Origin of the sequence: Pseudonocardia oroxyli (genome assembly GCF_900102195.1) — a bacterium.
Lineage (GTDB): Bacteria > Actinomycetota > Actinomycetes > Mycobacteriales > Pseudonocardiaceae > Pseudonocardia > Pseudonocardia oroxyli.
The window spans coordinates 113,537-227,787 of sequence record NZ_FNBE01000011.1; the positions used below are offsets into that span (position 1 = coordinate 113,537).

The following is a 114,251-nucleotide window of genomic DNA, read 5'->3' on the forward strand; positions in this document are numbered from 1 at the left end:
GACGTGGCCCCCACCCTCGCCGCGATGCACCTGCTCGACGTGCCCTACGTCGAGCCCGACGACATCAGCGCCGCTGTGCTCTGGCTGGCCTCGGACGAGGCACGCTACGTGACGGGGGTCGCCCTGCCCGTCGACGCAGGCGGGGTCATCCGCTGACGTCCGGCCCGACCACGCCGTCCTCCACGCTGAAGGGATCCATCGTCTGATGAGTACCGAACCAGTGCCAACCTCCTGGCACGATCACGCGCCGTCGGTCCCCGGTGGTGCGCTGGACCCGCTGACCCGCCTCGAGGTCATCGAGGACGTCCGCTACCTCAAGGCGACCTACCTTCGTCTGCTCGACACCCAGCGGTGGGAGGAGCTCGTCGCACTCTTCGTCGACGACGCCACGTTCGTCCTGGAGACCTCGACGGAGCCGGTCGTCCTGCACGGCGTCGCCCCGTGGCTGGCGAACCTGCGGCGCACGCTCTCCGGTGGCACCACCGTCCACCAGGTGCACCAGGCGGAGATCGACGTCGTCGATGCGAACTCCGCGGGTGCACGGTGGGCCATGACCGACTACGTCGTCCCCTCCCCCGCAACGGGGCGGCCTCCGTTCTACGGTCACGGCCACTACACGGAGACCTACCGTCGCATCGACGGCACCTGGCGGATCACCAGCCTGGAGCTGACGCGACTGATGCTCGACCATCCCGCGTTCACTCTCGTCCCCCAGGGCTGACCCGTCCCGCTCCGCACGCCGGGGGGGATCGCCGACCCACCGAGAAGACGACTGCGCGGGCCCCGGTCGGGGCCCGCGCAGTCGTCGAGTGGGAGATCAGGCGGTGAAGTTGAAGACCTTTCGCGCCGTCAGCTCCACGATCTGGTGCACCTCGTCGTCCGGCACGTCCTTGAGCTGGTCGGCCGCCATCTTGCGCGAGTGCGGCCAGTCGGAGTCAGAGTGCGGGTAGTCGCACTCCCACATGATCCGGTCGACGCCGATCTCGTGGCGTGCGCCGACGCCGTGCGCGTCGGTGATGTAGCAACCGTAGAGGTTGCGGGCCCACAGATCACGCGGGTTCACGTCCGACGCCTTGTTGTGCCAGCGGTGCTTCGACCACGACAGCTCGGCACGCTCGAGCATGTAGGGCAGCCAGCCGATGCCGCCCTCCGCCAGGACCGCCTTGAGCTGGGGGAACTTGTGGAACACCGGCGAGAACAGCAGGTCTGCGAAGGTGATCATCGAGTTGAGACCCATCGTCGCCGTGACGGCGAGGTCCGAGCAGTCCGCACTCGGCTTCAGAGTCTTGCCGGAGGTGCCGAAGTGCATGCACAGCGGCATGTCGTGAGCCTGCGCCGCGGCGCACACCTTGTCCCAGCCGCCCGAGGTCCAGCTCGGCAGGCCCAGCGGCGCCGGGTTCTCCGGGAAGGAGATGCCCTTCGAGCCGCGCTCCGCCACCCGCTCGAGCTCCGCCACGGCGAGGTCGACGTCCCACAGGGGCAGGATCGAGATCGGGATGAAGCGGTCCGGGTACGGGTCGCTCCACTCCTCGAACACGAAGTCGTTCCAGGCCCGCACCGAGAGCAGCGCAAGCTCCTTGTCCTCCGACTCGAGGAACGCCGTGCCCGCGAACCGCGGGAAGGTGGGGTACATGACCATGGCGTGGATACCGCCCATGTCCATGTCCGCCACCCGCGCGGCGGGCTTCCAGCACCCGGGGATGATGTCCTCGTAGCTGGTGGGCTCGCGATTCTGCCATTCCTTGGGGTCCTTGCCCGCCACCGCGTTGAGCGCCAGCTGCGGGTAGAGGCGGTCCTCGAACATCCAGGTCTGCTGGCCTGCTCCGACGAAGACCTCACCGAAGATGGCGTGCTTCGCCGACATGTCCTCTTTCGCGGTGATCACCCGCGGCGCGAGATGCTGGTACTTCGCCGGCAACCGGTCCGTCCACACCGTCGGGTGCTCGATGAGGTGGTCATCCACCGAGATCATTTTCATGTGCGGCTGAAGCGGCACAACTGCCTCCCTCTCGACGACTTCGTCGCGCTCGGCCCCGCTGAGCGGCCGGCTGAATATGATACGAATACTACGCTGAGGTTCCCCACCGTCAAGGACGACGAGGACCGGCTACCGCCGCTGCACGGGCGTGCCCGCCGTCCTGCCGCCGTCGACGACCAGCTCGCTGCCCGTCACGTACGAGCTGAGGTCCGAGGCGAGGAACAGGGCAGCCCTGGCCAGCTCGTCCGGATGAGCGGCGCGTGCCATCGGCACCACCGGCAGCAGACTGGCGAGGTACTCCTCGTCGGTCTGCCTGTTCTTGTCGCGCACCATCGGGGTGTCGACCCAGCCCGGATGCAGCGAGTTGACCCGGATGTCCGGCGCGAGGTCGATGGCCGCGGCCTTCGAGAGCCCGCGAACAGCCGCTTTCGAGGCCGAGTAGGTGACGGCGCCGGGCTGGCCGATCAGGCCGCCGGTGGACGACACGTTGATGATGGAGCCGCCTCCCGCACGTCGCATCGAGGGCGCCACCTGCTGCATGCCCACGAGGCAGCCCCAGACATTGACGTCCATCAGGTCCATGAAGTCTCGGCGTGTCGACTTCTCCACCGTGCCGCCCCGCAGGACGGCGGCGTTGTTGTGCAGCACCGTCACCGGTCCGAACGCCTGTTCCGCCTCCGCGACCACGGCGGCCCACTGGTCTTCGTCCCGGACGTCGAGGTGGCGGTAGATCGCGCCGTCGCCGAGCTCCTTGGCGACCGTCTCACCGAGGTCGTCCAGCACGTCGGCGAGTACGACAGTCGCCCCTTCCGCGTGGAAGATGCGAGCGGCGGACTCGCCTTGGCCGCGCGCCGCGCCGGTGATCAGCGCGACCTTGCCCTGCAGCAGGCCGGTCATGTCCATCTCCTCGCCTCGTGCCCTTCGCGAAACCTGACCATCGATCCGAATCTTATCATCTTTAGGCCCCGGAGAACCGTCTCGCCGATCCCCACTACGCCGAGCGATTCTCCGCCGGCGGAAAGTGGCAGGCCACGAAATGGCCCGGTCCGACCCCACGCATCTGCGGTTCCTCCTGGGCGCACCTGTCCCGGGCGAGCGGGCAGCGCGTGCGGAAGCGACACCCACTCGGGGGGGCGAGCGGCGACGGCAGCTCCCCCTCCACCGCCATGGGCTCGATGGCCACCGACGGGTCCGGCACCGGGACGGCCTCGAGGAGCGCCTGGGTGTAGGGGTGCCACGGCTTCTCGTACACCGCCCCCGACGGCCCGATCTCGCACAGCTTCCCGAGGTACATCACGGCGATCCGGTCGCTGACGTTCTTCACCACTGCGAGGTCGTGGGCGATGAAGATGAGCGTGAGCTGGTAGCGCGCCTTCATGTCCTCCAGCAGGTTCAGGATCTGGGCCTGAACGGACACGTCGAGCGCCGAGACCGGCTCGTCGCAGATGACGATCTCAGGCTCCATGGCCAGGACGCGCGCGATGGAGATGCGTTGGCACTGACCGCCGGAGAACTGGTGTGGCCTGCGAGTGGAGACGACGTCCGGGTCGAGCCCCACCGCCGAGATCACCTCGGCGACGCGGGCCCGCGCATCGGAGCGCTTCCAGATGGACAGCCCCTCGCCGACGATCTTGTCGATCGTCCGGCGGGGGTTCAGCGACGAGATCGGGTCCTGGAAGATCATCTGCAGCTTCGGCCGCGTCGCCCGCAGCTCCGCCTGGGACAGCCCGGTCATTTCGCGGTCGTCGAACCGCACCGAGCCGCCGCTCGGTCGGGGCAACATCATCACCGCGCGACCGGTGGTGGACTTACCGCACCCCGACTCGCCGACCAGCCCGAGTGTCTCACCCCGGCGCACGTCGAAGCTGAGCCCCGAGACGGCCTGAACGGTCCCGCCCGCCACCTGGTACTCCACGACCAGGTCCTCGACGCGCAGCACGATGTCCTCCTCGGCGGGGCGCAGGTGCGCGGTTCCGCTGCCGGCCATCAGACCGCCGCCCGGACCGTCGTGCCCGCGGCGCTCACGCCCGCAGCCGAGTTGGCCGACAGCGCGGCGCGGCCCGCCTCTGTGTCCACCGGGTAGAAGCACGCCACCTCGTGCCCCACCGTGGTCGCGGTCTCGAGCACCGGGTCCTCCTCCAGGCAACGTGGCTGCGCGTAGCGGCAGCGCGGGGCGAAAGCGCAGCCCCGACGTGGATTGATCAGGTCCGGTGGCCGTCCACCGATCGTCGTCAGACGCGTGTGCACCGCGTTCTCCAGACGGGGGATGGAGGCCAGCAGGGCCTCCGTGTAGGGGTGGCGCATGGCCGAGAACAGGACCGGCGTCGCCGCCTTCTCCACGATGCGACCCGCGTACATGACCGCGACCTCGTCGGTACGCCCGGCCGCGACCCCGAGGTCGTGCGTGATGAGGATGATGGCCATCCCGTGCTCGACCTGCAGCCGCTGCAGCAGGTCCAGGATCTGCCGCTGGATCGTCACGTCGAGCGCCGTGGTGGGCTCGTCCGCGATCAGCAGGCTGGGCTCGCAGGCCAGCGCCGTGGCGATCGCGACGCGCTGGCGCATCCCACCGGAAAGCTGGTGTGGGTACACGCTCAGCCGGCTCGCCGGGTCCGGGATCCCGACGTCGCGCATGAGCTCGAGTGCCCGCTCCTGAGCCGCCGCGCCCCGCTGTCCGCGGTGGAAGCGCAACGACTCGGTGATCTGCCGGCCCACTCTCACCACCGGGTTCAGCGACGTCATGGGGTCCTGGAAGATCATGGAGATCTCGTCGCCCCAGATGCGGCGCAGCGCCGCGGCGGACTGGCCGCGCAGCTGGGTCCCCTGGTAGACGGCGGTCCCCCGGCTGGTGTCTGCGCTGGACGGCAGCAGGTTCATCAGCGAGCGGGCCAGGACGGACTTGCCGGAACCGGACTCGCCGACGATGGCCAACGTGCGGCCCGTGTCGAGCTCGAACGAGACACCGTCGACGGCCCGCACCAGGCCACGAGCGGTGCGGAACGTGGTGACGAGGTCGGTGACCTCCAACATCGCGCTCACAGGGCGGACTCCCGCACGTCGAACCGGGTCCGCGCCCGGTCGCCGACCACGTTCAGCGCGAAGATCGTCAGGAACATGGCCGCGGCCGGGATGAACACCAGGTGCGGCTGGGTGGCGAGCCGGTCCTTCGCCGCGCTGATCATCCCGCCCCAGCTGGGCGAGGGCGGCGGGATGCCGAGGCCGAGGAAGCTCAGCGACCCTTCAGCGACGATGACGACGGCGGCCATCACGAAGGCGTACGAGGCCACCGGAAGCACGACGTTGGGCAGGATCTCGCGGAAGATGATCCGCAGCGGGCGACCGCCCAGAGCCCGGCTCGCCGTCACGAACTCTCGCTGGGCGAAGGCCAGGGTGTTCGCCCTGGCCAACCGGGTGAACGTCGGCACGCACAGCAGACCCAGCGAGATCACCAGGCTGCGCAGGCTCGACCCCAGCGTGGAAGTGATGGCCAGCAGCAGCACCAGCGGCGGGTAGGCGAGCAAGCTGTCGGTGAGGATGGTGACGACCTTCTCGAACCCGCCGCGGAGGTAGCCCGCCAGGAGCCCGAGCACGCCGCCGATGACCATGCCGATCAGCACGGACACCACACCGACCGCGAGCGACACTCGGGCGCCGTAGATCAGCCGGGACAGCGTGCTCCGACCGAGACCGTCGGTGCCGAGCAGACTTGCCAAGTCCCAGGAGGGCCCCATCGCAGGCCTGCCGATCCGGACGTCGTAGCCCGGGATCGGCAGCAGGTCGGCGAACACGGCGAGCAGGACGACGACGGCCAGCCAGCCGATCGCCAGCTTCACGAGGATCGTTCTGGACCGCTTGGCCCGTGCGACCGGTGGTGCCGCGGTCTCCGCCGGAGGAGGTGGGGCCGGGCCCTCGACGACGGCCGGGACCGGCGCCGTGGTGGTGGGGGTGGTGGAGTTCTTCATGGGCGATCAGGCTCCCGTGACTCGGGTCCGCGGATCGAGGATCGTGTAGAAGACGTCGGTCAGGACGTTGAGCGCCACGTAGACGATGGCGACGAAGACCACGACGCCCTGCACGACCACAGCGTCCTTGGCGAGGATCGAGTTGACCAGCAGCTGACCGATACCGGGCAGGGCGAACAGTGTCTCGACGATGACGGCCCCACCGATGAGCCGGCCGAGACTCAACCCGGCCAGCGTCACCAGCGAGAACGACGAGGGCCGCAGTGCGTGTCGCAGAAGCACGTACCAGGTGGGCAGTCCTTTGGCCTTGGCCGAGAGGATGAAGTCTTCCTGCAGGGTCGCGATCAGGTCGCTGCGCAGCACCCTGGTCAACACCGCGAGCTCGGTCAGCGCGAGGGCCAGAGCCGGCAGGAACGCAGACCGCAGGTTGCCGAGCGGGTCGTCGGCGATCCGCACCCACCCGGTGGCCGGAAAGGCCCGGAGGCTCAGGGCGAAGACGAAGACGAGCAGCAACGCGGTCAGGAACGGGGGCATCGACACCAGCCCGGACGTCACCACGTTCGCCAGGCGGTCGGCCCGCCCGCCCGCCCGGTAGGCGGTGTAGAGCGCCAGCGGGATCACGACGAGGAAGGCCATGATCTGGGCCAGGATCGCCAGCTCGATCGTCACGGGCAGCCGCTCGAGGATAGCGTCCAGTACTGGCTGCTGTGAGCGGATCGAGCGGCCGAAGTCGCCCTGCGCGATGTGCGCGATCCACTCGCCGTACCGGACGAACAGCGGCCGGTCGAGCCCGAGCTGCTGGCGCAGCGCCGCGACCTGGTCCGGTGTCGCGCTCTCACCGAGGATTGTCGCGGCCGGGTCGCCCGGGGTGAGGTCCACGAGCAGCATCGACCCGAACGTCACCAGGAGCAGGACCGGCACGATGTGCAGCAGCCTGGTCCGGAGCTTGCGACCGACGGCCGCGGCCCGCGATCCGGCCGACGGAGCAGCGGCGGGCCGGGCCGTGGGCGTGGGCGTCGTCAGCTGGGTCACGTGCCGGCCCGCCAGACCCGGTCCCAGTGGACGATGCCGTCCTCGAACACGCTGATGTCCCTGAGCTTGCTCCCGTCCCACAGGACGTTCGGGTTCGCGCGCAGGAACAGCACCCAGGGGACGTCTCGGTTGACGATCTCGTCGAACTTCCTGTAAGCGGCCTTGCGCTGCTCGAGGTCCTGGGTGGCCCGACCGGCCTGCATGACCGCGGTCATCTCAGGGTTGTCGTAGCGGAGGAAGTTGCGGGCGTTACCCGGCTGCAGGAGCAGCCCGATGCGGGGCTCCGGGTCGAGGTTGAAGTTGTTCTGCACCGAGACCTCGTAGTCCCCGGAGGCCTGCCGTTGGGTCGGCAGGAACTGCGACGCCACCTCGAGCTTCATGTCCAGGTTCTTGAGCGCGGCCAGCTGCGTCTGCACCGCCGTCCCCAGCTGCTCGTTGCGCTGGTCGACGAGGAAGGTGAAGCTGATCGGTCCGCCGCGCTCGGCCGCCATCTCGTCGATCAGCTTCTGTGCCGCGGCGAGGTCGGGCTTCGGGAAGGCCGCGGCCTGGTCGTAGAACGCCGTGTCCGGCGCGAAGAACGTGGACGTCTCCGGACCGTTCCCCTGTTCGACGGCCTCGCTCACCGCCGCGTTGTCGATCGCCAGCCGCATGGCCTGGCGGAACCGCACGTCACCGGAGGTCGGCTTGGCGAAGTTGAAGTACATCGACGTGCCTCCGCTCATGGCGACGGACAGCACCTGGAGTCCCTGCTGCTCCCCCTGCACCGCGTCGTTGCGGGTCAGCGCGACCAGCCCGTCGAGCTGCCCGGTCGCCGCGGAGTTGAGCCGCTGGGCGCCGTCCGGGATCGGGCGCAGGACCACCTGGTCGAGATAGGGCCGGGGAGCGTCGTAGTAGGCGGGGTTGCGGACGAAGGTCATGTGGTCGTCGCGCAGCCGCTCCTTCAGCAGGAACGGCCCCGCCCCGACCGGATTCTCCCCGAGCGTGCCGGCCCGGATGGCCGCCGGCGAGGCGATCCAGTTCACCGCGAACAACGCCAGCGACCGCGGGAACTGGAAGTTGATGTCCTTGAGCGTGATGCGGAGGGTGGTGGGGTCGACCACCTCGAGCGAGGCGAACGAGCTCGCCACCCCGCGGGCCCCGGAGGCGAGCGCCGGATCGGCGTGCCGCTCCCAGTTGAGCTTGACCGCGGCCGCATCGAACGCCGTGCCGTCGCTGAACTTCAGCCCGTCCCGCAGGACCAGGCTCCACACCGTGCCGTCGTCCGAGGTGAGCGACTTCGCCATCACCGGGACGACCTGCTGGGTCTTCGGGTCGGTCTCCACAAGGCCGCCGTAGAGCAACGAGCCGACGGTGCCGTCGGCGATCGTCCCCGAGACCGACAGCAGCTTCGCCGGGTCGAACGTGCCGCTGACGTCGCCGGTTACGCCGAATGTCGCGCTGCCGCCACTCTGGGGAGGGCCGGACGGTTCGTCCGCTCCTCCCTGAGTGGAGCCGCCACATCCGGCGAGCAGGACGAGGGCGGCGGAGATGGCGGCCAGGGCCGCGCCGCCTCGAGATCTCAGGAATCGCATGGGTGCTCCTCGCGGGCGTCGTCGTCCGGGTGGACTGGTCGAGGTGGGCGGTCGAGGACGGTCAGGACGCGAGCGACACGAGGTCGACGCGCAGGACGCCGTCCTCGATCGTCTCGACCCCGCGGACCGCGTCGGTGTGGACGAGCGAGCTCGGCAGGCGCCAGAGCTGGATCGCCGGGACGTCGTCGATGAGAGCGCGCTGGACGACCTCGTAGGCCTCGCGGCGCTCGTCGTCGTTCTGGGATGACCGGCCCTTCTCCAGCGCAGCGTCGACCGCGGGGTCGGAGAAGCCGGTCGTGTTGCGGGCGCTCCCGGTGTGGAGGAAGTCGTAGAGCTTCGGCTCGGGATCCACGTAGAAGTACCCCGTGGCGACCATGTCGTAGTCGCCCTGTACCACCCGTGGTTGGGTGACAGCCAGGGACTCGACGGAGACCTTCACGTTGCGGTACTCCGCCAGCAGGGTCTGAATGCCCTCCGCGGTCGCCCGGTTGCCGGGGTTCGTCAGGATCGTGAACGCGATCGGCGCCCCGGTCTCGGCCGACACCTCGTCGAAGAGCTGCTGCGCTCGAACCCGGTCCGGAGCCGGGTAGGCGATCGACTCGTCGTAGAACGGCGTGCCGGGGGCCGCGACCGTCTTCAGCAGCTCGGCTCGACCGCCTTGGACGAGGTCGTTGAGCAGCCCGAGGTCGAGCCCGAGGGCCACCGCCCGACGAACCCGGACGTCCTTGAACGGGGCGCGCGCGGCGTTCAGGGCGAAGGCGAAGCCGCCGCTGAGCGTGGTGGTGTAGACCGTGTAGCCGGCCTCCTGCGCGCGCCCGATGGACTCGAAGTCCTGGGAGTTGTACTCGATCTGGCCCTGCCCGGACGCCAGCGCGTTGTAGCGCTGGGCGACGTCGGGGATCGGCCGGATCACGAGCTCGTCGAGGTAGGGCCGGGGTGCGTCGAAGTACTTCGGGTTGCGCACCAGGGTCATGTGGTCGTCCCGGACCCACTCCTTCAGGACGAACGGCCCGGCGCCCGCCGGAGTGGCGTTCGGGTCGCCCGCGAAGGACCGGGGCGAGGCGATGAAGTCGATCGGGTAGCCGGCGAGCCCGCGCGCCCACTCCCGGTTCACCCCCTTGAGCGTCACCCGCAGCGTCTGTGGGTCGGCGACCACCATCGACGCGATGTTCTGGACCTGGGCCAGGGCGCTGCTGGTGCTGCCCGGCGCCGCGTGCCGCTCCCAGTTGAGCTTGACCGCGGCCGCGTCGAACGGCGTGCCGTCGGAGAACGTCAGCCCCGGGCGGAGGGTGAGCGTCCAGGTCACGCCGTCGGGGCTGTCGAGCGACCGCGCCTGCGACATCTCGACCTTCCCGGTCGCGGGGTCCTGCAGGACCAGCCCACCGTAGAGGGCGAACCCGACGGCGCCATCACCCCGCGTCGCGGTGATGATCGACATCTTGGTGGGGTCGAGGCTCTGCGTCTCGGTCTGGTTCAACAGGGTCAGCGTCCCGCCCGACCGGGGTGAAGCGTCGGACGTGCCGCCACCGGTGGAAGCGCCTCCTCCCCCGCAGGCCGCGACCACCACGAGCGCCGTGAGCGCACCCGCGATCAGTGCGGCGGACCGCGGGGACGCGGGCCACCTGGGTCCCGCCCTCACTTGGCCGTCCAGACGAGATCGGTGCGCAGAACGCCGTCCTCGATCGTCGAGACGTCCCGGACCGTGTCGTCGTGGGTCAGCGAACTCGGGATGCGCCACAGCGACAGGGTGGCCGCGTCGTCGATCAGACCCTTCTGGACGATCTCGTACGCCGCTTTGCGCTCGCTCTCGTCCTGCGAGGACCGACCCTTCTCGAGCGCCGCGTCGACCGTGGGGTTCGAGTAGCGGCTGACGTTGCGGGGGTTGCCCGTGTGGAACGAGTCGTAGATCTTGGGCTCGGGGTCGACGAAGAAGTTGCCCGACACGCCCATGTCGTAGTCGCCCTGCACGACGGTCGACTGGGTCGAGTCCATGACCTTCACCGAGACCGCGATGTTCCTGTACTCCGACAGCAGCGTCTGGATGCCCTCAGCCGTCGTCCGGTTCTGCGGGTTGACCAGGATCGTGAAGGTGACCGGCCCGCCCTTCTCCCCCGACACCTGGTCGAGCAGCTGCTGGGCCTGCGCCCGGTCGGTGGCCGGGTAGGCGATCGCGGGATCGTAGAAGGGGGTGCCCGGCGCGGAGATCGTCTTCGTGACCTCCGCCCGGCCGCCCTGGACCAGGTCGTTGAGCAGCGCGACGTCGAGGCCCAGCATGACCGCCCGCCGCACCCGCACGTCGTTGAACGGCGCCCGGGAGTTGTTGAGCACGAAGGCGATGCCGCCGCTGAGCTTGCTCGTGTACGTCGTGTATCCGGCCTCGGTGGCCTGGGCGAGCGACTCGAAGTCCGCGGAGTTGAACTCGATCTGTCCCTGACCGGAGACCAGGCCGTTGTAGCGCTGGCCGGCGTCGGGGATGGGCCGGACGACGAGCTGGTCGAGGTACGGGCGAGGCGCGTCGAAGTACTTCGGGTTGCGCACCAGGGTCATGTGGTCGTCGCGCACCCACTCCTTCAGGGTGAAGGGTCCGGCGCCGACCGGTGCGGTGTCCGCCGTGTCGATCGACGACGGCGAGACGATGAAGTTGATGGTGTTACCGGCCAACGCCCGCGGCCACTGCCCGTTGGGAGCGGCCAGCGTGACTCGCAGGGTCCGGGCGTCCACGACCGTCGTCGACGCGATGGCCTTCACCTGTGCGAGGGAGCTGCTCGTGGTCTCCGGCGCGCCGTGGCGTTCCCAGTTGAGTTTCACCGCGGCCGCGTCGAACGGTGTGCCGTCGGAGAAGACCAACCCCGGCCGCAGTCTCAGGGTCCAGTTGAGGCTGTCCGTGGAGTCGAGGGACTCGGCCAGCGACATCGAGACGTCGCCCGTCGCGGGATCCTGCAGGACCAGGCCTCCGTAGAGCGAGAACCCGACCACGCCGTCACCGCGGGTCGCGGTGATGATCTGCATCTTGAACGGACTCACCGCCTGGGTTTCGGTCTGGTTGAGCAGGGTGAGCGCCCCGCCGGAGCGGGGCGGGCCGCCAGGGGCGTCGCCCGACCCGCCCGACGAAACACCTCCTGCGCAGCCTGCCGAGAGGAGAACCACGGCCAGCGCCGTCGCCAGGGTCGCGCTCCACCGTCGCGGGCGGGACCGCCGGCGCCGCACCTCTCCGATGCGGGCGCTCCGCGCGTGAGGTGCGGCCTGTCTCGTCACCTTGAGGCTCCTTTGCCTTCTTCTGGTCCGCAGGCATGCGAACCCGACGCCACCGCACCAGAGTCCTGCCGGGGGACCGGTTCCCGACCGGCGTGACCGCTCGGGCGGCGGCCGCAGGACTCGGGGACCAGGGCCCGACCACGGGACGACCTGTAATGCCCGTCACTGATGCAGGGCCTAGACTAAAGCTGATAACATTCACACACAAGGGTCAGTCCGAACCGATCGGACAGATGGGGCGGACACCTCGTGAGCAGATCCCGCGGTGTCTCGCATGACGACGCCGTCCTGCAAGGAGGCCCAGCATGATCGATGTGTCGGCGGACGCCTACCGTTCCGGCACGGCGGGCGAGCCGAGTCCAGCACGGCCCGCCGGCTCGGTCCGGCGTACGTCGACCGTGGACGTCACCATCGCCGACGAGTCCCGGCCGGAACTGCGTCTGGAGGGCCGGGCCCAAGACCTGCACACGACCGCAGAGGGCGCGCGGGTGCTCGACTACGCGACGATGGCGGGCGTGGTCGAAGGCGAGGGTGGCACGCTCACGGAGCTGACCACGACCCCGGCCTCCTGGTCGGGCCCGCTGGCGGCCCTCGTCGGGTCGTCGGCGCGTTCGGGTTTCCGCCGGGCTCTGGACGCCGCCGCCCCGGACCTGGCCGCCTCGGGCGGGCCGCTCGCACTCCTGCTCGACGACATACCGGTCTGTCTCCTGGTGTCGGGCAACCTGTGGGCTCGGCGCCCCGGCGTCGCCTCCAGTGGCGGGCACCCGCCTGCCGGCGTGTGCGCGGGCTGGCAGACCGACGGACGGTTGCTCACGCTCGCCGAGCGAACCGGTGGGTCACCGTTCGTACAGGGTCCGGTCAGTGAGCGACTCGACGACCCCGACGACCCCCGGGGCTGGCACGACATGCCCGTCCTCGGCCCCTGGTCGATGCGGCGGGCGCGAAGGCTGGACCTGGTCGCGGAGCCGGACGGGTGGTTCCGATTCCACGCCTACCTGCGCGATGTACGCCGACAGGACGACCCCGCGCCACGGACCGTGCACGAATACAGCGTCCTCGGCCGGATCGATGAGACCGGCACGGTGCGCCGGATCGACGCCGTACCCCACGTCCTCCCGGCGCCCGAGTGTCCACAAGCGACCGCGAGCGCCGGGCGGCTGCGCGGACGGCCCGTCGGGGAGCTGCGCAAGCATGTCAGCAAGACGTTCACCGGGGTCAGCACGTGCACCCACCTCAACGACGTTCTCCGTGCGCTCGGCGACGCGCAGCACCTCCTCGACGCCATTCACCGGGTCCGGCCCGATCGGCGCTAGGCTTCCCCGCACGTCGAAGGAGGTCAGGGGTGGCCCAGCCGAAGGTGGCAGCCGAGATCGCTCGGCGGCTGATGCGAGAAGCGGCCGAACGCGGGCTGAAGCCGGGTGATCACCTGGGCTCGGAATCCGAGCTCATCGACCGCTACGGGGTGGCGAGGGGATCACTGCGCGAGGCTCTCCGGCTGCTTGAGGCACAGGGGGCCGTGGAGCTGAGGCGGGGCGCAGGGGGCGGGGCCATCATGGCGCATCCACGGCCGACCCAGCTCGCCGCATTCCTCGCCATGACCCTGCAGACCGGTGGCGGCACCCTGCGAACCGTGCTCGAGACGCGGGCGACGATCGAACCGGCGATGGCGGCGCTCGCGGCCCGACGTCGGACCCCGGAACAGGCGGACGCCCTGACGAAATGCACTACGCGTCTGCTGGATGCGCGACATGACACGGCCACGTTCCATGCGCTGAACCGCCAGTTCCACGATCTGGTCGCGGAAGCGTCGGGAAACCTGCTGATCGCCGCCATGCTCCCCGCGTTGTCCTGGATGTCGTCGGCCATCGGCTGGGAGCTGCACCCGCGGGTGCGCAAGCGGATCGCCATCGAGAAGCAGGGCATCGCGGAGGCGATCGCCGAGGGCGACTCGTGGGGCGCGTCCCAGCGGATGGCGCGCATGATCCTCGGTTACGAGGACCTCAGCACCGCGGACGCGGGCGTGCTGGAGCGCCCCATCGCCTGGGCGGACGTCGACGAGCTCCTCGAGAAGCACCTGCTCGACGGCTCGGACGGCACGGACGGCTGAACCGCCGGGAGGGATGTGGCGTCGTCCCCGCCGTCGGCTCAGGCGATCGCGATGGGATTGACCGGACTGCCGGTCGCGCCCGGGACAGGCAGCGCACCGAGTACGAAGAGGAACTCGTGACAACCGTCGGCGGCCAGCTCCCGCAGCATCATGTTCTCGATCAGCGGCGTGCCCCGCCGGATGAGCATCTCGATGTGCACCGCGAGCGGCCGGCCCGCCGGGAACGGGATGGGTTCGATGCCACTGTTGTCGGCGCCCAGGGCGGCGATGTCCCGCTCGGCCAGGTAGCGGGCCGCCTCGAGCCCGATGCCCGGCTGCGTGTGTCCGGGGGTATCCCCGCGGGACACCTCCGCGAGGAACCTGTCCTGCCATCCGGTCCGCAGGAGCACGATGTCCCCGGCCCGGATCTCGACCCCCTGGGCCCGCGCGCAGTCGGCGAGCTCGCCCGGCGCGATCACATGGTCGCTCTCCAGCCAGGACACGCCGAGGAACCCCGCGAGGTCGAGGAGCACCCCACGCCCCGCGAACCCGGACAGCTTCTCGACGCCGAGCCGCGTCGCTCCCCCGTAGGGCTCGAACCCGGACGCCGGGAACCCGTTGTAGAAGGTTCCCTCGTGGTAGGCGTGGCACAGCGCGTCGATGTGCGTGACGGAGTGTGAAGGCAGGATCAGCACGTCCTCACAGGCGCCGTCCTCATCCGGCACCCCCGCGACGCCGAGCAGGTTGTCGCGTTCGGTCAGCAGGCTCAGGCGCTGAGGGCCGCCCCGGTAGGCGGCCAGCGGCACGCCCGTGCGGGCCAGCGGCAGCGACAGCCGGTAGACCTTCCCGCTCCGACAGCTGCGCGCGGCCTCGAGGACGACGTCGTCGGTCAGCAGGTTCAGCGTGCCCCGCTCGTCGTCGTCGCCCCAGCGGCCCCAGTTGTCCTCCGCCATCGTGTCCTTTCCTGCGCGGGTCACGCCCGGCTCGCCATCGGGCGGACGCGGCGCGGCGCGATCGGCGTGCTGAAGCACTCTCCTACTCCGGGCAGCAGGTGCAGCACGTGCTCCCGGTGCAGGTCGAGCGCCTCTCTGTCCGAGTAGAGCTCGTACACACAGAGCACCGACGGGTCCTTGAGATCGCAGTACCACTGCCAGGCGAGGGTGCCGGGCTCGTCGGCGGCGATGCGGCGCAGCACCTCCAGCCGCTCCATCAGGTCGGCCCGCCGGCTCTCGTCGATCACCCCTTGACCGATGATCGCGATCTCCGCACCGGTCAGGGGCGGGTGGCAGAGGGTCACGATCCGCCCGTGACCTCGGCGTCACCGGGCAGCGGGACGTAGGTCGGGGGCACCTCGTTCTTGCGGGCGTCGGCCTCCTGCATCTCACCGTTCTCGTCTTCGTAGAGCAGCCGGAACATGCCCTCCAGCGCGCTGAAGACCTCGATCGTCGTGCAACCCTCGGGCCCCGCGGTGTGTGGCCCGTAGAGCGTGTAGGGGTCCGCGGTGAAGGTGTCGCCTGCCTTGGCGATGCGTCCGTCCCCGAGGTCCAGGGAGCCCTTGATCACGATCTCGAACCGCTGGCACGGGTGGCCGTGCTTGAAGAGCGTGTAGTTCGGGGGCATCTCGAGGAAGAAGGCCGCGGGCACCGAGAAGTCCTCGACGGAGCTGTCCAGGTGCCAGAGCGGGATCTTGGTGGCGTCCATCATCGTGCCCGAGAGGGCCTTGATGAACCATTCGGGCGTCTCGCTGGGGGTGGTGCCATAGGGGTAGTACTTCATGACCTGCCGCCTTCCGGGTGGTGGTTGCCGCGTTTACTCGTCGTCCATCGAGATCCACACGTTCTTAGACTGCATGAAGGTCATCAGACCTTCCCGTCCGCCGAGACGGCCGTACCCACTCTCCTTGTACCCGCCGAACGGCATTCCGGGTCCGATGCCGCCGCGGCCGTTGACATACACCGAACCGCTGCTCAGCTGGGCGGCCATCCGGTGCACCCGGCCGACGTCACGGGTCTGGAGGTAGCTGCTCAGCCCGAAGGGCGTGCCGTTCGCCAGGGCGAGGGCCTCGTCCTCGGTGCGGAAGGTGGACAGGCTCAACACGGGACCGTAGACCTCGGTCTGGGCCAGCTCACTGTCGGGCCGCACCCCGGCGAGCAGGGTCGGCTCGACGAAGTACCCGGCCCCGCCGACGGCGGTCGCCGACCCACCGGCGCACAGCTCGGCGCCCTCGGTGGTGGCCCGGTCGACCATGCCGAGGATTCGGGTGCGGGCGGCCTCGGTGATGACCGGCCCCATCGTCGTCGCCGCGTCGAACGGGTCACCGAGGACGTGCTGGGCGATCTGCTTGCGTGCGATCTCGACGACCTCGTCGACGACGGACTCGTGGGCGATCATCCGGCCCGCGGTGATGCACGTCTGTCCACTGCCGCCGTGGATGCCGCCGACGGAGACCGCCACGGCCCGTTCCAGGTCGGCGTCGGGGAAGATCAGGTTGGCCGACTTGCCGCCGAGCTCGAGGTCGATCGGCTTGAGGTGCTCGGCCGCGAGCGCCGCCACGCGGCGCCCGACCGTGCCCCCGCCGGTGAAGTGGATCTTGCCGACACCGGTGTGCTCGACCAGTGCGGTCCCGGCTTCGGCCCCTCCGGGCAGGACGTTCACCAGCCCGGGCGGCAGGCCGGCCTCCAGGCACAGCTCGCCGAACCGGAGATAGGCGTACGGCGCCAGCTCCGACGGCTTCAGAATGACAGCGTTGCCTGCGGCGAGCGCCGGGGCCACCGTCAGTCCGAGGTTGTAGACCGGCGTGTTCCAGGTCGCGAAGACGCCGATGACGCCGATCGGCTCCGACACCGCGTAGTCGAACGCCGGCCCGAACCAGGTCGGCACCACGTCACCGACGATCTTGTCAGCCCAACCCGCGTAATAGCGTAGCCCTCCCGCGGCCCGCGACGGGCCCAGCGCGGCGATGCGGAGCGGGAACCCGCTGTCGCGGATGGAGAGCGCCACGAGCTCGTCGCCGTGCTCGTCGACGACGTCGGCCAGCCGCAGGAGCGCGTCCCGGCGCCGGTCGGGCGTGAGAGCCTGCCATCGGGCTGCTCCCTCGGCCGCGGCCGCGGCCGCGAGATCGATCTCCCGTGCGCCTGCCATCGGTACCGGCTGGTCGGCCGCGCCGGTGGCGGGGAACCGGTGCACCGCGGAACCACCCGACGACTCCGCCAGTCGGTCGGTCCCGATCAGCAGGCCGGGCGCCGGCAGTGGCACCTCGGCCAGGGGCGTGTGGGTCATGCCCTGTGTCTCCTCCGTGGCTCGATGGTCAGGCGGTCACGGACGGGGAGTGTCCGGCCGCTGCGAGGCGCTCGCCGGCGACGTCGAGCACCGCCCGGCCGATGGCGGAGAACGGGTGGTCCCCCGACCCCGGGTCGAAGGCTTCGAACATGCGGTTGTGGAAGATCGCCACCGACAACCTGCGGTCCAGGTCCACCCACAGCAGGCTGCCGCCGGAGCCGCCGTGGTAGAGGGTGGCGGCACCGCCGCCGAGGACCGTGCCGCCCCCGAGCCAGAAGCCGCCGGTACCGATCGAGGGGGCGACCCGGCCACCACCGAAGAGCACCTCGTCGAGGGCGTCGCCGTTGGGCCGCGGGGTGAGCAGGTTGCGGACCCGGAACTCCGACAACAGCCGGACACCGTCGAGCTCGCCGCCGTTCGCCACCAGCGCAGCCAGCCGGGCGGCCGCACGAGCGGACATGATCCCCCCGGCAGCGGGATAGCACGCCTGCTTCACGACATCCAGATTGTGCACGTGGGCGTCCGGGGCGACCGCGTCGGGCTTGGCGAGCCGGCTCGCCTCCGTCTCCCCCACCACCCGTTCGCGGGACAGGATCGAGGTCAGCACGGCCACGTCGGGCAGCCGCTGATCCGGTACCCCGAAGAACAGGTCTTCGATCCCGAGCGGCGCACACAGCTCCTGACGGACGAACTCACCGAAGTCACGGCCGGACGGGTCCGTACGCCGGACGACCTCGCCGACGATGTGCCCGAAGACGAGCGACTGGTAGGCGCTCGATGTGCCGGGGGCGAAGAGCGGGGTGAACTCGGCGACCCGCGCGGTCATCCACCCCCAGTCACCGAGGAGCTCGGGGGTGACCCCTTCCGGCATCTGCGGGATCCCCGACTGGTGGCTGAGGACATGACGGACCAGGATGTCCCCCTTGCCGTTGCCGCCGAACTCCGGCCAGTAGCGGGCGACCGGGGACTCGTAGTCGACCAGCCCCCGCTCGGCCTGCAGGTGCAACGCCAGCGAGGTGATCGCCTTCGACACGGAGAACACCGAGAACAGGGTGTCGCCCGTGACGGGCCTGCCGTCCTGGTCCGCCGGGCCCGTCCACGCGTCGACGATCACGTCCGGACCGAGGTAGGCCGCGACCTGCAGTCCCCGCTCGCCGTACCGCGTCGTCGCCTCCGCGAGGGCCTTCTCGATCCGGGCATCCTGCATCACGCGCACTCCTCGATCCGCCGGCCCCGCGGTGGACCGGACCAGGCGACATTATTCTTATCAGATTGAGCTGGTCAGTGGAAGATCACGCCGTCCGGACGACCGCGGACCCACCGGCGGCCCGGAGTTCAGTAGCGGCGGAAGGCCAGACAGAACGGCGGGACGTCCTCGGCGAGCTCCTGCTCTGTCGGGGCCACGTCGATCTCGGCCACCGTCGGGCCGATCCGGTCGGCCACCGGCCGTAGCGCGTCGACGTCGAAGCCGAAGCAGCGGGCGGCGTTGCCCCCCAGGATCATCGCGACCTCCTGCGGCGGCAGCCCGTGGAACGCCTGACGCATCGCGAGCCGGGTCAGCGGGAAGATGCTCTCCGCGTGCGGGTAGTCCGTGCCGTACATGATGTTCTGCAGGCCGATCTCGTTGCGCATCAGCGCCTCGGGACGGGACATGAAGCTGTTGCCCACGAAGACCTGGCGCGCCCAGTACTCGCTCGGCCGAAGCGGCAGCTCGTCCTGGAACCCCCGGAACGCGGCCAGGTTGTCGTCGTAGATCCCGTCGAGCTGCCGCATGGTCTGCGGCACCCAGCTCGACATCTGCTCGGTCAGCACCAGCGTCAGGCCGGGGTGGCGTTCGAACACCCCGCCGAAGATGAGCCCCCACAGGGCCCGGCGGGCCATGAACTGCCCCTCGGCCCGCGAGCACCACCGCGCCCCCTTCCCGCTCCAGTACCCGCGCTCACCACCGCCGCCGTGGGTGTTCAGCGGCATCTCGAGCTCGGCGCACACGCTCCAGAACGGCTCGTACGCCTCCTCGGTGTAGGGCAGCAGGTCCCGCCTCGGGGACGGGAAGTTGATGCTGCAGAAGCCCGCGTCCTTGGCCTTGCGCACCGCGTCGACCGCGGCGTCGATGTCATGGAGCGAGATCTGGGCGACGCCCTTGAGCCGCAGCGGGTCCGCCGAGCAGAAGTCGACCATCCACCGATTGAAGATCTCCGCACCGACCGCACGCATCTCCGGGTCCGGGTGCGTGTCGAAGGGCAGCATCTCGTCGTTCTGCCCACCGGCGAAGACGATGTCGACGGCGACACCCTCGGCGTCCATGTCTCGCAGCCGTGCCTGTGGGTCCTGCAGCCCCTCCACCGCCGCGGCGTCGGCCCAGCGCTGTTTCATCGCCGCGGTGTTGGTGTCGGAGGCGAGCGCGACGGCGGCCACCGTGTTCCCGCCCTGGATCGCCCCACCGAGCGGGTCGTTGGCGTTGATCTCGGCGGCGTGCGCGGTCGAGTAGTGCGTCTGTGTGGACCGGACGTCCTCGTCGAACGCCTCAAGGTGCCGCCGGTCACAGTACTCACGCAGCTGCCGGGCGACGGACGGACCCACGTGCGAGTCGGTCGAGATCAGGAGATAGCGCTCTTCCACAATGCCTCCAGGTGAAGGACGACCGTTCTGACTGGGTGCCACGATCCGTGCGGGTCCGGCCGGGCAGCCGGCTCACGCCGACATGCCGCCGCCGACACTGACCGACGTGCCGTGGACGTGCTCGCCCGCCGGTGAGACGAGGAAGACCACCATGTTCGCGACCTCCTCGGGCAGGCATGCGCGACCGACCGTGATCCGGTCGACCGCGTCGCTCATCGAGGCGAGCCGGTCCGGGTAACCCTCCGGGTCGTTGAGGGAGGCCACGAGGGACTCGCCGAGCATCATCCCCGGCCGAACCCCGACCACGCGGATCCCCCGCGGGCCCACCTCGGCCGCGAGGTTGCGGGTGAACCCGTCGACTCCGGCCTTGCAGGAGTTGTACAGCGTGATGTGCGGGTTCGCCATCAGGCCACCCTCGGACGAGATGTTGACGATCGTGCCGCGCCCCCGCTCGAGCATGCCCGGCAGCACCGCATGCGTGCCGTAGAGCGTGCACAGGAACGTCGTCCCGACGACACGGTCGATGTCCTCCGCCGTCATCGCGGCGAAGCCGCCGGCGCCACCGCCGACGTTGTTCACCCAGACGTCGATGTCGCCGAGCTCGGCGCGTACCTCGTCGACGACCCGCCGGCACTCCGTTGCCCGGGTCAGGTCTGCGGTGAACGGGTGGACGCGAGCACCCCACCGCGTCGCCGCGGCCTCGGCGACCCCGGCGGCGAGAGGCCCGTCCCGGTCGATCACCGCCACGTCCGCGCCCGCCCCGGCCAGACGGTGGACGATCGCCTGCCCGAGGTTCGCGCCGCCACCCCCGGTCACCGCGACCCGCGTGCCGGTCAGGTCGAGGAGATCCTGCACGCGCCGCTCCTGCTGCCAGTACGGCAGCTTGTCAAGCCCGAAGCGAGCGCGCCGGGATGCGGGGTCCGAACGGGTCATCGAGAAAAACCTCCGGCGTCAGCACTGACTCGATGTATCTTATCAGATTATGCAGTCACGATGCGATGTTCCGTCTGCGAGACCGGACGGTGTGGGCCGATGGGGACGATGAGCGCCGCCGCCGGCGGCGATCACCGGGTGGCGACCGAGCGGCACGGTCACGTGCTACTCGTCCGCATGGAGCGCCCTGCCAAACGCAACGCGGTCGACGCGGCGATGACCGCCGCCCTGGACGCCGCACTGAACCGGCTCGACGACGATCCGGAGCTGCGGTGCGGCGTCCTCAGCGGCGGCGCTCAGGCCTTCTGTGCCGGTACGGATCTGACCGGCGGGGCGGGCGACCCCACTCCCCGGGGTGGAACCTTCGGCGTCGTCACGCGCCGACGGTCCACTCCGCTCGTCGCCGCCGTCGAGGGCGCGGCACTGGGCGGCGGGTTCGAGATCGTCCTGTCCTGCGACCTGGTGGTCGCGGGGCGCTCCGCCCGCTTCGGTCTGCCCGAGGTCACGCGCGGGGTCGTGGCCAACGCCGGCGCCCTGTTCCGCGCCGCCCGGTCCCTGCCGGCCCCCGTCGCCAGGGACATGCTCCTGACCGGCCGCCCGCTCGGCGCGCCGCGTGCCCACGAGCTCGGCATGCTCAGCGAGATCGTCGACGACGGGGACGCCGAGTCCGCCGCCCTCGCGCTGGCCACACAGATCGCCGCGAACGCCCCGGTGGCCGTGCAGGAGACGCTGCGGGCGGTACAAAGCATCGCGAGCGCGACGGACGAGCGGGACTGGGCGCTGTCCAACGAGGTCAACCAGCGCGTACTGGCGTCGGCCGACCGACACGAGGGCGTGCAGGCCTTCCTCGAGAAGCGCCCGCCCCGGTGGAGTGGACGCTAGCGACCGCGCGGCGGCGGCCATACACCGATCGACGCCCCTCACACCCGACACGACGGGCGGCAGAGCTGCCGCCGGAAAGCTGGTGACCGTGGAATCCGGAGAACCGCGGAGGCGGGCCGGCGGCCTGGCGGCGTTGGTGCTGCGCGCGGCCGTCGGCGGCACGATCCTCGCCCACGGCGTGCGGCACGCCCGCAGCCTCGACGGCACCGCCGGCTGGTTCGGCTCCATCGGCTTCCGGCAGCCACGACTACAGGCCAAAGCCAGCGCCGCCGTCGAGATCGGCGCCGGCGCCGCGCTGGTCGCGGGCGCGGCCACCCCCCTCGCAGCCGCCTCCGTAGTCGCCACGATGACCGTCGCCGTCCGATCCGTGCACGCCCCCAACGGCTTCTTCATCACCGCCGAGGGTTGGGAGTACGTGACCAACCTCGCCGCTGCGTCCATCGCCCTCGCAGCCCTCGGCCCGGGCGACCTCAGCATCGACCGCGCCGTCGGCCTCGGCCGACGCCTGCGCGGCCCCATGGCCGCCGTCGTCGTGGGCGGGCTCGGGGTGGCGGCCGGGCTCGCCCATCTCGCCGTCTTCTGGCGAGAGCCGGCGAAGAGCGCAGTAGCGCACTCGTTGCCGACTATCGGATTAACATGATAATATTAATTGTGCGGTGCGGCACGCCGAGACCTCGGCGAGAATCGGCCGCAGTCCGTACCCGAGCGGAGGTCGATCGACAGTGCCCGCCATGACCAGCGCACCGCCCCACACGACCCTCGAATCGTCGTACGCGCCCCTGGAAGGCCCCGGCATCGGGCGTGAGCTGTCTCCCGTGCAGGAGTTCGCGCTCTTCGCGCGCATGCTGAGCCGGCTCGGCTACGACGACGGCCTCGCCGGGCACATCACCTACCAGCAGGCGGACGGCACGTTCCTGGTCAACCCGTTCCTCATCCCCTGGGACCAGCTGCGGGCCTCCGACGTCTGCGTGTGCGACTCGTCCGGCAGCCAGATCGCCGGTAGGTACCGGATCAACTCGGCCACGGAGCTGCACTTCGCGTTCCACCGGGTCCGGACGGCGCGGGTCATCGTGCACAATCATCCGAAATGGTCGACGGCGTGGTCCGCCATGCGGCGGCTGCCCCCGGTGTACGACCAGTCGAGCGCGCTGGCCTCCGGCCGGCTCGTACTGGTCGACGAGTACACCGGGACCGTCGAGCAGCGGCAGGCCGCCGAGCAGGTCATCGAGGCCATGGGTGACGCGGAGATGGCCATCCTGGCCAATCACGGCGTGCTGATCATCGCGGACAGTCTGCCCGAGCTCCTCACCCGGGCGCGGGTCTTGGAGGTCCGCTCGCACAACGCCTGGCACGTCGAGGCGATGGGGCCGGGCGGTCGGCCGCTGCCCGACGACATGGTCACCCGCCTCGGTCAGGGCCTGGAGAAGGTCGGGGGCGCCTTCCCCGGCTACTTCGAGTCCATGGCCCGGCGCGAGATCTCCGCCGACCCGTCGGTGCTCGACTAGCACCCGATCGCTCCAGCAGAGGAAGGACCGCGTTGTCCCACGACTCCGATCGACCGTTCCTGCATCCCGAGGTGCAGACCATGCCCCTCGAGCAGCTCCGCGCCCTCCAGGGCGAACGGCTCCGCGAGGCGGTGGAGCGTGCTTACAAGGCCGGTGGGTTCTTCTACCGGCGCATGCGCGACCACGGCGTCTCCCCGTCCGACGTCACCTCCGTCGACGACGTGCGGGCCCTCCCCACCTTCCGCAAGGAGGACCTTCGGGCGAATGAGGCCGAGTACCCGCCCATCGGGGACTATCGCGTCGTCGGCCTCTCCGGCTCGGTCCGGCTGGCCACCTCGTCGGGGACGACTGGCCGACCCACGGTCACAGTCTGGACCGACCACGACCTGAACATCGACTACGAGATCGCGGCGCGGCGCTACTGGCGTGAGGGTGTCCGCCCCGGCCACGTGATCGCCAACGCGCACCCCGGCTACCTCAACGGTGGCCAGTCCCAGGTGGCGGGCGCTGCCGAGAAGATGGGCTGCCTGCCGATCTCGATCGGCCCGCCGGAGGACGAGGCGCTGGTCGAACGCGCCCTGCGCACCATCGAGAACATCCCCATCGACCACTGGCACACTCTCCCCGCCGGTGCCGCGCGGATCCGAGAAGTGGCCGAGCGGATCGGCTGGTCGGGCAGGATGCCCGAGGTCGCGGCCGTCACCCCGATGCGTCAGTACTCGGCCATCAGCGCCGGGCTGGAGTGCATCGGCACCTTGGGTGGCACCTGCAGCCCGGAGAACTACCGCGGCGCCCACGTAGCTGAGGACTACGCGATCGTCGAGGCGGTCGACGACGTCACCGGTGAGCCCGTCCCGGACGGGCAGCGAGGCAAGTTCCTCTGCACCTCCCTCGGGCGCGACAACCCCATGCTGCGGTTCGACCTCAACGAGGTGATCCGGCTGGACCGTTCGCCCTGTCCCTGCGGGGAGACCCATGTCCGCGCCTTCTGGGAGGGCCGAATGCAAGACGTGGTGACCGTCCAGGGGAAGTGGATCATGCCGATCGACGTGTGGTCGGAAATGGACGAGTCCCAGGAGTTCGCGGTGGTCCGCACCGCAGACGAGCAGGATTCCCTCGAGGTCCGGGTCGAGAACCCCGCGGGCGGGCTGCTGGAGCGTCTGCAGGAGCGGACCGGTGTACCGGTCACGGTCACTGCCGTCGAGGTGGGTTCCCTTCCCCGGGCCGCCTACAAGGCGAACCGCGTGGTGGACGAGCGCCCCTGAGCCCGCTCCCCCGGCATTCCGCAGAGGTGCCCCCGCGGACGCGACCACGCGGCCGTGGGGGCCGCTCGTACCGAAACCGGACCACGACGGGTAATGTGAGCATATTACGGGGGGGAGGCTGCAGGTGGCGCAGACCAAGGTCGCATCGGAGATCGCCCGACGGTTGATGCGGGAGGCCGCCGAAAGGGGGCTGGCTCCCGGTGATCACCTCGGCGCCGAGTCGTGGCTGCTCGAACGCTACGGCGTTGCTCGCGGCTCGCTGCGCGAGGCGATGCGGTTACTCGAGGCGCAGGGTGCGGTGGAGATGCGCCGAGGGGCCGGCGGGGGCGCGATCATGGCCCTGCCTCAGCCCGCCCAGCTCGCCGGAGTCCTCGCGATGACACTGCAGTCGGGTCACGGCACCTTGCGCACCATCCTCGAGGCCCGGGCGGCCGTCGAACCCACCATGGCGGCCCTCGCGGCGAAGCGTCGGACCGCCGAGCAGGTAGAGGAGATGCTGCGCTGTACCGAGGACCTCCTGGCGTCGCGACACGACTCGGCCGCCTTCCACGTGTACAACCGGCAGTTCCACGACCTGGTGGCGGCGGCGTCGGGCAACCTCCTGCTGGCCGCCATCGTGCCCGCGCTTTCGTGGATGTCGCAGGCGATCGGGTGGGAGCACGATCCGCGCGTCCGCAAACGGGTCGCGATCGAGAAGCAGCACATCGCCGAGGCGATCGAGCAGGGTGACTCCTGGTCGGCGAGCCAGCGCATGAGCCGCATGATCACTGCGTACGAGGAGATCGAGACCGTCGACCCGCGTCGGCTCGATTCCCCGGTCGTCTGGGCCGACGTCGACGAGCTTCTGGAGAAGCACCTGCAGGCCGAGGCCGACCGCCCCGCGTCGTGAGGAGGGTCGGCGGACCGGGCCGGGAACAGCCACCCTGAGCGCACCTGGAGAGACCGACGATGGGCATGCACGAGAACAAGGTCGCAGTGATCAGCGGGGCCGCGCGTGGACAGGGCAGATCGCACGCCGTGGCGCTGGCGCAGGAGGGCGCAGACATCATCGCGCTGGACATCTGCCGCGACATCGACTCCATGGAGTACCCGAACGCCACCCCGGCCGATCTCGCCGAGACGGTCGCGCAGATCGAGAAGCTGGACCGACGTGTCGTGGCCCGTGAGGTGGACGTCCGCGACGCGGCGGCGGTGAAGACCGCCGTCGACGAGGGTGTGGCCGAGCTCGGCCGGCTGGACATCGTCCTGCCCCAGGCCGGCATCGCCCGCTACACCGACGCCGGCTCCTACGAGGCGGAGGCCCAGGCCTGGGACGACATCCTGGGGGTCAACCTCTCCGGCTACTACCACCTGATCGAGTCGTCCATCCCGCACCTCGTCGCGGGCGGGCGCGGCGGTTCCATCGTGATGACCGGCTCCACCGCGGCCACTCGCCCGGTCGGCTCGCGCGGAGGCCGGTTGGCCTACATGGCGGGCAAGCACGGCGCGGTCGGCCTGATGAAGGTCTATGCCCTCGCGCTGGCCGAGCACTGGATCCGGGTCAACATGGTCCACCCCACGGGCGTGGCGTCCGGAATGACGATGAACGCCACCATGGAGAAGATGGCGGCCGAGGCCGCGGCGGGCACGTCCGGCGAGGAGAGCTGGATCGCCAAGTCCCGCAACCTTCTCGATGTGCCGATGCTCGAGCCGAGCGACATCACCGAGGCCGTCATGTTCCTGGTGTCGGACAAGGCCCGCTACATCACCGGCGAGGAGATCAAGGTCGACGCCGGGTTCTCCCTGCTCTGAGACCACGGCGGCGGGGACGGGCGGGTTTCTCACCCGCCGCCGTCTCCGCCGCGGGTCATCGGCTCAGCCACAGCTCCCGGGGGGCCCGCAGCGTCGCCGACGGGTTGTAGGCGACCGGCTCCGTCCGGAGCTCGTACCCCCGCAGTGCGTCGAGCACCTTCGGGAACGCCAGCTGGGCCTCCATCCGGGCGAGCGGCGCACCGATGCAGAAGTGCGCCCCCTTTCCGAACGACAGCGGCTGGGGCGAGGGACGGCGGATGTCGAAGGACGAGGCGTCCTCCCACCGGTCCTCGTCGCGGTTGGCGGCGCCGATCATCAGCCAGACGAGCTCCCCACGCTCGAGGCGCCGTCCGCGGATCTCGACGGGCTCGTGGACGACCCGGGCCACCCGGTGGGCGGGTGCGTCGTAACGGAGCATCTCCTCGACGGCGTGGGGAACGAGCTCTGGCTCCCGAAGCAGCAGCGCACGCTGCTCGGGATGGCGCAGGAGCGCCAGCAGGCCGTTGGCCAACAGCCCCACCGTCGTCTCGTGTCCGGCGAACAGCAGCACCCCGAGGTTGGAGAGCACGTCGCGCTCGTCGACGAAGGCCTCCTCGCCCTGGATCATCAGACTGATCATGTCGTCGCCGGGCCGCCGGCGCCGGAACGTGATCAGCTCCCGCATCGCGTCCTCGAAAGCGGCGACCGCCGCGTCCACCTCGGAGATCGAGACGTCGGTCATGACCACCCCGCCCATCGTGCGGGCGAGCGGGTTCAGCAGGTTGCGCAGCGACGGGCGCAGCTCGGCGGGTACGGCGAAGAGCTCGCAGATCACGGCGATCGGCAGGCTCACGGCGACGCTCTCGACGAACTCCACGCTCGGCTCGTCCCGGATGCGGCCGACCAGATCGTCGACCACGCGCCCCACGTGATGGCGGGCCCGCTCCATCGACCTCGGCCCGAAGCCCTTGCTCAGCGCCCGGCGCATCATCGTGTGGTGCTGCCCCGACTGGAACAGGATCCAGGGGCGCTGGTGGGCCCGCGTCCGCTCGCCGATCGGCGGCGTCAGGCCTGCCATCAGTCTCTCGAGCAGGTTCTCCCCCTGCAGCCCGTGGTTGAGGAGCCGGCGGTCGCGCAGGGCGGCCTCGACGTCGTCGTACCTGCTCAAGACCCACGCGTACGGGTGCCGCCAGAGCGGTGCCTCCCGCCGCAGGCGGGCGTAGGCCGGGTAGGGATCGGCGATGTGTCCGGGATCCGCAGGATCCCAGATCAGCTCGTCGCTCACGGAAGCTCCCTCGGCTCGGGTCATTTGAGGAAGAGCGGGTTGATCGGCGACCCCACCGCGCCGACCACCGGCAGCACGGAGACGGCGCACTGGCCCTCCCACACACCGTCCTGCGCACAGTCCGTGGCGAGTCCGTCCAGGTCCAGCACCTCGGCCAGCGGCAGCCCGAGATCCCGCAGCGCCGCCACGTGGAAGTCGATCCAGGTGTGACCCGGTTGCGCCGGACGGCACTCGACCGCGAGGTTGTCGACCCCGAGGACCGCGACGTCGTGGTCGTGGAGCCACGCCACGGTGTCCCAGGCGAGGCCCGCCTCGGGTCCGTCGAGCAGGTCGCGGCGCGCCGTCTCGTCCCCGAGTCGTTGGAACGGCGCCGTTCGGCTCCCGAAGCGCTCGTACCAGTGTGTGACCGTGCCGGTGCGAACGAAGAGGATGTCTCCCGGGCGGACCTGGACCCCCTGCGCCTCAGCCGTGCCGTCGAGCAGGGCGGCCGTGATCGGGAAGCCCGGTTCGAGCCAGGGGACGCCCTGCGCCCTGGCCACGTCCAGCACGACACCGCGCCCGACCAGACCGGTCGCGAGATGGTGGACCCCGAGGCGGCGGGCACCGGTGCCCGCGGTGACCAGTCCCGACCAGAAACCGTTGTACATCAGGTTGCCCCGGCCGACGTGGCCCAGCCCGTCCAGCTGGGTCGTCCCCTGCAGCGCCATGACGAGGTAGTCGTCCGCGCCGTCGGTCCCTGCCCCGGTCAGGATCGCGTCCCCGGTCGCGATCTGGAACAGGTGCAGGGGCTCGCCGCGGTGGCTCGGCGCGGCGAGCCCGCCGATCGGCAGACCGAGCGCGAAGTGCTTTCCCGTGCGCACCAGGGCCGCGGCTTCGACGGCCCGCTCCGCGGTCAACAGGTTGGCCGTCCCTCGCTGGTCCGAGTCGCCCCAGCGGCCCCAGTTGTGGATCGGGCCCGGCGCGCCGCCGACCACCTTGCCGTTCGCGTCGACCGTGTAGGTCGGCGGCTCCCAGCAGGTCAGCTCGGGCTCGGGTACCTCGCGCATGTCTTGTCCTCCCGGTCGTGGCGCTGCGCGTTCCGGCGGGGCGCCGCGGACGACCCGTGCCCGCTCCGGGCCCCACCGTGGCGGTCGCCGGTCTGGGGGCGGCCTGCAGCGGGACGGCGCACTGGTCCCGGACGAGGGGTTCGACATGCGCCAACCCCGGGGTCGGGTAGCGCGGGTCGAAGCTGCACTGGTCCCACTCGTCGATGAAGGTCACCGCGGTGTCGAACCACGGTTCCCCTGCGTACCGCTCGTGCTCGTCCGTGTCGCCGCCGCATGGTTGTGCAGGGCGACATGTGGGTCAGGTTGTCCACGGCGAAGGCCGGATACCCGGCGGCGCCGCGGGCACGCCTTCAGAGGGGACTGGTCAGCTCGCGGTCGCTCTCCGACTGGGCGTCCGGGGTGTGCGACCACGGAACCACCGGCTCCCCGGAACTCAACATGTCGAGGGTGTGGAGCCAGCGTCCGTGCCCCATGCCCGTCGCGATGGCGTCGCCCAGCTCGACGATCTCCGCCGTCGTGAAGACGGTGGCGAGCTGCCGGTAGGTCTCGCTGTCGATCGACCAGTGGTCCAGATGCATCTTCCGCTGGAACGCGAGCGCGAGGCGCTCCCGTTCGCTGAGTTCCTCCCCGGCGCCGACCACGGCGCACGCGATCGCCTCCTCCGCCAGCTCCGAGTCGTAACGTGCCTGGGAACAGGCGTCGCAGCCGACGAGCTGGGCATTGGCCAGGCGCAGCAGCTCGCGGAGCCGGGCCCCGAGGGTCCCTCCGCCGTCTGTGCCGTTGTTCGCGATGTGGCTCAGCCGGACCTGCACCAGTTCGGGATCGGGGTGATGGGCGATGATGCGCGGCCACGCGGTGTTGCCCGAACCGAGCTGCCCGCTCTCCACCAGCCGGTTCATCTCCGCCAGGAGATCGGGGTCGACCTTGTCCTCGGGCAGCGGCTCGATTCGAGGCATGTGTCCTCACTTCTCCGGGAGGGCTGGCTCACATCAACAATCAAAGATTCTTATCATCTTTGTCGCAGCCGGACAATGGTTCTCGACGCCGGAGGGGGCCTGCACCCGCCTCTGGCGACGCCGCGGCACCGCCGGTTCGAGCCTTGTTGCCGCCTCGCGGCAGGGCGTAACGTGCACGAATCTGATCAGAAACAGTCGCCCGACCTCGGACCGACATCGGACCGACGCCGGGGCGTACGGACGGGACGGGCACATGACGAACCAGGACCTCGACTCGAAGGTCACCGACCTCGAGGGCGAGATCGACGCCGCGTTGGCGGTCGCCCGCGAACGCGGGGAGGTGGGCTTGCAGGTGACGGCATACCTGCACGGCGAGCAGGTGGTCGACGCCTGGACCGGCACCGCCGACAAAGCGGGTCGAGTCCCCGTTGACGGTTCGACGCTGTTCCCGGCCTTCTCCGTGACGAAAGGGATCACCGCCACCGCGTTGCACCTGCAGGCCGAACGTGGTCTCGTGGACTACGAAGCCCCCGTCGTCCGGTACTGGCCCGAGTTCGGCCAGAACGGCAAGGAGAAGGCGACGGTCCGCGACGTGCTGTCCCACCGCTCGGGCGTTCCCCAGATGCCCGCCGAGGTGACGACCGAGCGCATGGCCGACTGGGACTGGATGGTCACCGCGCTCGCCGCCGAGACCCCGCTGTTCCCGCCCGGCGAGGTGAACTGCTACCACTCCATCAACTGGGGCTGGCTGGTCGGGGAGATCGTGCGCCGCACCGACCCCGTCGATCGCTCGTTCGGCCAGTTCGTGCAGGACGAGCTGTGCGCCCCGCTCGGGATCGAGGACCTGTTCATCGGCTTGCCGGAGAAGGAGGACGGGCGGGTCGCGGAGCTCGTCGACGACACAGCCTTCACCAGGACCTCCGGCGCCGGGCGGACTCCGCTGCAGCGGCGGACCATGCCGGCCGCCGCGGCGCCGACCGCCGAGATCTTCGGCAGGACCGACGTCTGGCGGGCCCAGATCCCGGGCGCAGGCGGCATCATGAACGCCCGCTCCGCTGCGCGGGTCTACGCCATGATCGCCTGCGGCGGCCGGCTGGGGGACGTCCGGATGCTCTCGGAGGAGCGGCTCCGTGCCCAGCTTCAACCACGGCCGGACGCGGACAAGCCCGACCTTGTCAGCGGCGTGCCTCGGATGCTCGGGATCGGTGGCTACTACGTCGGCGGCCAGGCGCCGCCGGCCAACGCCCTCTACGCCGGTTCGACCTCGATCCTCGGCCATCCCGGAGCCGGCAGCAGCAACGCGTGGGCCGACCTGGACAGCGGGCTGGCCGTCGCCCTCATTCACAACCGGATGTTCGACGAGCCGCCCAACCGGGACGACCACCCCTTCATCCCGATCGTCGAGGTGCTGCAGCGCTTCGCACGGCAGCACGGCTGACGGCACCTTCCGGTTCCGGAGTCCGCGGACGACAGGCGCCGGTGACGCCTCGAGGCGTCACCGGCACGTCTGGTCGCACGGACGCGGTCGTGATGGACGCGCCGGTCAGAACCCGAGCGGCTCGAGCTCCGGCGGGGTGGCCGCGCCGTAGACCGCCGTGGGAAGCAGCGACTCGTCCCCCATCATCCAGAGCTTCTGGATCCGGCGCCGCCGGAACCGCCAGCCCTCGGCGGTGCGGACGAGCTCGTCCTCGTAGACCCCGCCGGCGAGGCAGGTCACGGGAAGGCCGTCGCGCATGACGGTGTGCTGGGCGATCGTGTAGAAGGAGGCGTCCGCCCGGTCCCCGTCGACCTTGATCACGGGGTTTCCCGTGAAGTGCTGCGTCGCCTCCCACTTGGTCAGTTGTCGTTGGTTGCGCGCGATGATCGCATCCCGACCCTCGACGATCGTCCCGTTGAAGTTGACCACCGCATCCTCGGTGTAACAGTTCGCGAGACCGGCCCAGTCGCGGCGGTCCGCCGCCTGGGCGTACCGGTACGCGGTGTCGAGGATCGCGACGAAGTCGTCACTGGCGCTCATGAGCGAACGCCGGTGACAGCGAGCTGATCGTGCGGAGTCGGCACCGTTCTCACGGTCTGGACAAGAGTCGGGACACGCACATGGCCTCCCAGAGATGCACCGGTGACCGGTGTGATCCGGTCGATGGATTCCTGATCAGTATTACCCCGCATAGACAAGACGAGTCAACGGAGGGAGAGTGTCGACGGCCATCAGACAACGCGACTCGCGATCGCCTGTCATCGACCTGACGTCGGTTCCGGTGCGACGCCGATCGGCTCGACATGGAGATCGACGGCTAGGAGCGGCACCGAGCGCGACCCCATCTGGGATGTCGTGGTCCGTTACCCCCCGCCCCCAGAGTTCGAACTAGGCGCAGGGTTTCGGACCACGAGTGGCTTCACGGGTGGCTCCGCTCCCGGTGGCCGGGGGAGCGAGCTGGGCGACGATGGCGGACAGCGTTTCCCCGACGACGTCGCCTCCGTCTCTCCAGACGACCCCGACCTCCAGCGACGGGGCGTCGACGACCGGGACACGGATGAAGCGGGGGTCGACGAAGATGCGACCGACGTCGCCGTCGTGAGGGACGAAGGCGACCGATCCGCGGCGGCGCACCTTGGCGGCGATCATCATGACGTCGGCGGCCGGGACGGTCTCGACTCGGACGACGCCGCGGGCCCTGAGCTCGGCACGCATGTGCTGCATGGCAGTGGGCTGCACGCTGTCGTCCATGGTCACGAACGTGTGGTCGGCCAAGTCGGCCGTGCGTAGGGTGGGTCGAGTGGCGAGCGGATCGTCGCTGCGCAGCACCGCGACGATCGCGTAGGTCGCCAGGGGCAGGACGCCGAACGTCGGGTCATCGACCGGCAGGTGCACGACCGCGAGGTCGATCTCGCCGGAGGCGACCGCGGGGAGCAGCTCAGCCGACGGGGCCAGGGTGACGTCGAGAGGCCGGTCCGGGTCGGACTTCTCGACGGCCTCGACCACGGCGTCGAGCACCGCGGCGGGGGCGAGGTGCGTTCCTCCGATGTGGAGAGTGCGGGCCGCGCTGCGGGCGAGCCGGCGCACCTCGGAGCGCAAGTCGTCGAGTTCGGCGACGATCGGCTCGGCTCGGGAGAGCAGGCGTCGGCCCGCCGCGGTCAGCTCCACCTGGTGGTAGCGGCGCACGAACAGATCCCCGCCGAGCTCGCGTTCGAGCTCCTTGACCGACCGGCTGACCGGTGAGGTGGTCAGGTGCAGCCGCGCCGCGGCGCGTCCGAAGTGGCCCTCCTGGGCGACCGCGAGGAAACATCGGAGCTGCTGGAGGTCCACGCGGACCAGTGTGGCAGCGCCGCGTTGCGGGATCGAGCACGCTGCGTCCCGGAAGTCGCGCTGTACGACCCCACCCTCGGGGGTCGAGGCTCGGGGGACGGACGGTGCGAGGAGGCATCAATGACAGACGGTGGAGCCCAGCGGAATCCGCTCCCACTCGAGGGCGTCCGGGTCGTCGACCACACCGACGGGCACGGCACCGAGTCCGTGGCGCGCATACTGGCCGATCTCGGCGCGGACGTCGTGCGGGTCGAGCCGCCCTCCGGGGCGAGGTCGCGGCTGCTCGCAAGCGGTGTCTACGACGCGGTGCACAACGCCAACAAGACCTCCGCGGCGCTGGACCTCGCCACACCGGCCGGGCACGCCGACTACCTGCGGCTGGTCGGCTCGGCGGCGATCCTGGTGACCTCGTTCCGCCCGGGCGAGCTGCCGGCCGGCCTCGACGCCGAGGACCTCGCCATGCGCTTCCCCGGCCTGGTCGTGGCGTCGCTGACCGAGTACGGCCGCACCGGGCCGTATCGAGACCTGGCCGCCACCGAGGCGACCCGGCTTGCCCTGGGCGGGGTGCTGTGCCGCTCCGGGCTTCCCGACCGCGAGCCCCTGCTCCCGCCCGGTGATCTCGCCGCCGAGTCCGCCGCGGCGCAAGTCGCCTTCGTGGCGCTCGTGGGCTACTTGAACCGCCTCGAGACCGGGGCCGGTGACCTGCTGGACTGCTCGGTCTACGAGTCCACGGTCCAGACCCTGGACCCGGGTTTCGGCATCGGGGGCAGCGCGACCGGTGGCGTTCCGGCCTTCGACGGCCCGCGCGGGCGGCCGGACGCCCGCCACCTGTACCCGGTCTTCCCGTGCCTCGACGGCTGGGTGCGGATCTGCATCCTGTCCCCGCGTCAGTGGCAGGGGATGTTCCGCTGGCTCGGGGAGCCTGCGGAGTTCGCGGACCCGAAGTACGGCTCGCTCGTGGAGCGGTTCCGCGCCTCCGGGCGGATCTACCCGGTCATCGGCAGACTGTTCGCCGGACTGACCCGGGCGGAGGTCATGTCGGGCGGTGACGCCCACGGCGTGCCGACTGCGGGACTGGCCACACCCGCCGAGGTGCTCGACAACGAGCAGCTGCGCGCCCGAGGTGCGTTCGTCGAGGCTGTGCTGCCCGACGGACGGACCGTGCCGGTTCCCAACGGGGTGGTCGAGCTCGACGGCGCCCGCGCCGGGTTGCGCACGCCTGCTCCCGCGGTCGGCGCGCACACCGAGCAGGTGCTCTCCGCGCTCACCGAGCCCGCACCCCCCGAGGCCACCCCCCACCTCGGACGCGCCCTCCCCCTACGAGGGCTACGAGTGCTCGACCTCGGCGTGATCGTGGTCGGTGCCGAGACCGGGCGCCTCCTCGCCGACCTCGGCGCGGACGTGATCAAGGTGGAGAACCGCGCGTTCCCGGACGGCAGCCGCCAGACCCTGGACGGATCGCCGCTCAGCGCCGGTTTCGCCTACGGCCACCGGACCAAGCGCAGTCTCGGGCTGGATCTGCGCAGCGCCGCGGGCAAGGCGCTGTTCCTGGACCTCGTGCGGCGCTCGGACGTGGTGCTGAGCAACTTCAAGCCCGGCACCCTGGAGTCGCTGGGGCTCGCCGCGGCGGACCTGGCCGCCGTCAACCCCCGGATCGTGACCGTGGAGAGCAGTGCCTTCGGTTCGACCGGGCCGTGGAGCGGCAAGATGGGCTACGGGCCGCTGGTCCGGGCCGCAGTCGGTCTGTCGCACCTGTGGCGGTTTCCCGACGACCCGGCGGGGTTCAGCGACGCCTCGACGATCTACCCCGACCATATCGCGGCCCGTATCGGTGCGGCGGCCGCGCTGGCTCTCGTGATCGCCCGGCGCCGGACCGGGCGTGGCGGGCACGTCGCCGTGGCCCAGGCCGAGGTCATCGCCGCCCAGCTCGGCACCCGGCTCGCCCAGGAGTCCCTCACCCCCGGCACGATCTCCGCAGGCGCAACGCGGCCCGAGGTCGTCGACGGGGTCTACCGGTGCGCCGGAGATGACGAGTGGGTCGTCGTGTCGGTGCGCGACGACACGGACTGGGAGCGGCTCGCCGATGTCCTCGAGACCGACCCGACCGATCCACACCTCGTCCGACACGATGATCGGGTGGCCCACCGCGCGGAGCTCGACCACCTCGTCACAGACTGGACCCAGTCCCGGACACCGCAGGAGGCCATGGCGGCCTTGCAGCATGCGGGCGTGCCCGCCGCCAGGATGCAGCGCATCCCGGAGATGCTCGACGACCCGCAGCTCGGCGAGCGACGGTTCCTCGCCACGATGGCCCATCCACTGCTCGATCGCGAGGTGCCGACCGAACGGTGGCTCGCCGTGTCGCGACACCTCGCCGACGCCGATCCCACGCCCGCGCCGCTGCTCGGCGAACACAGCCGAGCCGTGCTCGCCGACGTGCTCGGCCTCGACCCGACGACGATCGAACGCCTGGTCGCCGACGGCGTCGTCGAGGAGCCCGAGCAGCGTCACCTGCCCGCGATCGCCCCGCGCATCGGCATCTGACACCGCCGGCATCGAGCCACCGCCCCGACGCACAATGAAGATCGACGAGAGCCCCAGCGAGGAGAATCCGATGTCGACCGACGAGCTCGACCCGTCCACCCCCGTCGTCGTGGGGGTGGGTCAGGCGTCCGAGCGGCTGGAGGACCCCGGCTACCGCGGCCTGTCGGCCGTCGGGCTGGCCGCCGAGGCGGCCCGGGAGGCCCTGGCCGACACCGGCGTCGATCCCGCGGCCGTCGCGGCGGCGATCGACACCGTCGCCGGGATCCGGCAGTTCGACATCTCCATGCCCGGAGCGCCCGCACCGCTGGGCCGCTCGGACAACTACCCGCGTTCGGTCGCCGACCGGGTCGGTGCCGCTCCGCGGCGGGCGATCCTCGAGGTCGGCGGCGGACAGGGACCCCAGCACCTGCTGACCGAGCTCGCGGGGACCATCGCGGCCGGCGACTCGCAGGCGGCGCTGCTGTTCGGGGCCGAGGCCATCTCCACCGTCACCCACCTGGCGCAGGCCGAGGACAAGCCGGACTTCACCGAGCACGTCGAGGGGGACCTGGAGGACCGCGGATACGGCCTCGCCGGCCTGGTCTCGATGCACCACGCCGCCCACGGCCTCACCGGCGCCCCCGAGCAGTACGCCCTGTTCGACAACGCCCGCCGCGCCCGGCTCACGCAGTCCCGCGAGGACTACGCCCGCGGCATGGGCGAGCTGTTCGCGCCGTTCACCCGGGTCGCCGCGGCGAACCCGCACGCCTCCGCGCCGGTCGAGCGCAGCGCCGTCGAGCTGGTCGAGGTCACCGAGACGAACCGGATGATCGCCGACCCCTACCCGCGCTATGTCGTCGCCCGGGAGAAGGTCAACCAGGGCGCTGCCGCGCTCGTGGTCTCGGTCGCCACCGCCGAGCGTCTCGGCATCCCCCGGGACAAGTGGGTGTTCCTGCACGGCCACGCCGATCTGCGCGAGCGCGACCTCATGGCGCGCGCGGACCTGTCCGCGAGCCCGGCCGCCGTCCTCGCCGCCCGCCACGCCCTCGACGTCGCCGGGATCGGGCTGGACGACGTGGCCACGTTCGACCTGTACTCCTGTTTCCCCATCGCGGTCAGCAACGTCGCCGACGGGCTCGGCCTCGCCGCGGACGATCCCCGCGGGCTCACCCTCACCGGCGGGCTGCCGTTCTTCGGCGGCGCCGGGAACAACTACTCCCTCCACGGCATCGCCGAGACCATCGGCCGGGCCCGGAAGGCACCCGGCAGCTACGGCTTCGTCGGCGCCAACGGCGGACTGTTGTCCAAGTACTCCGTCGGGATCTACTCGACCACCCCCACCGGCTGGCGCACCGACGACTCCGCCCGGCTCCAGGCCGAGGTCGAGGCCTGGTCCGCGCCGGAGGAGGCCCACCGGGCCGACGGCTGGGCCACCATCGAGACCTGGACGGTCAGCCACACCAGGCGCGGCCCGATCGGGATCGTGATCGGCCGCCTCGACGCCGACGGCCGCCGCTTCCTCGCCCGCTCCGTCGACGGCGACACCGGCCTGCTGGAGCTCCTGGGGCAGGAGGAGCCGATCGGCGCCCGCGTCTACGTGCGCTCCTTCGGGTTCGGCAACCGGGTCACCGTGAACGACACCCGCATGGACGAGCTGTTCCCCACCCGCGTCCCCGCGTTCCGGGACACCTACGAGCACCTCCTCGTCCGCCGCGACGGCCACCTCCTCGAGATCACCATCAACCGGCCCGAGCAGCGCAACAGCCTGCACCCGCCCGCCCACGAGGAGCTCGACGAGGTCTTCGACGCCTACTTCGCCGATCCCGACCTGTGGGTCGCGATCATCACCGGCGCCGGGGACAAGGCCTTCTCCGCGGGCAACGACCTGGTCTGGTCCGCCTCCGGCAAGCCTGTGACGATCCCCAAGAGCGGCTTCGGCGGCCTGACCTCTCGGCGGCACCTGCCCAAGCCGATCATCGCCGCAGTCAACGGGTTCGCCATGGGCGGCGGCTTGGAGATCGCGCTCACCTGCCACCTCGTCGTCGCCGACGAGACCGCGAAGCTGGCGCTGTCCGAGGTCCGGGTCGGTCTCGTCGCTGGGGCGGGTGGGCTGGTTCGGCTGCCGCGAGCGGTACCTCACAAGCTCGCCACCGAGATGATTCTCACCGGCCGCCGCCTCACCGCGGCTGAAGCACTCGACCACGGGCTGGTCAACCGGATCACCGAGCCCGGCACTGCCCTCGAGGGTGCCCGCGAGCTGGCGGCGGAGATCCTCGCGGGTTCGCCCACCTCGGTGCGGGTGTCGCTACAAATCATGGGGGAGACCGAGGGCATCGCCGACACCGTCGACGCCGTCACCCACTTCTCCCCCGCCTTGGAAGAGCTGATGACCAGCCAGGACGCCTTCGAGGGGATCACCGCCTTCGCCCAGAAGCGCGCGCCGGAGTGGCGCAACCGCTGACAACGCCCCCGGTGCCCGCCGCGATGGCGTGCGGGCACCGGGTGGATCAGCGCTCGCCGCCCCGTGCAAGACGCAGTCGACGAGGTCGTGGTCGTAGGGCGCGCCGGCGCCGCGCCCGTCACGTCGTCGGCCGCCCGACGCCGGGCTGGTCGCGGACGGGCACGAACTCGGGTGAACGGGAACGACACCGGGCCGGGCAGGGCCGTCCAGGCCGCGCCACCGGTCACCGCCGGGCCGACGACCACCGCCGCGCCGACGACCACCGCGTCGGCGTCTGCGGCGGCCGACCGGCGAGTCTGCATCGACTTCGACGCCCGAGGCGGCGCGCTGCTGACCGCCTTCGTCGGGCCGGCCGTCGAATGTCAGAAGGGCTGACCACACACCATCCTGGTTCGACGCCGACGAACTCGCCTCCACAGGAGCTCAGTACCGGGAGAGGCCATCACCCCGCCCGGCGCTGCACACGCCGCGTGGGGGTGGACGGACCCGCACGGGCGTGGTCGGCCCGCTCAGAGCAGACCGATGCGGTCCAGCCGTTCTTCGTACACATCGAGCGCGGCCTCGGCGTCGGACGCGGTCTTCTCGACCTCCGCGTAGAGGGCCCGCAGGTCCGCTCCGGACTCGCGGAACCGGCGGTTCCACTCCTTGCCGTCGACGCGCCAGTACCCGACGACACCGTAGGAGCGGGCCGGGAGCCCGCGCTCGTGGCGCAGGTGCTTGCGGACGGCGCGCGTCGCGGCGGCCTCGCCCGCGACGTAGACGTACCCGGGTCCCTCGGGGAGCTCCAGTGCCCGGACCACCGTGGCCAGGGTACTGCCCGCGGTGCCCAGCTCCGGGGTGTCGATCCAGGTCACCTCCGCGCCGGTGAGGGGCTGCCGGTCGGCGGGGTCGGGGATCTCGATCACGGCCGTCGTCGGCAGCGAGCCCGCCGTCTCCTCGATGATCCGGCCGAAGGCCGGGAGGCCGACGACGTCCCCCAGCAGGAGCTGCCACCGGGCGTCCTCGGGCCGCTTGAACCAGCTGTTCTGGTGCACGATCCGGAGCCGGTCGCCGACCTCGGCCACGGCGGCCCACTCGCCGCCCACCCCACCGGGGTGGACCACCAGGTCCACGGTCAGGCGCCCGGCCGCCTCGTCGACCGCGCGGACGGTGTACCAGCGGCCCACGTCGTCCACGGGGTCCTCGGAGATCCCGGCCACGGGGAAGTTGAGCAGGCAGCCCTCGTCGGGGACGCCGAGGGAGGTGAACCCCCGCAGCCCCGGCCCGCCCAGCTCGACGCGGACCAGGCTGGGCGAGAGCCGGCGCACCGCCAGCACGTCGGCCAGGTGGGACGGGGGCTCGGCGGTCACGTGCGCTCCTCGTTCAGGAAGTCGAGCAGGATCTCGTTCACGGTCGCGGGACGTTCGAGGTACCCGACGTGCCCGGTGTCGGGGACCTCGACGTAGCGGGCGGCCGGGATCGCCTCGGCGACCTCCCGGCTCAGGTGGGGCGGGATGGTGGTGTCGTCCGCGAAGCCCACGACGAGGAACGGCACGGTGATCGCCCGGTACTCGGGCCGCCGGTCGCCCATGTCGACCGACGCCGCCAGCTGGGCCCGCTCCCCCGGTCCGATCGCCGAGCCCCCCATCTCGTACACGTCCAGCCAGTCCTGGACGGACTCCGCCCGCCGCGAGACGGGCGAGAGGTTCTGCACCACCTTCACCGCGGCATGGTAGGCGGGCGGCAGGACCACGCCGTCGTCGTGCAGGTCGATCTCGCCGCGGGCCTGTGCCTCGGCCACGGGGTCCAGGCGCGCGTGCGCGCCCATCGCCACCGCCCGGGAGACGAGGTCCGGTCTCGCCAGGGCGAGCTCCTGGACGATCCGCGCGCCGAGCGAGGTCCCGATCACGTGGGCCGGGCCGCCGCCGAGGTGCTCGATGAGGGCCGCGGTGTCCCCCACCATGTCGTCGACGGTGAAGCCGTCGGCGCACTCCGTCGTCGGCGGGATCCCGCGGTTGTCGAACGTCGCGACCCGGTGTCCCGCCGCGAGCAGGGCCGGGACCTGGTGCAGGTGCCAGACCCGACCGGGGCTCCCGGTACCCATCACCAGGACGACGAGCCGGCCCTCGCCGCGCACGTCGTACGCGAGTGAGATGCCGTTCAGGTCGGCGACGACGGTCGTCATGCCGAGCGCCGCTCCGGCCGGGCGCGGGGTGCGACTCCGCCTGCTCCGCCACCCGCCCCGGCCACCGCCTGCACGACCGCGGCCGCCTTCAGGGTCATCTCGTCGTACTCGTCCACCGGGTCCGAGTCCAGGACGATGGCCCCGCCGGCCCCGATGCTCGCCCGCCCGGACTCGATCGTCGCCGTGCGGATCACGATGTTGAGGTCCGCCGCGCCCTGGAAGCCGAAGAACCCCAGCGCCCCGGAGTAGATGCCGCGCGGGCGCCGCTCCAGCGCGTCGATGATCTGCATCGTGCGCAGCTTGGGCGCGCCCGTCATCGAGCCGCCCGGGAACGCGGCCCGGACCGCCGCGACGGGCCCGACCTCGGGCCGCAGCCGCCCGCGGATCGTCGAGACGAGCTGGTGGACGGTGGCGTAGGACTCCACCTTCATGAAGCCCGGCACCCGGATGCTGCCGATCTCGCAGATCCGCCCGAGGTCGTTGCGCAGCAGGTCGACGATCATGAGGTTCTCGGCGCGGGTCTTGTCGCTGCCCGCCAGCTCGTCCCGCAGGGCGCGGTCGACCTCGGGGTCGGGGTCGCGGCGGGCGGTGCCCTTGATCGGCTTGGACTCGACCGTGCCCTGGGCGTCGACGGTGAGGAAGCGCTCCGGGGACGACGACAGCACGTGGAGCTCGTCGAACCGGAGGTAGGCGGCGTACGGGGCGGGGCTGCGCCTGCGCAGCCAGCGATAGGCCTCCAGCGGGGATCCGGTGAAGGGCAGGTCCAGCCCGTTGGTCAGGCAGATCTCGTAGCTCTCCCCGGCGTGCAGGCTCGCCGCGCACTCCTCGATGTCCGCGAGGTAGCGGGCCCGCGAGCGGTGCAGCAGCGGCTCGACGTCGATCTCCCGTTCCTCGTGCGCCACCGGCCGCGGCCGGGCGCCGCGCAGCGCCTCGATGCGGCCCGCGGTCTCGTCCACCCAGGCCTGGGCCCGCCGCACCGAGCCGTCTCCCCCGTCCGCCAGGGCGAAGACCCAGGTGGTGTCCGTCTCGTGGTCGACGGCGACCATGCGGCTCGCCGTCATCCACTGGGCGTCTGGTTGGGGCGAGACGTGGTCGGTGGGCGACCCGCACTCGTCCCGCATCTCGTAGCCGAAGTAGCCGACGTAGCCGCAGGCGAGGTCGAACGGCAGCGCGGAGTCCCAGGGCAGCCGGTGGGTGCGCAGCCGCTCCTCCAGGGTGTCGAAGATCGACCCGGGGGTGGCGCGGACCCGCCCGTCCTCGGTGACGACGTGGACGACGCCGGTGCCCACCCGCGCGCTGAGCACCTCGCCGAGCCCGCCGCCCGCGTCCCCCAGGAAGGAGAACCGGGAGAGCCCGCGCTCGACCCGGCTGCTGTCCAGCCAGAACGCGAACCGCGAGTCGGCGAACAGCTCCTCGAACAGGACCTCGGTCGACACGGTGAAGTCCAGGGTCCGGCGGCGCAGGGTCCGCTGCTGTGGGCGCAGCGGCGTCGGTCCGCCGCGGTGCTCGGCCCGGACCAGCTCGGCGAAGTTGGCGAAGATCGCCGCGCCGTGCTCGGAGGCCACCGACTCAGGGTGGAACTGCACGCCCCACCACGGGAGGCGCCGGTGCCGGACGCCCATCACCACGCCGTCCGGCGACCAGGCCGTGGCCTCGAGGTCCTCGGGGAGCGGCTCGGCGAGGCAGAGCGAGTGGTAGCGCACGGCCGTGAAGTCCTGCGGGACGCCGCGGAACAGCTCGGTCCCGCTGTGGCGGATGGTCTCCAGGTAGCCGTGCCGCGGTTCGGGGGCGGGGACCACCGACCCGCCCGCGAGCCAGCCGAGCGCCTGATGGCCCAGGCAGACCCCGAGGACGGGGATGGTCCCCGCGCGCAGGTGGTCCAGGGCCACGCCGCGGTCCCCCGGTTCCGCGGGGCTGCCGGGACCCGGGGAGATCACCACCGCCGCGTAGTCGACGAGGTCGATGTCCGCCCACTCCGGGGCGTCGTTGGCGAGGACCGTGGGCTCGACCCCGAACGTGGCGGCCATCAGCTGGAACACGTTGTAGCTGTAGGAGTCGTAGTTGTCGACGAGGATGGTGCGCATCGGGTCTCCGGGCGTCGGTCAGCGTCGCGTGGACGCGTCGGCGGCGAGCTGGCTGCGGAAGTGGTCGAGGCGGGCCGCGTCGGGGACGGCGGCCCGCACGGGCGCCCCGGCGCCCCGCCAGCCGACCACCGGGCGGATCCCGTGCAGTGCGTTCACGGTCCAGACCTCCGCCTCGGCGAGGCCCGCGGGCGCGCAGCGCTCCGGGGTGATCGGCACGCCCGCGGCCCGCGCCGCACCGCGGAGCCGCGCGGCGGTGACGCTGGGCAACACCGGCAGGTCGGAGGCGGGGACGCAGAGCCGGTCCCCGCGCCACCACAGCAGGGCGGAGTGCGCGGCCTCGCGCACGACTCCGTCCGGGCCGGTCAGCAGGGCGTCGTCCGCGCCGTGCGAGACGGCGCGCCCGCGCAGCCCCGCGAGCAGCGCGAGATCGGGCCCCTTCACCTCGGGGCGGCGGCGGGCGTCGGGTTCGGGTGCCACCCACAGCCGGGTCTCCCGCTGCTCCGGCGGCGCCGGCCGGATCCAGAGCACGAGGCGGGTGTCCGGGTGGGCCTCGACACGGGGGAACCACCGCCCCGCCCGCGGGAGGGCGGCCTCGGCGTCGGTGAGGAACGCCCCGAGGTCGGCGGTGGGCAGCCCGAGGGCGGCGCACCCGGCGCGGAACCGGGTCCCGTGCCGGTCGAGGTCTCGCACCCGCCCCCCGACGGCGAGGAACGAGTCCACCACCAGGGCCGCCTCGGGCGCGGGCCCGACCTCCTCCGACCAGCGGCCCGGCCCGGCCCAGTGCAGGCGCCGCGCGGTCACCACTGCCCCGTCCTCGCCACGAACCGCTGGACCTTGCCGCTGAACGTGCGGGGCAGGGCGGGCACGAAGGTGATGCTGCGCGGCACCTTGAACGCCGCCAGCCTGCGCCGGGCCAGGGCGAGCAGCTCGCCCTCGAGCTGGGCGTGGCGGTCCGCGGCGGCCGCCGAGACCGCGAACGCGCGCAGCTTGCTCGCGCCGCGCGCGTCGAGGACCGCGGCGACCACGATCTCCCGCACCGCGGGATGCTCGCCGAGGACGGCCTCGACCTCCTGCGGCGAGACGTTGATCCCACCGACGATCTCCATGTCGTCCGCGCGTCCGGTGTGGACGAACCGGCCGTCGGCGCGCCGGAACCCGGTGTCGTTCGTCGAGAGCCACCCGTCGACGAGCACCCGGGCCGTCTCGTCGGGCGCGTCGAGGTAGCGGGACATGACCGTCGGGCCCCGCACCCACAGCCTGCCCGAGACGTCCACCGGGCACGGTCGCCCCGCGCCGTCGCGCACCTGCAGCGCGTAGCCGGTCAGGGGCCGTCCGATGGTCCCCGGCGCGCGGTCGGCCGGGTCGTCGGCTGCGGTGTCGGCAGAGGTCTCCGCGCAGTAGGCGCCCCCCACCTCGGTCGATCCGAGCTCGTTCAGCACCGGGGCCCCGAGCAGCTGCTCGGCGCGCGTCCGCACGACGGCGGGCAGCGACTCCCCCGCCGAGACCGCGACCCGCACCGAGCCGAACGCCTCCCGGTCGGTCTCGGCGACCAGGTTGGCGTAGGCCGAGGGCACCCCGTGCAGGACCGTGACCCGGTGCCGGTCGACCAGCTCGGCGATCGCCGCCGGGGTCGGTCGCTCGGGGCTCAGCACCGCGGCGGAACCCGAGAACAGCGGGTAGACCAGCGAGTTGCCGAACCCGTAGGCGAAGAACATCTTGGAGACGGACAGGGTGACGTCCGCGGCCGAGATCCCCAGCATGTCCTCCCCCACCGCCCGGTGGTACGCGGCGAGGTCCCCGTGGCGGTGCACGGCTCCCTTGGGACGACCGGTGGTGCCGGAGGTGAACTGCACGTAGAGGTCCGCATCGTCCGCCAGGTCGACCGCGGCACCCTCGGCGGCCCGGTCCGCGGCCGCGACGAGCGCCTCGGGCTCGACCCATCGCTCCGTCGGCCCCAGAGCACCGCCCGGACCGCCCGCCACGACGAGCGCCGGCCCGACCCGGTCGACCAGCTCGGCCCGCTCCGACCCGCCGAGGTACGGATTGGTCACGACCGCGACCGCACCGGTCCGCGCCACCGCGAGGAACAGGGCGACGAACACCGGGCTGTCCACGAGGGCCAGGAGGACGCGCGCACCGGTCCGGACGCCCCGTTCGCGCAGCACGGTCGCGAGCCTCGCCGCCAGGGAGTGGACCTCGCGGTGCGTCCACGTGCGGTCGCTGTGGAACGCGGCCGAGTCGAGCAGGCCGCGCGCCCGCACCCGCCGCGCGACGACCTCCGCGACGTTCACCGGAAATCTCGGGAGACCACTGGAACCGGACCCCCGACTAATGTAACCATAGCCTTACCTTAAGCCGCTCCTCGGGCCGGGACAACGTTTTCTCCAGAATTCGGTGCCCCGCGCCGGGGCGCCCCCGGGCCGCTTTTCGTGCGCTCGAATACATCGACGGAGCCGAGCAGTTGACTGCAGACCATGGTGCCCACACTCCCCCCGTCCTGGTGGTCGGCGCCGGGCCCGTCGGGCTCACCGCGGCCCTCGCCCTGCGCGCCCTCGACATCCCGGTCCGTCTACTGGAGGCCGACCCGCAGGACCGCGTGCGCCCGGGCAGCCGCGCGCTGTACGTCCACCGCGACTCGCTGACCCTGCTCGACCGGATGCGGCCGGGCCTGGGCACCGCGATCGCGCGCCGGGGCATCCGGTGGGCCGGGCGCCGCACCCGCTACCGCGGCCACGAGGTGTTCGCGCGCGACCACCGGGACGGCTCGGGGGCCGGGGGGCACGGGCTCCCGCCCTACGCCTGCCTGCGCCAGATCGAGACCGAGGGCTTCCTCCTCGAGTCCTGCCGGGAGGCCGGCGTCGAGTTCGCCTGGTCGGCGCGGGTGGAGACGGTGCGCAGCACCCCCGACGGCGTCGAGGTGCACGCGGCGGACGGCCGGTCCTGGAGCGCCGGGTACGTGATCGCCGCCGACGGGGCCCGGTCCCCGGTCCGGGCCGCGATCGGCCGCACCATGGTGGGTGGCCGGTCGAACAGCCACCACGTCGTCGTCGATCTGGCCGACGATCCCCGCGTGCCCGAGCCCGCCCTGCGCACCTTCCACTATCACCATCCCGGTCTCGGCGGGCGGCACGTCCTGGTCGTGCCGTTCGCCGGCGGCAGGCAGGTCGACCTGCAGTGCAGGCCGGGCGAGGACCCCGAGGAGTTCCTCGACGAGGCCCGGCTGCGCGACTGGCTGCCGCAGGTGGTCGACCGCGGCTACCTGGACCGGGTGCTGTGGGCCTCGCGCTACCCCTTCCTGCAGCTGGTGGCGGACTCCTTCGTCGACGAGCACCGCCGGGTGCTGTTGGCCGGGGAGGCGGCGCACCTGTTCGCCCCCTTCGGGGCCCGCGGGATGAACAGCGGGATCGCCGACGCGGACGCCGCGGCCTCGGCCGTGGCGCTGGCTCTGCGTGCGACCGGCCCCGAACGGGCGCGGGGAGCGGTCGAGGACTACGCGGCCGAGCGCACGGCGGCAGCCCGCCACAACCGCGACGCGGCGGGGAGGGCCCTGCGCCACATGCGCCCGCGGAGCCCGGCGCTGCGCGGGGCGCAGCGCGCGGCCGCCGCGCTCTCACCTGCGGTTCCCCGGCTCGGCGAGTGGCTGGAGCGGGCGCCGTACGGGCCACGGACCGCCGCGACCGCTCACGGAACGTACTGACTTCCCGCACGGCTCGTGGTGGCGACCCTACCCTGTTGTTTGCTACCCAAACCTCAGATTAGTCTGCCCTCATGAAGCGAATCCTCGGAGCGGTGGCGCTCCTGCTGGTGCTGGCCGGGTGTGCCGGCGCTCCCGCTCCGGCCGAGCAGGCGCAGGCCCCGGCCGCCGCCGCGTTCCCCGTCACCGTGCAGCACTCGCTCGGATCCACCACGATCCCGCAGCAGCCCACCCGCGTGTTCACCCTCGGCCCGTCGGACGCCGACGTCGTCCTGGCACTCGGCGTGACCCCCGTCGGCATCCACAGCCGCTACGGCTTCGAACGCGGCGTCGGACCCTGGGCCGAAGACAAACTGGGCACGGCCACCCCCACCGTGACGACCGGCCGCGTCCTGCCCCTGGAGACCATCGCCGCGGCCAAGCCCGACCTGATCATCAACGTCGCCTCCGGCGGCGACAAAGACGAATACGACACCCTCTCCCGCATCGCCCCCACCATCGCCCTCCCCGTCGGAGCACAGCCCTACGCACCCAAATGGCAGGACGCGACGCGGCTGATCGCCCAAGCACTCGGCAAACCCGCAGAAGGCGACAAACTCGTCACCGACACCGAGACCTACCTCAACGGCGTCGCCGCAGCCAACCCCACCTTCCACGGCAAGACCGCCACCTACCTCGACGTCATGGCCGGCGAGGTCTACGTCGGCGGCAACCAGGCCACCGTCGTCACCACACTCAAAGAACTCGGCTTCACCGACACCCCCTACGTCGCAGCCCTACCCCCCACCGACACCCAGACACCCCTCTCCGCCGAACTCCTCCCCCAGATCGACTCCGACATCCTCGTCATCTACGGCTTCGGCGCCAACCAAACCGACACCCTCGCCTCCAACGCAGGCCTCGCCAACCTCGGCGCCGTCAAAGCCGACCACGCCTACTTCATGCCCGACCTCGCACTCTCCTCACCCTCCGTCCTGTCCATCCCCTACGGGGTCGACGCCATGCTCCCCTTCCTCAAGACCGCGACGGGCTGATCGCGCTCTCCGGACCCAGACCACGCGCGGACGGATCGGTCGGCAGGTCGTCCAGCCTGCCGACCATCCCGTCCACCAACGCCTCCACCGTCCACCGGAACAACGCGCTGGGCTCCCCCGGATCAGGCTGCCAGCGGCGGCTCAACGCGTTGTCCGCCGCCGCCAGCGTGAACGACACCACCCGGCTGAGCAGCACGTACGCCTGGTCGGCCGAGAACTGCGGCGCCAACGCCCGGAACCCCGCGATGCTGGCGTCGAACACCCGCAACGTCTCCGGGTGGTACGGACCGTCGAGCAGATACCGCTCGATCCCCGGATGCCGGGCCGCCAGCTGCCAGGTCTGCTCCGCCACCTCCACCAGGTGCGCCCGCCAGTCCGTCCCCTCCAGCCGGAACTGGAAGGTCGCATGCGCCCGCGCCGCCGCCAGCGAGTACAACTCCTCCCGAGACCCGACATAGCGATACAGCGCCATGTCGGTCACCCCGAGCTCCCGGCTCACCCCCGCCATGCTGAACCGGTCCAAACCCTGGGCGATGGCGGTCTCCAGGATGCGGTCGCGGTTGAGCACGAGGCGAACGGTACCCGGCCCCGGAGGGAGCGAGCGAAGGGCGAGCACTGAACTGCGGAGATGCTCCAGCAGCGCCGCCGCGGTCGCCTCGGCCGCCTGGCGCGAGGAGTCGACGACGGGCAGGTCCGGGCAGGCCCGGGCGAGGTCCTCGGCCTCCCGCAGCGCACGGGGGAGGACCGCCCGCCGCGTCGGCGCGGGCGCAGCGCGGAGCTCGTCGCCCGCCGGCAGCGCGGACGAACCCCGCGCCCGGCTCTCGACCCGCCGCGCCAGCGCGTCCGGGTCGGCGGCGAGCCGGATCAGGGCGCCCGCCCCCTCCCCGAACCGCGGCCGGGCGAGCACCGGATCGCGCGAGACCAGCAGGGCGACGGTCGCGCCCGCCCGTTGGTACCCGTGGAGGAGGATCGAGATCTGGGCCCGCACGAACGCGTCGGAGGGCCGGGGGTGCACGAACCCCAGCTGCTGGGCGTCGACGAAGGCCGCGGGACGACCCTCCTGCCAGAGCGTCCGCAGCGCGTGCCATCCCGCGGTGGACTTGCCCACCGCCGTCAGCCCGATCACCCGGCGACGGGGATCGACGGCGGCGGACCCGTCGGCACCTCCCCCGCTCCCGGCGCCGCGATCAGGCACCGACCGAGCAGACCGGCCACGGTCTGCGCGGGGGTGTGGTCCGTCGTGTCGACCGGCTCACCGATCCCCGTCCGGTCGAGGAGCCGGGCGTAGCGCTGCAACTCGTCGAGCAGCTCGGGCGAGGATCCGCGCCCGAGGAACCGTCCGGGGAGGACGTCGTCACGGCAGGACAACCGCACCCGGTCGAGAGGCACGCCGTCGAGCGGGGGCCCGGCCCGCACGTGGTGGTCGAGCCCACGCACAGCGTGGGCATGGTGTCAGCCATGCGCGGCCGGCGGAGCCCGATGATCACGAGGATCCCCCACAGCCCGGACGACGGGTCCGGGGCACGTCGTCGGTGTCGCACACCACCGTAGGCGCGCCGCCGGGGTCTCGCGCTGGGTTTGCCCGAGGCCCCACGACGACGCCGACGGGTCACCCGGTGGCCACGGCCCGGTCGTAGGCGGCCCGGGCGGAGATGATCTGTTCCTGGTAGGTCTCGGTCCAGGCCACCAGGGGCTTGATGGTGTCGTGCAGCGTGCAGCCCAGGTCGGTGAGCGAGTAGTCGACGCGCGGCGGAACGGTGGCGTGCACGTAGCGGTGGACCAGGCCGTCTCGTTCGAGCTGGCGCAGGGTGACGGTGAGCATCCGCTGGCTGACCCCGTCGATCTCCTTCTTCAGCTCCGTGAAGCGCATGGTCCGGCGCTCCAGCAGGGCGATGACCAGCAGGGACCACTTGTCCGCGATCCGGTCGAGGATCTGGCGGACCTCGCAGTTCTGGCGGGCGTCCCACTGGAACGGGTCGTCGTCGGTCACCGCGCAGGAACCGGGTTCTTCCGAAGTGCCGTCTTCCATGGCTCTGGATGGTGACGCACGATGCGGTCGGTATCAAGAAGTAACTCATGGGGGAACCGATGACCGCGACCGACCGCCTGTCCGCCCGGGCCTGGGCCCTGCTGCTCGTGCTGTCCGGGGCGATCTTCCTGGAGGGGGTCGACATCTCGATGATGGGCGTCGCCCTCCCGTCGATGCGCGCCGACCTCGCGCTGAGCACCGGGGAGCTGCAGTGGGTCGTGAGCTCCTACGTGCTGGGCTACGGCGGGTTCGTGCTGCTCGGCGGCCGCGCCGCGGACCTGCTCGGGCGCCGCCGGATGTTCCTGGTGATGCTGGGGGTGTTCGTCGTGTTCTCCGGGCTGGGCGGGGTGGCGACGGAGGGCTGGATGCTCGGCGCCGCCCGCTTCGTGACGGGCGTCGCCGCGGCGTTCACCGCCCCCGCGGGCCTGTCGATCATCACCACCACGTACGCCCGCGGGCCCGCCCGGGACCGGGCGGTGCTGGTGTACGCGGGCGCGGCGGCAGGCGGGTTCTCGCTCGGGATGGTGGTGGGCGGGCTGCTCACGGCGCTGCACTGGCGCTGGGTGTTCTTCGCACCGGTCGTGCTGGCGACGGTGATCCTGGCGGCGGCGGCCGCGGTGGTCCCTCGTGACGGCGGTGCGCGCCGGGCGGGGGCGCGGTTCGACCTGGTGGGCACGCTCCTGCTCACCGTCGGGATGTCGCTGCTGATCCTGACCGTGGTGCACGCGCCCGAGGTGCCGCTCGCCATCAGCCTGCTCACCGGCGCCGGCGCGGTCGCGGGGTTGGTCGCGTTCCTCGCCGTCGAGCGGCGTCGCCCGGAGCCGCTGCTGCGGCTGGGGATCCTGCGCGTGCCGGGCGTGGCCCGGGCGAACCTCGGAGCCATGGCCCTGGTCGGCTCCTTCATGGCGTTCCAGTTCTCCGCGGTCCTGTTCCTGCAGGAGCAGCTGGGCTGGTCCTCGATCGAGACGGGCCTGCTGCTGGCCATCGGCGGGCTGGACGCGGTCCTCGCCCCGACACTCGCCCCGCCGCTGGTCCGCCGCGTCGGCAACGGGAGGGTCCTGGTCGCGGGGCTCGGGCTCGCCGCCGTCGGGTACCTCGGGTTCCTGCCGCTCGACGGCACGGTCTCCCTGATGGCGGCCGGGCTGCTGGCGATCAGCGTGGCGTTCGCCCTGGCCTACGGGCCCCTCACCCTCGTCGGCACCGACCGCGCCGAGGAGTCCGAGCAGGGGCTGGCCGGTGGTCTCATGACCATGTCCTTCCAGTTCGGAGGGGCGATCGGCCTCGCGGTCGCGACCGCCGCGGTGGTGAGCGCGGACCTGCGAGCCGGGATCGTGGTCGCGGTGGCACTGGCGGTCGCCGGCGTGGCGGTGACGGCTCCGCTCGCCCGACACGGGGCGGCCGAGCCGGCGGGGGTGGCCCGGGCGGCGCGATGACCTCGGGGTCACCACCGCCTCGGGGGCGGGCCAGCCCCCCGAAGAACGACATGGCGGGCACCACGCTCACCCCCGCCGCGCGCGCCGTCGCGCCCAGCTCCGCAGCCAGGGCGCGGACGGGGCCTGCTCGGCCGACACGTCGAGGTAGTGGGCACCCGCCCGGACCGCGGCCGCCGCCACGGGGACGGCGGTGTCCAGGAACGGACCGGCCACGTTGATCACCACGTCCGCTCCGGCGAAGGCGGCGGCCAGCGCCGCCGGGTCGTCGGTCGCGGCGGGGCGGGCCTCGTATCCGGTCGCGGCCAGGCGCGTGGCGTCACGACCGGAGACGACCGGCTCGATGCCGCGGCGCCGCAGCTCGGCGACCACGAACCGTCCGGTGTGGCCGTAGGCGCCGTCCTGGCTGCCCCGCGTCTCGACCTGCACCCTCGACGACCTGCGCGCCGCCGACACGATCGTCGTCCCCTCGACCGACGATCCCGCCGCGGACACCGATCCCGCGCTGCGGGCCGCGTTGCGCGCCGCGCACGAGCGGGGCACCCGGATCGCCGCACTCTGCACCGGTGCGTTCGTCCTCGCCGACGCCGGCCTGCTCGACGGGCGCGCGGCGGCCACGCACTGGATGCACGCCGAGGAGCTGGCCCGCGCGCACCCGCGGGTCGAGGTGCGACCCGACGTCCTCTACGTCGACGAGGGCCTCGTGCTGACCTCGGCGGGCAAGATGGCGGCCCTGGACCTGTGCGTCCATCTCGTCCGCGAGGACTTCGGGGCGGCGGCGGCCAACGGACTGGTCCGCAGGCTCGTCGGCCCCGGACACCGCCCCGGCGGCCAGGCGCAGTACGCCACCCGCCCGAGCCTCCCCCGCACGACCGACGGACTCGCGGGCACCCTGGCCTGGGCCGAGGACCGACTCGACCAACCGGTCACGGTCGAGTCCCTGGCCCGCCGGGCGGGCCTGAGCAGCCGACAGCTCGCCCGACGCATGCGCGCCGAGCTCGGGCTGCGCCCGCTGGACTGGCTACACCGCGAACGGATCTCGCTGGCCCAGGAACTCCTGGAGTCCTCGGACGCGACGATCGAGCAGATCGCCGCCCGCTGCGGCCTCGGCACCGCGGCCACGCTGCGCCGACACTTCCGGCGCACGGTGGGGGCCAGCCCCACCACCTACCGGGCCACGTTCGGCCGGGCGGCGGGTCGCTCGGCGTAGGGACGGTTCCGCGTCGGGCGAAACCACCGCACCGACGGGCCGTCGGCGCCTAGCGTCCGGTCTCATGACGACGATCACGAGACGGACGGTCGAGTACCCGGCGGACGGGTTGACCATGGTGGGTCATCTGGCGCTGCCGTCGGGCCACGACCGCCGACCGGCGGTCCTGCTCGGCCCCGAGGGCACCGGGATCAGCGATCTGCAGCGGCGCCGAGCCGACGCGCTGGCCGAGCTGGGCTACGTGGCCTTCGCCTTCGACATCCACGGCGGACGCTGGTTCAGCGACCCCGAGGAGATGCTCGCGCGTTGCCTGCCACTGCTCGCCGACCCGGACCGCCTCCGCGAGATCGGGACCGCGGCGCGGGACGTGGTCCTCGCCGAGGACCGCACGGACCCGGAGCGGATCGCCGCGATCGGGTACGGCACCGGCGGTGCGGTCGCGCTCGAGCTCGGTCGGGCCGGTGTGCCGCTGCAGGCGATCGGGACGATCAACGGGTTGATCACCGGCAGGCCGGGCGAGGCCGCCCACATCCGCTGCCCCGTGTGGGCGGGGGTGGGATCGGAGGACCCGATCCAGCCCGCCGCGCAACGCGACGCGTTCGCCGCCGAGATGCAGGGCGCGGGCGTGGACTGGCGGCTGACGATCTACGGCGGGGCGGGGCACGCGTTCCACCACCCGTTGGACGAGCTGCCCGACCAGGTGCTGCTCCCCGGCGTCGGGTACCACGAGAAGCACGCGGCGCGAGCCTGGCGGGACGTCCTCGGCCTGCTCGGCGAGTGTCTCCCGTCGTCGAACTAGGGCGCGTCTTCGGCTAACACTGTTAGCCTGACCGGATGGACGCACCTTTCCCCGCCACCCCCGGGCATCGGGTCAGACGGCTCGGCTGGACGCTGCTCGCCCTCGTCCTCGCCGCGTTCACGGTCTTCGAGTCGGTCAAGTACGGGCTGCCCGTGATCGCCGCGGCGGTCGCGGGCCTCGTGGTGCCCGACCTCCCTCGCGTCCTCGGTCTGCGCAGGCTCGGCGACTGGGCGGCGCGACCGTGGGGGCCCGTCGTCCTGCTCCTGGTGGGCGCCCTGGTCGACGGGGCACCGCTGGTGGTCTTCGTCGTCGGTCTCGGCTGGAGCACCCGCATCGCGACCCAGCGCGTCCTGCACCCATGACCCGGCGCGAGGAGGTCGTCGACGCCGCCGAACGGATCCTCGAGGCGGAGGGGCCGACGAGCCTGACGATGCGCAGGCTCGGCGCGGAGCTGCAGATGCGGGCTCCGTCTCTCTACAAGCATGTCACCGGGAAGGACGACATCGAGGCGGCCCTGCAGGAACGGGCGCTCCGCAGCCAGGCCGAGGCCCTGGGGCCGTACGCAGACCTCCCCGGCATGGCGCAGGCGTACCGCCGCTGGGCGTCGGCGCACCCTCGGCTCTACGAGCTCACCGCCCGGCGGCGGCTCCGGCGCGACCGGCTGCCCGACGGCGTCGAGGACGCGGCCGCCGCCCCCCTCCTCGCCGCCGTCGGTGGGGACGTCCCCGTCGCGCGGGCGGTCTGGGCCTTCGCCCACGGCCTCGTGGACCTCGAGCTCGCCGACCGGTTCCCGGAGGACGCCGACCTGGACGAGGTGTGGCGCGTCGGCATCGCCGCGTTCGTCCCGAGCGGACAGACCGGCGACGGAGGAGACACCGCAGCGGGTGCCGGGATCACCGACCGTCCGCCCCCGGAGGACGACCCGCCGGGGCGCCACTCGTAGCGCTTCCCCGGAGGGCGCGGGTGTCCTCCTGGTACGCCGCTCGGACCTGTGCCGGGTACCGCCCGCGTGACCCGGACCGGCTGCTCGGCCCTGGTGGACCGGTCGTGCGGGGCGCGGGCCGCCGCCTAAACGGCATGACGGTCGAGCGCGGTGCTGCCAGGCTGACCGGATGACGGCGTTGACGACCATGGCACGCGTGACCGGTTGGGCCTGCATCGCGATCGGAGGGGTTCAGCTGGTCGGTGGCGCGCGCGGCGAACCCGGCATGACCGGTGACGCGACCGTGGACTCGCACGTCCGCTTCATGGGCCCCGTCTTCGCGGGCTACGGCGTGGGGTGGCTGGACGCGGCGGCGGCCGAGAAACCCGACCTGAACCGGATGCGGCTGCTCGCCGGGCTCATGGCCCTCGGCGGCCTCGGGCGCCTCGCGACCCGTGCGACCCTCGGGCGCCCCCACCGCTTCCACGACGTGCTGCTCGCCGTGGAGTTGGCGGCGCCGGTCGTGACGGAGGTGCTGGGTCGGCGCGCTACCCCACCGTCGCCGGCGTCCCGCCGGTGACGGCGACCAGTTCGTCGAAGGTCGTGGGGAAGACGGCGTGGGCGATCCCACCGGCGGCCCAGACCTCCGGGTAGTGCCGCAGGGCGACGTCGACCAGGGTGCGGACCGGCGCCGGGTGCCCGACGGGCGCGACCCCGCCGATCGCCTGTCCCGTCGCCGCCGTGACGAACTCCGGGGTGCCCCGCCGGACGACCTGGGCGCCGACCAGCGCCGCGACCTTCGCCGTGTCCACCCGGTGGGCGCCGGAGGTCAGGACGAGCAGGGGCTCCCCGTCCGCGGCGAAGACCAGCGAGTTCGCGATGGCGCCCACCTCGACCCCCAGCGCGGCCGCCGCCGCGGCCGCGGTGCGGACCGCGTCCGGCAGGACCTGCATGCGGCCGATCCGCTCCTCGTCCGCTCCTCCCCCGCGCAGGTCGGCGAGCACGCGCTGCACCTTCGGATGATCCATGTCGGGCATGTCGACCAGCCAACCATCGTCGGGTCCGGGGCGCGGCACCGCCTCCATTCAGCTCCGGGCGCTGACGAAGCGCCCGTCCACCAGCAGCGGGACCGACGCGCTCGCATCGAGCTCGGCGGCGGTGTCCACGTCGTTCGCGAAGCCGATCCCGTCGAGCTCACGGCCGCTCGCACAGTCGTGCAGAGCCGTCTCGACGTCCGCGCCGACCACGTCGAACGCCGCGGCGGCCGCGCGCGCCTCCGGGGATGCCGTCCAGCCCTCCCGGATCAGCACGCTGAGCAGACCGCCCGCACCCCACAGGTCCTCGACGGCGGGCCGGAGGCTGCCGTCCTGCCACCGTTCGCCCGCGGCGACGACGGCCACGCGCAGGTCGGGGTTATCAGCGCGCCTGCGGCGGAGCCACGCCGCGGCCGCAGCGCGGTTGCGCACGCTCACCCCGACGACCAGCGAGACCGTGTCGGCGAGGAGGGCGCAGATCGTCGAGCCGTTGGGCGAGGGCAGGACCAGGCGCGGCAGGTCGGCGGCGGCCCGGATCGAGGCCGGGGACAGGCTCACGCCGCCCTGGGACCGGCCGCCGGCGAGCACCGCGTCGTGGTCCGCGGCGAACCGGACGGCGGACTCGTCCCGCCAGCGGTAGGGATGGACGACGGTGCCGCGGTCCGCCGCGACCGTGAGGGTCGTCGTGAAGCTCAGGACGTCGACGACCACGGCGACGTCGACCTCCGAGGCGATCCACTCGAGCCGGGTCGCCGCCCGCGCGTGCGGATCCGCTGACACTGCAAAGGCGCGCACTGATCACCACCGCGACCGCCGTCACGTGGTCACCAGGCAGCCACTCGCGTCGACGGCAGCCCGTATGCCGATCCGCTGTCACTGCAAAGGCGCGCAGGGAACCGACCCGCCCCCACGAGGACCGGGCGCCGGTGTTCACCGGGCGGCACATCGCCGTCGACGGCGGCCCGTCGCCGCGGGCACGCTGTGCAGACACGGAACTGTCACGGCAGACCGGCGTCCCCACCCAGGTTGCCGACGATCCGGCGCAGCACGTCGATGGTCGTGGCGTACTCCTCGTCGCTCACGTCCGCGCGGAGGGAGGCGTGGGTTTCGCGGTCGCTGTAGCCGGTCGGCGTCTCCACCAGGACGTCGCGGGACCTGGGGCCGCCGTCGAGGTGGTTGAGGATCCACCACTGGGGCCGGGTGAGGGCGTTCGCCGCGAGGCTCTCTCGGATGGCCGCGGCGATCCGCCGGTAGGCCTCCCCGCTCCAGTACCCGATCGGCTGTCGGACGAGCCCGTGGCCCGCGCCGGCGGAGCGGATGTGGCCGATCGAGGCGACGATCGAGGTCGCCGCGGAGGTGAGCTCCGCCGGCGCGATGCCCTCCGCGCGGGCCAGGGCGGCGGCGTGGGCGAAGGCGCCCATGGCGGTCCAGAACAGGTCGAGCAGGGCCATGTCGAAGGCCGCGGCCCGCCCCGGCTCCTCGCCGATCCACCTCGTCGACGGCGTCGTGGTCGACGAGGTTGACCAGCAGCAGGTCGGCGGCCACCGGACCGGCCGCGACCACCACCTCCCCGGTGAGGGTGGCGGCGGTCTCCTGGGCGCGGGCGGCGGTCCGGTTCCACAGGACCACCGGGGTGCCCGTGGCGCTACGGCAGCGAGGGCTCGACCATGGCGGTCACGTCGTCGACCAGCGGGCGTCCGGTGCGGTAGGCCTCGAACTGGGCCGCGACGAGTGCCGCCAGCTCGCCCAGGGTGCCCCGATGGTCACCGGCCATGTGCGGGGTGAGCAGCACGTTCGGCAGCCGCCAGAGCGGGTGGTCGGCGGGGAGCGGCTCCGGGTCGACGACGTCGAGGCTCGCCCCGATCCGCCCGGTGGCGACCGCCGCGGTCAGGTCGGCCGTGTCGACGGTGGCACCGCGCCCGACGTTGCTGAACAGCGCACCGTCCTTCATCCGGGCCAGGAAGGCCGCGTCGACCAGTCCCCGGGTGGCCGGGCTCAGCGGCAGCGCGGAGGCGACGACGTCCGCGCGGGGCAGCCACTCGTCGAGCTCCGCCAGCGGCAGGACGGGGCGGCCCGCCTCGATCCGGGCGCTGCGCGCGAAGGCCACGACCTCCGCCCCGCACGCCGCCAGCCTGCGCGCGAGCGCCTTCCCGACGACCCCGTGCCCGAGCTGGACCACCGTGGCGCCGACCAGGCTGCGCAGCCCCGCGGCGGGGATCTCGCTGGTGGGGTCGTCCACGTCGACCCAGTCCGCGCGGTCCTGGGCGCGCACGTAGTCCGGCAGCCTGCGCAGCGCCGCGAGGATGTTGAGCAGACCCTGCTCGGCGGTGGTCTCGGCGATCACGGCGGCCGCGTTGTGCAGCCGGGCGCCCGACGGCAGGTGGTCCATGACGTAGTCGAAGCCCACGCTCATCACCTGCACCCGCTCGACGGCGGGCAGGTCCCGCATCCGGCGGCGGCGCTCGACGCCCCCCTCGCGGCTGATCACCACGAAGCGCACGTCCGCCGCCGGGACCGCGCCCGCCTCGAACTCCTCCCAGGACGCCACCCGCCACCCGGCGGGCGCGCCCAGGGCCCGCCGCTGCAGCTCGTCGACCACCAGCACGGTGTCCATCCGTTCCCCTCTCTCATCCGTTCCGGTCCCGGCGTGCCGACAGCAGCGCCGCCAGGAGCCCGACGACGCCGAGCGCCGCCGCCGACACGACGTACCCGTCGGGACCGCCGCCCAGCACCACCGCGAGCACACAGGCCGTGCTCAGGGCCAGTGCGCCGTTGTGCAGCACCGACCGGAACCCGTTCGCGATCGCCCGCCGGTCCGCGGGCACCCCCTCGATCACCCGGCGGGTGATCGAGGCCATGAACACGCCCTCGCCGAACCCCGACACCGTCAGGAGTACCACGAGCGCGACGACGGCAGGCCGCCCGGTGAACAGCCCCGCCAGCCCGAGCATGGCCACCCCCACCAGCGCGGCCCCGGTCGTCGTCAGCACCCGCGCCGGGACCCATCTGCCCAGCAGCCCCGTCGCGGGCGAGGCGACGACGAGGGCCAGCCCCATCGGCACGACCAGCGCCCCCGACGCGCCCGCCGAGAAGCCCCGGACGGTCTGCATGTACAGCACCACGAGCAGACCCGACGCGCCGAACGCGAGTCCCGCGCAGAAGGACGCGGCGTAGGCGAAGCCGCGGTCACCGGCGAGGATCCGCAGGTCGAGCAGCGGCTCGCGGACCCGCCGTTGCACCGTCACGAAGACGGCGCCCGCGACCACCCCGATCGCCAGGACCACGGCGGCGAGGACCGTCCGGCCCGCCGCGACGGACTGGCCCGCGAGCAGCACGGCCACGATCGCCACGACCGACAGCACGGCGCCGGGGACGTCCAGCCGGAACCCGGCCGACCGGGCGGGCGAATGCGCGTGCCGCAGGCTCCACCAGCCGATGCCGCAGGCCAGGAGGCCGATCGGGACGGCGCACCACAGGATCGAACGCCACCCGTAGGCGTCCACCAGCACCCCACCGACGACGGGGCCGAGCAACGTCGCCGCGCCGCCCGCGGTGATGTTGAGCGACAGCGCCAGCGACAGCCGCGGCGGCGGGAAGACGTCGCTGATCACCGCCGTGGTGTTGCTGACCGCCGCCGCGGCGCACAGGCCCTGCAGCACCCGGGCGGCGATCAGGACGGTGTCGTCCCGGGCCACCGCGCAGACCGCGGCGCAGAGCGTGAACACCACGAGCCCACCCAGGTAGAGCGGGCGGCGGCCCAACGAGTCGGACAGCTTGCCGAACACCAGGATGGTGGCCGCGTTCGCCAGCGGGAACGCCAGCACCACCCAGGTCGCGGTGCTCGCGCCGCCCGCCAGGTCGGCGGCCATGTCCGGCACGGCCACCCCCAGGGCGGACGCCGACCCGAAGACGAGGACGGCCGCCAGGGACGTCGTCGTCAGGACCGCGAGCGCGGCCGCCCGCGAGACGGGTGCCGGTGCGACGGCGGTCATCCGGCCGCCCCGTCCCGCACCCGCCACGGCCCGCCCCTGGCGATCCCGAAGGCCAGGGCGAGTGCGTCCGCACCGGCGCAGACGAGCAGGGCCACGGTGAACGCCGCGCTGACCCGCGGACCGGAGTCCTGCACGTCGTAGCCGGCGATGCCGGAGGCGGACACCAGCAGCAGGACCACGCTGGTGCCGAGCGCCGCGGCGCTGTTGTACAACATGGACCGCACCGAGTTCGCCACCGCGCGCCGTTCGGGTGCCACCCCGCGCATGATGGCGGTGGTGTTGGGCGTGACGAACGTGCCGATGCCCGCGCCGACGAGGACGAGCCAGGCCATCGTGGCCGGGAGCGCGGCCGTGGGCGGGGTGAGGGCCAGCCCCACCGTCCCGGCGACGGACAGCCCGCCGCCGAGCGCGGTCAGGGTCCGGGCCGTCAGGACCCGGGTGAGCCGCCCGGAGACCGGGGTCACCACGACCATCGCCAGCGCCATGACCATGCCGGTCAGCCCGGCCTCCGCCGCCGAGCGACCCGCCACGATCTGCTGCTGCAACACCACCAGGACCGTCACCCCGGCGCGGCCGAAGGACTGGAAGAAGGCGGCGCCGTAGGCGCAGGCCCGAGCCTTGTCCCGGACCAGCGCGAGGTCGACGAGCGGATCCTGCAGGCGGCGCTCCAGCAGCCCGAACACCGCCCACAACACCACGCCGAGGCCGAGCATCGCCCAGACGACCGGGTCGGCGGGCCCCGCCGTCGACAACCGGTTGACGCCGTAGAGCAGGGTCGCGAGGGCGGCCGCGGACAGCAGCGCGCCGCGGGCGTCGAACCGCTCCCGGCGCCCCGTCGCCGCCCGCGGCCCGGGCAGCACCCGCAGGCCCAGCAGCAGCGCGGCCAGTCCGAAGGGGACGTTGACGAGGAAGACCGCCTCCCAGCCGGCGACGGAGACCAGCAGCCCGCCGATCGTGGGGCCCACGGTGTTCGCGACCGAGGCGGCGGTGAGGTTCAGCGAGAGCCCGTAGGCCAGGCGGTGTTCCGGGAAGGCGTCCGCGACGAGCGCGGAGGAGTTCGCCACGATCGTCGCGGCGGACACCCCCTGCAGCGCCCGGACGGCGATGAAGGTGCCCGCGTCGGGGGCGACGGTGGCGGCCAGGCTGAGCACCATGAAGGCGGTCATCCCGACCAGGTAGATCCGCCGCCTGCCGACGAGGTCGGAGATGCGCCCGAACACCAGGATCGACGCCGTGTTGGCCAGCAGGAAGGCCAGCAGGAACCAGTCGGCGAGGCCGGCCGGCGCGGCGAAGTCGCGGGAGAGGTCGGGCAGGGCGACGTTGATCGAGGTGCCGTTGATGAGGACCAGGGCGAGCGCGAGGCTGGTGACGGCGAGGACGGCGTAGGGGCGCGGGGCGGTACCGGCGGGCGCACGCGGTGCGGCCGCCGGGCGTACGGGGGGCGTGGTCGTTCCTTCCACTGGGCGGCGTTCACGGGGCGGGCGGGCCGCGGCGGCGCTGCCGCGGCCGGGCGGTCAGGCGTCGAGGATCGTGATGTTGCCGAAGTCGATCGCGTTCTCCGAGCGGTAGGAGAAGCCGCCGACGTCGGTGCGGAAGATCTGCGACGGCTGGATCGAGCACACGAAGATCTCCGGCGAGGACTCGACGAGGATCTGCTGGGCCTGCACCCACAGCGCGCCCGCCTCCGGGCTCAGCGGGTCCGGGAGCGCCTGGGCCTGGTCGACGATCGCGCGGAACCGGTTCGCCGAGGCGTCGTCCCAGCGGGAGGGGTTCGACGCGTCGTTGTTGGGCTTCCAGAAGATGGTGCAGGCGTACGTCGGCGTCTGCACCTGGGACCGGTTGCGGTAGATGATCGCCTGGCCCACCGCGTTGTTGCGCAGGGTCGAGAAGTCCGCGGCCGTCTTCTGGTCGATGGTGATGTCGAAGCCTGCCTCGCGGGCGTAGGACTGGATCAGCACGGACGCGTCCATCAAGTCCTGGTTGGCCGTGGACACCGAGAGCGTGAACGCGATCCGGTCGTGCCCCGCCTCGCCGAGCAGCGCCTTGGCCCGCGCGGGGTCCGAGGTCGGCGCGGGCACCTTCGACACGTCGTAGTTGCGCGTGTTCGGGTTGACGTTGCCGACCGTCGTCACGGCCCGGCCCGCATAGATCTGCTGCATGATCTGGTCGTAGGGCACGGCCAGCGACATCGCCTTGCGCACGCGCTCGTCGTCGAACGGGGCCTTGTTGGTGACCAGGGTGAGGTCGACGTACTCGATGGGGTCCGCCTCGGGCACGACGACGGCGTCGTTGTTCGCCAGCCGCGCCTGGTCGGTCGGGCGGGTGCCCTCCGCGATGTCCACGTCCCCGCTCGCCACCAGCGACGCCCGGGTGCCCGCGTCCCCGACCACGCGCAGGGTGACCTGGCCGATGGCCGGGGCGCCGTAGGCGTAGTTCGGGTTGGCGGTGAGGATCATCTCCTGGTCGGGGGTCTGCGAGGTCACGTGGTACGGCCCCAGCCCCCAGCCGCCGTTGGCCTTCGCCCAGTCCAGCGCGTACGGGTCCGCCGAGGTCGCGTGCTGCTTCAGGGCGGTCGAGTCGTAGATGTGGCCCTGCAGGTTCGCCAGCAGACCGAGGAAGGTCAGGCCGAAGCCCGGGTTGGTCAGGGTGAAGGAGACGGTGTGGTCGTCGATCTTGCTGATGGCCTGCGGGCCCGCGAACCCGCCCTGCCACACGGTCTTCGAGTAGGTGGGGGTGTTCCACTTGCGCTCGAAGGAGTAGAGCACGTCGTCCGCGGTGATGGGGTTGCCCAGCGGGCTCTGCAGGCCGGGGCGCAGCCGGAAGGTGTAGGTCAGGCCGTCGGCCGACACGTCGTAGGACTCCGCGACGTAGCCGACGTAGGTGTTGAAGTCCTGGACGACGGTGTTCTCGGTCTTGCCGGCGATGTACGGGTTGCGGACCAGGCCCGCCTGCAGGTTCGCGTTCATCTCGAACGACTCGAGGCTCAGACCGCCGCCGCCGACGACGCCGTCCAGCGTCGGGGCCAGCGCGGGCACGGCGACGACGAGGGAGCGGTTGCCGCCCCCGCCGCCGCTGCCACCGGCCGACGAGCCACCGCCGCCGCCCCCGCAGGCGGCGAGGGCCAGGAGGCCGAGGCCGGACAGGCCGCCTGCGAGGAAGCCGCGGCGGCCCACGGACCTCTGCATGATGCTGCTGCCGCGGGCGGAGTACATGGGCTGGGTCACGGGGGTTTCTCTCTTCTCCTGGTGAGGGGGCGGATCAGTGGCCCGGGGAGCGGGTCAAGCGGGTGATGACGCCGGTGAGCAGCGCCGCGGAGGCGACCGCGACACACAGCGCGAGCGCGGGGAACAACGTGGTCCACCAGCCGCCGAGCATCACGTCGGACATGCCGGTGGAGATCATCACGCCCCACTCCGGCGTCGGCGGGTTGAGCCCGACGCCGAGGAAGCCCAGGGACGCCGAGACGATGATCGAGACCCCGAAGATGTTGGAGCTGTTCTCGATCGCGGGCCGGGCGGAGTTCGGCAGGACGTGGCGCACCATGACCTGCCAGGGCGACAGGCCCGCCATCCGCGCGGCGTCCACGTAGGCGTCCCCGCGGACCTTGAGGACCTCCGCGCGGGTCAGCCGGACCTGGTTGGGCATGAGGATCAGGGCCAGCGCCACGCTGAGGCTGACGATCGACGGGCCGAACAGCCCGACCACGACGACGCCGACGATCAGCGGCGGGACGGCGTCGGTGAGGTCGGTGAAGCGGTTCATGCCCCGGCCGAGGAGGCCGCGCACGCCGCCCGCCGCCTCGTTCATGCCGAGGACCAGCCCGAGGGCGAGCCCGATGGCCGTCGCCATGATCGTGACCAGCACGGCCATGACGAGGTTCACCTGGGTGGCCGCGACGGTCCGGGAGAACACGTCCATGCCGGTCGCGTCGGTGCCGAACAGGTGGGCGCCGCCCGGCTCGAGGTTGGCGGGCGCGACCACGGTCTCCGGGTCGAACGGCACGACCAGGCGCGCGACGACCGTGAGCAGCGCGAGCAGGGCGAACGGCAGGGCGGGCAGCCACACGCGCCACCGGGTCGACGGCCGGGCCGGGGTCGCCGGAGCGGGAGCGGGCGCGGGAGCGGTCGGGACGGCCGCGAGGACTTCGGTCATGGGGCTCAGCCGTCCACTCGGACGCCGGGGCGGCGTCGGGGGTCGAGGATCATGTTCACCAGGTCGACCAGGAAGAAGACCAGCAGGCAGAGCCCGGCGATCACGACCAGGAAGCCCTGGAGGCCGACGAAGTCCAGCTGCTCCACCGAGCCGATCGCGAACTGGGCGACGCCGCCGAAGCCGAAGAGCTGCTCGATCACCACGACGCCGCCGATCAGGCCGCCGAACATGGCCCCGAGCATCACCACCGAGGACGCGCTCGCCCGCCGCAGCACCGAGAGGTGGATGGAGGTGCGGGTGGCGCCGGAGGCGACCTTGAACAGCGTTGGCGAGGCGGTGACCTGCTCGCTCAGCCCGAGGCTGAGCTGGCGCCACAGGCTCGGGGTGTGGACCAGGACGAGCACCGCGAGCGGGAGGGCGTAGCGCGCGGTGATGGCCGCGAACACCGCCCAGTCACCGGTGATCACGCTGTCCAGCAGCGGGAACCCGGTGACGTCCGGCAGCGTCATCCGCGGGTCGACGCGCCCGAGCGGGGCCGGGATGACCTGCAGGACCACGAAGAACAGGACCAGGCCGAGGATGGCGACCGCGAAGTCCGGCACGGAGCCCGCGAGCTTGCCGTAGCCGCGCAGCACGGCGTGCAGGCGCGGGCTGCGGGTGGAGACCGTGATCGCCGCCAGGACCAGCGCCAGGGCCACGCAGCCCAGCAGGCCCAGCGTCACGAGCTCCACCGTGGACGGCAGCCGGCTCATCACCTCCTCCCACACCGGACGGCCGGTGACGGGCGAGGTGCCCAGATTCCCGGTGACCAGCTGGGACCAGAACCGGCCGAACTGCGACCAGACCGAACCCGCGAGGCCCATCTGCTCCGCGGCCCGGTCGTAGTCCTCCTGTGTGAAGCCGCCGCTGGCGTCGATCCGCGCCATGACGGGGTCCCCCGGCACCAGCCGGACCAGGAAGAACGCCACGCTCGCGAAGACCGCGATGTGCAGCGGCAGCACCAGGGTCCGGGTGATCCACCAGCGGTGGCGAGCCAGGAACGAGCTCAACGGTCCTCTCCTCTCGATGCGGGCGACGGCACCGCTGCAGCCGCGGATTCTGGTGTCTGGTCGACGAGCCAGCCGCCGGAGCGGCGCAGGGACGTGACGGTCGCGGCCACGGCGAACGCGACGAGCAGGGCGGCGGCCAGGTGGAAGCCCCAGAGGGCGGCGGAGACCTGGGCGGCGGGATCGGCTCCGCGGCCGATGACCCCGTCGTAGCCCCCGATCCCGGCGCCCGCCAGCCCGGCCGCGGCCAGCAGCAGGGCGAGCGCGGCGCCCAGGGTCTGCGCGCTGTTGAACATCAGCGAGCGGATGCCGTTGGCGATGCCGCGCCGGTCCACCGGGAGCCCCCGGACGATGGACGCGGTGTTGGGGGCCATGAAGATCCCGTTGCCCGCCCCCACCAGGACGAGCCCGACCCAGAAGGCCCCGCCCGTCCCGGCCCCGGTCATCGACAGCCCGAGCAGCAGGTAGCCGACGGCGGTCAGGGCGCAGCCCGCCGAGGAGACCGCCCGCGGCGTGAGGAACCGGGCGAGGACGCCCGCGACCGGCGACGTGACGACGAGCGCGGCCGCGGTGACGGTCGCGGCGATCCCGGCCTCGACGCTGGAGGACCCGAGGACCGTCTGCTGGTAGAGCACGACGAGCACCAGCGCCGCGGCCTGCGGGAGCGCCATCAGGAAGGCGGTGGCGTAGGCCAGCGCCCGGTTGCGGTCCGCCACCAGGCCCAGATCCACCAGCGGGCGGGCGGCCCGCCGCTCCACCACCACGAACGCCCCCAGGATCGCCACCGCCGCGACCCCCAGCCCGAGCACGCGCGGGTCGGTGACCCCCCACGCGGACGACCGGTTCACCGCGAGCAGCAGGCAGGCCAGCCCGACGGCCGACAGGACGGCCCCCGGCACGTCGAGCGACTCCCCCGCGCGCCGCGCCCGCCGGTCCCGCGGGAGCACCTTCGCCGCCAGGGCCAGCGCGACGAGCCCGAACGGCACGTTCACCAGGAACAGCGAGCGCCAGCCGAGCGACTCCAGCAGCAGTGCACCGACCAGCGGCCCGAGCATCCCGGCCGCGGACGCCGTCATGATGTTGATGCTCAGCGCGCCGGCCAGCCGGTGCGCCGGGAACACGTCCGAGATCACCGCGGTCGCGCCGGTGATGATGATCGCCGCGGCCACGCCCTGCACCCCGCGCAGGGTCGCCAGGACCGCGGGCCCGGTCGCGAACGCGGCGCCGACGCTGGACACCACGAGGATCCCGAGGCCGGCCAGGTAGATCCGCCGCCGCCCGACCATGTCCGAGATCCGCGAGACCACCAGCACGGACATGGACAAGGTGAGCATGAAGGACAGCAGGATCCAGTCCGCGGTCGCCGCCGCGATCGACAGGTCCGCCGAGATGGCGGGCAGCGCGACGTTGGTGGCCGTGCTGTTCAGGAAGACCAGGAGGCTGCCGAACGTGGTGACGACGAGGACCGTCCAGCCCCGCCGCCCGGTGGGGTCGTTCCGCGCCCACGGTTCGCTCGCGAGCTCGCTCACGCGGACACGTCCAGCAGGGGCCGGGGTCCGCGGCGGTACGCGTCGAGGAGCGTGACGGTGTACGGGTGCGTCGGGGCGTCGAGCACCTGCTGGGTCGGGCCGTGCTCCACGACCTCGCCCCGGCACATGACCAGCAGCTCGTCGGCCACGAACGCGGTGGCGGGCAGCCCGTGCGAGACGAACCCCAGCCCGACCTCCTCGGACTCGCAGAAGTCCCGGATCATGTTCAGCACCGCGCCCTGGACGGACACGTCGAGCGCCGAGACGACCTCGTCGCACAGCAGGATCCGGGGCTTGACGACCAGGGAGCGGGCCAGCGCGAACCGCTGCCGCTGGCCGCCGGAGAGCTGCGCGGGGTAGCGCTCCAGCATCCGGCGCTCCAGCTTGAGCAGGTCGAGCACGGGCAGGATCTCCGCCTCGGCCGCGTCCCGGTCCAGCCCACGCAGCACCCGCAGCGGGGTGGCCACGGCGTCCCGGAGGGTGCGCCGGGGATCGAAGCTGGAGAACGTGTCCTGGGCGACGTACTGCACGGTGCGCCGCAGGTCGCGGGTGCCGGCGCGGCTGCGCAGCAGCTGCGCGACGTCCGCGCCGTCGAGGGTGACCCGCCCCTCGGTGGGCCGGTCCAGCCCGACGAGCAGCCGGGACAGCGTCGACTTCCCGGAGCCGGACTCCCCCACGATCCCCAGCGACGTCGTGGAGGTGATCTCCAGGTCCAACGGCTGCACGGCGACGTGCCGCCCGAAGCTGCGGCTCATCGCCTCGGCACGCAGCGAGACCGGCTTCCTCATGCCGACACCTGCTCGAACTCGGCGCGGACGGTGTCGGGGTCGGGGGTCGCCCCGGCGGCCCGCTCCTCGGCGATCCGGTCGAACTCGGCGCGGGCCTCGTCGGACAGGCTCGGCAGCCGCCGCAGCCGGGAGGACTCCAACGTGGGCACGCACTCGGTGAGGGCGAGGGTGTAGGGGTGGGTGGCGTCCTCCTCGACGTGCTTCGCCCGGACCACGTCGACGATCCGCCCGTGGTACATCACCACGATCCGGTCCACGTACATCCGGCACAGCTCGATGTCGTGGCTGACCACCAGCAGGCCCGCGCCGGTCCGGTGGGTCATGTCCAGCAGCAGGTCCATGACGTCCCGGCTCAGCGAGGCGTCCAGGGCGGAGGTCGGCTCGTCCGCGATGAGCAGCGTCGGCTCGCTGCACAGCGCCAGCGCCAGCATCACGCGCTGGCGCATGCCGCCGGAGAGCTCGTAGGGCCGCAGCTTGAGCACCCGCTCGGCGTCGTTCCCGATCCCGCCGAGCCCGACCTTGCCCAGCCACTCGACGGTGAGCGCCCGCGCCTCGCGCCGACCCACCCGACGGACCCCCCGCAGGACGTCGGTGAACTGGGACCCGATGGTCGCGACGGGGTCCAGCGACGTCATGGCGTCCTGGAACACCATGGACATGCCCGGCGTGCGCTGCGGGACCAGGTGCTTCTGCACCCGCACCACGTCCTGCCCCGCGAACCGGAAGGACTCGTAGGTGCGCTCGGTGTTCTCGAGTGGCAGCAGCCCGGCGACGGCGAGGGCGAGCGTGGTCTTGCCGGAGCCGGACTCCCCCACGATCGCGACGTGTTCGCCGCGCTCGATGCGCAGGGAGGCCCGGTCGACGGCGGGGTCACCGCCGCCGTAGCGGACGGTCAGGTCGCGGACGGCGAGCAACGGCTCGTCTGCGGGGGTCTCGGGCACGGATCTCGTCCTTCGTGGTCGCGGGCGCTGTCAGAACTCGAGCAGGTTGTCCCGGAAGCGGGAGTGCGTGTACTCGGTCCGGGTGAGGCCGCGACGCTGCAGCGCGGGGACCAGGCCGTCGGCGATCTCGCTGACGTACCGGCGGTTGAGGTCGAAGTTCGCGATGAGGAAGCCGTCCCCGCCGACCTCGGCCATGACCTCCTCCATCTTCGCCGCGACGGTGTCGGGGCTGCCGACGAACTCCATCGTGGACAGGGACTTGCGGAGGAACTCCCGCGGCGTCTTGCCGATGGCCTGCGCCAGCATCTGCTGATGGCCGTTGGTCTTCGCCGTGTCCGGGATCGGCTCGTCGAGCGGGAACTGCGCGAAGTCGATACCGGAGTGCCGGGACAGGTGCAGCAGGCCCAGCTCGGGGTGGGCCTCGGCGAAGGCGACCTGCCGCGCGCGCTTGGCCTGGGCCTCCTCGTCGGTCTCCCCGACGACCGGGGAGGCCATGAACAGCACCTTGACGTCGTCGGGGTCCCGGCCGTACCCGGTGGCCTGCGCCCGGATGTCGTCCCGGAACCGCTTCATCGCCGCGGGGCCGCCCTCGACGCCGGAGATGACCGAGTTCGCGGTGCGCGCGGCGAACTGCTTGCCCCGTGCCGACCCGCCCGCCTGGGTGAAGACGGGCCTGCCCTGCGGCGACTGGGGCGCGTTCAGCGGCCCGCGGACCTTGAAGAACTTGCCCTCGAAGTCGATCGTGTGGACCTTCTCGTAGTCCGCCCACACGCCGTGGTCCGCGTCGAGGGTGACCGCGTCGGCGTCCCAGGACTCCCAGAGCCTGCAGCTGACGTCGAAGAACTCGTCAGCGATGTCATAGCGCAGGTCGTGCTCCTCGAGCAGGTCCTTGCCGTAGTTCTGGGCGGCGCGGTGGCTCGACGAGGTGACGATGTTCCAGCCGGTGCGCCCGTTCGACATGTGGTCGAGGGTGTTGATCTTGCGGGCGAGCATGTACGGGTGGTACTCGGTGACCGACAGCGTCGGGACGATGCCGATCCGGCTGGTCAGGTGGGACATGATCGGCGCGAGCACCGTCGGGTCCATCTTCGGCGTGGCCGTGGCCGAGGACAGGTAGGCCTTGGAGTTCGAGCCGTACGCGTCCGGCACGTAGGACGAGTCCTCGATGATGATGTAGTCGAAGCGGGCCCGCTCGAGGGCCTGGGCGATGTCGACCCACAGCTGCGGGCTCGCCCAGTCCCGGCCGCCACGGCCGGACCAGGTCTTGTTCCACGACTTCACACCGAAGCCGCCCGCGCCGAACCAGGCGAGGTGGAAGGGGTTGGCACTCACTTCTCGCGCTCCTAGAACTGGAGGAGGTTCTGCTTGAACAGGTCGTTCGGGTAGTCGCTGCGGATGAGCCCGCGGCGGCGCAGCTCCGGCGCCAGCCCCGAACAGATCTCGTCGATGTAGCGGCGGGTGTGGGACAGGCCCGTCTCCGCCCGGATGAGGAAGCCGTCACCGCCGACGCGGGTCACGATGTCCTCCATCTGGTCGGCGACCTCGGACACCGTGCCGACGAGCAGCGGACCCAGCCGCAGGCGCTCGCCGAGCGACTCGCGCAGCGTCTTGCCCTCGTTGCGCTTCATGAAGTCGTCGAGCACCGACTGGTGGCCGTTGGTCTTCAGGTCCTGCGGCATGGGCGCGTCGAGGTCGTACTGGAAGAAGTCGATCTCGGTGACGGCCGCGGTCATGGCGAGGGTCTGCTCGATCTGCAGCGGGTCGTCCATCCCGAAGACCCGCTGGTAGGCGGCGTGCGCCTCCTCCGTGGTCTCGGCGATGATCGGGGCGGCGTGGAACAGGACCTTGACGTCGTCGGGGTTGCGGCCGTGCCGGGCGGCCCGCTCCCGGATGTCCGCCCGGTAGGCGGCCATCTTCTCGACGTTCGGGTTGGTGGCGACGATCGCGTTCGCGTGCTTCGCCGCGAAGTCCCGGCCCTTCGGCGAGCCGCCCGCCTGGCAGAGCACCGGGTGGCCCTGCGGGCCCGCCGGCATGTTCAGGGGGCCGCGCGAGGCGTGGTACTTGCCGCGGTAGTCGATCCGGTGGACCTTCGTGTGGTCGGCGTAGTGCCCGGTCTCCCGGTTCATCACGATGGCGCCGGGCTCCCAGGAGTCCCACAGCGCCTTGACGACCTGCACGAACTCCTCGGCGATGTCGTAGCGCTCGTCGTGCGGGGGCAGGGCGTCCATGCCGTAGTTCTGCGCGGCGATGTCCTCGGAGCTGGTCACGATGTTCCAGCCGACGCGCCCGCCGGTGAGGTGGTCCATCGTGGCCATGACCCGGGCGAGGATGTACGGCGAGTAGAACGACGTGGACCCGGTGGCGATGAAGCCCATGTGCTTCGTGGCCCTGGCCAGGATCGGCAGCAGCGGGAACGGGTCCAGCTTGGGGCTGTGCAGGCTGTGCTTGAGGTCCTGCTCCATGGTGCCGCCGAGCGCCTCGGACACCATGGTCGAGTCCTCGAACATCATGAAGTCGAAGCCCGCCCGCTCGAGCTGGCGCGCCATCGACACGTAGTACTCGCCGGTCATCCACTCCGTGCCCGTGTCGCCGCCGAAGGTGGAGCGCCAGGCGGGGGCGGTGAAGGAGGTGAACCAGGCCAGGTGGAAGGGGGGCGTGCTCACGCGACCACCGCCACGCGGGAGTCGAGCGCGGACAGGCCGAAGTGGCTGGTGATGGTGGACCCCTCGTACTCGGTGCGGAAGAGACCGCGTTCCTGCAGGATCGGGACCACGCCGTCGACGAACGCGTCGATGGTCTGCGGCAGCAGCGGCGCGACGAGCGAGTAGCCGTCGCAGGTGCCCGCCTCGAACCACTCCTGCATCACGTCGGCGACGTGGGTGGGGGTGCCGGTACTGACGAACTGCATGTTCGCCAGCCCGCCGACGTAGGAGCGGTAGGCGACCTGCGCGATCGTCAGGTGCTCCTCGCGCGCCATCCGGGTGAACAGCGTGGCCTGGCTGACGCTGGCGCTCGTGACCTCGGGCAGCAGGTCGAAGGGCAGCGGACCGTCCGGGTCGTGCGCCGACAGGTCGTACTCCAGCAGGCCGGACAGGTGCGCGACCACGTCCGCGCCCTCGGCGTGGTGGGCGTCCATCGTGGCCTGCAGCTCGGCGGCCTCCTCCGCGGTGTCGCCGAGGAAGGGCGCGATGCCCAGCAGCACCTTGATGCTGTCCGGGTCCCGGCCGTAGGCGACCGCGCGGGCCTTGATGTCCTGGTAGTACTCCTGGGCGCGGTCGATCGTGGAGCCGCCCGCGTAGATCGCGTCCGCCCAGCGGGCGGCCAGGTCGCGGCCGGCGGGCGACGAGCCCGCCTGCACGATCAGCGGCCTGCCGTGCCGCGGCTGCCGGACGTCCAGGGTGGCGTCCACGTCGAAGAAGCGCCCACGGTGGGCGACCCGCGCCCCGGCCGCGTCCGCGGTGGGGGCGTTCGCCCACAGCTTCGTGACGACCTCGATGAACTCGTTGGACCGCTGGTAGCGCTCGTCGTGCGGGAGCTGGCCCGCGCGGTGGAAGTTGCGGGCCGTCTGGTCCCCGGTGGACGCGACGTAGTTGATGCCGAGCCGCCCGCCCGTGACCGCGTCCACCGAGGCGGCCCGGCGGGCCACGTCGAAGGGCTCGTTGTAGCTGGTGGACAGCGTCGCGATGATCGCGATGTGCGCCGTCTCGGTGGACAGGGCCGCCGCGATCTCCAGCGGGTCGATGCGGGTGGTGGTGGAGCTCGACCGGCCCCAGCCGTGCACCGGGGTGTCCGCGATGAAGGCCTGGTCGAACAGCCCGCGCTCGGCGGTGCGCACGACGTGCCGGTAGGTCTCCAGGTTCGGGATCCGGCTCACGTCGCTGACGGCGTGCCGCCAGCCGCCGGAGTGCCTGCCGTACTCGGTGAGGTTGACGCTGAGGTGCATCTTCGGGCGGGTCATGCCGCGCGTCCTCCCAGGGTCAGGGTCAGGCCGAGCGCCGCCGCGAGGGTGTCGCCCGGGCTCCGGGCGGCACCGAGCGCGACCGCGAGTGCGCAGGCCTCGGGGACGGTGTCGGTGGTGGCGTGCAGGGCGAGGCCGTGGGCGCCGGTCGCCGCGCGCAGCCGCTCCGCCTCGTCCGGGGTCGTGTGGGCGGGGACGGCGCGCAGGATCAGGGGGGCCGTCGCCGCCGCGGCCGTGGTCGGGTCCGAGACGATCGCGACGTCCACCGACGGGAGCAGCGCGGCCTCCGCCGCCTCGTCGAACCGGGCGAACAGCACCGGGCGGCGCTGCGGCGAGGGCGGCACGTCGAGCGGGCCCTCCACGCGGAAGGCGAGCGAGCGGTAGTCGATCCGGTGGATCCGGGCGTCGTCCTTGTAGTCGCCGCTCGCCTTGTCCGGGTACTGGGCGCCGTCCTCCCAGGAGTCCCAGAGCTCCAGCGCGATCTCGGCGTACTCCGCGGCCCGGTGCAGCTCGACGCCGCGCCCGCCGGTCGAGCGCCAGTCGTAGGCCGCAGCCTCGGAGGCCGCGCTCCGGGTGCGCAGCAGCCAGCCGGAGCGGCCGTCGGAGAAGTGGTCGACCGTCGCCAGCCGACGGGCGAGGTGGTAGGGGAAGCCGTAGAGCGCGGAGTTGGACGCCACCAGGCCGATCTCGGAGGTCGTCGAGGCCAGTCGCCCGCACAGCGTCGTCGACTCGAAGGCGGTCGCCTCGCCGGTGTCCGCGCCGTCGAGCACGCAGACCGCGGCGATCCCGGCCGCCTCCAGGGCGGCCACGGCGGACTCGACGCCCGCGAGGGTGTCGTCCGGGCGCAGGGCCAGCTGCACGATCGTGATCATCAGAACGCCATCAGGTTGTCGCGGAGGTGGTCGTGTTCGTAGGCGGTGCGGGTCAGCCCGCGGCGCTGGAGCTCGGGCACCAGCCCGTCGCAGACCTCGGTGACGTACCGCCGCGAGAAGTAGCTGTTGACCAGCAGGAACCCGTCCCCGCCGACCTCCTGCATGACCTCGTCCATGTGGGCGGCCACGTCGTCCGCGGTGCCGACGAAGGCGTTCGACCCGGAGTTGAGCGGGTTGCCGCGGATGACGTCGGCGAGCACCCGGCCCTGCCACTGGGCGACCATCGACTGGTGCCCGTTGCTGACCAGGGTGTCCGGCAGCGGCTCGTCCATCGGGAACTGCGAGAAGTCGATCCCGGACTGCCGGGACAGCGAGGCGAGCTGGTACTCGACCTCGTTGTCGTCGATCTCCAGGCTGCGCCGGTAGCGGTCCTCGGCCCGCTCCCGGGTCTCGTCGACCGTCGGCGAGACGAGAAAGAGGATCTTGATCTGGTCCGGGTCGCGGCCGTGGGCGGCGGCCGTCGCCCGGACGTTGTCGCGGTAGGCCTTCATCCTCTCCGGCGTGGAGGCGGACGCGATGATCGTCTCGGCCCAGCGGCCCGCGAAGGCCTGGCCGCGGGCGGAGCCGCCCGCCTGGCAGATCACCGGCGAGCCCTGCGGGGATCGCGGCGCCGACAGCGGGCCCCGGGAGCGGTAGTAGCGGCCCTCGTGGTGCAGCGGATGGACCTTGTCGCCGTCGGCGAACACGCCCTTCTCCAGGTCCAGGACCAGCGCGTCGGGCTCCCACCCCGCCCACAGCCCGTGCGCGACCTCCAGGAACTCGTCCGCGCGGTCGTAGCGCTCGTCGTGCGGGTACTGCTTGTCCCGGCCGTAGTTCTGGGCGCCGCCGTCGTTCGACCCGGTGACCACGTTCCAGCCGATCCGACCCTCGCTCACGTGGTCGAGGGTGTTCATCTTGCGGGCCAACATGAACGGGTGGTACTCGGTGGTCGAGCAGGTGACCACGATGCCGAGCTTCTCCGTCGCCGCGATCAGGTACGGGGCGAGCACGGTCGGGTCGAGCTTCGGGGTGTCCACCGAATGCCGCAGGTAGGCGTGGTGGCTGCCCTGGTAGGTGTACGGGACGTTCGACGAGTCCTCGATCATGAAGTAGTCGAAGCAGGCCCGCTCCATCGCCCGGGCGAGCTCCACCGCGGTGTCCGGCTTGGTGAAGCGGGCGACCGCGGACTTCGGTCCGGCCCACTGGTGCTTCCACGCCTTCGGACCGAAGCCCTTGGAGTAGAACCACCCGAGGTGGAAGGGTCTGGCGCTCATCTGTTCGTTCCTTCTCAGAAAGCTGTTCAGAAAGCCAGGAGGTTCTCGCGGAAGGTGTCGAACTCGTACTCGGTCCGGGTCAGACCCAGCCGCTGGAGCTCGGGCACCAGCCCGTCGCAGATCTCGGTGACGTACCGGCGGGAGAAGTAGCTCTCGTTGAGCAGGAACCCGTCCCCGCCGACCTCCGCCATGACCTCGCGCATCTCGGCGGCGACGCTCTGCGCGGTGCCGGTCAGCGGCACGCACTCCAGGTGGCGCTGGTAGCGGAGCACGTCCCGGAGGACCTTGCCCTCCATCTGCGCGACGCTGGACTGGTGCCCGTTGGAGGTGAGGGCGGGCAGCGGCTCGTCGAGCGCGAACTGCGCGAAGTCGATCCCGGAACCGCGCGAGAGGGCCGCGAGACCGAACTCGACCTCGCTCTCGGCGAAGTCCCAGCGGGCCTTCCGGCGCTCCTGCGCGGCCTCGATGGTCTCGTCCACGATCGGCGAGATCAGGAACAGGACCTTGATGCCGTCCGGGTCGCGGCCCGCCGCGGCGGCCTGGGCGCGCACGTCCTCCCGGTAGGCCTTCATGGCGTCCACCCCGCGGGCGGCGCAGATGATCGTCTCCGCCCAGCGGGACGCGAACGCCCGACCCCGCCCGGACCCGCCCGCCTGGCAGATCACCGGCGCGCCCTGCGGGGAGCGCGGGGCCGACAGCGGTCCGCGGGAGCGGAAGTAGGTGCCCTCGTGGTGCAGCGCGTGCACCTTGTCCCCATCGGCGAACACGCCCTTCTCCAGGTCGAGGACCACCGCGTCCTCGTCCCAGCTTCGCCACAGGCCGTGGGCGACCTCGAGGAACTCGTCCGCCATGTCGTAGCGCTCGTCGTGCGGGTACTGCCTGTCCCGGCCGTAGTTCTGCGCCCCGCCGTCGTTCGAGCCGGTGACCACGTTCCAGCCGATCCGGCCGTCGGTGGTGTGGTCGAGCGCGTTCATCGCCCTGGCCAGCATGAACGGGTGGTACTCGGTGGTGGAGCAGGTCACGACCACGCCGAGCTTCTCGGTGGCCTGGGCGATGAAGGGCGCCAGCACCATCGGGTCCAGCTTCGGGGTGTCGACCGAGTGCTGCAGGTAGGCGTTGTGGCTGCCCTGGTAGGTGTACGGGACGTTCGACGAGTCCTCGATCATGAAGTAGTCGAAGCCCGCCCGCTCCATCGCCCGGGCCAGATCCACCGCCGTGTCGGGTCGGGTGAACCTCGCCACCGCCGCGCGCGGACCCGCCCACCCGTGCTTCCACGCCTTCGGACCGAAGCCCTTGGAATAGAACCAACCGAGGTGGAACGGCGGGGGACTCATACGATCATCACCGGGCTCTTCGTGGTCGTTCGGGGGACGACCAGAACCGTATGGAGCGAGTATTGCCGCGCGGTGACGTCGAGGGTCAAGGCGCAATTACGCGGGGTCACGCAGCCGTGCGACAGCTCGTCTGCGCAGGTCACCGGGCTGCCGCCGCATCCGGCTCGCCACCGCGGGCCCGGTGGCGCGGGGGTGCGGAGGCCCCCGGGGCGACCGCGTCGTGACCGGCCCCACAGCCGCGCGGGCCGCTCCCCCGCCGCCGGACGCGGGACCGCGCAACGAGGTGTTCACCGTCCGGTGACCACCGCGGCACGGCGCCGACGAACCATCCGAACGTGTGCCCCGACGCGGTGGCGGACCCTGGTCCGGTCGAGGCGCGCAGGAGGACGGATGACCACGGCGGAGGAGCAGTACCGGCGGGCGACGCGGGAGCGGGCACTGCGCCAGCACCGCGTGCGGCTCCAGTCGGTCGCCGGGGTGCACGCCGCGCTGCGCTCCAGCCTGCGCACCGGTCTCATCGAGGCGGACGAGCGCCTCGACGAGCACACCCTGGTGGACCGCTTCTCCGTGAGCCGCAGCGCCGTCCGCGCGGCGCTGGGTCTGCTGGTGGAGGAGGGCATCGTGTCCCGCTCCCCGCGGGCGGGCACGGTCGTGCGCGGCGACCTGACCGACGTGCGGATCGACAACGGGGTCGGGTGGAGCACCACGACGGGGGACGTCTTCCGGTGCGAGGTGCTGGAGCGCCGCTGGGTGCCGGCCACCCCGCTGACCCGCCACCACCTGTCCCCGGACGCCGAGGCCGTGCACCTCACCGAGCTGGTGCTGCTCCGCCACGGCGGCCCGGCGTTGCTCTACGCCCGGTTCAGCCTGTCCGGCGGCGTGGACCGCAGGCTCACGATGACCTCGGCCGAGACCGCCTCGTTCGGCGACGATTTCGCCCGCGTCTACGGCAGCCCGCTCGGCCAGGTCGGCTGCTGGCTCGAGGCGGTGGAGGCGGACGAGAAGGTTGCCGCGCAGCTGGAGGTCCCGGTCGGCACCGCGCTGCTCGTGAAGTCCCGGGTGCTGTGGAGCGCGGACGGGCTCCCGCGGGAGTTCAGCGTCACCCACTACCCCGCGACCCACACCACCCTGTCCACGGAGTTCCGGCCCCGGCTGCGGATCCCGGTGCCGCGCCGCGCCCGCACCGCGGTCGAACCCGTCGAGCCGGGTGTCGTCGGGGCGCGCCAGTCCGCGCTGTCCGTGCACGCCGAACTGCGCGCGGCCGTGCGCGAGGGGCTGCTGCCGGTCGGTGACCGCCTGAACGAACAGGAGCTCGCCGACCGGTTCGGGGTCAGCCGCAACTCGATCCGCCGGGGTCTGGCGCAGCTGGCCGTCGAGGGCGTCGTCCGGCGGGCGCCGCGGACCGGCACGGTCATCGAGCGGCGGATCGCCGACCTGCCGCTCGACACCGGCCGCGGCTGGCACCGCACCGAGGCCTGGCGCTACCGGGCCGAACGGCTCGCCGTCGCCACCGTGCCGACCCCGCCGTTCCTCTCCCGGATACTGAGCACCTCCGAACCCGAGGTCGCGGTCACCGAGTACCGGATCCTGCGGGACGGCAGGCCGTTCGGCGTGTACCTGCTCTACTCGCGGGCGAGCCTGCCCCACCGCCCGCTCAGCACGGACTCGCCCGTGGACTTCGACGAGCTGTTCGCCCGCACCCACGGCTCGGCGGTCGACCGGATCGACTCGACGGTGCACGCCGTGCGCGCCGACGGGCGCACCGCGCGGCTGCTCGACGTCTCCCCCGGCACGCTGCTGCTCCTGCGGGAGCGGGTGCTCGTCGACGAGCAGGGCCGACCCTGCGAGTTCAGCCACGGGTACTTCCCGGCCGCCGATCTGAGCCTCTCCACCCGGACCCCCGTCCGCGGCACCCCGGCGGCGTGACGTCCGGTCGGGTCGGCGCGGGTGAACCCGGCCCGCGTACCCTGACGGCGTGATCGTCCCGGGAGGAGAGAGTCGTGTTCGCTGCAGGTCTCATCGGTAAGGCCGCGGGCCTGGTCGGCAGTGGTCTGGTGGGTGCGGCCGCCTACGACGGGGTGAAGCGCGTGGTCCGTTCGGGCGCGGTGCGCGGCGCCGCGGTCACGGTCACCGCCTGGGGGCTGCGCGGCGCCCGCGCGGCCGAGACCGGGGCCGAGCGGGCCCGGCTGGCCACCGCGGACATCGTCAGCGAGGCGCGCGCCAAGATCGGCGAGGAGGCCCCGGTGCCCGGGGCCGCGCACGTCCACGACCACGACCACTGAGGACCACCGAGGTGCAGGTCCTCTCCGACGCCGCGGGACGCGCCCGGTTCGCCGTCCCCGAGCTGCGCGGACGCGCGTCGCTCTGCGTGGCGGTGGAGGACGCCGTGGACGCGGTCGGCGGGGTCCGCCAGGTCCATGCCTACCCCCGGACCGGCAGCGTCGTGGTCTGGTACGACCCGGCCCGCTGCGTCCGCGCGGAGCTGCTCGACGCCGTCGAGAAGGGCTGCGGCGCCGATCCGGAGGCCACGGCGGCCCGCGCGCCGCGCTCGGCGGACGTCCGCAACGCCGACCTGGTGCGGCTCGTCGTCGGCGGGGTCGCGCTCGCCGCGCTCGGGGTGCGCCGCTACGGCCTGCGCCGCCCGCCGGTGCTGGGGCCGACCAGCCGGACCGTCGCCACCGGCGTCACGATCTTCACCGGCTACCCCTTCCTGCGCGGGGCGCTGCGCTCGCTGACCGGCGGCCGCGGGGCGGGCACGGACGCGTTGGTGTCCGCGGCCACGGTCGCCTCGCTCGTGCTGCGCGAGAACGTCGTCGCGCTGACGGTGCTCTGGCTGCTCAACATCGGCGAGTACCTGCAGGACCTCACGCTGCGCCGCTCCCGGCGGGCGATCTCCGAGCTGCTCACCGGCGCCCAGACCCGCACCTGGACGCGGCTGGCGGACGGCACCGAGATCGAGATCGACATCGACGACGTCCGGGTGGGCGACGAGGTGGTCGTCCACGAGCACGTGGTGCTGCCGGTGGACGGCGAGGTCGTCGAGGGCGAGGGGGTCGTCGACCAGGCCGCGATCACCGGCGAGCAGCTGCCCGTCTCCGTCGCCCCCGGGGTGGCGCTGCACGCCGGATCGGTGCTGATGCGCGGGCGGATCGTCGTGCGCGCCACGGCCGTCGGCCGGGACACCGCGATCGGCCGGATCATCGACCGCGTCGAGTCGGCGCAGTCCGACCGGGCCCCGATCCAGACCGTCGGGGAGAACTTCTCCCGGCGGTTCGTGCCGGCGTCGTTCGCCCTGTCCGCGGTGACGTTGCTGCTCACCCGGGACGTGCGGCGCGCGATGACCATGCTGCTCGTCGCCTGCCCCTGCGCGGTGGGGCTGTCCACCCCGACCGCGATCAGCGCGGCCATCGGCAACGGCGCCCGCCGCGGCATCCTGATCAAGGGCGGCGCGCACCTCGAGGCCGCGGGCCGGGTGGACGCGGTGGTGTTCGACAAGACCGGCACGCTCACCCTGGGCCGCCCGGTGGTCACCAACGTCATCTCCTTCGACGACGCCTGGTCCCCCGAGCAGGTCCTGGCCTACGCCGCCAGCTCCGAGATCCACTCCCGGCACCCGCTCGCCCAGGCCGTGATCCGCTCCACCGAGGAGCGCCGGATCGAGATCCCGCCGCACGAGGAGTGCGAGGTGCTGCTCGGCCAGGGCATGCGCGTGCAGTCCGACGGCCGCACGCTGCTGATCGGCAACCGCGCGCTGCTGCGCGAGATGAAGGTCCCGGTGAGCCGGGCCGCGTCCGGGTGGGTCACCAGGCTGCAGAAGCGGGCCGAGACGCCCCTGCTGCTCGCCGTCGACGGCAGGCTGGTCGGCCTGGTGTCGCTGCGGGACACCGTGCGCGCCGAGTCCCGCGAGGTGCTCGACGCGTTGCGCGCGGACGGCGTCCGCCGAATCGTGCTGCTCACCGGCGACAACCCGCAGACCGCCGCCGCGGTCGCCGCGGAGCTCGGGATCGGCGAGTACCGCGCGCAGGTCATGCCCGAGGAGAAGCAGGACGTCGTCCGGGCGCTGCAGGCCGAGGGCCACACCGTCGCCATGGTCGGGGACGGCACCAACGACGCGCCCGCGCTCGCGCTGGCCGACATCGGCATCGCCATGGGCGTCGGCGGCACGGACGTGGCGGTGGAGACCGCGGACGTCGCGCTCGCCGGGGACGACCTGCACACCCTGCTCGAGCTGCGCGACCTCGGCCGCCGCACGATCACCCACGTCCGGCAGAACTACGGCATGTCCATCGCGGTCAACGCCGCGGGCCTCGCGGTCTCGGCCGCGGGCGCGCTGTCCCCCGTGGTCGCCGCGATCCTGCACAACGCGTCCAGCGTGGCCGTGGTCGGCAACAGCTCCCGGCTCATCCGGTACCGGCTGCCCCGCTGACCGCGGGCGGCTGGCCCCGGGGTGGGGTGCCGGGGGTCTCGGGGGCCAGCGGGAGGACGGCGCGGACGACGAACCCGTCGTCCGCCGGGCCGTGGTCGAGCTCCCCGCCGACGGCCCGGATCCGGTCGGCCAGACCCGCCAGACCCGCGCCGCCCGCGCCGAGGCCGCGCACCGGGGCGCGGGCGGGGCCGCTGCGGACCTCGACCCGCACGACCCCGGGACACCAGGAGACCTCCACCCGCACCGCGGAGCCGGGAGCGTGCCGGGCGGCGTTGGTGAGCGCCTCCTGCACCACCCGGTACACCGCGTGGTCGGGTGCCTGCGGGAGGGGGCGCGGGTCGCCGACGGTCTCCCAGCGGACGTCCAGGCCGTTGCGCCGGGCGCTGTCCACCAGCTCCGCGAGGTCGCCCACCCCGGCGCTGTGGGCCGGCCCGAGCAGGCCCAGCGCGCTGCGCATCTCGGCGAGGGCCTCCTTCGCCTGGGTCCGCAGCCGCTCCGCGGTCTCCCGCACGTGCGGGTCCTCCGAGGAGGCCGCGAGCGCCGCCGCGCCGACCGCGATGAGGGTGGCGTGGTGGCCCACCGCGTCGTGCACCTCGCGGCCGATCCGGGCGCGTTCCTCGGCGCGGGCCGCGGCCTCGCGCGCGACGACCATGGCCTCACGGGCGCTCTCCAGCTCCCGCAGGCTGGCCGTGAGCCGGGCCCGGGCGGCCTCGAACAGCCCGAAGCCCAGCGGGCTGGCGGCCGAGAGCACCGCGAAGACCACGCTGAGCACGGTCGACTGCCAGGTCAGCGACTCGCGCAGCTGCACCGGCAGCACCGCGGCGAGCACCACGAGCACGAACCACGGGACGGTCGCCACCGGCCGGGTGCGGCGGCCGAGCGCCCAGAGGGTGACGATCTGGACCGGCCAGCCCAGCCCGCCCGCGATCCCGGGCAGCGAGACGATCACCCCGAGCGGCGCCCAGAGGTGGCGCAGCGGCAGCAACGCACACCCGACGAGCCCGGCGAGCAGGGACCAGGACGTCGGCCCCGGGGCGGCGAGCAGCACGAACGCCGCCGACGTGCCCATCGCCAGGACCTCCAGTCCCACGACCCGCACCGGCGCACCCGGCCGCCACACCCCCCGTGAGTGGCGATGGTCGCTCTGGCGACCATCGCCGCTCACGGGGTGGGTGGGGTCGGGGGACATCAGGCGCCCCAGCTCTGGGCGAGCAGCGCGGCCTGGACGCGGTTCTCGGCACCCAGTTTGACCAGCAGCGCGGACACGTACTTCTTCACGGTGGCCTCCGCCAGGCCGAGCTCCAGGCCGATGGCGGCGTTCGACACCCCGGCCGCGAGCAGGCGCAGCACCTGGGTCTCGCGCAGCGTCAGGTCCGCCGGGCGCGGCCGCGGGTGGGGGGTCTCGGGGACCAGCCGCGGCAACAACCGGGCGGTGATCCGCGGATCGAGCACCGCGCCCCCGGCGGCGAGGTCGAGGACGGCCCGGATCAACGCGTCCGGCTCGGCGTCCTTGAGCAGGAAGCCCTGGACGCCGATGCGCAGCGCCTCGGCCACGTAGTCGTCGAGGTCGAAGGTGGTCAGCACCGCGGCCGGGACCGCGTCGGGACGCGCGCAGAGCACCGCGAGGGCCTCCAGCCCGCTCATGCCGGGCATCTGGACGTCCGCCAGCACGACGTCCGGCCGGTGCGCCTCGACCGCGGCGATCAGGCCGTGCCCCTCGGCCGCCTCCCCCACGACCGCGACGGTGCCGCGGGCCTCCAACACGGTCCGCAGGCCCATCCGGAGCAGCGCCTCGTCGTCCGCGAGGACGACGCGCACCGGTTCGGACATGGGGGGAGGATACTCAGCGGCGCTTCCCGCCCCGCTCGCGCTTCTCCCGGACCCGCACCGACAGCCGGATCGGGGAGCCCTCGAAGCCGAACTCCTCGCGGAGGCGCCGCTCCAGGAACCGGCGGTAGCCCGCCTCCAGGAACCCGCTCGTGAACAGCACGAACGTCGGCGGGCGGGTGGCGGCCTGGGTGGCGAAGAGGACCTTCGGCTGCTTGCCGCCGCGCACGGGCGGCGGGGTGGCGGCGATGACGTCCGACAGCCAGCTGTTCAGCCTGCCCGTCGGGATCCGGGTGTCCCAGGACGACAGCGCCGTGCGCATGGCCGGGGCGATCTTCGCGGTGGCCCGCCCGGTCAGCGCGGAGATGTTGATCCGCTCGGCCCAGCGCACCCGCCCGAGGTCGCGCTCCAGCTCGCGCTTCATCGCGAGCCTGCGCTCCTCGTCGACGAGGTCCCACTTGTTGAACACGATCACGAGCGCGCGCCCGGCCTCCTCGACCATCGTCAGCACCCGCTGGTCCTGCTCGGAGATCGGCTCGCTCGCGTCGAGCAGGACGAGCGCGACCTCGGAGGCCTCGATCGCCGCCTGGGTGCGCAGCGAGGCGTAGTACTCCATGCCCGACGCCGTCTTGACCCGCTTGCGCAGGCCCGCCGTGTCGACGAAGCGGAAGATCTCGCCGTCGAGCTCCACCAGGGAGTCGACGGGGTCCACCGTCGTGCCGGCGACGTCGTGCACCACGGAGCGGACCTCGCCGGAGACGCGGTTGAGCAGCGAGGACTTGCCGACGTTCGGGCGCCCGACCAGGGCGACCCGGCGCGGCCCGCCCCGGGTGGCCTCGAACGTCTCGCGCGGGGTCTCGGGCAGCGCGTCGAGGATCGCGTCGAGCAGGTCGCCGGAGCCGCGGCCGTGCAGGCCGGAGACGGGGTAGGGCTCGCCGAGCCCGAGGCCCCAGAGCGCGGCGGTCTCGGCGACCATGCGCTCGTCGTCCACCTTGGTGGCGGCGACGAGGACGGGCCGGTCGGAGCGGCGCAGCACGTCCGCCGCGGCCTGCTCGACCTCGGTGGCCCCGACGCGGGAGTCGACCACGAGCAGGATCGCGTCCGCGGTGCGCATGGCCAGCTCGGCCTGCGCGGCGACCGCCTTCTGCAGGCCCGACGCGTCCGGTTCCCAGCCGCCGGTGTCCATCACGGTGAAGCGGCGGCCGTTCCACAGGGCGTCGTAGGAGACGCGGTCCCGGGTCACCCCGGGGACGTCCTGCACGACCGCCTCGCGGCGCCCGAGGAAGCGGTTGACCAGCGTGGACTTGCCCACGTTGGGTCGCCCGACCACGGCCAGCACCGGGACCGGGCCCTGCCCGTCGCCCTGCCCACCCACCCCGTCCGGGTCGGCGAACTCGTCGCCCACGAACTCGTCGGGGTCCAGACCCAGGTCGGCCATGGCGGCCCGGTCGGTCCCACTGATCTCACTCACGTCCTGCTCCGTACGTCATCGAGTTCTCGGACCAGCGCGGCGAGTGCGCCACGCACGGTCTCGGTGGCCGCCGCCAGCTCGGCGCGGCCCTTCCCGGTGGGGGCCGGCAACGGCTCGCCCACCAGCACGTCGACTCGCGGCCGCCAGCGGTGCCCGTCGCCCCGGCGGGTCCCGCGGATGACCACCGGCAGGATCCGCGCCCCGGTCGCGCGGGCCAGCCACGCCGCCCCCTGCTGGGCGGCCGCGACGTCCCCGCTGCCACGGGTGCCCTCGGGGAACACCCCGACGAGGCCGCCGCCCCGCAGCACCTCGCGGGCCGCGGTGAGCGGCGCCCGGTCCGCGGACCCGCGCCGCACCGGGATCTGCCCGATCCGGCGCAGCCCGACCCCGAGGACGCCGGTGAACATCTCCTGCTTCACCCAGAACACCGCACGGCGCCCGAGTAGTCCGAACAGCAGCGGACCGTCGACCATCGCGCTGTGGTTGGCGACCAGCACCAGCGGCCCGTCCGCCGGGATCCGGTCGCGGCCGTGCACCCGGACCCGGTAGCCCGGCACGAACAGCCACGTCCCGACCCAGCGGGCCAGGTCGTGCAGCCGGGGGTCCGCACCGGCGGGGAGATCGGCGGCCGCCGGTGCCTCCAGAAGGGTCATGAGACCAGGCCACGCTCCTCGACCAGCGCCAGCAGCGCCGTGTGCACCTGCTCCACGGACAGCTCGTCGGTGTCCAGGACGAGCGCGTCCGGCGCGGCGTGCAGCGGGGAGGTCTTGCGGGTGGAGTCCAGCCGGTCGCGGCGCTGGACGTCCGCGAGGGTGGCGGCGGCGTCCGCGGTGCGGCCCGCCCGCAGGTCCTGCCGGTTGCGGCGCGCGGCCCGCACCTCCTCCGACGCGGTCAGGTAGATCTTGAGCCCGGCGTCCGGCGCGACGACCGAGCCGATGTCCCGCCCCTCGACCACGATGCCGCTCGCCGCGGCGATGGAGGCCTGCTGGCGCGCGACCAGGGCGGCACGCACCTCGGGCACGGCGGAGACGGCCGAGACGGCCTTCGTGACGGCCTCGCCCCGGATCTCGGCCTCGACGTCCTCCCCCTCGAGGAGGATCCGCGGGGCGGCCGGGTCGGTGACCGACTCGATCCCGGCGGACAGCGCCACCTTCGTGATCTCCTCGGCGGGGCTCTCGGCGGTCAGCCCCGCGCGCAGACACGCCAGCGTGACGGCGCGGTACATCGCCCCGGTGTCGAGGTAGTCGGCCTGCAGCTCGCGGGCCAGCCGGCGCGAGACGGTGGACTTGCCGGTACCGGAGGGCCCGTCCATCGCGACGACCCCGTGCAGCACCATGGACACCTCTCACGCCGGCGGTTGGAAGGACGAGCCCCGCACACCCCGCGCGAGCCCCGGTCATTGTGCCAGCCGCGCCTGCGGCACTCGTGAGTGGTAAGTGGTGCCAGAGCACCACTCACCACGCACGGGCGGCGGAGCCGCTAGCTCGGGAGGTCGCGGCGCAGGGCGGCCGCGCCGCGGAGGTAGACGTGGCGCAGGTCGGCCCTGGCCAGGTCGGTCTCCACGTGCGCCATCAGGCGCAGCACGCGCGGCATGGCCTCGGGCACCGCGATCTCCACCGCGCACATCAGCGGGACGTCGGTCAGGCCGAGGAGGCGGGCGGCGTAGGCCGGGAACTCGGCCGTCAGGTCCGGCGTGGCCGTGAACAGGATCGAGATGATGTCGTCGCTGGTCAGGTCGTTGCGCTTGAGGACGGCGGTGACCAGCTCGGCGGAGCCCTCCAGGATCTCGTCCCGGGAGTCCCCCTCGATCTGGATCGCGCCGCGGATCGCCCGGACGGCCACTACATCCCCACCGCCTTGTACAGCGCGCCGACCTCGCTCTGGGTCAGCGGGCGCAGCTTGCCGGGGCGCTGGTCGCCGAGCCGGACGTCCCCGATCGCCGTGCGCACCAGCCGCTCGACGGGATAGCCGACCTCGTCGAGCAGCCTGCGCACGACGTGCTTGCGGCCCTCGTGGATCTTCAGCTCGACGACCGAGCGGCCCGGCATGGAGTCGATCAGCTTGAAGGAGTGCACCGCGACCGGCCCGTCCTCCAGCTCGACGCCCTCGCGCAGCCGCCGCCCGGCGTCCCGGCTGACCTGCCCCTGCACCTCCGCCACGTAGGTCTTCTCCACCTCGAACGAGGGGTGCATGAGCCGGTGGCCCAGCTCCCCGTCGTTGGTCAGCAGGAGCAGCCCCTCGGTGTCCTGGTCCAGCCTGCCGACGTGGAAGAGCCTGCCCGCCTTGTTCAGCAGCTCGGTGCGGTGCAGGATCAGGTCCCCGACGCAGACCCGGCCCTGGTCGTCGGACATCGTGGACAGCATGCCGACGGGCTTGTTCAGCGCCAGGTAGACCTGGTCCTCGGTGAGCTGGATGCGCGAGCCGTCCACGTGCACCACGGCGCTGTCCGGGTCGATGCGCCGCCCCATCTCGCGGACGATCTCACCGTCCACCGAGACCCGGCCCGCGGCGATCAGCTCCTCGGCGGCGCGGCGCGAGGCCACCCCCGCCTGTGCGAGCACCTTCTGCAGCCGCACACCCTGGGGTGCGGAGTCAACCATCGTGTCGTTCCCTCGTGAAGCTCTGGTGACGAGCCCGTCAGAGCTCGTCGATCGTCTCGATGTCCGGCAACAGCGGAGCCAGCGGGGGCAGGTCCTCCAGCGAGGACAGCCCCAGCCGCTCCAGGAAGAGCTCGGTGGTGCGGAACAGCGTGCCCTGGGTGGGCCCGTCCACACCGGCCTCCTCCACCAGACCGCGTGTGAGCAGCGTACGCAGGACGCCGTCGCAGTTCACACCCCGTACCGCCGCCACCCGCGCCCGGGTGACGGGCTGCCGGTACGCGACGACCGCGAGGGTCTCCAGGGCGGCCCGGGTCAGCTTGGCGCGCTGCCCGTCCAGCAGGAAGCGCTCGACGTAGGGGGCGTAGAGGTCGCGGGTGTAGAACCGCCAGCCCTCCCCCACCCGGCGCAGGTCGATCCCGCGGCCCTGTTCGCGGTAGGACTCGGCGAGGTGGCGCAGGGCCCGCTCCACCCGGGCGACCGGCTGGTCCAGCGCCGTGGCGAGCGACGCCTCGTCCGTCGGCGAGTCCACGACCAGCAACAACGCCTCGAGGGCCGCGGTCAGCTCGTCGTCGCGGTGCAGGGTGGGCAGGCCCGGCTCCTCGACCGTGGACGGCTCCGCGAACGCCGCCTCCAGCACGTCGAGATCCGGCGGCTCAGGCTCGGACGAGGTCATCAGGGTTCCAGCGTACGGTCAGCGTGCCGAAGGCCTCGGGCTGCTCCACGTCGATGGCCTTCTCGCGGAAGAGCTCCAGCACCGCCATGAACCGGGCGACGATCTCGATGGTCTCCGTGCAGTCGTCCGTCAGCATCGCGAACGTGGCCTCGCCCAGCTCGGCCAGGCGCTCGCGGAGGATGTCCATGTGGGCCGGCACCGAGACGTCGTGCTGGTGGACGTGGTCCAGCCCGACGACCGGCGGCGGCTTGGGCCGGAACACCCCGGCGGCGAGCTCGGCGAACGCCGCGGCGTCCATGCCCAGCAGCACCTCGGGGAGCAGCCCCTCGAACCGCGGCTCCAGGGCGACCGAGCGGGGGAACCGGCGCAGCGCCGTCTTCTCCAGCTCGGCGAACAGGCTCGCGACCTGCTTGTACGCCTTGTACTGGAGCAGCCGGGCGAAGAGCAGGTCCCGGGCCTCGAGCAGGGCGAGGTCCTCCTCGTCTTCGACCTCGGCGTTCGGCAGCAGCCGGGCGGCCTTGAGGTCGAGCAGGGTCGCCGCGACGACGAGGAACTCGGTGGTCTCGTCCAGGTCCATCGCGTCGCCCATCGCGGTGAGGTGGGCGATGAAGTCGTCCGTGACCTTGTGCAGGGCCATCTCGGTGACGTCGAGTTGGTGCTTGCCGATGAGCTGCAGCAGCAGGTCGAACGGCCCCTCGAAGTTCTGGAGCCGGACGGTGAACCGCGGGCGCTCTTCCGGGGCGACGGTCAACGCGCGATGACCTCACGCGCGAGCATCCGGTACGCCGCCGCGCCCGACGAGTTGGGCGCCCAGGTGGTGATCGGCTCCCCGGCCACCGTGGTCTCCGGGAAGCGGATGGTCCGGTTGATCACGGCGTCGAACACCAGGTCGCCGAAGGCCTCGACCACGCGCTGGTGCACCTCGCGGGTGTGCACGGTGCGCGAGTCGAACATCGTGGCGAGGACGCCGATGAGCTCCAGGTCCGGGTTGAGCCGGTCCTTCACCTTGTCGATGGTGTCCATCAGCAGGGCCACGCCGCGCAGCGAGAAGAACTCGCACGCCAGCGGGATCAGCACGTGGTCCGCGCAGGCCAGGGCGTTGATCGTGAGCAGGCCGAGCGACGGCTGGCAGTCGATCAGCACGACGTCGTAGTTGCCGAGGACGCGCTTGAGCGCCCGGCCGAGCGCCTGCTCGCGGCCGACCTCGGTGACGAGCTGGACCTCCGCCGCGGACAGGTCGATGTTGCTGGGCAGCAGGTCCATGCCGGGCACGGACGTCTCGAGGATGACGTCCTCCGCCTCGACCCCGCGCTCCATCAGCAGGTTGTAGATCGTGGCGTCGAGCTGGTGCGGCTGGACCCCCAGCCCCACCGACAGCGCCCCCTGCGGGTCGAAGTCGACGAGCAGCACCCGGCGCCCGTACTCGGCCAGCGCCGCGCCCAGGTTGATGGTCGAGGTGGTCTTGCCGACCCCGCCCTTCTGGTTCGCGACGGCGATCACCCGGGCCGGGCCGTGCTCGGTCAGCGGGGCGGGTTCGGGGGCGCCCGCCCGGTGCCGGGCGGCGGCGGGAGCGGGATCCTCGACGGTCGGGTCGTAGTCAGGCCCCGCGGGGGATGTGTCCATGCGGCTCCTCTGATGTCCCTACCTGCGCCGCAGACTAGGAAACCCACCTACCGGGGGCAACGCGCCACGCCAGGGCGCCTCGAACTTCCGGTCGAAACCTACCGGGTAGTTTCTCCCCGGAACGCGCGGGGAGGGGACGATCATGGCGGTTCCGGGGTTGGCGATGCCGTGGCGGCGGCGGATGAACGGGCGGGACCCGGAGGAGGAGGGGCGCGCCTCGACCCCGCTCGAGCTGCTGTTCGACCTGTGTTTCGTGGTCGCGATCGCACAGGCCGCGGCCCAGCTCGCGCACGGGATCGAGGAGAACCACGCCGTCGCGGCGACCGGCGGGTTCGTGATGGTGTTCTTCGCCATCTGGTGGGCCTGGATGAACTTCACCTGGTTCGCCTCGTCCTACGACACCGACGACGTCCCGTACCGGCTGCTCACCCTGCTGCAGATGGCGGGCGTGCTGATCCTGGCGGCGGGCGTCCCGGCGGCGCTGAACGACTACGACTTCGCCATGGTGACCGTCGGCTACGCGGTCATGCGCATCCCGATGGTGCTGCAGTGGCTGCGCGCCGCCCGCGAACACCCCGAGGGCCGCCGGACCGCCCAGCGGTACGCGCTCGGGATCGCCGTCGTGCAGGTGCTGTGGCTGCTGCGGCTCCTGCTGCCGCACCCGTTCGACTACATCGGCTTCGTGGTGCTGGCGGTGGCCGAGGTCGCGGTGCCGCCGTGGGCCGAGCGCACCCGCCCCACCTCCTTCCACCCCGAGCACATCGCCGAGCGCTACGGGCTGTTCACGATCATCGTGCTCGGCGAGGTCATCCTCGCGGCGACCGTCGCGTTCCAGGGCTCGCAGGCCTCGGGTCTGACGCCGGACCTGGTGCTGGTCGCCGTGGGTGCGCTGCTGTTGATGTTCGGGATCTGGTGGATCTACTTCCTCGGGGGCGACGAGCACGGGTTCCGCTCCCTGCGCACCGCCCTGACCTGGGGATACGGCCACTTCCTCGTGTTCGCGGCGGTGGCGGCGCTCGGCGCGGGCCTGGAGACGGCGGTGCAGCTCGCCGAGCACGAGGCGCACGTGGCACCGGTCATCGCCGGGTTCGCCGTGGCGGTCCCGGTGGCGCTCTACCTGCTCGTGATCATGGTGCTGCGCGGGCTCGTCTGGCCGTCGGGGACGCTCACCCCGCTGCTCGTCACGCTGGCGGCGGTCCTGATCCTGGCCTGCGCCTTCCTGGCCCCCGTGGCGGGGATCGGGGTGTCCGTGCTGGCCATGGGGATCGTGCTGGCCGCGGCGCTGGCCTGGTTCCTGCGGCTGCGCCACGCGTGACCGCCGACGTCCGCCCTCCCGCGGAAGCGGTGTCGACTCGGCTCCGCGCGGGCCGGGTCGACGGCGAGCTGGTGGACCTGACCGTCGAGGGCGGCGTGCTGACCGAGGTCCGCCCGCACTCCCCCGGCCCCGGGGTCGATCTGCAGGGCCGGGTCGTCGTGCCGGGGCTGTGGGACAGCCACGTCCACTTCGACCAGTGGGCACTGTCCCGGCGGCGGCTGGACCTGTCCGGGGCGGGCTCGGCGGCGCAGGCGGCCGCACTGGTCGAGGCGCGCCTGCGCAGCGACCCGCCCGCGGACGGGATGCTGGTCGGCGCCGGGTTCCGGGACGCGTTGTGGCCGGACCTCCCGCGGGCGGACCTGCTGCCGCCCGCCCCGCGCATCGTGCTGGTGAGCGCGGACCTGCACTGCTGCTGGGTGAACGCCGCCGCGGCCGCGCACTACGGCGTGCCCCCGGGCGTCGTGCGCGAGCAGGACTGGATCCCGATCATGGAGGACGTCCGGCTGGCGGGAGACGTCGACCGCGCCGCGGACGAGGCCGCGCGGGCCGCCGCCGCCCGCGGCGTGGTGGGGGTCGTGGACTTCGAGGCCCCCTTCCCGCTCGACGCGTGGGCCTCCCGGATCGCCGCGGGCACCCGCTCCCTGCGGGTCGTGTCGTCGGTGTGGCCGCCCGCGCTGGACCTCGCGCTGGAGCGGGGACTGCGCACCGGCGCCGCGGTGCCGGGCACGGACGGGCTGCTCACCATGGGGCCGCTGAAGATCGTGACGGACGGGTCGCTGAACACCCGGACCGCCTTCTGCGTCGACCCGTACCCGGGGCTGGAGGGCACGCCGCACCCGTGCGGGATGGTCCTGGTGCCGCGGTCGGAGCTGGAGCCGCTGCTGCGCCGCGCCGCCGCGGGCGGGCTGGACGTGGCGGTCCACGCGATCGGGGACGCCGCGAACGCCTTCGTGCTCGACGCGTTCGCCGCGACCGGCGCCCGCGGCCGGGTCGAGCACGCGCAGCTGCTGCAGGACACCGACGTGCCGCGGTTCGCCGCGCTGGGGATCACCGCGTCGGTGCAGCCCGAGCACGCCGTGGACGACCGGGACGTCGCGGACCACTACTGGGCGGACCGCACGCGGCGGGCCTTCGTGTTCCGGTCGCTGCTCGCCGCGGGGGCCACCCTGGCCCTGGGCTCGGACGCCCCGGTCGCGCCGCTGGACCCGTGGGTGGCGATCGCCGCCGCCGTGCACCGCAGCGGGGACGCGCGCGAGCCGTGGCACCCCGAACAGCACCTGACGCTCGCCGAGGCGCTCGCCGCGTCATACGGGCCGGACGGCCCCCTGCGCGCGGGCCGCGTCGCCGACCTCGCGGTCCTGGACGCCGATCCCGCGCGGTGCACCCCCGCCCAGCTCCGCGCGCTGCCGGTCGCCGCCACGATGCTCGCCGGCCGCTGGACCCACACCACCCTGTGAGTGGCGATGGTCGCCATGGCGACCATCGCCACTCACAGGTGCGCTATCCGCGGGCGCGTGGGTGGCTCGTGGCGTACACCTCGCGCAGCGCGTCGACCGTCACGTGGGTGTAGATCTGCGTGGTGGTGACCGACGCGTGGCCCAGCAGCTCCTGGACCACGCGGACGTCCGCGCCGCCCGCGAGCAGGTGGGTGGCGAAGCAGTGCCGCAGGGTGTGCGGCGAGATCGCGGTGGGGTCCAGCCCGGCGGCGTCCGCGGCGCCGCGCAGGGTGTGCCAGGCGGACTGCCGCGACAGCCGGGCACCCCGGGCGTTGAGCAGCAACGCCGCCGTGCCCGTCCCCTTGGCCGCGAACGCGGGCCGGGCCCGGACCAGGTAGGCGTCGACCGCCGCGAGCGCGGGCCTGCCCACGGGCACGATCCGCTGCTTGCCGCCCTTGCCGCGGACCAGCACCGTGCGGTCGCCGGGGTCGAGGTCGTCGAGGTCGATCCCGACGGCCTCGGAGATCCGGGCGCCCGTCGAGTAGAGGATCTCCAGCAGGGCGCGGTCGCGCAGCGCGGCGGGCCCGTCCCCCACGCACCCCGCCAACAGCTGCTCCACCTGGTCGACGGTCAGCGTGTGCGGCAGCCTGCCGGGCTGCGCCGGGGGTGTCACGGCCTTGGCCACGTCCACGGGCACCACACCCTCGCGGGCGGCGAACCGGTGCAGTCCGCGCACCGCGGCCAGGGCGCGGGCCGCCGAGGAGGCGGCCAGCGGGGTCGGGCCGCTGCGCAGGGCCGCGACGAACCCGCCGACGTCCGTCTCCCGGACGGCGGCGAGGTCGTCGAGGCCCCGGTCGTGCAGGTAGGCCACGTACCGGTCCAGGTCGTTCGTGTACGCGCGCAGCGTGTTCGCCGAGCTCCCGCGCTCGACGGCGAGGTGCGCGAGGAAGGCCTCGACCGTGCGTTCAGGCAACGTGCGGGATGACCTCGCGCTCGAACAGCTCGATCGAGGAGCGGTCGTAGGCGGCGTCGGGGAAGTAGAAGATGCCGTAGGTCATCCCCCGCGCCTGCATGCCGCGCAGGTTCTCCACGATCTGCTCCGGCGTACCCACGCCCGGCAGGCCGCGGTAGGCCCCGAGCGAGGCCTCCGCCCGCTCGTCGCCGACGTGCGGCCGCAGCCGGTCGACGGCCTCCTGCAGCTTCGCCTCGACGCCCGCCTCGGTCTCGGCGATCGCCACGTTGTAGTTCGCCGACCGCACGATGGCGGCGAAGTCCGTGCCGACGGTCTCGCAGTGCCTGGCGAGCAGCTCCGACTTGTGCGTGAAGCCCTCGGGCGAGCCGTCGAAGTTGGTGAAGTCCGCGTACTTCGCCGCGATCTTCAGCGTGACCTTCTCCCCGCCGCCCGCGATCCACATCGGGATGCCGCCCGGCTGCAGCGGCCGCGGCTCGCAGAGGGCCTGGTCGACCTGGTAGTGCTTGCCCTCGAACGTCGCCGTGCCGTGCTCCCACGCCTGCCGGAAGATCTGGACGCCCTCGTCGAGCAGGCCGAGCCGGTCACCCGGGGACGGGAAGCCGTAGCCGTAGGCCCGCCACTCGTTCTCGTACCAGCCCGCGCCGATACCCATCTCGACCCGCCCGCCGGAGATGACGTCGATGGTGGCCGCGACCTTCGCCAGGTACATCGGGTTGCGGTAGGCCATGCAGGTACACATCTGGCCGAGCCGGACCCGGTCGGTCGCGGCGGCGAACGCGGCCATCAGCGACCAGGCCTCGTGCACGGCCTCGTGGGTGGGCTTGGGCACCGGGTGGAAGTGGTCGTAGACCCAGATCGACTCCCAGGGGCCCGCGTCGGCGTGCCGGGCCAGCCCCTTCATCACCCCCCAGTGCTCGGCGGGGTCGATGCCGATGAGATCGTGCCGCCAGCCCTGTGGGACGAAGAGACCGAAGCGCATGACCGGACTCTAGGCCGTGCGGTTCGGTACCGTCGGGAGGGTGACGCAGCCCGAAGCCGCACCCGAGCCGGAACCCGCCGCGTCGCCCGCGCGACCGGCGCTGCGCATCGGCAACGCCGAGCGCGAGGAGGCGGCGAACGCCCTCGCCGAACACTTCTCGCACGGCAGGCTCGACGGGGACGAGTACGCCGACCGGGTCGGCGCCGTCTGGAACGGCAAGACCACGACCGATATCGCGGTGGTGTTCGAGGACCTGCCGGACCCGCGGCCCGCGGTGTTGCGGCCGTCTCCCCCGGCCCGGCCCCCGGACCTCGCCTACAGCCCACCCGCCGGGCTGCCCGCGGCGTTCGGGGGCGGCCCGACGTACGGCGCCCCCGGTCTCCCCCGCCCGACGGCCCACCTCGCGTGGCAGGACGCCCCGTTCGGCCGGGAGCCCGGCACGGGGCTGCCGTACTCGGACAAGTCCAAGGTCACCGCCGGGATCCTGCAGCTGTTCCTCGGCGCCGTCGGCGCGGGCCGGTTCTACACCGGCCACACCGAGATCGCGATCGCGCAGCTCATCGTCACGATCGTGACGTTCGGGCTGGGCGCGGTGTGGGGGGTCGCGGACGGCATCGTCCTGCTGGCGGGCCGCAACACCGACCCGGACGGCAGGCCGCTGCGCCCCTGAGGCCCGTGCGTGGCAAGTGGTGCCAGAGCACCACTCACAACGCACGACCGCAGGAGGGCGGACGGGTTCAGCCGTGGCGGCGCCGGTACTCCGCGGCCGCCCCGGGGTGCAGCGCCACGGGTCCGGTCTGGATCAATGACTGGGCGTCGAGGAACTGGCTGCCGACCGCCTGGGCGGGGACCAGCGCGGACGGGTCGTCCAGCAGCAGGTCCACCATGTCGGCGGCGACGCGATCGGCCACGTCCCGCCGGGCGAGCAGCAGGTTCGCGACACCGACGGTCGTCATCGCGGGATTCGCCCCGTACACCCCGGCGGGCACCGTGACGGACTCGTAGACGCTGCCGAACCGCTGTCGCAGGGCGTCCACCTCGCCGCCGAGGTCGAGCAGCCGGATCGGGGTGGCGGGGTCGGCGAACGCGGGGGTGGGCAGACCGCCCGCCCACATCGCCGCGTCGACCTCGCCCGTGGCGAGCGCCGCAGCGGCCCCGTGCATCGTCCGCTCGACCCGGCGCACGGCCGTGGGGGCGCCGAGCCCCACGACGTCGAGCACCCGGGCGGAGAGGGTGCTCGCGCCGGATCCCGGCGCGCCGACGCTCACCGTCCGGCCCGCGAGCCGGGCCGGCGCGGTGATCGGGGAGTCGGCACGCACGGCGACCTGGAAGTAGTTCTCGTACACGCGGCCGACCGCCGCGAACCCGTCGGTGGCGACGCGGTCCTGGGCGATGTCGCCGAGGGTCATGGCGAGGGCGGCCGATCCCGCCCCCAGCAGCTGCAGGTTCTCCGCGGAACCGCCGGTCGGCAGCGGCTCCAGCCGGGCGGTGCCCGCCCGGCGCGCCGCCGCGGCGAGCAGGCCCGAGAAGTCCCAGAAGAACCCGCCGGGCTCCCCCGCGGCCAGCCGCACCGTGGGCGTGTCGTCGGTCCCGCACGCCGCCGTGCCCAACGCGACCGTGCCCAGCGCGGCCGCCCCGAGCGCGAGGCCCCGCAGCACCGACCGGCGGTCCGGCTGCGGGGCGAGCGACGTCATGGACGCGAAGCCTAGGGGGTGTCTGATGGATCTCCGCCGAGTCCGCGGGGTTCCAGGTGGATGGCCCGCAAGGCCGAGGAGGGGCCGATCCCGGGGTTGGATCGGCCCCGACGAGAACGCCGCGGGGCGCCGCCTGGGGCCCCGCGGGCCGGCTGGAGATCCATCAGACACCCCCTAGGTGCCCTCAGACGAAGGCGCGGCCCTGTTCGCGGTCCAGCGCGGTCTCCGTCTTGTTCTTGAGCACGAACACGTAGACCAGCAGGGAGGCCGCGACGACGGCCGTCACGTACACGATGAACGCCGTGACGTACCCGCCGTCCTTCGCCGCCTGGTAGATCAGCGGGGCGGTGCCGCCGAAGGCGGAGTTGGCCAGCGCGTATCCCAGCCCGACGCCGAGGGCGCGGATGTGCGACGGGAACAGCTCGGCCTTCACGATGGCGTTGATCGAGGTGTAGCCGGTGAGGATGACGTAGCCGACGCAGACGAGGGTGAGCGAGGCCGCCACCGAGGTGGTCTGCGGCAGGAAGGTGAGCAGCACGTAGGTGTAGATCACCGCGCCGACGCCGAAGAAGACCAGCAGCGGCTTGCGGCCGACCCGGTCGCTGACGAGCCCGCCGATCGGCTGGATGACCATCAGGAAGGTCAGGCTGACGAGGTTGATCCACGTCGCGGTCATGCCCTCGTCGGCGTAGGTCGACTTGACGATGGCGGGCGCGTTGACGCTGTAGGTGTAGAAGGCGATCGTGCCGCCGATGGTGACGAGGAAGCACGTGAGCAGGGGCCGCCAGTACCGGGTGAGCAGCTCGCGCAGCGACCCCGATCCCGTGTCCTCGCCGCGCCGGACCGCGGCGAGCTGCTCGGCGGAGAGGGACTCGTCCATGCTGCGCCGCAGCCAGAACACGACGATCGCGGCGACGCCGCCGATGAGGAACGCGATGCGCCAGCCGAACTCGGCGATCTGCTCGCGGTCGAGGAACAGCTGCATGACCAGCAGCGTCAGCTGCGCGAGCACGTGGCCGCCGACGAGGGTGACGTACTGGAACGAGGAGAAGAACCCGCGCCGCTCGCGCGTGGCGGCCTCGGACATGTAGGTGGCCGACGCGCCGTACTCACCACCGGTGGCGAAGCCCTGGACGAGGCGGCACAGCAGCAGGATGACCGCGGCCCACACGCCGATGCTCTCGCGCCCCGGGGTCAGCGCGATGAGCAGCGAGCAGGCGGCCATGAGGGAGACGCTGAACGTCAGCGCAGCCCGCCTGCCCCGCCGGTCGGCGAAGCGGCCGAAGAACCACGAGCCGACGGGGCGCATCAGGAACGTCACCGCGAAGATGCCGTAGACGTACAGGGTGGAGTTCTTGTCCGCGGAGTCGAAGAACTGGTTCTCGAAGTACGACACGAACACCGTGTAGACGTAGACGTCGTACCACTCGACGAGGTTTCCGGACGAGCCGCGCAACGTGTTCAGGATCGCGCGCCTATTCGCCGCCCGCGGCGACGCCGGGGCGGGCGCCGGCTGGGTGGTCGGGTCGCTCATGACAGCCTCCTGTTCCTGCGGACGCGGGCCGGAACGGAAGGAGGCCGACCCCGTCGTCGTGAGACCACGGTGCGGGCCGGCGGGCGGCGGCGGAAGGCGGGGCGGCGAACCCTAACGCTCCCTTAGGACGGTCCCTCCGGCCGGGCGCGCGGCACCCGCAGCGTCACGCGCAGGCCACCGGCGGGACCCGTCCCGACCTCGAACCGCCCGCCCGCGCGTTCGGTGAGCGCGCGGGCGATCGACATCCCCAGGCCGGTCCCCTGCCCGACCGTGTTGGTCGCGCGGTGGAACCGGGTGGTGACCAGCGGCAGGTCCGGCTCGGGCACCCCGCGCCCGTCGTCCTCGACCGTGAGCAGGACGTGGGCCGCCTCGCCGCGGCCCGTGACCTCGACCCGGGTGCCGGGGCCTGCGTGCTGCACGACGTTGCCGAGCAGCACGTCCAGCACCTGGGTGAGGTCGCCCGCGGCCAGGTCGGCCCGCAGGCCGGGGCGGACGTCGACGGTGGCGGACACCTCCGCCGCGCTCAGGGCCGCCGCCCAGAACTCGTGGCGTTCGGTGACCACCGCGCCGACGTCCGCGGCGGCGACCGCGTCGGGCCTGCGGGTCTCGGCGGTCGCCAGGGCGAGCAGGTCGACGACGATCCCCTCCAGTCGGTCGACCTCCAGCGTCGTCCGGTGGTGCACCGCGGCCGAGTCCTCCGGCACGACCATGCCGAGGGTGTCGAGGCGGATGCGCAGCGCGGCGAGCGGGTTGCGCAGGGCGTGGGCGGAGTCGGCGACGAACCGGCGCTGCGCCGCCGCGGCGGCCTCGACCTCGCGGGCCATGCCGTCGAAGGCGGCCGCGAGCGTGCGCACCTCGCGCGGCCCGGCGTGGCGCTCGACGGTCGGTGGTCCGCCCTCGACCGGGGCGGGCGCGGTGGGGCGGTCCACCACGCGGTCCTGGAGCGCCGCGACCCGGGCGGACAGCCCGCTCAGGGGGCGGGCGGTCCAGCGCGACAGGGCCACGGCGATGAGCGACGCGACCCCCAGCAGCGCGGCCGCGCCCCCGCCGATGATCCACCAGGCCCGGCCGACGTCGGCCGCGGCGGCGGTGGTCGACGCCACCAGCACGACCGCGCCGTCGACCTGCGTGCCGGTGCCGACCGGCACGGCCACCAGCACCTCGGCGGGCGACCACGGGGTCACCGACTCCGGCACGCGGCTGCGCTGGTTGCGCAGGGCCTCCGAGACGGCGGCTCCGACGTCGGGCGGCACCCCGGCCAGGCCCGCCGACGCGCGCGGCGTGCCGTCGCGGTCGACCACGAGCACCGGCTCGCGGTACAGCGCGTGGTACCGGTCGACCGCCTGCGCCAGGTCGACGGCGACCGCCGGGTCCCGGCGCGCAGCGAGGTCGGCGAAGTACGCGGCGGCGGACGAACGGCTCTCGCTCAGCCGCTGCGCCCGCTCGCGGCCCAACGCCAGCGCCAGCGGCACCGCCAGCGCGACGACCGCGATCGTCGAGTAGACGACCAGGACGAGCAGGACCCGCCGCCACACGTCAGCGGCCCCACCGGTAGCCGTAGCCGCGGATGGTCGTGAGCGCGTCCGGTCGGCCGAGCTTCGCCCGCAGCGAGGTCATGTGCACGTCCAGGCTGCGCGAGACCGCGACGTAGGCGTCACCCCAGACCGCGTCCATCAGCTCCTGCCTGCTCACCGCCTCGCCGCGGCGGGCGACGAGGTGGGCGAGGACCTCGAACTCCTTCGGAGCGAGCGTGACCTCCGCCCCCGCCACCTCGACGCGGCGGGCGGCGAGATCGACCACGACGTCCCCCGCCTCCACCACCTCGGGGGTGTCCTGCTCGGCGGGCCTGCGGCGGCGGACCGCCACCTCGAGGCGCGCCCGCAGCTCGCCGAGGCGCGCGGGCTTGACGACGTAGTCGTCCGCGCCGGTCCGCAGGGCGCGGACCACGGAGCGTTCGTCGTCGCGGGCGGTGAGCACCACGACCGGCACGTCGCTGACCGCCCGCAGCCGCCGCAGGACGGTGAGGCCGTCGGCGTCCGGCAGGCCGAGGTCGAGCAGGACCGCCTCGACGTCCCGGTGGCCGAGCAGCACGTCCGACCCGCGGCGCATCCGCACGGGGCTGTGCCCGACGGCACCGAGCGCGTCGACGAGCGCGTCACCGACGCCGTCGTCGTCCTCGACCACCGCGATGCGCATGCGACACGGTACGACAGCGCGTCGCGGGCCGACGCCACCCGGTCAGGATCTGCGGAAGTCCGTCGGGGTGCGGCCGTGGCGGCGGCGGAAGGCCTTCTCGAACGCGTCGATGGAGCGGAAGCCCGACGCCCGGGCGATCTCGGTGATCGTGCCGGCGCCGCCGAGGAGGTGGCGGGCCCGCTCGAGGCGGGCCTCCCGGACGAGGTCCGACGGCGTGGTCCCCTCCCGCTGCAACACCGCCTGGACCTGGCGCAACGACCAGCCGACCAGCCGGGCGACCTCCGTGCCCGTCGGGTCCGGGTCGTGGGCGTGGCGGCGCACGACGAGCCGGACCTCGTCGGCGAGATCGGACTCGGGGACGGCCGCGCGGTCCTCGGCCGCCAGGCAGGCGAACTCGGCGGCGTGCCCGCAGACCGTGTCGAAGCTGCGGAGGTCCAGCTCCGCGCGGTCGGCGACCCGCGGGCCTTCGACCGCCCCGACACGTTCGACCCGACGCGCAGCCCCAACCGGCACCTGACGTTCCTGCCCGGCCACCATCACTGCATCGGGGCACCGCTGGCCCGGCTCGAGGGCCAGATCATCTTCGCCCGGCTGCTGGAGCGGTTCCCCGACATCGCCCCCGCCGGACCCGCGGTGCGGCGGGTCGCCAACAAGGTCGCCCGCGGGTGGGAGGAGATCCCGGTGGTGTTCGCATGAGGTGGGTGACCTACGACGGCGGGGACGGGGCGCGGCGGGACCCGGCGGAGGTCCGCGCGCCCGCGGCTGCGATCTCGTGCCCGGGGACGTCATCTGCTCCGGCACCGTGCCGCGGGGGTGTCTGCTCGAACACGTCGACACCCCGGACGTGGCGAAGGCGCGCTGGCTGGAGCCCGGCGACGTGGTGTCCTTGCGCGGCTTCGGCGGCGAGACCCGGCAGACGGTCGTCCCCGGCGCCCCGCTCGTCCCCCTCCGCTCCGGATTCTGAAGGAGAGCCCGTGTACGACAAGGGACTGCACGACCTCGGCCACGGCTGCCACGCCTGGCTGCAACCCGACGGCGGCTGGGGCCTGAGCAACTCCGGCCTGGTCACCGGCGGCGGGGTGAGCCTGCTGGTCGACACGCTGTTCGACCTCGCGCTGACCCGCGAGATGCTGGCGGGCATCCGCCCGCTCACGGCCGCGAACCCGCTCGAGACGCTGGTCAACACCCACTCCGACGGCGACCACGTGTTCGGCAACGAGCTGGTCGGCGACATCGAGATCGTCGCGTCCGAGGCGGCGGCCGCGCTGATGGGCCAGGAGGAGGTCGAGGCGCTCGCGGCGCTCAAGCGGTTGCCCGGGCCGCGCGGGGACTTCGTGCGGAAGGTGTTCGGGCCCTTCGAGTTCGAGGGGATCACGGCCACCCCGCCGACCCGGACGTTCCGCGGGGAGACCAGCCTCGACGTGGGCGGGCGGGAGGTCCGGTTGATCCAGGTCGGGCCCGCGCACACCCCCGGCGACACGCTCGTCCAGGTCCCGGACGCCCGGCTGCTCTACGCGGGGGACGTCCTGTTCATCGGCGGCACCCCGATCGTCTGGGCCGGGCCGGTGGAGCGCTGGATCGCGGCCTGCGACCTCATGCTCGACCTGCCCGTCGACACCATCGTGCCCGGCCACGGCCCGATCGGCGCGAAGCCGGACGTCTCGCGGATGCGCGAGTACCTGCTGTTCGTGCAGCGGGAGGCGGGTGCGCGCTTCGAGGACGGGCTGGACGTGGACGCCGCCATCGCGTCGATCGACCTCGGCGAGTGGGGCGGGCTCGGGGAGAGCAGCCGGATCGCGCAGAACGTCGCGAACGTCTACGACCACCGCGACCCGACCCGCGAACCCGCGAACCGGCTCGACGTCCTCGGCAAGATCGCCGCACTGGAGGGCTTCGGCGACCTGTGAGCGGCGATGGTCGCTGGAGCGACCATCGCCGCGCACGACCTCAGGAGGTGCGGGCCGCGAAGCGGGTGGGGCGGTCGGGCCACGCGGCGTCCAGCGGGCGGGTGTGGCCGTGGCCGTCCCGCACCGCCTGCAGGGCGAGGACGCCGGCGACGGTCGTCGCGTTGACGATCTCCCCGCGCAGCACCATCGCGACGGCCTCGGCCAACGGGATCCAGCGGGTCTCGAGGTCCGCCTCCTCGTCGTCGCCCAGGTCGGGGCGGGTCACCTCGGTGAGCCCGCTCGCCAGGAACACCCGGATCGCCTCCTCGGAGAACCCGGGGCTGGACACGCAGTCGACCAGCACCGACCACTCCGCCGCCCGCAGCCCGGACTCCTCCTCGAGCTCGCGGGCGGCGGCCGCGGCCGGGTCCTCCCCCGCGTGGTCCAGCAGACCCGCGGGCATCTCCCACAGCCGCCGCCGCACGGCGTGCCGGTACTGCAGGATCATCATGAGCCGGTCGTCCGGGTCGACGGCCGCGACCGCGACGGCGCCCGGGTGCTCCAGGATCTCCCGGGTCGCCTCCCGCCCGCCGGGCATCACGACCTGGTCGGCCCGGACGGCCATCACGCGGCCGGTGTAGATGTCCTTCGACGAGGCGACCGGGAAGTCGTGCTCGCCGGGCTTCACGAACCGACCTCGGCGGGCTTCTTCTTCGGCCGGGCGGGCAGCTCGACCGGCAGCCTGCCCTCGCCGCTGTAGGTCAACGCCGCCTTGATGAACGCCGCGAACAGCGGGTGCGGGCGGGTCGGGCGGGACTTCAGCTCGGGGTGCGCCTGGGTGCCCACGTAGAACGGGTGCTGCTCCGCCGGCAGCTCGACGAACTCGACGAGTGTGCCGTCCGGCGAGGTGCCGCCGAAGACCAGGCCGGCCTCCGCGAGCCGGGCCCGGTAGGAGTTGTTGACCTCGTAGCGGTGCCGGTGGCGCTCGGAGACCTCGCGGGAGCCGTACGCCTTCGCGACGACGGTCCCCTCCCCCAGCGCCGCGGGGTACGCCCCGAGGCGCATGGTGCCGCCCATGTCCCGCTCCCCGGCGACGACGTCGAGCTGCTCGGCCATCGTCGAGATGACCGGGTGCGGGGTGCGCGGGTCGAACTCGGAGCTCGACGCGTCTACGAGGCCTGCGAGGTTGCGCGCCGCCTCGATCACCATGCACTGCAGACCCAGGCACAGTCCCAGCGCCGGGATCTGCCGGGTGCGGGCGTGGGTGAGGGCGCCGAGCTTGCCCTCGATCCCGCGGATGCCGAACCCGCCGGGGATGAGGATGCCGTCCACGCCGTCCAGCGCGGCGGCCGCGCCCGCGGGCGTCTCGCAGTCGTCCGAGGGGACCCAGCGGATCTCGACCTTGGCCCGGTGGGCGAACCCGCCCGCGCGCAGCGCCTCGGTGACCGACAGGTAGGCGTCCGGCAGGTCGACGTACTTGCCGACCAGCGCGACCGTCACCGTCTCGTCGGGGTTGTGGACCTTGTCGAGCAGGTCCCCCCAGACCGTCCAGTCGACGTCCCGGAACGGCAGGCCGAGCCTGCGGACGACGTAGGCGTCGAGGGCCTCGCGGTGCAGCACGCGGGGGATGTCGTAGATCGACGGGGCGTCCGGGCAGGCGGCCACGCCGTCGAGCTCGACGTCGCACATCAGCGAGATCTTGCGCTTCATCGCCTCCGGGATCTCCCGGTCGGCGCGCAGGACCAGCGCGTCCGGCTGGATGCCGATGTTGCGCAGCGCCGCGACGGAGTGCTGGGTGGGCTTGGTCTTCAGCTCCCCGGACGGCGCGAGGTACGGCACGAGCGAGACGTGCAGGAAGAAGCAGTTGTCCCGGCCGACCTCGTGGCGCACCTGGCGGGCCGCCTCGACGAAGGGCAGCGACTCGATGTCGCCGATCGTGCCGCCCACCTCGGTGATCACGACGTCCGGGACGATGCCGTCCGCGTCCGGCTCCGCCATCGCGAGGATGCGGTCCTTGATCTCGTTGGTGATGTGCGGGATGACCTGCACGGTGTCACCGAGGTACTCGCCGCGGCGCTCCTTGGCGATGACCTCGGAGTAGACCTGGCCGGTGGTGACGTTGGCCCGCCCGTGCAGGTTCCGGTCGAGGAAGCGCTCGTAGTGGCCGATGTCCAGGTCGGTCTCCGCGCCGTCCTCGGTCACGAAGACCTCGCCGTGCTGGAACGGGTTCATCGTGCCGGGATCGACGTTGAGGTAGGGGTCCAGCTTCTGCATGGTGACCCGGAGTCCACGCGCGGTCAGCAACTGCCCCAGGCTGGACGCGGTGAGGCCTTTGCCCAGCGAGGACGCGACCCCGCCGGTGACGAACAGGTGACGGGTCGAGCGTGTCTGCACGGAACCTCAGGTTACGCCCTGCGCCCGCGAGACCCGCAACCGGCACGCCGAGCCGGGGTCACGCGGTGGGGACGGCGCCGTTGCTCGCGGTGCGGTCGGAGCCGTAGGCGCCCGCCTTGCCGTCGAGCTGCTCCTTCAACGCCAGCACCGTGGCGACGCGCCCGGTGCCGGTCTGCACGTCGTCCACCGTGGACAGGCCCGCGGTGGAGCCGCCCGCCGCGCGGGCGACGCCGACGGGTCCGGTCGCCGACGCCGAGCCGCTGCGGCCCGCGAGGACCGCGCCCGATCCGGCCCGGTCGAGCTCGGCGGCCAGGCGGGCCAGGACGGCGGCCGAGTCGCCCGCGTCGGACCCCTGCTGGGCGCCGCCGGTCAGCACGACGATCATGTCGGCGGGCCCGGGGGCCGTGCCCGGCTGGACGAACCCGGAGTCGGCGAGACCGGTCCAGACCGCGCCCGCCGAACCGGCGGTCGCGGCGTTCTTGGTCGTCATGACGCTGCCGAGCAGGCCACCGGCGAGGCTGCCGGTGTCCGAGGCGGCCGGGAGCTGGGCGCCCGCGGGCAGCAGGCGCGCGGCGAGCTCGTTGAGCTGGTCGGCCCGCGCGGGGTCGGTGACGGCGTCGGTGAGGGTGATCGAGCCGGTCACGGTGCCGCCGGCCTGCCCGATCAGCCGGATCACCGACTCCTGGTCGCTCTGGTCACCGCCCGCCTGGACGATCGCGACGCTGCGGCCGGTCAACGAGCCGGCGACGGCGGCCGGGCCCACCCGGGCGGCGAACTGGTCCGCGGCCGCCTGCTGGTCGAGCAGCGAGTCCCGCTCCGCCGTCAACGTGTCGACCTGGGAGGACAGCGAGTCCCGGTCCGTCGACACGGCCGCGAGCAGCCGGTCCGACAGCCCGCTCGCGCCGAGGACGACCCCCACCGCCAGGGCCAGGAAGACCCCGGCCAGGGAGATGGCGTGGTACTTGAGCGAGATCACGGGGCGACCCCACCCCGGACCGTCTCGACCAGGGCGGTCCACGTCGTGGTGACCCAGGTGATCACCGCGTCGCCCGCCTGGGACATCAGGAGCGCCGCGAGGATGGCCACGAGCGCGGCGCCCACCAGCAACAACAGCGCGCCGGTGGACACCCGGCTGCGGTAGAGCTGCGCGATCACCCGGCCGTCGACGACGGTGCCCCCGACCTGCAGCCGGGTGAGGAAGGTCGAGGCGTTGCTGCCGGAGCGGCCGCGGTCGAGGAACTCGGCCATCGTCGCGGAGAGCCCCACGGTGACGATCATCGACGCGCCGTGGTGGTGGGCCAGCAGCAGGGCGAGGTCCTCGGGGTTGGCGCTGCTCGGGAAGGTCACGGCGCTCGCGCCGAGATCCTGGACCTTGTGCAGGCCGGGCGCGTGCCCGTCCGCGAACGCCGGCACGACCACGTCCGCGCCGCAGGTCAGCGTCTCGTCGGTGACGTCCGACGGGTCCCCGACGATCAGCTGCGGGGTGTGGCCCGCAGCCCGCAGCGCGTCCGCGCCCGCCCCCACCCCGACCAGCACCGGCTGGTACTCGCGGATGAAGTGCTGCAGCTTCTTCAGGTCCTTCAGGTGGTCGAACCCGGCGGCCACGACGAGCACCTGGCGGCCCTCGAGGACCACGTCGACGTCCGGCACGCCGTAGCCGTCGAGCAGCAGGGCGCGCTCCTGGCGCATGAACTCGGTGGTGTTCGCGGCGAACGCCTCGAGCTGGTGGGTCAGCCCCGCCTTGGCCTCGACCAGGGCGTCCGCGACCGAGTCGGCCGTCTGCTCGGTGCCGCGGCCCAGCTCCAGCTCGCCCGCGAAGACCGCGCCGTCGTGCAGCCGGATCCGCGCGCCGTCCTTGACCGCGTGCAGGATCTCCGGCCCGCAGTCGTCCAGCAGCGGGATGCCGGCGGCCAGCAGGGCCTCGGGGCCGAGGTTCGGGAAGCGCCCGGAGATCGACGGCGCGGCGTTCACGACGGCCGCGACCTCCGCCGCGATCAGCGCGTCCGCCGTGGCGCGGTCCATGTCGATCTGGTCGAGCACGGCGACCTCACCGGGCTTGAGCCGCTTCAGCAGGGCGTCGGTGCGCTTGTCGACGCGGGCGGTCCCGGCGAGCCCGGGCAGCTCGGGTCGCGAGCGGTGCAGCAGGCCGGAGAGCTTCATGCGGGGCACCTTGACATCCGCTCGTGCCCGTGCGGTGAAGGCGCGCCGACCGTGACCGCGCTGTCACCGATCCGGTCGGGGATCCGCAGGTGGGTCGATCATCCGGGCCAGCAGACGGGCGGCGGGCTCGGGCAGCCTGCGCCTGCTGCGCAGCGACGCGAAGACCGGACGCAGGGTGTCGTCGGCGAGCAGCACCGCGCGGGGTACCGGGTCGGCCAGCGGGACGAAGACACCCGGGGCCGCCCATCCCCCGTCCGGGCGCGGGCCCGCCGCCGCCGTGAAGTCGACGACGCCCGCGATCCCCTGCTCCGCCCGGGTGCGGTAGACCACGGCGCGGGCACCGGGCGCGGTCTCGCGCAGGCAGCAGGCGTGGACGGGGCCCGCGGCGGCGCATTCGTCGGCCCGCCAGAGCAGGACGGAGGTCGGGGGTGGCGGCATCCGGTCTGGGTACCATCCCGTCCGTTCGACCGCGAACCGGTTCGGCGCCCGGCGGCGGCGCCGGGCATGATCGCGGCCATGGTGCGTCGGGGGGCGTGGGCTCTCGTTCTGGTGCTGGGGTTGGCCGCGTGCGGGGCCGGGCCGACGGGGATACCGGCCGGGTCGTCGTTCGCCGGTGACTGGCAGGGCGCGATCGAGCTGCCCGGGCAGCGGCTGCCGTTCGCGCTGCACATCGGTGAGGACCAGGCGTCGGGCACGATCGACATCCCGGCGCAGGGGACGCGGGGCGCCCCGCTCGACGGCGTCGCGGTCGACGGGGACACCGTGCGCTTCGGTCTCTCCACCGTGCCCGGCTCACCGGCGTTCACCGGCACCCTCGACGGGGACGCGATCTCGGGCACTCTCACCCAGGGCGGACAGAGTCTCCCGTTCTCGCTGGCCAGGGGCACGCTGCCCGCGCAGGCGCGGCCGCAGGAGCCGCAGCCGCCCTACCCGTACCGGACCGAGGACGTGACCTTCCCGAGCGGCGACGTGACGCTGGCGGGCACCGTCACCGCGCCGCCCGGCCCGGGCCCGTTCCCCGGCGTCGTGATGATCACCGGGAGCGGGGCGCAGGACCGCGACGAGACCATCGCGGGACACAAGCCGTTCCTGCTGCTCGCCGACACCCTGACCCGCGCCGGGTTCGTGGTGCTCCGGACGGACGACCGCGGGGTCGGCGGGTCCGGCGGCACCCTGGAGGGCACGCCGTACGACGTCCTCGCCGACGACGCGCTCGCGGGCGCGGCGCTGCTGCGCGGGCGGCCCGACGTGGACCCGGCCCGGGTGGGGCTGTTCGGGCACAGCGAGGGCGGCTACCTCGCGCCGCTGGCGGCGCAGCGCGGGGACGTCGCGTTCGCCGTGCTGATGGCGGGCCCCTCGGTGTCCGGCGGCGACGTGCTGATCGAGCAGAACCGGCTGCTGCTCGCCGCCGCCGGGTTGCCCGCGGACCAGGTGGACGCCGGCGTCGAGAACGTCCGGACGCTGGTGGCGCAGGTCCGGGCGGGCGACCTCGACGCCGCCCGGCAGGCGGCCCGCGACCAGGCGGTGGCCCAGGGGGTCGACCCGCAGGCGGCTGCGGCGCAGGTGGACTCGCTGGTCCCGTTCCTGACCTACGACCCGCAGCCCGCCCTGCGTGCGCTGCGCATCCCGACCTACGCGTTCTTCGGCGCGAAGGACCTGCAGGTCCCGCCCGCGCAGAGCGAGGGCCCGATGCGCGCCGCGCTGGCGCGGGCCCCGGGTTCGGAGGTCCGCACCTTCCCGGAGCTGAACCACCTCATGCAGCCCGCGCAGACCGGGAGCCCCGCCGAGTACGCGACCATCGAGACCACGATCGCCCCCGACGTCCTCGAGTCCGTGACCCGCTGGCTCACCACCCACGCATGAGTGTCACGGGAGCGCGCTCCTCGCAGCGCTCCCGTCACACTCGGAACGATCACCCACCACGAGCGTCACACGAGCGTCGGCGCGAGAGCACTCCCGTCACGCTCGGCGGCGCTTCTTCGCGGGCTTGCGGTCCTCGTCCCGGTGCGCGCGGGCGGTGGTGAGGAGCTCCTCGGCGTGGGCGCGGCCGGTGTCGGTGTCGTCCAGCCCGGCGAGCATGCGCGCCAGCTCGACGATCCGGTCGCTCTCGGGCAGCGTGCGCACGCTGCTGCGGGTGACCCCCTCGCCCCGCCTCTTCTGCACCACGAGGTGGCGGTCGGCGTAGGCCGCGACCTGTGGGAGGTGGGTCACCACGATCACCTGGTGCCGCTGCGCGAGCCGCGCCAGCCTGCGCCCGATCTCCACCGCGGCGCGACCGCCCACCCCGGCGTCGACCTCGTCGAACACCATGGTGGGCACCGGGTCCGACCCGGCGAGCGCCACCTCCAGCGCCAGCATCACCCGGGAGAGCTCGCCGCCGGACGCACCCTTGTGCAGCGGCTGCGGCGGCGATCCTGGGTGCGGGACGAGCCGCAGCTCCACCTCGTCCACCCCGTCCGGTCCGGCGAAGAGCCGCTGCCCGCCCGTCTCGAGCAGGTCCCCGGCCTCGCGGGGCAGGACCGAGACGAACAGCTCCGCGTCCTTCATCGCGAGCCCCCCGAGCTCGGCGGTGGTGTCCGCGGCCAGCCGGGCGGCCGCCTCCGTGCGCGCGGCGGTGATCTCCGCGGCGTGCCCGGCGAGGTCCGCCGCGAGGGCGTCCCGGCGGGCGGTGAGGGCGGCGAGCGCCTCGTCCGAGGTGTCCAGCCCGTCCAGTCGGCGCGCGGCCTGGGCCGCCCACTCCAGCACCCCGTCCACGTCCGCCGCGTACTTCCTGGTCAGCGCCTTGAGCTCGGCCTGCCGGGACAGGACCTCGCCGAGCCGCTCGGGGTCCGCGTCCAGCCGGTCGAGGTAGCCGGTCAGCTCCCCCGCCACGTCGGTGAGGATCGCCAGCGCCTCGTCCAGCCGGGCATCGTGCGCGGTCAGCTCCGGATCGCCGGAGGCCTGCAGCCGGTTGCGGGCCTCCCCGACGAGCCCGACGGCGCCGGGGGTCTCCCCGTCGTCCGAGCCGCCGAGCAGGCCGTGCGCCAGCCCCGCGGCCTCGCGCAGGTCGTCCGCCGCCGCGAGCCGCCGCGCCTCCTCGACCAGCACCCGGTCCTCGCCCGGCTGCGGCGCGACGGCCTCGATCTCGGCCAGCCCGTGGCGCAGCATGTCGGCCTCCTGGGCGAGCCGCCGCGCCCCGTCCCGCCGCTCGACGATCTCCGCGCCGACCGCCTGCCACTCGGCCCGGGTCTCCCGGTAGGCGACCAGCGGCTTGCCCACCGCGTCTCCCGCGAAACGGTCCAGCAGCGCACGCTGGTCCGCCGATCGGAGCAGGCGGAGCTGGTCGTTCTGGCCGTGGACGGCGAGGGAGGCCTCCGCCAGCCTGCCCAGCACCCCGATCGGCACGGACCGCCCGCCGAGGTGCGCACGGGACCGCCCGTCGGCCGACACGGTGCGGACCGCGATCAGCGTGCCGTCCTCGTCCGCCTCGGCGCCGACCTCCTCGGCCAGCTCCAACGCCCCGGGCCCGGCCTCGGCGAAGACCCCCTCGACCACGGCCTTGGCCCCCGAGACCCGCGAGGCCTCGGCCCGGCCGCCGCCGAGCAGCGACAGACCGGTGACCACCATCGTCTTGCCCGCACCGGTCTCGCCCGTGAGCACGGTGAGGCCCGGATCCAGCTCCAGCGTGGCGTCCTCGATCACGCCGAGGCCCTGGATGCGCATCTCGGCCAGCATGGGCCGCACGATACGGCGCCCGCCCGACAGATCCGACGCCGCCGCGCCGCCCCTGTGGACACGAGAGCCGAACGGCTGTTCGAGTGCGGTCAGTGTCCTCTCAGCTGTCGTCCGGCTCCCCGCGCCAGCCGCGGACGGGGAGGTCGAACTTGCGCACGAGCCGGTCGGCGAAGGGCTGGCCGTCGAGCCGCATCATCCGCACGGGCTCGACGCCCCGGGTGATCTCCACCCGGGCGCCGGGCGGCACGTCGATGATCCGGCGGCCGTCGCAGTCGAGGACCGCGGGCGGGCCGGTCGCGTCGATCTCGATCGCGACCTCGCTGGTCGGGGACACGACGAGCGGCCGCGCGAACAGGGCGTGCGCGTTCGACGGGACGACGAGCATCGCCTCGACCTGCGGCCAGATCAGCGGGCCGCCCGCGGAGAAGGCGTAGGCGGTGGAGCCGGTGGGCGTCGAGCAGATCACGCCGTCGCAGCCGAAGCCGGACACCGGGCGGCCGTCGATCTCCAGCATCACCTCCAGGATCCGCTCGCGGGTGCTCTTCTCCACGCAGGCCTCGTTCAGCGCCCAGGTGCGGTCCAGCGTGCGGCCGTGGTGGCGGACCACGGCGTCCACCGTCATCCGCTCCTCGACCTGGTACTTCCCGGCGGCGACGGCATCGAGCGCCTCGCCGAGGGACTCCTGCTCGGCCTCGGCGAGGAACCCCACGCGGCCGAGGTTCACCCCCAGCAGCGGCACCTTGGCGGGGCGGGCGAGGTCGGCGGCGCGCAGCAGGGTGCCGTCGCCGCCGAGGACGATCACGGCCTCGGTCTCCGCCGCGCAGGCGGGCGACCCGTCGACGACGACCGGGCGCAGCTCGGGCGGCAGGTCGTGGCCGTTCTGCACCTCGGCCCACTCGTCGGCGAGCACCCGCAGCCGGATGCCCGAGGCCGCCAACCGCTCCGCGACCCGGGCGGCGACCCGCCGGTTCGTGGCGCGCCCGGCGTGCAGCACGACCAGGACCTCTCTCATGCCGGCCCCTCCTCGACGGCGGTGGCCAGCGGGCCGTCGCCGACGTCCTCCCCGGTGCCGAGCCGCAGGAAGAACTCGACGTTGCCGGACGGGCCGGGCAGCGGGCTCGCGACGGCACCCAGCACGGCCAGCCCGAGCGCGCGGGCGGCCTGCGCGACCTCGGTCAGCGCGGCGAGCCGCAGCGCCGGGTCCCGCACCACTCCCCCGGACCCCAGCCGCTCCTTCCCCACCTCGAACTGCGGTTTCACCATCGGCAGGATGGTCCCGGCGGTGCACGCGGCCAGCGCGGGCAACACCGTGCGCAGCGAGATGAACGACAGGTCGGCGACGGTCAGGTCGACGGTCCCGCCGATCTGCGCGGGCTCCAGCGCGCGGACGTTCGTGCGGTCGTGGACGCGCACCCGCTCGTCGGACCGCAGGCGCCAGACCAACTGCCCATACCCGACGTCCGCCGCCACGACCTCCCGGGCCCCGCGGCTGAGCAGGACGTCGGTGAACCCCCCGGTGGAGGCGCCGGCGTCGAGACAGCGCAGGCCCGCGGGGTCGACCCCGAACGCGTCGAGCGCGCCGATCAGCTTGTGGGCGCCGCGCGAGGCCCACTCGGGCTCGTCGTTCTCGGCCACGACGACCGGGGCGCTGCGCTCGACCTGGGACGCGGGCTTCTGCGCGGGCATGCCGTTCACGGTCACCCGACCGGCGCCGATGAGCTCGGCGGCGTGCTGTCGGGAGCGGGCCAGCTTGCGACGCACGAGCTCCGCGTCGAGCCGGGAACGCGTGGTCACGAGCCCGCGGCGAGGGCCGCGCCGAGCGCGGCGTGCACCCGCTCGAACGCCGCGACGTGCTCGGACGCGGGCCGCTCGGCCACCTCGTCCAGCGCGGCCAGGGCGCTGTCGACCTCGGCGCGCACCGCCTCGAGCGGGCGGGCGGCGGGCGGCCGGGGGTCGCCGGGGACCGGAGCGTTCATCGTCGCCAGGCTAAGCCATGCCCGGCCGATCTTCACCACCGCTCTCGGGCCGGCCACGCGGTGATCCACTCGTCGGGAGGAGGACGGTCGATCTCCGACCGCCCCGCTCCCGAGACGGGGATCATGGGCTCGGTCAGCCGAGGCCCAGGGCCTCGAGGGCGTGGACGGCCTGGTCGCCGTCCGCCCGGACGTCCGGGCCCGACCCCGCGGCCAGCAGGGCACGCAGCGCGGCCACCGGGGAGCCCTCGCCGCTCAGCACGCCGTCGGACACCCGCCATCCCTCGGGACCGGGGTCCTCGCTCAGCACGCCGAGATCGGCGCCGATGTAGGTCGGCCGCTGCCGCTCGGGGGCCTCGAGCACGTCGCGGGGGGTGGAGACGCCGGTGAGCACCAGCAGCGTCGGCAGGCCCGCGGCGTTGCCGCCCTCGATGTCGGTGTCCAGGCGGTCCCCCACGACCAGGGACCGCTCCCCGTCCCGGTGGGCCTGCAGGATCAGCGCGGGCGCGGGCTTGCCCGCGACCTGCGGGTCCATCCCGGTCGCGGTCTGCACCACCCGGACCATGGACCCGTTCCCGGGCATGGGGCCGCGCTCGGTCGGCAGCGTCGGGTCGACGTTCGTGGCGACCCAGACCGCCCCGTTGCGGATGGCGAGGGTGGCCTCGGCGAGCTGGCGCCACCCGGTGTCCGGGGAGTGGCCGTGGACCACCGCGACCGCACCGGCCGCCTCGCGCACGGGAGTCAGGCCGCGCAGCGCCACCTCGTCGGCGAGCGCATCGGTGCCCAGGACCAGGACCTTCGCCCCGGCGGGCAGCTGCGCGGCGAGCATCGCCGCACCCGCCTGCGAGCTGGTCCGGACGTCCTCGGTCGTCGCCGGGTACCCCAGCTCGACGAGGTGCGCCGCGACGTCCGCCGGACGCCGCGACGCGTTGTTGGTGACGTACGCGGTCCGCACACCGCGCTCCGCGGCGGCCCGGACGGCGGCGACCGCGCCCGGCACCGCCTCCTTGCCCGCGTAAAGGGTGCCGTCGAGATCGGCGAGGAGGGCGTCGAACCGGGAGAGGAGGTCGCTCACGACTCCCGATTCTGCCCCTCGGGGGAAGGCCAGGTGTCGACGGCGGGCAGCGGGTCGCCGTCCTCGTCCGCCGCGCCGTCCGTCCCGCTCGCGGAGGGGGCGGGCGGCTCGGTCGGGTCGGGCTCGGTCGGGTCGGGCTCGGTCGGGTCGGAGACCGGACCGTCGTCGGAGCCGGCTTGGCCGGATGTGGGCTCGGCGGGCACGGTCGCGTCGGTCGTGACCTCGTCGGAGACGGTCGCGTCGGACACGGGCCCGTCGGTCGTGACCTCGTCGGACACGGCCCCGGCGGAGGGCGCCTCATCGGACACAGCCTCGTCGAAGACGGCCCCGGCGGGCGCCGCGTCGCCGGAGCGCACCTCGCCCGAGACCGCGTCGTCGGAAGCGGGCTCGTCGGAAGCGGGCCCGTCGGAAGCGGGCCCGTCGGAAGCGGGCCCGTCGGAAGCGGGCCCGTCGGAAGCGGGCCCGTCGGAGACGCTGGGACCGGCGGCGGTCGTCGTGGTCCCGTTCGCGGCCCGTGCCGGTTCGGCCGGCTCGGCCCCGTCCGCCCCGTCGTCCTCGTAGACGTCGCCGATGTCGAAGCCGTCCTCGTCGAGGGACTCGCCGGTCAGCTCGGCCAGCCGCTCGCGGGCGTCGGTCTCCACCTCGACGTCCGCGTCGACGGCGTGGGCGAACCACTGCACGGCGTCGGACTCGCGGCCCGCGGCGAGCAGGTTGTCCGCGTAGGCGTAGAACAGCCGCGCGCTCCACGGATCCCGCTTCTTCGGGTCCAGGTCCGCCCCCTGCAACCCGACGACCGCGGCGTCGGTCTCGCCGAGGTCCCGCCGGGCCCCGGCCGCGACGATCGCGAGCTCGACCCGCTCCGCGTGCTCGAGCTCCTTCGCCTCCGGGCTGCGCGCCAGGTCCAGCGCGCGCTCCGGCCGCCCGAGCGCCCGCTCGATGTCGGCCATCACCGCCAGGTGCCCCGGCCCGCCCCCCATGCGACGGGCCGCGCGCAGCTCACCGAGCGCCTCGGTCCACTCCCCCGCGTGGTAGGCGGCGATCCCGGCCGCCTCGCGGACGAGCGCGATCCGAGACGCCCGCTTGCGGGCGAACCGGGCGTGCTCGAGCGCCTGCTCCGGGTCGGAGTCGACGAGCATCCCGGCAGCCACGAGGTGCAGCGCCACGGTGTCCGCCGTGTCCTTCTGCAGACCACGCAGGTCACGCCGGACGTCCCCGTCGAGCGCGGACGCCCGCACCCCCTCCGGCAGATCGGGCTCGGCCATGTACGGGGTCGACACCCCTTCGGCGGCGCCGGCCGAACGCCGGGGCCGGTCGTCCCGTGCCGGTCGGGCGCCCCGCCGGTCGTCCCGTCGTCCCCGGTCACCGCCGCGCGGGCGGTCGTCCCGGCGCGGACGGTCGTCGCGACGGTCCCGGCGCGGGTACTCCTGCCGCCACTCGCGGTCCCGGTCGCGCACCGGGGCCTGCTCGGGCGGCGCGTCGGTCGTGCGCGCAGGACGGGCGTCGTCCCCGGTGCCCCGGGCGTCTTCGGCGGCGGCACGGCCGTCGTCGAAGGTCGGGGTCAGGCTCTCGGTGCCCGCGACCTGCTCCGCCGCGCGGCCGCCATCGGTCTCGGCCGGGGTGTCGGTCGGGGATGCGGCCGCAGCGGGCTCGGACGCCGCGGCGGTGTCGACGGTGGAGGCGTGATCGGTCGGGGAGCCGGCGCTCTCCCGGTCGGACGCGGGCAGGGCATCGCCGGTGACGGCCGCGCTGCTCGGGCGCTCGTCCGTCTCTCGGATGGCCGGGCGGTCGTCCCTGTCCCGGGTGGCCGGGCGGTCGTCCCTGTCCCGAGTGACCGGGCGGCCGTCCGCGGACGCGGCGCGGTCGTCGCCGAACCGGCGGTCACGGTCGTTCCGGTCACGGTCGTCACGGCCGCGGTCGTCGTCGCCGCGGTAGTCGGCGCGGTAGTCGGCGCGGTAGTCGGCGCGGGCACCCCGGTCGGCGCCGTAGCCCGCGCGGTCCCGGTCGCCCCGGTAGCCGCCGCGCTGACCACGATCGTCGCGGTCACCGGACGAGCCCCCGCGGTAGCCGGAGTCGCGATCGCCGCGGTACCCGCCACGGGAGGCGTCGGACCTGCGGTCACCACGCGAGTCGCCGCCGGCGCGGTCACCGCGGGCGGTGTCGCTGCCACGGTAGCCGCGCGAGTCGCCGTCCCGCTCACCGCGCGAATCGCTCCCGCGGTAGCCACGGGAGCCGTTCTCGCGGTCACCACGCGAGTCGCTGCCCCGGTAGCCACGGGAGTCGCTGCCGCCGCGGTAGCCGCCGGTCGCGCGGTCACCACGCGAGTCGTTTCCGCGGTGGCCGCCGGAGCTGCTCCCGCGGTCCCCGCGCGAGGTGTCGTTGCCGCGATACCCGTGGGAGTCGTTGCCCCGGTCACCGCGTGAGTCAGTGCCGCGGTAGCCGCCCGAACCGCTGCTCCCGCGATCAGTGCGGGCACCGCCGTTGCCCCGGTAGCCGCGGGAATCGTCGTCACCGCGGTAGCTCCGGGCGCCGCTGTTCCCGCGGTATCCACGCGAGTCGTCGTTCCCGCGGTAGCCGCGCGAACCGTCGGTGCGGGAGTCGCGGTCACCCCGTGAGTCGTCGGTGCGCCGGTAGCCACGGGAGTCGTCGTCGCCGCGGACTCCGCGGTCGCTCCGCGCACCGTCATTGCCCCGATATCCGCGGGAATCGTCTCCACCGCGGTAGTTCCGCGACTCGCTGTGTCCGCGGTAGCCGCGCGAGTCGTCGTTCCCGCGGTAGCCCCGGGAATCACCGTTGCCCCGGTAGCCACCGGAGCTGCTGCCGCCGCGGTCGGTGCGCGCACCGTCGTTCCCGCGGTAGCCGCGCGAACCCCCTTCGCCGCGCTCACTACGGGAGTCGCTGCGGTAGCCGCCGCGGTCGTTGGAACCGTACCCACCGCGCGAGCCGTCGCGACCACGGTCACCGCCGCGGAAGTCGTCGCTGCGCGAGCCTCCACGGCTACCGCGATCGCCCTGGTAGCCGCCACTCCGAGCACCGCGGTCCTCGCGGGGGCCGCCGCCGGACGGACGGTCGTCCCGGCGCGGACCACGCTCGTCGCGCCCGCCGGCGTCTCGGTAGCCACCTCGGTAGCCGCCGCGGTCGTCCCGCGCGCCGCCGCGAGCACGGTCGCCGGCGGGCCGGTCGTCCCGGCTGCCGCGGTAGCCGCCCTTGCGGTCGTCACGGTCGTCACGGCGGAATCCGCCGGAGCGGTCGTCCCGGCCCCGACCACGCCGGTCGTCCTTGCCCCAGCGGTCGACGGGCACCTTTCCGCTCGGCTGGCTCCGCCCGCCCCGGGGCCGGTCGCCCCGATCGCGGTCGCCGGTGCCCCGGTCGCTGCGGTCGCGGTCCCGGTCGTTGCGGTCACCCCACCCGCTGCCGACGCGGCCACCCTGGCGGCGGTCGTCACGCCGGTCGAAGGTGCGCGGGCGGTCACGGCGGTCGCCGGAGCCCTGCTTGTCATCCCGATCAGTCACTGGAGATTCCGATTCCGTCGCGTCGCGGCCGTGCTCGGGCTTCTGTTGCACAGCCGCGATTCCAGCCTCGGAGAACACAAAAAAGAGCGCCCCCACCTGCCTGGTGGGGACGCCCTTCGATGTTTGATGTCGGCGGCGACCTACTCTCCCACACCCTGGCGAGTGCAGTACCATCGGCGCTGGAGGGCTTAGCTTCCGGGTTCGGGATGGGACCGGGCGTTCCCCCTCCGCCATGACCACCGACAACACTATCCAACTATTCCCACACCCCAACCCCCTCACCACACGGTGAAAAGGAATCGGGACCCGGGGTTTCGAACACCAACCGGACACTCCCCGGAACCGGGGAACGAGGTTGTGTGCTCAGGGTCACACAGTGGATGCGAACAACATGTTGTGGCAAGCCCTCGGCCTATTAGTACCAGTCAACTCCACCCCTCACAGGGCTTCCATCTCTGGCCTATCAACCCAGTCGTCTACTGGGAGCCTTAACCACGCAAGGTGGTGGGAGACCTCATCTTGGAACGAGCTTCCCGCTTAGATGCCTTCAGCGGTTATCCCTTCCGAACATAGCCAACCAGCCATGCACCTGGCGGTACAACTGGCACACCAGAGGTTCGTCCGTCCCGGTCCTCTCGTACTAGGGACAGCCTTCCTCAAGTCTCCTACGCGCGCGGCGGATAGGGACCGAACTGTCTCACGACGTTCTAAACCCAGCTCGCGTACCGCTTTAATGGGCGAACAGCCCAACCC

The 114,251-nt window shown here is 73.0% G+C and carries 108 protein-coding genes and 2 rRNA genes (1 of these 110 cut by a window edge); 32 read left to right on the top strand and 78 right to left on the bottom strand.

From position 1 onward, the window contains the following. Positions 1-156 carry the 3' portion of a mycofactocin-coupled SDR family oxidoreductase gene (locus BLS43_RS17530; protein ID WP_093086015.1) on the top strand. It extends 702 nt beyond the left edge of the window, so the window shows 156 of its 858 coding nt (coding positions 703-858); the start codon falls outside the window, past its left edge; its stop codon occupies positions 154-156. A 49-nt stretch (positions 157-205) separates the two neighbouring features. Next, on the top strand, positions 206-721 hold the full coding sequence (locus tag BLS43_RS17535) for a nuclear transport factor 2 family protein (protein WP_093086017.1): 516 nt from the start codon (positions 206-208) through the stop codon (positions 719-721). Between the two features lie 96 nt (positions 722-817). Here the strand turns inward: BLS43_RS17535 and BLS43_RS17540 are convergent, their stop codons facing one another. The 9 genes from BLS43_RS17540 to BLS43_RS17580 all read right to left on the bottom strand — a co-directional run bounded on the left by BLS43_RS17540 (position 818) and on the right by BLS43_RS17580 (position 11,567). Beyond that, the gene (locus tag BLS43_RS17540) at positions 818-1,972 is read right to left on the bottom strand and encodes an amidohydrolase family protein (RefSeq protein ID WP_245707550.1); all 1,155 of its coding nucleotides are present in this window, start codon (positions 1,970-1,972) and stop codon (positions 818-820) included. Between the two features lie 135 nt (positions 1,973-2,107). Beyond that, positions 2,108-2,875, bottom strand: a complete 768-nt coding sequence (locus BLS43_RS17545) for a glucose 1-dehydrogenase (protein WP_093086300.1) — start codon at positions 2,873-2,875, stop codon at positions 2,108-2,110. Positions 2,876-2,969: 94 nt separating this feature from the next. After that, positions 2,970-3,965 carry an ABC transporter ATP-binding protein gene (locus BLS43_RS17550; RefSeq protein WP_093086022.1) on the bottom strand — a complete coding sequence of 332 codons (996 nt, stop codon included), beginning with the start codon at positions 3,963-3,965 and terminating at the stop codon, positions 2,970-2,972. Then, on the bottom strand, positions 3,965-5,008 hold the full coding sequence (locus BLS43_RS17555; protein ID WP_093086303.1) for an ABC transporter ATP-binding protein: 1,044 nt from the start codon (positions 5,006-5,008) through the stop codon (positions 3,965-3,967). Before BLS43_RS17555 ends, BLS43_RS17550 begins: the two co-directional genes overlap by 1 nt. A 5-nt stretch (positions 5,009-5,013) precedes the next feature. Further along, positions 5,014-5,940 (bottom strand): ABC transporter permease, encoded by a 927-nt coding sequence (locus BLS43_RS17560; protein WP_093086025.1) that lies wholly within the window; start codon positions 5,938-5,940, stop codon positions 5,014-5,016. A 6-nt stretch (positions 5,941-5,946) separates the two neighbouring features. Beyond that, positions 5,947-6,972, bottom strand: coding sequence for an ABC transporter permease (locus tag BLS43_RS17565; RefSeq protein ID WP_245707551.1), 1,026 nt, complete (start codon positions 6,970-6,972; stop codon positions 5,947-5,949). Further along, positions 6,969-8,543 (bottom strand): ABC transporter substrate-binding protein, encoded by a 1,575-nt coding sequence (locus BLS43_RS17570; protein ID WP_093086028.1) that lies wholly within the window; start codon positions 8,541-8,543, stop codon positions 6,969-6,971. Before BLS43_RS17570 ends, BLS43_RS17565 begins: the two co-directional genes overlap by 4 nt. Positions 8,544-8,604: 61 nt before the next feature. Then, positions 8,605-10,020: an ABC transporter substrate-binding protein gene (locus BLS43_RS17575; RefSeq protein ID WP_143030093.1), complete on the bottom strand. Its 1,416-nt coding sequence runs from the start codon at positions 10,018-10,020 to the stop codon at positions 8,605-8,607. 158 nt (positions 10,021-10,178) lie between these two features. Then, on the bottom strand, positions 10,179-11,567 hold the full coding sequence (locus tag BLS43_RS17580; protein ID WP_093086034.1) for an ABC transporter substrate-binding protein: 1,389 nt from the start codon (positions 11,565-11,567) through the stop codon (positions 10,179-10,181). 536 nt (positions 11,568-12,103) lie between these two features. Here BLS43_RS17580 and BLS43_RS17585 point away from each other — a divergent pair. Together BLS43_RS17585 and BLS43_RS17590 are read left to right on the top strand one after the other, a co-directional pair. Further along, entirely contained in the window at positions 12,104-13,111 is a 1,008-nt protein-coding gene (locus BLS43_RS17585; RefSeq protein ID WP_093086037.1) for a DUF2889 domain-containing protein, read from the top strand. A 29-nt stretch (positions 13,112-13,140) separates the two neighbouring features. Beyond that, positions 13,141-13,905 carry a FadR/GntR family transcriptional regulator gene (locus tag BLS43_RS17590; protein WP_093086040.1) on the top strand — a complete coding sequence of 255 codons (765 nt, stop codon included), beginning with the start codon at positions 13,141-13,143 and terminating at the stop codon, positions 13,903-13,905. Positions 13,906-13,943: 38 nt separating this feature from the next. Here the strand turns inward: BLS43_RS17590 and BLS43_RS17595 are convergent, their stop codons facing one another. The 7 genes from BLS43_RS17595 to BLS43_RS17625 all read right to left on the bottom strand — a co-directional run bounded on the left by BLS43_RS17595 (position 13,944) and on the right by BLS43_RS17625 (position 20,715). Continuing rightward, entirely contained in the window at positions 13,944-14,861 is a 918-nt protein-coding gene (locus BLS43_RS17595; RefSeq protein WP_218129881.1) for a cyclase family protein, read from the bottom strand. Continuing rightward, positions 14,858-15,181 (bottom strand): putative quinol monooxygenase, encoded by a 324-nt coding sequence (locus BLS43_RS17600; protein WP_093086045.1) that lies wholly within the window; start codon positions 15,179-15,181, stop codon positions 14,858-14,860. Before BLS43_RS17600 ends, BLS43_RS17595 begins: the two co-directional genes overlap by 4 nt. Further along, positions 15,178-15,660, bottom strand: a complete 483-nt coding sequence (locus BLS43_RS17605) for a cupin domain-containing protein (protein ID WP_093086048.1) — start codon at positions 15,658-15,660, stop codon at positions 15,178-15,180. Before BLS43_RS17605 ends, BLS43_RS17600 begins: the two co-directional genes overlap by 4 nt. 33 nt (positions 15,661-15,693) lie before the next feature. After that, positions 15,694-17,163, bottom strand: a complete 1,470-nt coding sequence (locus BLS43_RS17610) for an aldehyde dehydrogenase family protein (protein WP_093086050.1) — start codon at positions 17,161-17,163, stop codon at positions 15,694-15,696. A gap of 28 nt (positions 17,164-17,191) precedes the next feature. Then, positions 17,192-18,370 carry a serine hydrolase domain-containing protein gene (locus tag BLS43_RS17615; RefSeq protein ID WP_245707560.1) on the bottom strand — a complete coding sequence of 393 codons (1,179 nt, stop codon included), beginning with the start codon at positions 18,368-18,370 and terminating at the stop codon, positions 17,192-17,194. Positions 18,371-18,498: 128 nt separating this feature from the next. Then, complete coding sequence (locus BLS43_RS17620; protein ID WP_093086056.1) at positions 18,499-19,782, bottom strand: amidohydrolase family protein; 1,284 nt, start codon at positions 19,780-19,782, stop codon at positions 18,499-18,501. A 72-nt stretch (positions 19,783-19,854) separates the two neighbouring features. Then, entirely contained in the window at positions 19,855-20,715 is an 861-nt protein-coding gene (locus BLS43_RS17625) for an SDR family NAD(P)-dependent oxidoreductase (RefSeq protein ID WP_093086059.1), read from the bottom strand. 108 nt (positions 20,716-20,823) lie between these two features. Here BLS43_RS17625 and BLS43_RS17630 point away from each other — a divergent pair, with 108 nt between their 5' ends. The 6 genes from BLS43_RS17630 (at position 20,824) to BLS43_RS17655 (ending at position 26,158) form a co-directional block, all read left to right on the top strand. Beyond that, on the top strand, positions 20,824-21,597 hold the full coding sequence (locus BLS43_RS17630) for an enoyl-CoA hydratase-related protein (protein WP_093086062.1): 774 nt from the start codon (positions 20,824-20,826) through the stop codon (positions 21,595-21,597). A gap of 88 nt (positions 21,598-21,685) precedes the next feature. Beyond that, positions 21,686-22,237, top strand: a complete 552-nt coding sequence (locus BLS43_RS17635; RefSeq protein ID WP_093086308.1) for a DoxX family protein — start codon at positions 21,686-21,688, stop codon at positions 22,235-22,237. Between the two features lie 91 nt (positions 22,238-22,328). Next, on the top strand, positions 22,329-23,102 hold the full coding sequence (locus BLS43_RS17640) for a class II aldolase/adducin family protein (protein WP_093086065.1): 774 nt from the start codon (positions 22,329-22,331) through the stop codon (positions 23,100-23,102). Between the two features lie 80 nt (positions 23,103-23,182). Further along, complete coding sequence (locus tag BLS43_RS17645) at positions 23,183-24,367, top strand: phenylacetate--CoA ligase family protein (protein ID WP_143030095.1); 1,185 nt, start codon at positions 23,183-23,185, stop codon at positions 24,365-24,367. A gap of 124 nt (positions 24,368-24,491) precedes the next feature. Then, on the top strand, positions 24,492-25,256 hold the full coding sequence (locus tag BLS43_RS17650; RefSeq protein ID WP_093086070.1) for a FadR/GntR family transcriptional regulator: 765 nt from the start codon (positions 24,492-24,494) through the stop codon (positions 25,254-25,256). A gap of 59 nt (positions 25,257-25,315) precedes the next feature. Continuing rightward, positions 25,316-26,158: a mycofactocin-coupled SDR family oxidoreductase gene (locus BLS43_RS17655; protein ID WP_093086073.1), complete on the top strand. Its 843-nt coding sequence runs from the start codon at positions 25,316-25,318 to the stop codon at positions 26,156-26,158. Between the two features lie 55 nt (positions 26,159-26,213). Here BLS43_RS17655 and BLS43_RS17660 read toward each other — a convergent pair whose 3' ends face one another. From BLS43_RS17660 to BLS43_RS17670, 3 genes are all read right to left on the bottom strand, one after another. Then, the gene (locus BLS43_RS17660) at positions 26,214-27,422 is read right to left on the bottom strand and encodes a cytochrome P450 (protein WP_176921392.1); all 1,209 of its coding nucleotides are present in this window, start codon (positions 27,420-27,422) and stop codon (positions 26,214-26,216) included. Positions 27,423-27,442: 20 nt separating this feature from the next. Continuing rightward, on the bottom strand, positions 27,443-28,468 hold the full coding sequence (locus tag BLS43_RS17665) for a cyclase family protein (RefSeq protein ID WP_176921393.1): 1,026 nt from the start codon (positions 28,466-28,468) through the stop codon (positions 27,443-27,445). 350 nt (positions 28,469-28,818) lie between these two features. Beyond that, complete coding sequence (locus tag BLS43_RS17670) at positions 28,819-29,367, bottom strand: carboxymuconolactone decarboxylase family protein (protein WP_143030097.1); 549 nt, start codon at positions 29,365-29,367, stop codon at positions 28,819-28,821. A gap of 310 nt (positions 29,368-29,677) precedes the next feature. Here BLS43_RS17670 and BLS43_RS17675 point away from each other — a divergent pair, with 310 nt between their 5' ends. Next, complete coding sequence (locus BLS43_RS17675) at positions 29,678-30,862, top strand: serine hydrolase domain-containing protein (RefSeq protein ID WP_176921394.1); 1,185 nt, start codon at positions 29,678-29,680, stop codon at positions 30,860-30,862. 105 nt (positions 30,863-30,967) lie between these two features. Here BLS43_RS17675 and BLS43_RS17680 read toward each other — a convergent pair whose 3' ends face one another. Together BLS43_RS17680 and BLS43_RS17685 are read right to left on the bottom strand one after the other, a co-directional pair. Beyond that, positions 30,968-31,441 carry a nuclear transport factor 2 family protein gene (locus BLS43_RS17680; RefSeq protein ID WP_093086084.1) on the bottom strand — a complete coding sequence of 158 codons (474 nt, stop codon included), beginning with the start codon at positions 31,439-31,441 and terminating at the stop codon, positions 30,968-30,970. 348 nt (positions 31,442-31,789) lie between these two features. Further along, complete coding sequence (locus BLS43_RS17685; RefSeq protein WP_093086087.1) at positions 31,790-32,731, bottom strand: LysR family transcriptional regulator; 942 nt, start codon at positions 32,729-32,731, stop codon at positions 31,790-31,792. Between the two features lie 120 nt (positions 32,732-32,851). On the opposite strand from BLS43_RS17685, the gene BLS43_RS17690 reads away from it, so the two are divergent. The 3 genes from BLS43_RS17690 to BLS43_RS17700 all read left to right on the top strand — a co-directional run bounded on the left by BLS43_RS17690 (position 32,852) and on the right by BLS43_RS17700 (position 38,090). Then, on the top strand, positions 32,852-35,275 hold the full coding sequence (locus BLS43_RS17690) for a CaiB/BaiF CoA transferase family protein (protein WP_093086089.1): 2,424 nt from the start codon (positions 32,852-32,854) through the stop codon (positions 35,273-35,275). A gap of 70 nt (positions 35,276-35,345) precedes the next feature. Further along, positions 35,346-37,715 carry an acetyl-CoA acetyltransferase gene (locus BLS43_RS17695; protein ID WP_093086310.1) on the top strand — a complete coding sequence of 790 codons (2,370 nt, stop codon included), beginning with the start codon at positions 35,346-35,348 and terminating at the stop codon, positions 37,713-37,715. Positions 37,716-37,886: 171 nt separating this feature from the next. Then, on the top strand, positions 37,887-38,090 hold the full coding sequence (locus BLS43_RS17700; protein WP_093086092.1) for a hypothetical protein: 204 nt from the start codon (positions 37,887-37,889) through the stop codon (positions 38,088-38,090). A gap of 134 nt (positions 38,091-38,224) precedes the next feature. On the opposite strand, the gene BLS43_RS17705 is transcribed toward BLS43_RS17700, so the two are convergent. The 5 genes from BLS43_RS17705 to BLS43_RS17725 are packed head-to-tail and all read right to left on the bottom strand — an operon-like array spanning position 38,225 to position 44,254. Next, on the bottom strand, positions 38,225-39,064 hold the full coding sequence (locus BLS43_RS17705) for a siderophore-interacting protein (protein WP_093086095.1): 840 nt from the start codon (positions 39,062-39,064) through the stop codon (positions 38,225-38,227). Then, positions 39,061-39,879, bottom strand: a complete 819-nt coding sequence (locus BLS43_RS17710) for an alpha/beta fold hydrolase (protein WP_093086098.1) — start codon at positions 39,877-39,879, stop codon at positions 39,061-39,063. Before BLS43_RS17710 ends, BLS43_RS17705 begins: the two co-directional genes overlap by 4 nt. After that, positions 39,876-41,963 (bottom strand): aminodeoxychorismate synthase component I, encoded by a 2,088-nt coding sequence (gene pabB / locus BLS43_RS17715; protein ID WP_093086101.1) that lies wholly within the window; start codon positions 41,961-41,963, stop codon positions 39,876-39,878. The genes BLS43_RS17710 and pabB overlap by 4 nt, the downstream gene beginning before the upstream one ends. Before the next feature lie 18 nt (positions 41,964-41,981). Continuing rightward, entirely contained in the window at positions 41,982-42,764 is a 783-nt protein-coding gene (locus tag BLS43_RS17720; protein WP_176921395.1) for an aminotransferase class IV, read from the bottom strand. After that, entirely contained in the window at positions 42,761-44,254 is a 1,494-nt protein-coding gene (locus BLS43_RS17725; RefSeq protein WP_093086106.1) for a class I adenylate-forming enzyme family protein, read from the bottom strand. The genes BLS43_RS17720 and BLS43_RS17725 overlap by 4 nt, the downstream gene beginning before the upstream one ends. A 170-nt stretch (positions 44,255-44,424) precedes the next feature. Here BLS43_RS17725 and BLS43_RS17730 point away from each other — a divergent pair, with 170 nt between their 5' ends. Continuing rightward, positions 44,425-45,660, top strand: coding sequence for an FAD-dependent monooxygenase (locus tag BLS43_RS17730; RefSeq protein ID WP_093086109.1), 1,236 nt, complete (start codon positions 44,425-44,427; stop codon positions 45,658-45,660). A gap of 71 nt (positions 45,661-45,731) precedes the next feature. Beyond that, on the top strand, positions 45,732-46,691 hold the full coding sequence (locus tag BLS43_RS17735; protein ID WP_093086113.1) for an iron-siderophore ABC transporter substrate-binding protein: 960 nt from the start codon (positions 45,732-45,734) through the stop codon (positions 46,689-46,691). Here BLS43_RS17735 and BLS43_RS17740 read toward each other — a convergent pair. The 3 genes from BLS43_RS17740 to BLS43_RS17750 all read right to left on the bottom strand — a co-directional run bounded on the left by BLS43_RS17740 (position 46,672) and on the right by BLS43_RS17750 (position 48,720). Beyond that, entirely contained in the window at positions 46,672-47,817 is a 1,146-nt protein-coding gene (locus BLS43_RS17740; protein WP_093086115.1) for a TetR/AcrR family transcriptional regulator, read from the bottom strand. The two genes, BLS43_RS17735 and BLS43_RS17740, sit on opposite strands and share 20 nt — an antisense overlap. Beyond that, entirely contained in the window at positions 47,814-48,128 is a 315-nt protein-coding gene (locus BLS43_RS17745; RefSeq protein ID WP_143030098.1) for a hypothetical protein, read from the bottom strand. The genes BLS43_RS17740 and BLS43_RS17745 overlap by 4 nt, the downstream gene beginning before the upstream one ends. A 172-nt stretch (positions 48,129-48,300) precedes the next feature. Further along, positions 48,301-48,720: a winged helix-turn-helix transcriptional regulator gene (locus tag BLS43_RS17750; protein WP_093086120.1), complete on the bottom strand. Its 420-nt coding sequence runs from the start codon at positions 48,718-48,720 to the stop codon at positions 48,301-48,303. A gap of 47 nt (positions 48,721-48,767) precedes the next feature. Here BLS43_RS17750 and BLS43_RS17755 point away from each other — a divergent pair, with 47 nt between their 5' ends. After that, on the top strand, positions 48,768-50,153 hold the full coding sequence (locus tag BLS43_RS17755) for an MFS transporter (protein ID WP_245707552.1): 1,386 nt from the start codon (positions 48,768-48,770) through the stop codon (positions 50,151-50,153). 66 nt (positions 50,154-50,219) lie between these two features. Here BLS43_RS17755 and BLS43_RS29445 read toward each other — a convergent pair whose 3' ends face one another. Next, positions 50,220-50,579, bottom strand: a complete 360-nt coding sequence (locus BLS43_RS29445; protein ID WP_218129888.1) for a saccharopine dehydrogenase NADP-binding domain-containing protein — start codon at positions 50,577-50,579, stop codon at positions 50,220-50,222. Between the two features lie 28 nt (positions 50,580-50,607). On the opposite strand from BLS43_RS29445, the gene BLS43_RS17765 reads away from it, so the two are divergent. The 5 genes from BLS43_RS17765 (at position 50,608) to BLS43_RS17785 (ending at position 53,661) form a co-directional block, all read left to right on the top strand. Beyond that, positions 50,608-51,360 carry a GlxA family transcriptional regulator gene (locus tag BLS43_RS17765; RefSeq protein ID WP_342741167.1) on the top strand — a complete coding sequence of 251 codons (753 nt, stop codon included), beginning with the start codon at positions 50,608-50,610 and terminating at the stop codon, positions 51,358-51,360. A gap of 64 nt (positions 51,361-51,424) precedes the next feature. After that, positions 51,425-52,159 carry a dienelactone hydrolase family protein gene (locus BLS43_RS17770; RefSeq protein ID WP_093086125.1) on the top strand — a complete coding sequence of 245 codons (735 nt, stop codon included), beginning with the start codon at positions 51,425-51,427 and terminating at the stop codon, positions 52,157-52,159. A gap of 35 nt (positions 52,160-52,194) precedes the next feature. Next, complete coding sequence (locus BLS43_RS17775; RefSeq protein WP_093086128.1) at positions 52,195-52,521, top strand: hypothetical protein; 327 nt, start codon at positions 52,195-52,197, stop codon at positions 52,519-52,521. Beyond that, entirely contained in the window at positions 52,518-53,102 is a 585-nt protein-coding gene (locus tag BLS43_RS17780; RefSeq protein WP_093086131.1) for a TetR/AcrR family transcriptional regulator, read from the top strand. Before BLS43_RS17775 ends, BLS43_RS17780 begins: the two co-directional genes overlap by 4 nt. A 169-nt stretch (positions 53,103-53,271) precedes the next feature. Next, positions 53,272-53,661: a DUF4345 domain-containing protein gene (locus BLS43_RS17785; protein ID WP_218129882.1), complete on the top strand. Its 390-nt coding sequence runs from the start codon at positions 53,272-53,274 to the stop codon at positions 53,659-53,661. Here the strand turns inward: BLS43_RS17785 and BLS43_RS17790 are convergent. From BLS43_RS17790 to BLS43_RS17880, 18 genes are all read right to left on the bottom strand, one after another. Next, entirely contained in the window at positions 53,630-54,118 is a 489-nt protein-coding gene (locus BLS43_RS17790; RefSeq protein ID WP_218129883.1) for a YbaK/EbsC family protein, read from the bottom strand. The two genes, BLS43_RS17785 and BLS43_RS17790, sit on opposite strands and share 32 nt — an antisense overlap. 48 nt (positions 54,119-54,166) lie before the next feature. After that, positions 54,167-54,895 (bottom strand): 2-phosphosulfolactate phosphatase, encoded by a 729-nt coding sequence (locus BLS43_RS17795; protein WP_093086134.1) that lies wholly within the window; start codon positions 54,893-54,895, stop codon positions 54,167-54,169. Positions 54,896-55,113: 218 nt separating this feature from the next. Then, on the bottom strand, positions 55,114-55,602 hold the full coding sequence (locus BLS43_RS17800) for an imine reductase family protein (RefSeq protein WP_342741168.1): 489 nt from the start codon (positions 55,600-55,602) through the stop codon (positions 55,114-55,116). Between the two features lie 158 nt (positions 55,603-55,760). After that, on the bottom strand, positions 55,761-56,729 hold the full coding sequence (locus BLS43_RS17810) for an NAD(P)-dependent oxidoreductase (RefSeq protein ID WP_093086137.1): 969 nt from the start codon (positions 56,727-56,729) through the stop codon (positions 55,761-55,763). A 13-nt stretch (positions 56,730-56,742) separates the two neighbouring features. Beyond that, the gene (locus BLS43_RS17815; protein WP_143030099.1) at positions 56,743-58,107 is read right to left on the bottom strand and encodes an MFS transporter; all 1,365 of its coding nucleotides are present in this window, start codon (positions 58,105-58,107) and stop codon (positions 56,743-56,745) included. Beyond that, a complete protein-coding gene (locus tag BLS43_RS17820) occupies positions 58,104-59,567 on the bottom strand; it encodes an MFS transporter (protein ID WP_093086143.1) in 1,464 nt (487 codons plus the stop codon). The genes BLS43_RS17815 and BLS43_RS17820 overlap by 4 nt, the downstream gene beginning before the upstream one ends. A gap of 54 nt (positions 59,568-59,621) precedes the next feature. Beyond that, positions 59,622-61,331 (bottom strand): ABC transporter substrate-binding protein, encoded by a 1,710-nt coding sequence (locus BLS43_RS17825; protein WP_143030100.1) that lies wholly within the window; start codon positions 61,329-61,331, stop codon positions 59,622-59,624. A gap of 34 nt (positions 61,332-61,365) precedes the next feature. After that, a complete protein-coding gene (locus tag BLS43_RS17830; RefSeq protein WP_093086149.1) occupies positions 61,366-62,259 on the bottom strand; it encodes an ABC transporter permease in 894 nt (297 codons plus the stop codon). Positions 62,260-62,264: 5 nt separating this feature from the next. After that, positions 62,265-63,308: an ABC transporter permease gene (locus BLS43_RS17835; protein ID WP_093086152.1), complete on the bottom strand. Its 1,044-nt coding sequence runs from the start codon at positions 63,306-63,308 to the stop codon at positions 62,265-62,267. Continuing rightward, entirely contained in the window at positions 63,305-64,834 is a 1,530-nt protein-coding gene (locus tag BLS43_RS17840) for an MFS transporter (RefSeq protein WP_176921396.1), read from the bottom strand. The genes BLS43_RS17835 and BLS43_RS17840 overlap by 4 nt, the downstream gene beginning before the upstream one ends. Next, a complete protein-coding gene (locus BLS43_RS17845; protein WP_093086158.1) occupies positions 64,831-65,622 on the bottom strand; it encodes an ABC transporter ATP-binding protein in 792 nt (263 codons plus the stop codon). The genes BLS43_RS17840 and BLS43_RS17845 overlap by 4 nt, the downstream gene beginning before the upstream one ends. Further along, entirely contained in the window at positions 65,619-66,563 is a 945-nt protein-coding gene (locus BLS43_RS17850; protein WP_093086161.1) for an ATP-binding cassette domain-containing protein, read from the bottom strand. Before BLS43_RS17850 ends, BLS43_RS17845 begins: the two co-directional genes overlap by 4 nt. Positions 66,564-66,593: 30 nt before the next feature. After that, the gene (locus BLS43_RS17855; RefSeq protein ID WP_093086164.1) at positions 66,594-67,895 is read right to left on the bottom strand and encodes an NtaA/DmoA family FMN-dependent monooxygenase; all 1,302 of its coding nucleotides are present in this window, start codon (positions 67,893-67,895) and stop codon (positions 66,594-66,596) included. Between the two features lie 11 nt (positions 67,896-67,906). Next, positions 67,907-69,226, bottom strand: coding sequence for an NtaA/DmoA family FMN-dependent monooxygenase (locus BLS43_RS17860; protein WP_093086167.1), 1,320 nt, complete (start codon positions 69,224-69,226; stop codon positions 67,907-67,909). Then, a complete protein-coding gene (locus tag BLS43_RS17865) occupies positions 69,223-70,521 on the bottom strand; it encodes an NtaA/DmoA family FMN-dependent monooxygenase (protein WP_093086170.1) in 1,299 nt (432 codons plus the stop codon). Before BLS43_RS17865 ends, BLS43_RS17860 begins: the two co-directional genes overlap by 4 nt. Next, the gene (locus tag BLS43_RS17870) at positions 70,518-71,393 is read right to left on the bottom strand and encodes an LLM class flavin-dependent oxidoreductase (protein WP_093086173.1); all 876 of its coding nucleotides are present in this window, start codon (positions 71,391-71,393) and stop codon (positions 70,518-70,520) included. The genes BLS43_RS17865 and BLS43_RS17870 overlap by 4 nt, the downstream gene beginning before the upstream one ends. Beyond that, positions 71,393-72,706, bottom strand: coding sequence for an NtaA/DmoA family FMN-dependent monooxygenase (locus BLS43_RS17875; RefSeq protein ID WP_093086176.1), 1,314 nt, complete (start codon positions 72,704-72,706; stop codon positions 71,393-71,395). The genes BLS43_RS17870 and BLS43_RS17875 overlap by 1 nt, the downstream gene beginning before the upstream one ends. Positions 72,707-72,732: 26 nt before the next feature. Then, a complete protein-coding gene (locus tag BLS43_RS17880; RefSeq protein ID WP_093086179.1) occupies positions 72,733-74,040 on the bottom strand; it encodes an NtaA/DmoA family FMN-dependent monooxygenase in 1,308 nt (435 codons plus the stop codon). 390 nt (positions 74,041-74,430) lie between these two features. Here BLS43_RS17880 and BLS43_RS17885 point away from each other — a divergent pair, with 390 nt between their 5' ends. The 3 genes from BLS43_RS17885 (at position 74,431) to BLS43_RS17895 (ending at position 78,466) form a co-directional block, all read left to right on the top strand. Then, complete coding sequence (locus BLS43_RS17885; protein WP_093086182.1) at positions 74,431-75,966, top strand: GntR family transcriptional regulator; 1,536 nt, start codon at positions 74,431-74,433, stop codon at positions 75,964-75,966. A gap of 74 nt (positions 75,967-76,040) precedes the next feature. Further along, entirely contained in the window at positions 76,041-76,322 is a 282-nt protein-coding gene (locus tag BLS43_RS17890; RefSeq protein WP_093086185.1) for a DUF1490 family protein, read from the top strand. Positions 76,323-76,333: 11 nt separating this feature from the next. Then, on the top strand, positions 76,334-78,466 hold the full coding sequence (locus BLS43_RS17895; protein WP_093086188.1) for a heavy metal translocating P-type ATPase: 2,133 nt from the start codon (positions 76,334-76,336) through the stop codon (positions 78,464-78,466). On the opposite strand, the gene BLS43_RS17900 is transcribed toward BLS43_RS17895, so the two are convergent. From BLS43_RS17900 to BLS43_RS17945, 10 genes are all read right to left on the bottom strand, one after another. Then, the gene (locus BLS43_RS17900) at positions 78,441-79,565 is read right to left on the bottom strand and encodes a sensor histidine kinase (protein WP_143030102.1); all 1,125 of its coding nucleotides are present in this window, start codon (positions 79,563-79,565) and stop codon (positions 78,441-78,443) included. The two genes, BLS43_RS17895 and BLS43_RS17900, sit on opposite strands and share 26 nt — an antisense overlap. 89 nt (positions 79,566-79,654) lie before the next feature. Continuing rightward, positions 79,655-80,296 carry a response regulator gene (locus BLS43_RS17905; RefSeq protein WP_093086193.1) on the bottom strand — a complete coding sequence of 214 codons (642 nt, stop codon included), beginning with the start codon at positions 80,294-80,296 and terminating at the stop codon, positions 79,655-79,657. Positions 80,297-80,309: 13 nt separating this feature from the next. Next, positions 80,310-81,764 (bottom strand): ribosome biogenesis GTPase Der, encoded by a 1,455-nt coding sequence (der, locus tag BLS43_RS17910; RefSeq protein WP_245707554.1) that lies wholly within the window; start codon positions 81,762-81,764, stop codon positions 80,310-80,312. Next, on the bottom strand, positions 81,761-82,417 hold the full coding sequence (locus tag BLS43_RS17915; RefSeq protein WP_093086196.1) for a lysophospholipid acyltransferase family protein: 657 nt from the start codon (positions 82,415-82,417) through the stop codon (positions 81,761-81,763). Before BLS43_RS17915 ends, der begins: the two co-directional genes overlap by 4 nt. Beyond that, positions 82,414-83,100, bottom strand: coding sequence for a (d)CMP kinase (gene cmk, locus BLS43_RS17920; RefSeq protein ID WP_093086199.1), 687 nt, complete (start codon positions 83,098-83,100; stop codon positions 82,414-82,416). Before cmk ends, BLS43_RS17915 begins: the two co-directional genes overlap by 4 nt. Positions 83,101-83,243: 143 nt before the next feature. Continuing rightward, positions 83,244-83,606: a chorismate mutase gene (aroH, locus tag BLS43_RS17925; protein WP_093086202.1), complete on the bottom strand. Its 363-nt coding sequence runs from the start codon at positions 83,604-83,606 to the stop codon at positions 83,244-83,246. Further along, entirely contained in the window at positions 83,606-84,364 is a 759-nt protein-coding gene (locus tag BLS43_RS17930) for a pseudouridine synthase (protein WP_093086205.1), read from the bottom strand. The genes aroH and BLS43_RS17930 overlap by 1 nt, the downstream gene beginning before the upstream one ends. A 37-nt stretch (positions 84,365-84,401) precedes the next feature. Then, positions 84,402-85,037 carry an SMC-Scp complex subunit ScpB gene (scpB, locus tag BLS43_RS17935; RefSeq protein ID WP_093086208.1) on the bottom strand — a complete coding sequence of 212 codons (636 nt, stop codon included), beginning with the start codon at positions 85,035-85,037 and terminating at the stop codon, positions 84,402-84,404. Further along, complete coding sequence (locus BLS43_RS17940; RefSeq protein WP_093086211.1) at positions 85,018-85,788, bottom strand: segregation and condensation protein A; 771 nt, start codon at positions 85,786-85,788, stop codon at positions 85,018-85,020. Before BLS43_RS17940 ends, scpB begins: the two co-directional genes overlap by 20 nt. After that, positions 85,785-86,660 (bottom strand): ParA family protein, encoded by an 876-nt coding sequence (locus tag BLS43_RS17945; protein WP_093086214.1) that lies wholly within the window; start codon positions 86,658-86,660, stop codon positions 85,785-85,787. Before BLS43_RS17945 ends, BLS43_RS17940 begins: the two co-directional genes overlap by 4 nt. A gap of 142 nt (positions 86,661-86,802) precedes the next feature. On the opposite strand from BLS43_RS17945, the gene BLS43_RS17950 reads away from it, so the two are divergent. Together BLS43_RS17950 and BLS43_RS17955 are read left to right on the top strand one after the other, a co-directional pair. Continuing rightward, positions 86,803-87,975 (top strand): low temperature requirement protein A, encoded by a 1,173-nt coding sequence (locus tag BLS43_RS17950; protein WP_245707555.1) that lies wholly within the window; start codon positions 86,803-86,805, stop codon positions 87,973-87,975. Between the two features lie 29 nt (positions 87,976-88,004). Then, a complete protein-coding gene (locus BLS43_RS17955) occupies positions 88,005-89,432 on the top strand; it encodes an amidohydrolase (protein ID WP_218129885.1) in 1,428 nt (475 codons plus the stop codon). A gap of 43 nt (positions 89,433-89,475) precedes the next feature. Here BLS43_RS17955 and xerD read toward each other — a convergent pair whose 3' ends face one another. Continuing rightward, positions 89,476-90,384 (bottom strand): site-specific tyrosine recombinase XerD, encoded by a 909-nt coding sequence (gene xerD / locus BLS43_RS17960; protein WP_093086220.1) that lies wholly within the window; start codon positions 90,382-90,384, stop codon positions 89,476-89,478. After that, entirely contained in the window at positions 90,377-91,363 is a 987-nt protein-coding gene (locus tag BLS43_RS17965; RefSeq protein WP_093086223.1) for an LLM class F420-dependent oxidoreductase, read from the bottom strand. The genes xerD and BLS43_RS17965 overlap by 8 nt, the downstream gene beginning before the upstream one ends. A gap of 40 nt (positions 91,364-91,403) precedes the next feature. Between BLS43_RS17965 and BLS43_RS17970 the strand changes: the two genes are divergently transcribed. Beyond that, complete coding sequence (locus BLS43_RS17970; protein WP_245707556.1) at positions 91,404-92,033, top strand: DUF1707 domain-containing protein; 630 nt, start codon at positions 91,404-91,406, stop codon at positions 92,031-92,033. Positions 92,034-92,100: 67 nt separating this feature from the next. On the opposite strand, the gene BLS43_RS17975 is transcribed toward BLS43_RS17970, so the two are convergent. The 5 genes from BLS43_RS17975 to BLS43_RS30080 all read right to left on the bottom strand — a co-directional run bounded on the left by BLS43_RS17975 (position 92,101) and on the right by BLS43_RS30080 (position 97,108). Continuing rightward, positions 92,101-93,057 (bottom strand): TAXI family TRAP transporter solute-binding subunit, encoded by a 957-nt coding sequence (locus BLS43_RS17975; protein ID WP_093086226.1) that lies wholly within the window; start codon positions 93,055-93,057, stop codon positions 92,101-92,103. 184 nt (positions 93,058-93,241) lie between these two features. Next, entirely contained in the window at positions 93,242-94,591 is a 1,350-nt protein-coding gene (locus BLS43_RS17980) for an MFS transporter (protein WP_093086229.1), read from the bottom strand. A gap of 122 nt (positions 94,592-94,713) precedes the next feature. Then, a complete protein-coding gene (locus tag BLS43_RS17985) occupies positions 94,714-96,126 on the bottom strand; it encodes a sensor histidine kinase (protein ID WP_093086232.1) in 1,413 nt (470 codons plus the stop codon). 1 nt (position 96,127) lies between these two features. Further along, positions 96,128-96,787: a response regulator transcription factor gene (locus BLS43_RS17990; RefSeq protein WP_093086235.1), complete on the bottom strand. Its 660-nt coding sequence runs from the start codon at positions 96,785-96,787 to the stop codon at positions 96,128-96,130. Between the two features lie 42 nt (positions 96,788-96,829). After that, positions 96,830-97,108, bottom strand: a complete 279-nt coding sequence (locus BLS43_RS30080; protein WP_245707557.1) for a helix-turn-helix transcriptional regulator — start codon at positions 97,106-97,108, stop codon at positions 96,830-96,832. On the opposite strand from BLS43_RS30080, the gene BLS43_RS31700 reads away from it, so the two are divergent. The 3 genes from BLS43_RS31700 (at position 97,097) to BLS43_RS18005 (ending at position 98,694) form a co-directional block, all read left to right on the top strand. Next, entirely contained in the window at positions 97,097-97,483 is a 387-nt protein-coding gene (locus BLS43_RS31700; protein ID WP_281245845.1) for a cytochrome P450, read from the top strand. The genes BLS43_RS30080 and BLS43_RS31700 overlap by 12 nt on opposite strands. Before the next feature lie 76 nt (positions 97,484-97,559). After that, positions 97,560-97,751, top strand: a complete 192-nt coding sequence (locus BLS43_RS30085) for a hypothetical protein (RefSeq protein ID WP_176921398.1) — start codon at positions 97,560-97,562, stop codon at positions 97,749-97,751. 10 nt (positions 97,752-97,761) lie between these two features. Then, complete coding sequence (locus BLS43_RS18005) at positions 97,762-98,694, top strand: MBL fold metallo-hydrolase (protein WP_093086241.1); 933 nt, start codon at positions 97,762-97,764, stop codon at positions 98,692-98,694. Positions 98,695-98,734: 40 nt separating this feature from the next. Here the strand turns inward: BLS43_RS18005 and BLS43_RS18010 are convergent, their stop codons facing one another. The 5 genes from BLS43_RS18010 to BLS43_RS18030 all read right to left on the bottom strand — a co-directional run bounded on the left by BLS43_RS18010 (position 98,735) and on the right by BLS43_RS18030 (position 103,665). Beyond that, positions 98,735-99,298, bottom strand: a complete 564-nt coding sequence (locus tag BLS43_RS18010) for an NUDIX domain-containing protein (RefSeq protein WP_093086327.1) — start codon at positions 99,296-99,298, stop codon at positions 98,735-98,737. Positions 99,299-99,357: 59 nt separating this feature from the next. Next, a complete protein-coding gene (locus BLS43_RS18015; RefSeq protein WP_093086243.1) occupies positions 99,358-101,067 on the bottom strand; it encodes a CTP synthase in 1,710 nt (569 codons plus the stop codon). Between the two features lie 58 nt (positions 101,068-101,125). Further along, positions 101,126-102,043, bottom strand: coding sequence for a copper transporter (locus BLS43_RS18020; protein ID WP_093086245.1), 918 nt, complete (start codon positions 102,041-102,043; stop codon positions 101,126-101,128). Next, entirely contained in the window at positions 102,040-103,227 is a 1,188-nt protein-coding gene (gene steA, locus BLS43_RS18025; RefSeq protein ID WP_093086247.1) for a putative cytokinetic ring protein SteA, read from the bottom strand. The genes BLS43_RS18020 and steA overlap by 4 nt, the downstream gene beginning before the upstream one ends. Positions 103,228-103,290: 63 nt before the next feature. Beyond that, positions 103,291-103,665: a hypothetical protein gene (locus tag BLS43_RS18030; protein ID WP_093086250.1), complete on the bottom strand. Its 375-nt coding sequence runs from the start codon at positions 103,663-103,665 to the stop codon at positions 103,291-103,293. A gap of 78 nt (positions 103,666-103,743) precedes the next feature. Between BLS43_RS18030 and BLS43_RS18035 the strand changes: the two genes are divergently transcribed. Next, positions 103,744-105,090, top strand: a complete 1,347-nt coding sequence (locus BLS43_RS18035) for an alpha/beta hydrolase family protein (RefSeq protein ID WP_093086330.1) — start codon at positions 103,744-103,746, stop codon at positions 105,088-105,090. Between the two features lie 96 nt (positions 105,091-105,186). Here BLS43_RS18035 and recN read toward each other — a convergent pair whose 3' ends face one another. The 8 genes from recN to BLS43_RS18080 form a co-directional block, all read right to left on the bottom strand. Then, positions 105,187-106,941, bottom strand: a complete 1,755-nt coding sequence (gene recN / locus BLS43_RS18040) for a DNA repair protein RecN (protein WP_093086253.1) — start codon at positions 106,939-106,941, stop codon at positions 105,187-105,189. Between the two features lie 100 nt (positions 106,942-107,041). Beyond that, the gene (locus tag BLS43_RS18045) at positions 107,042-107,953 is read right to left on the bottom strand and encodes an NAD kinase (RefSeq protein WP_093086256.1); all 912 of its coding nucleotides are present in this window, start codon (positions 107,951-107,953) and stop codon (positions 107,042-107,044) included. Then, positions 107,950-108,735, bottom strand: a complete 786-nt coding sequence (locus BLS43_RS18050) for a TlyA family RNA methyltransferase (protein WP_093086260.1) — start codon at positions 108,733-108,735, stop codon at positions 107,950-107,952. Before BLS43_RS18050 ends, BLS43_RS18045 begins: the two co-directional genes overlap by 4 nt. Then, complete coding sequence (locus BLS43_RS18055) at positions 108,732-108,917, bottom strand: hypothetical protein (protein ID WP_093086333.1); 186 nt, start codon at positions 108,915-108,917, stop codon at positions 108,732-108,734. The genes BLS43_RS18050 and BLS43_RS18055 overlap by 4 nt, the downstream gene beginning before the upstream one ends. Before the next feature lie 133 nt (positions 108,918-109,050). Continuing rightward, positions 109,051-109,989 (bottom strand): HAD-IIA family hydrolase, encoded by a 939-nt coding sequence (locus tag BLS43_RS18060; protein ID WP_093086264.1) that lies wholly within the window; start codon positions 109,987-109,989, stop codon positions 109,051-109,053. Between the two features lie 297 nt (positions 109,990-110,286). After that, positions 110,287-110,736: a pentapeptide repeat-containing protein gene (locus tag BLS43_RS32070; protein WP_425438555.1), complete on the bottom strand. Its 450-nt coding sequence runs from the start codon at positions 110,734-110,736 to the stop codon at positions 110,287-110,289. A 2,889-nt stretch (positions 110,737-113,625) separates the two neighbouring features. Continuing rightward, a 5S ribosomal RNA gene (rrf, locus tag BLS43_RS18075) occupies positions 113,626-113,742 on the bottom strand. 151 nt (positions 113,743-113,893) lie between these two features. Further along, positions 113,894-114,251 (bottom strand): 23S ribosomal RNA (locus BLS43_RS18080); the annotation flags it as partial.

Coding starts and splice junctions, on each gene's coding strand:
- BLS43_RS17780 (WP_093086131.1), top strand. CDS start 52,518: ATGACCCGGCGCGAGGAGGTCGTCGACGCCGCCGAACGGATCCTCGAG.
- BLS43_RS17830 (WP_093086149.1), bottom strand. CDS start 62,259: ATGACCGAAGTCCTCGCGGCCGTCCCGACCGCTCCCGCGCCCGCTCCC.
- BLS43_RS17555 (WP_093086303.1), bottom strand. CDS start 5,008: ATGTTGGAGGTCACCGACCTCGTCACCACGTTCCGCACCGCTCGTGGC.
- BLS43_RS17670 (WP_143030097.1), bottom strand. CDS start 29,367: ATGAACCGGCTGGTGGAGAGCGGGCAGCTCGGTTCGGGCAACACCGCG.
- BLS43_RS17810 (WP_093086137.1), bottom strand. CDS start 56,729: ATGGACACCGTGCTGGTGGTCGACGAGCTGCAGCGGCGGGCCCTGGGC.
- BLS43_RS17605 (WP_093086048.1), bottom strand. CDS start 15,660: ATGAAGTACTACCCCTATGGCACCACCCCCAGCGAGACGCCCGAATGG.
- BLS43_RS17690 (WP_093086089.1), top strand. CDS start 32,852: ATGACAGACGGTGGAGCCCAGCGGAATCCGCTCCCACTCGAGGGCGTC.
- BLS43_RS17815 (WP_143030099.1), bottom strand. CDS start 58,107: ATGACCGCCGTCGCACCGGCACCCGTCTCGCGGGCGGCCGCGCTCGCG.
- pabB (WP_093086101.1), bottom strand. CDS start 41,963: ATGCGCACCATCCTCGTCGACAACTACGACTCCTACAGCTACAACGTG.
- BLS43_RS17915 (WP_093086196.1), bottom strand. CDS start 82,417: ATGACCCTTCTGGAGGCACCGGCGGCCGCCGATCTCCCCGCCGGTGCG.
- BLS43_RS17710 (WP_093086098.1), bottom strand. CDS start 39,879: ATGACGACCGTCGTCGCCGACCTGAACGGCATCTCACTCGCGTACGAC.
- BLS43_RS18055 (WP_093086333.1), bottom strand. CDS start 108,917: ATGAACGCTCCGGTCCCCGGCGACCCCCGGCCGCCCGCCGCCCGCCCG.
- BLS43_RS17870 (WP_093086173.1), bottom strand. CDS start 71,393: ATGATCACGATCGTGCAGCTGGCCCTGCGCCCGGACGACACCCTCGCG.
- BLS43_RS17535 (WP_093086017.1), top strand. CDS start 206: ATGAGTACCGAACCAGTGCCAACCTCCTGGCACGATCACGCGCCGTCG.
- BLS43_RS18030 (WP_093086250.1), bottom strand. CDS start 103,665: ATGCCGCCACCCCCGACCTCCGTCCTGCTCTGGCGGGCCGACGAATGC.
- recN (WP_093086253.1), bottom strand. CDS start 106,941: ATGCTGGCCGAGATGCGCATCCAGGGCCTCGGCGTGATCGAGGACGCC.
- BLS43_RS18045 (WP_093086256.1), bottom strand. CDS start 107,953: ATGAGAGAGGTCCTGGTCGTGCTGCACGCCGGGCGCGCCACGAACCGG.
- cmk (WP_093086199.1), bottom strand. CDS start 83,100: ATGGTGCTGCACGGGGTCGTCGCGATGGACGGGCCCTCCGGTACCGGC.
- BLS43_RS17655 (WP_093086073.1), top strand. CDS start 25,316: ATGGGCATGCACGAGAACAAGGTCGCAGTGATCAGCGGGGCCGCGCGT.
- steA (WP_093086247.1), bottom strand. CDS start 103,227: ATGAAGCTCTCCGGCCTGCTGCACCGCTCGCGACCCGAGCTGCCCGGG.
- BLS43_RS18010 (WP_093086327.1), bottom strand. CDS start 99,298: ATGGCCGTCCGGGCCGACCAGGTCGTGATGCCCGGCGGGCGGGAGGCG.
- BLS43_RS17545 (WP_093086300.1), bottom strand. CDS start 2,875: ATGACCGGCCTGCTGCAGGGCAAGGTCGCGCTGATCACCGGCGCGGCG.
- BLS43_RS17755 (WP_245707552.1), top strand. CDS start 48,768: ATGGGGGAACCGATGACCGCGACCGACCGCCTGTCCGCCCGGGCCTGG.
- BLS43_RS17735 (WP_093086113.1), top strand. CDS start 45,732: ATGAAGCGAATCCTCGGAGCGGTGGCGCTCCTGCTGGTGCTGGCCGGG.
- BLS43_RS17945 (WP_093086214.1), bottom strand. CDS start 86,660: ATGGACACATCCCCCGCGGGGCCTGACTACGACCCGACCGTCGAGGAT.
- BLS43_RS17570 (WP_093086028.1), bottom strand. CDS start 8,543: ATGCGATTCCTGAGATCTCGAGGCGGCGCGGCCCTGGCCGCCATCTCC.
- BLS43_RS17695 (WP_093086310.1), top strand. CDS start 35,346: ATGTCGACCGACGAGCTCGACCCGTCCACCCCCGTCGTCGTGGGGGTG.
- BLS43_RS17775 (WP_093086128.1), top strand. CDS start 52,195: ATGGACGCACCTTTCCCCGCCACCCCCGGGCATCGGGTCAGACGGCTC.
- BLS43_RS17980 (WP_093086229.1), bottom strand. CDS start 94,591: ATGAGCGACCCGACCACCCAGCCGGCGCCCGCCCCGGCGTCGCCGCGG.
- BLS43_RS17785 (WP_218129882.1), top strand. CDS start 53,272: ATGACGGCGTTGACGACCATGGCACGCGTGACCGGTTGGGCCTGCATC.
- BLS43_RS18035 (WP_093086330.1), top strand. CDS start 103,744: ATGGTGCGTCGGGGGGCGTGGGCTCTCGTTCTGGTGCTGGGGTTGGCC.
- BLS43_RS17645 (WP_143030095.1), top strand. CDS start 23,183: ATGCCCCTCGAGCAGCTCCGCGCCCTCCAGGGCGAACGGCTCCGCGAG.
- BLS43_RS17865 (WP_093086170.1), bottom strand. CDS start 70,521: ATGACCCGCCCGAAGATGCACCTCAGCGTCAACCTCACCGAGTACGGC.
- BLS43_RS17560 (WP_093086025.1), bottom strand. CDS start 5,940: ATGAAGAACTCCACCACCCCCACCACCACGGCGCCGGTCCCGGCCGTC.
- BLS43_RS17950 (WP_245707555.1), top strand. CDS start 86,803: ATGGCGGTTCCGGGGTTGGCGATGCCGTGGCGGCGGCGGATGAACGGG.
- BLS43_RS17885 (WP_093086182.1), top strand. CDS start 74,431: ATGACCACGGCGGAGGAGCAGTACCGGCGGGCGACGCGGGAGCGGGCA.
- scpB (WP_093086208.1), bottom strand. CDS start 85,037: ATGACCTCGTCCGAGCCTGAGCCGCCGGATCTCGACGTGCTGGAGGCG.
- BLS43_RS17790 (WP_218129883.1), bottom strand. CDS start 54,118: ATGCCCGACATGGATCATCCGAAGGTGCAGCGCGTGCTCGCCGACCTG.
- BLS43_RS17540 (WP_245707550.1), bottom strand. CDS start 1,972: ATGATCTCGGTGGATGACCACCTCATCGAGCACCCGACGGTGTGGACG.
- BLS43_RS17625 (WP_093086059.1), bottom strand. CDS start 20,715: ATGACCCGTTCGGACCCCGCATCCCGGCGCGCTCGCTTCGGGCTTGAC.
- BLS43_RS17990 (WP_093086235.1), bottom strand. CDS start 96,787: ATGCGCATCGCGGTGGTCGAGGACGACGACGGCGTCGGTGACGCGCTC.
- BLS43_RS17615 (WP_245707560.1), bottom strand. CDS start 18,370: ATGCAGGATGCCCGGATCGAGAAGGCCCTCGCGGAGGCGACGACGCGG.
- BLS43_RS17905 (WP_093086193.1), bottom strand. CDS start 80,296: ATGTCCGAACCGGTGCGCGTCGTCCTCGCGGACGACGAGGCGCTGCTC.
- BLS43_RS17770 (WP_093086125.1), top strand. CDS start 51,425: ATGACGACGATCACGAGACGGACGGTCGAGTACCCGGCGGACGGGTTG.
- BLS43_RS17845 (WP_093086158.1), bottom strand. CDS start 65,622: ATGAGGAAGCCGGTCTCGCTGCGTGCCGAGGCGATGAGCCGCAGCTTC.
- BLS43_RS17665 (WP_176921393.1), bottom strand. CDS start 28,468: ATGCGCGAGGTACCCGAGCCCGAGCTGACCTGCTGGGAGCCGCCGACC.
- BLS43_RS17675 (WP_176921394.1), top strand. CDS start 29,678: ATGACGAACCAGGACCTCGACTCGAAGGTCACCGACCTCGAGGGCGAG.
- BLS43_RS17880 (WP_093086179.1), bottom strand. CDS start 74,040: ATGAGTCCCCCGCCGTTCCACCTCGGTTGGTTCTATTCCAAGGGCTTC.
- BLS43_RS17930 (WP_093086205.1), bottom strand. CDS start 84,364: ATGGTTGACTCCGCACCCCAGGGTGTGCGGCTGCAGAAGGTGCTCGCA.
- BLS43_RS17965 (WP_093086223.1), bottom strand. CDS start 91,363: ATGCGCTTCGGTCTCTTCGTCCCACAGGGCTGGCGGCACGATCTCATC.
- BLS43_RS17630 (WP_093086062.1), top strand. CDS start 20,824: ATGAGCGCCGCCGCCGGCGGCGATCACCGGGTGGCGACCGAGCGGCAC.
- BLS43_RS17750 (WP_093086120.1), bottom strand. CDS start 48,720: ATGGAAGACGGCACTTCGGAAGAACCCGGTTCCTGCGCGGTGACCGAC.
- BLS43_RS17610 (WP_093086050.1), bottom strand. CDS start 17,163: ATGACCCACACGCCCCTGGCCGAGGTGCCACTGCCGGCGCCCGGCCTG.
- BLS43_RS17680 (WP_093086084.1), bottom strand. CDS start 31,441: ATGAGCGCCAGTGACGACTTCGTCGCGATCCTCGACACCGCGTACCGG.
- BLS43_RS17640 (WP_093086065.1), top strand. CDS start 22,329: ATGACCAGCGCACCGCCCCACACGACCCTCGAATCGTCGTACGCGCCC.
- BLS43_RS17550 (WP_093086022.1), bottom strand. CDS start 3,965: ATGGCCGGCAGCGGAACCGCGCACCTGCGCCCCGCCGAGGAGGACATC.
- BLS43_RS17585 (WP_093086037.1), top strand. CDS start 12,104: ATGATCGATGTGTCGGCGGACGCCTACCGTTCCGGCACGGCGGGCGAG.
- BLS43_RS17975 (WP_093086226.1), bottom strand. CDS start 93,057: ATGACGTCGCTCGCCCCGCAGCCGGACCGCCGGTCGGTGCTGCGGGGC.
- BLS43_RS17875 (WP_093086176.1), bottom strand. CDS start 72,706: ATGAGCGCCAGACCCTTCCACCTCGGGTGGTTCTACTCCAAGGGCTTC.